The organism is Arthrobacter sp. ov118 (genome assembly GCF_900116495.1).
Classification (GTDB): domain Bacteria; phylum Actinomycetota; class Actinomycetes; order Actinomycetales; family Micrococcaceae; genus Arthrobacter.
Map to the genome: position 1 here is coordinate 344271 of NZ_FPAY01000002.1, position 89966 is coordinate 434236.

Here is an 89966-nt window from a genome sequence, read left to right on the forward strand (position 1 = left end):
ACGTCGCCGAAGGCTGGCGGATCGACGCCGTCGGCACCGCCGTCGGGAACGTCAAGAACGACTCGCCGGAACTCATCCAGCCGGTTGGAACCCTGTTCTAGCGCCGGTTGCCGGGCGGATGGTTGCCTGCCGGGAGTATGTTGCTGCAGGGAGGGCCCAGTGGGTGTCTGAGCGTCTTCGAGATCGGTCAGAGCGTCACTCTGCCGCCGCCGTCGACCGCCCAGCTGGGATTGAACGCGACCTCCCAGCGGTAGCCGTCCGGATCAGCGAAGTACCCGGTGTACCCGCCCCAGGGCTGCGTCTGCGGCGCGGCGACAACAACAGCGCCCGCCGACGCGGCGTCAGCCATGACCTGGTCGACCTCCGCGGCGCTGCCCAGGTTATGGCTCAGCGTGATGCACGGAACGCCGGACGGGGCGTCCGTGGCGGCTTCGGTCTGCATTTGCCTGGCATCCCAGAGCGAAAGGAGGAGGCCGTGGTTGACCTGGACGAAGAGCACTTCGCCGGGGACTTCCCGGTGGACGGGCCATCCAAGGCCGTCAACGTAGAAGCTGCGGGAGGCGCTAACACTGCGGACACCCAGTGAGATTAAGTCGACTCGTGGCTGCATCTTTGGATACTGTCAGAAACATGCCCACAAATCACGAACTCGACAAAGAAGCCCAGGCCGACAAGGAGCAGCTCGCAGCTGTGCGGGTGGCAGTTGACGAAGTGGATGAGCAGATTGTGGCGCTGATCGGCCGCCGGGAGCGGTTGATCCGGATCGCCGGGACCCTGAAGGCCGACAGCGCAGAGGTTCGGGCGCCGGGCCGCGTGGAGCGCGTGCTCGAACACGTCAAGGCAACAGCGGAACAGAAAGACATCGACGTCGAACTCGTCGAAAAGACCTACCGCGCCATGGTGGATGCATTCATCGCGCTGGAACTCGAAGTGTACAAAGCCGGCAGCTGAGGCTGCGGCGGGTCAGGCTCCGGCGCATGTGGACGATGTGGCGCTCGCCGTTGCCGCGTGCTCATGCTGTTGCCGCCGAGGGCGCCTGTGCGGCACGCTGCTCCCCGGGAGCCCGGAAGGGCAGGCGGATCTGGAGCAGGAGTCCGGTGATCGCGGTGACGACGAGTGCTCCCGCTGGCGCCGAAGACGCTCAGGGGGATCAATTGCCTGAGGGGGAGGTGGCAACGGGGGAGCCAGTACTGGCGGGGGTTCCGCGGCGGGCGGAGCGGATGAGGATGCTGACGCCGAGGGCTGCCACCCAGAGTCCCCAGCCGGTGCTGCCGAGGAGGCCCGCGAGATCCCAGACGGGGAAGCCCGGAACGGCGGTGGCGAGGATGTCGCCCTGATTCAGCAGGTAAATAATGCTGACGAGGAGCCCTGCGGCACCGAGCCAGCGGGGGAGGATACCGCTGCGCAGGATGATCACGCTGAGGGTGACTGACCACGCGATGATGAGCAGCTGGCCCAGGTGTTCTCCCAGGAGCGCCCCGCCGAACTGGTGCTGCGCTGTCCAGGCGGCGTCTACTGCTGCTTGTGTCGTGGCGTCACCACTGACATATGAGCTGGCGAGGGGCGGAACGACGAACACCCAGCGTAGGAACCCGATGAGCGACAGGAGCACCGAGGCGGCGCCTAAGTAGGTGGCAACACGCAGCACCGGATGATCGCGCAGGCCCAGAGCTGCGGGCAGCAGCAGGACCGGCACGGCCAGGAGCCCGTAGGTCCAGGCGGTCGCAAACCAAGTCCAGACCAACCCGGGACCGCCGGCCACGAAGGCCGGCAGCACAACGCTGGCCGGTTCCCGCAGGATGTCCGGCCAGTCAAACGTTACCGAAAGGGTTGTCGCTGCCCCCGCGAACGCAAGGGCGCTCACGACGAACAATCCGCCGGTCACCGACAGGAGGTTCCTGTCCACGTAAGTGGTTGTCATGGTGCCCGTCTTCCAGAGAATGTTGCACGCCGTACAGACACCCGCCAATGGCTGAAGCTTCCATGCATTAGCAAAGCCTACGGTTCGTCCCCATAGACGGGCTATCCACCGGCCCTATGCCGTTCCTCAGCGCGTGGCCGGGCCGGTTCCGCCCGGCTACAGGGCCTCTTCCACGGGCACGTTGGCTTGGTAATCCCGGCCGTCGGCGTCGCTGAACGCCGTCATGAGGTGGCCTTTTGGCAGCCCCAGCACCGTGGCGAGCGGGAAATGGCCGGTAATGGTGTTGCCCGAGTGCTCGACCCCCTTGAGGTCGAAATTTTCCTCGGTTCCGTCATGGCTGAAGCAGAAGAAGGAGACGGCTTCGCCATTCATGAACTCGATCCCCATTCTTCGCTGATGGGAGTAGTCAGGGGTTGCCGCCAGGAGCCCAACCACATATGCGCCCTGGCCGGGAATGTTGCCTTCAATATCAAAAGTCGCCACCAAGATTGAATCCTTGGCGGCGATTCTTACGTGCTTCAGGAGTGCGTTATGGGAGCTCATGGCTCAATCCTGCTACCTGCATCTGCGTCCGTCCACCCCTGATCTGGGTTTTGCGCTGGCTCCGGCGTAGACTGGATTTATTCGAAGGTATGTTCGAATAACTTAGAAGAAGCAGTACTGATGAAGCGCTAGAAGCGGAAGCCGAAGCGGGGACTGGGCCGGCTCCAGCCCGGACGGGGTCGGGAGGCAATGTGGGCATGTTCAGCGAGTCCGTGGAGGTCGCCTGCATGCCCTCAGGACAGCCCCTGCGCCTCGCCTGGAAAGGCCGGCACTACACGGTCTGCGCGGAACCCGTCCGCTGGTATGAACGCCGTCAGTGGTGGACGGAGGAAACCCGGGCGCCTCTCGGGAGCGGTCCGGGGCTGGTGGACCACGAGATCTGGCGGGTCGAGGTGCGTGCCGTGGGGGAGGACGTGGCAGAGCCTACTCTCACCCTTGACCTAAGCCGGCATATCGGCAGCGGACGGTGGCGGCTCGTGAGGATCCACGACGCCCTGCACCCACTGCGGAGGGCTGAACCAGCATGAGCTTCACCCATTTGCACGTCTCTACCGCATTCAGCGCCCACTACGGCGTCTCATGGCCGGATGAAATCGCCGCCTCCGCAGCCGCCGACGGCGCCACCGCGCTGGCCTGCACGGACCGCGACGGACTGTACGGAACCGTCAAGCACTTGAAGGCGTGCATGGCGGCCGGACTTGATGCGATCGTCGGGGTGGACCTCGCTGTCTTTGACGACGACGGCGACCTCCGCACCCAGCTCGGGGGACGCGTCGTCGTGCTGGCGCACGGACACAACAACGGTGCCGGTTACCGGGCGCTGTGCCGGCTGATCTCCGATGCCCATGCCCGCACATCGGGCAAAGCCGGGGGAGTGGTGCCTGTAGCCGTCACCCGGGCCGAACTGGCCTCGCGCACCTTGCACCCGGAAACCCTCCAGCCGGTCCTGACCGTGCTGATCGGCCCTGACTCCGACGTCGGCCGCGCCATGGGCGGCCGGCGGTACCTGCGCCCCCGAACCCTGTTCAAACGCTGGCTGGACGCCATGCCGCCGGGCACGCTGGCTGCGGAGGTGGTTTCCCAGCTCAGCCCGCCAGGGGAAGCACTAAGCACCGCCCAAGCGGTGCGCATGCTCAAACTTGCCGCAGAACACGGGGTACCCGCGGTGCTGACCAACGCCGTACGGTATGTCGCCGAGGACGGCGCGGCCACCGCGGATGTGCTCGACTCCGCACGGACCCTCAAATCCCTCCCCGAACTCTCCGCCGCCCCGCTGCTGCAGCCCAACGGGCAGGGCTGGCTGAAATCGTCTGCCCAGATGCTGCAACTGGGCAAGGAGATTATCCATGCCGCCGGGTACGGCACGGCGGACCTCAAACGGCTTCTCGCACAAACCGAGGCGCTCGCGGATCGTTGCCGCATGGACCCGGTGGCCGATATGGGCTGGAAGCAGCCTGTGGTCCCTGAAGCATCCGTGATCGGAATCGCCGGAGACGCGCTCGCAGAGCTGACCCTGCGCTGTGAGGCCGGTATCGGCCGCCGTTTCCCGGGAATCTCCGGGCAGCGGGAACAGCAGATGCGATCCCGGCTGGAGCACGAGCTCCGGATCATCGATTCGCTGGGCTTCGCCTCCTACTTCCTGACCGTCGCAGAGGTCTCACGGATGATCCTTGCCCTGGGCGTCCGGGCAGCCGCCCGCGGCTCGGGCGCCTCCAGCCTGGTCAACTACCTGATCGATATCAGCCAGGTGAACCCGCTCCAGCACGACCTCATTTTTGAGCGATTCCTCTCCCGCGACCGCGCCACGCTGCCCGACATCGACATTGACGTCGAAAGCGCCGAACGGCACAACGTCTACAGGAAGATCTTTGAGCGCTTCGGGGCCGAACGAGTCACGCTGATGAGCATGCAGAACGGCTACCGCGCTCGCGGTGCTGTGCGGGACGCCGGCCTCGCCCTGGGCATGGACGACGGCGAGGTCGGGGAAATCGCCAAGCAGCTGTGGCGTTTTTCTGCCCGGCACTTCCGCGAAGCCCTCGTGGAGAAACCGGAACTGAAGGAATTCGCCGACCGGGTGGAGCAGCGCGGCTTTAGCGAAAACCAGCAGCTGGACCTGCTGGTGGACCTCACGGAACGGCTGGACCGGCTGCCCCGCCACATCTCCATGCACCCGTGCGGTGTCATCCTCGGCGATGCCACCCTGCTGGACCGCACCCCGGTGCAGCCCAGCGGCCTGGGACTGCCCATGAGCCAGTTCGACAAGCACGACATGGACCCGATGGGCATGCTCAAACTCGATGTCCTGGGTGTCCGGATGCAAAGCGCCATGGCCTTCGCCGTCCGGGAAGTCATCCGTCTCCACCCCTCCAAGGCCGAGGTGGTCGCCGCAGGTGCGCATCCGGCCGGTCCGGACGGGGCAGGCCCGGATTACATCGCCGAGGACGGCCGGATTGACCTCAACGCGGTCCCGCTCGACGACGAGCCAACCTACGAACTGATCCGCAGCACCCACACCCTGGGCTGTTTCCAGATCGAATCCCCGGGCCAGCGCGAACTCATCGGCAAACTGGCGCCGCGGGAATTCAACGACCTCATCATCGACATCTCCCTCTTCCGGCCCGGGCCGATGAAGTCGGACATGGTGCGGCCCTTCCTGGAACACCGGCACGGCTTCGCACCGGAGGTCTATCCGCACCCGGATCTCAAGCCGGTCCTCCAAGAGACGCACGGGGTCACCGTATTCCATGAGCAGATCCTGAAGACCTTCGACGTTATGACCGGATGCGGGCTGGCGCGGGCCGATGAGTTCCGCCGGGCGCTGGGCAACGAGGTGCTGGAAGCGAAGGTGGAAGAGTTCTTCCGGAAGGAGGCGCGGGCCCGAAACTACAGCCCCGAGGTGGTGGACAAGGTCTGGGGGACGCTGAAGGCCTTTGGCAGCTTCGGCTTCTGCAAAGCCCACGGGGCCGCTTTTGCCGTGCCCACCTACCAGTCGGCCTGGCTCAAGGCGCACCACCCGGAAGCCTTCCTGGCCGGGCTCTGGGAACACGACCCCGGCATGTACCCCAAACGCCTGCTCGTCGCCGAGGCCCGCCGACTGGGCATCCCCATCCTTCCCCTGGACATCAACCGGAGCCAGGCCGAGTACCGGGTGGAGCGGGTGGAATCCGGGCCGGACCGGGGCAGGCTGGGCATCCGGCTGAGCCTGAACGGCATCTTCGGCCTCTCCGGCGCCGAGCTGAAACGGATTGTGGCCGGCCAGCCCTATGATTCCCTGGCGGACCTGCGCGCGCGATCGCGGCTGAGCCGGCCCAGTATCCAGCGCCTGGCCCAGTTGGGCGCCTTCGATTCACTGCACCGGGCCTCCGGGGGAACCGCCAACCGGGCGGATCTGGTCCAGCATCTGCAAAAGCTCCAGGCCCGTCCCCAGCGGAAGGGAGTGGAGATCGTTGACGGTCAACTGGCGTTGCCGCTCGGGGATGTGGAACTGAAGAACCTGAGGGGGGTACTTCCCGCACCCAGCATGGTGGACAACGTCCGTGCGGAACTGGACCTGATGGCAGTGGACGTCAGCGAGCACCTCATGACCAGCCACCGTCCGCTGCTGGACCGGCTCGGCGTCACCACCGCTGACAGGCTGCTGGGACTTCGTAACGGCACGGAAGTGCTCGTTGCCGGGGTCCGGGTGGCCACCCAGACCCCGCCCATGCGGGGCGGCCGGCGTGTGGTGTTCATCAGCATCGACGACGGCACCGGCTGCGTGGACTCGGTCTTCTTCCACGAAGCTCAGGAGCAGGCAGGTTCCTTGCTGTTCGGCACCCGCCTGCTGCTGATCCGAGGCACCACCCGGCGGACCGGACCGCGGGGAATCAGCATCAGCGCCAGCATGGCCTGGGACCTCAGCCGTCCGGAGACCCTGCCTTTTCCGAAACCGGAACCCGGCGCTGCCCCCCAGCGCGAGCCAGACCCGACCAGCCCCCTGGGATCCCCCGTGGACTCTCCGCTGGACGGGATCAGCAGGAGTCTGGCCATCACGGGGCTGGGCGGCTGAACGCCGTCGAACGCGGAACGGTTCCTGCGGGCGCCGCCGTGTTGCGGCGCTAGTGTGCCGCGTCCGTGGCACGTTGGTTGGCCTCTGGAGAAACCGATAGCATGGACGAGGCTGGCTGTGGTCCCCGTACGCCACAAGCTACGAAGCCTTAACTTTGAATAGGAGACACCCGTGTCAGATGCCCAGCAGATCACCCTTCTCGTCGACGGCGAAGAGACCAAGGTGACTACCGGGACCACCGGCGCGGAACTCTTCTTTGAGCGCCGCGACGTCGTAGTTGCCCGCGTCAACGGCGAATTGAAGGACCTGGACCAGCCCCTTCCCGAGGATGCCACGGTCGAGGGCATCACCATTGATTCCCCGGACGGGCTTAACGTCCTGCGGCACTCCACGGCCCACGTCATGGCCCAGGCCGTCCAGCAGCTGCGCCCCGACGCGAAGCTCGGCATCGGCCCTTACATCACCGACGGCTTCTACTTCGACTTCGACGTCGCGGAACCCTTCACCCCGGAAGACCTCCGCCAGCTCGAAAAGATGATGCAAAAGATCATCAACCAGAACCAGAAGTTCGTCCGTCGTGTGGTGTCCGAGGACGAGGCCCGCGAAGCGATGAAGGACGAGCCCTACAAGCTCGAACTCCTGGGCAAGAAGAACGACGCCGCCGAGGCCGGGGAGGGCGTCAACGTCGAAGTCGGCGCCGGCGACATCACCATCTACGACAACGTGGACCGCAAGAGCGGCGACAGCGTCTGGTGCGATCTCTGCCGCGGCCCGCACCTGCCCAACACCAAGCTGATTTCCAATGCCTTCGCGCTGACCCGTTCATCCGCCGCGTACTGGCTGGGCAATCAGAACAACCAGCAACTGCAGCGCATCTACGGCACGGCCTGGCCCACCAAGGACGCGCTCAAGGCCTACCAGGAACGCATCGCCGAAGCCGAACGCCGCGACCACCGCAAACTGGGCGCCGAGCTGGACCTGTTCTCCTTCCCGGACGAACTGGGCTCTGGCCTGCCGGTGTTCCACCCCAAGGGCGGCATCATCCGCAAGGCCATGGAGGACTACTCCCGGCAGCGCCACGTTGATGCCGGCTACGAGTTCGTCTACACCCCGCACATCACCAAGGGGCACCTCTACGAAGTCTCGGGCCACCTCGACTGGTACAAGGAGGGCATGTTCCCGGCGATGCACATCGACGCGGAACTGAACGAGGACGGCACGGTACGCAAGCCCGGCCAGGACTACTACCTCAAGCCGATGAACTGCCCCATGCACAACCTGATCTTCCGCTCGCGCGGACGCTCTTACCGCGAACTGCCCCTGCGGCTCTTCGAGTTCGGGTCGGTGTACCGCTACGAAAAGTCCGGCGTGGTGCACGGCCTGACCCGCGTGCGCGGCATGACCCAGGACGACGCGCACATCTACTGCACCCGCGAGCAGATGAAGGACGAGCTCACCACCACGCTGAACTTCGTCCTGGGCCTGCTCAAGGACTACGGCCTGGACGACTTCTACCTCGAGCTCTCCACGAAGAACGAGGACAAGTTTGTCGGCGACGACGCCACCTGGGAGGAAGCCACCCGGACCCTGGCCGAAGTAGCCGAAGCCTCCGGCCTGGAACTCATCCCGGATCCGGGCGGAGCCGCGTTCTACGGCCCCAAGATCTCGGTCCAGGCCAAGGACGCCCTCGGCCGCACCTGGCAGATGTCCACCATCCAGCTGGACTTCAACTTGCCGGAGCGTTTCGAACTGGAGTTCCAGGCCGCCGACGGCACCCGTCAGCGGCCCGTGATGATCCACCGCGCCTTGTTCGGTTCGGTGGAGCGCTTCATGGGTGTGCTGACTGAACACTACGCCGGTGCCTTCCCGGCCTGGCTGGCGCCCGTGCAGGTGGTGGGCATTCCGGTAGCCGAGGCGTTCAACGACTACATGTTCGACGTCGTGGACCAGCTCAAGGCGGCCGGCATCCGCGCCGAAGTGGACATCTCCTCGGACCGTTTCCCGAAGAAGATCCGTACGGCCAGCAAGGACAAGATCCCGTTCGTGCTGATCGCCGGCGGAGACGACGCCGAGGCAGGAGCCGTCTCCTTCCGCTTCCGCGACGGCAGCCAGGACAACGGCGTTCCCGTCGCTGAGGCCGTCAAACGGATCGTCGACGCCGTCCACAACCGGACCAGCTAGGCAGACGGAAGGGCAGCGCGTGCAGGAAACCACAGGGGCCGGGCCGGAGTATCCGGGCGACCACGACGTGACGGATGACTTCGGCCTGGCCGGGGTCCCGGACGCCTTCCAGCGCCTGTGGACCCCGCACCGGATGGCGTACATCAAGGGCGGACAGCACCAGTTCAAGAACCGGGACGACTGCCCGTTCTGTGCCGCCCCGGAGCGGGGGGACGAGGACGCCCTGATCGTGTACCGGGGCAGGACCAGTTATGTGGTGCTGAACCTGTTCCCGTACAACCCGGGCCACCTGCTGATCTGCCCCTACCGGCATATCCCCGATTACACCGACCTCACGGTGGAGGAAACCGCGGAATTCGCCGAACTGACCCAGACGGCCATGCGCGTGCTGCGGAAGGTCGCCAATCCCAGTGGTTTCAACATTGGCATGAACCAGGGCGTCACCGGCGGGGCAGGCATCGCCGGGCACCTGCACCAGCACGTGGTGCCGCGCTGGGGCGGGGACGGGAATTTCTTCCCCATCATTGCCCAGACCAAGGCGATCACGCAGACGCTCGGCGAGGTTCGCCAGCAGGTGGCTGACGCGTGGCCGGAGGATTTGCCCGTCCAGCCGGACGCGGCCGTCCGGCCGGAGGCAGTTGGGGAGCAGGATGCTTAACCGGCACGCGCGCGGGTTCTTCACCGCGCTGTTCTCCCCGTTCGCCCGGTGGCTGCTGAAGATCGGCGTGTCCCCGGACGCCGTGACGGTGGTCGGCACGCTCGGCGTGGTGGTCGGCGCCCTCGTGTTCTACCCGCTCGGACAGCTCTTCTGGGGGACGCTGTTCATCACAGCCTTCATCTTCTCTGATGTCATTGACGGCATCATGGCCCGGATGCAGCATCGCGGCGGCCGCTGGGGCAACTTCCTGGACTCCACCCTGGACCGCGTGGCTGACGGCGCCCTCTTCGCCGGCGTCGCGGTCTGGTTCTTCACCGGCGGCGCCAACCCGGCGATCGCGATCGCCGCCGTCGTCTGCCTCGTGCTGGGCATGGTGGTCTCCTACGCGCGAGCCAAGGCGGAGGCCCTCGGTTTTCACGCCAACGTGGGCATCGCCGAGCGGGCCGAGCGGCTCGTGTCCGTGCTGGTGGTCACGGGGCTCACCGGCCTGGGCCTGCCCGCCGTCGTGCTTTTCGTAACCTTGTGCCTTTTGGCGGCTGCGAGCCTGGTGACGGTGATCCAGCGCATCGTGACCGTCCACCGACAGGCGCTGGCCGAACCCGAAGGCACAACCCCCGAACGGACCGCCTGACCGGACCGCCTGACCCGACTGACTGACCCGACTGCCTGACCGGACCGGACGGCGGCGTGCGGCATCCGGCCGGACCGCGGAATCCCCGGCGCAGGGCGCGTCTGGACCGTGGTAACCGGAATTCTGCCGCGCACGGGACGGGGGCTAGTATTAGCTTTACCGGCCAATGGATCCGGTAATCCGGAGTGCGCGAGGCAAGTCATGGACGTGCCGTCCGCGCCCCGGCGAGGTCATCTATCTACCCATAGGGGTTTTTGTGTCTACACCTGATGTAAGCAGCGAAGCCGGCGCGTCCGCGAAGAACGTCACGGGCAGCAGCCGCGTCAAGCGCGGCATGGCGGAGATGCTCAAGGGCGGCGTCATCATGGACGTCGTCAACGCCGAGCAGGCCCGCATCGCCGAAGACGCCGGTGCCGTGGCAGTGATGGCGCTGGAACGCGTTCCGGCCGATATCCGCGCCCAGGGCGGCGTGTCCCGCATGTCCGATCCGGACATGATCGACAAGATCATCGCCGCCGTGTCCGTGCCGGTCATGGCCAAGGCCCGGATCGGGCACTTCGTCGAGGCACAGGTCCTGCAGTCCCTCGGCGTGGACTACATCGACGAGTCCGAGGTCCTCACCCCGGCCGACTACACCAACCACATCGACAAGTGGAACTTCACCGTTCCGTTCGTCTGCGGTGCCACCAACCTCGGTGAGGCCCTGCGCCGCATCAACGAGGGCGCGGCCATGATCCGTTCCAAGGGCGAGGCCGGCACCGGCGACGTCTCCAACGCCACCACCCACATGCGCCAGATCCGGGCCGAGATCAAGAAGCTCGCATCCCTGCCCGAGGATGAGCTCTACGTCGCCGCGAAGGAACTGCAGGCACCGTACGAACTGGTCAAGGAAGTCGCCGCGACCGGCAAGCTCCCGGTGGTGCTGTTCACCGCCGGCGGCATCGCCACCCCTGCCGACGCCGCCATGATGATGCAGCTCGGCGCCGACGGCGTGTTCGTCGGCTCCGGCATCTTCAAGTCCGGCAACCCGGCCCAGCGTGCCGCCGCCGTCGTGAAGGCCACCACCTTCTACGACGACCCGGACGAGATCGCCAAGGCCTCCCGCGGCCTGGGCGAGGCCATGGTCGGCATCAACGTCGACGAAATCCCGCAGCCGCACCGCCTCGCCGAGCGCGGCTGGTAACGTTCGACTGCTTCTCCACAGACTCGGCGCCAAGGCGCCTCGTCCATGGAGCCTCTGCAGTCTCTCTTATTAAGCCAAGAGAGTCGGGCGCGATTGTCGCCTGGGTATTGATCACGACGCCGGCCCGCCACCTGTCCAGGTGGCGGGCCGGCGTCGTTTGCGTTCAGCGTGCGTTAGTCCAGGCCGCGGCGCTTGAGCAGCGGGCCGAGATCAGCGTCCCTGCCCCGGAAGGTCCGGAATGACTCCAGCGGGTCCCGGCTGTTGCCGCGCGAAAGCAGCTCGGCCCGGAAGAAATCGCCGTTGTCCCGGCTGAGGCCGCCGTTCTCCTTGAACCATTCCACGGTGTCGGCGTCCAGGACTTCGCTCCAGATGTAGGAGTAGTAGCCCGCGGCGTACCAGCCGCCGGCGAAAATGTGCTGGAAGTAGCCCGTCCGGTACCGCGGCGGGATGAGGCTGTGCGCCACGCCGGCCGCCGCGAGGGCCTTGGCCTCGAATTCCAGGGCATCTTCGGGGGTCCCGGACACATCCAGCACATGCCAGGCCAGGTCCAGCAGGGCAGCGCCGAGGTATTCCGTGGTGCCGAAGCCTTCGCCCCACAACTGGGCGGCATTGAGCTTGTCCACGGTTTCCTGCGGGAGGGCTTCGCCGGTCGCGTGGTGCCGCGCGTAGTTGGCCAGGACCTCGGGCCACATGATCCACATTTCATTGACCTGCGACGGGTATTCCACGAAGTCCCGGGGCACGTTGGTGCCGGAGAAGCGCGGATAGGTGACGGCGGAAAACAGTCCGTGGAGGGCATGGCCGAACTCGTGGAACGTGGTGCGCAGTTCGTCCAGCGTCAGCAAGGTGGGCTCGCCGGCTGGCGGCTTGGAGATGTTGAGGTTGTTGATCACCACCGAACGGGTGTTGAGCAGCCCGGACTGCTCCACGAGGGAATTCATCCAGGCTCCGCCTCGCTTGGTGTCACGGGTGTAGTAGTCGCCCAGGAACAGGCCAAGGTCTGTGCCGTCGGAATTCTTTACCTCCCAGACGCGCACGTCCGGGTGGTAGCCGGAGAGGTCGCCGCGCTCGTGGAACGTGACGCCATACAGGGCGTTCGCCGCGAAGAAGACACCGTCGTTCAAAACCCGGTCCAGCTCGAAATAGGGGCGCAGGGCCTGCTCGTCCACTGCGTACCGCTCGCGTTTGACCTTGGCCGAGTAGTACGCCCAGTCCCAGGCCTCGAGCGGGTGGCCTGCGGCCTCGGCCAGCGCTTCGGCCTCCCGGTCGGCATTGCGGACGGCCGCGGGCGCCAGCCGGCTCATCATGTCCTGCACCGCCTGGAAGTCCGGGGCCGTCTGCCGGTCCACGGTGAGTTCGGCGAAGTTCGCAAAGCCCAGCAAGGCGGCCTTTTCGGCGCGCAGCCGGACCATATCCTTGACCAGATCGAGGACATCGAGACTGCCGCCACCGCTGCCGCGGCCGATCGAGGCCTCGTAGAGCCGGCGGCGGACATCCCGGTTCGCCAGGGCAGCCATGGCAGGCTGGTTGCTTGGCTGGATCAGCGTGAGCAGGAACTTGCCCTCGTGTCCGGCGGTCCGCGCGGCCTCCGCTGCGCTGGCGACGTCGTCAGCGGGCAGGCCGGCGAGGTCGGCGGCGTCGTCCAGCAGCAAGGCCGCGGACTTCATGCCTTCCTTCACCCGCTGCCCGAACTCGGTGCCCAGCCGGGCAAGCTCGGCATTGATGTCCTTGAGCCGCTCCTGGCCGGCGTCGTCAAGCTGGATGCCCGAGGCCCGGAACTCCTTGAGGTATTCCTCCACGAGACGGGCGGACTCCGCATCCAGGGCGGCAGGGTCCAGCGCCGCGAAGCGTTCGTAGAGTCCCCGGTTGAGGTAGACGGCATCTTGGTGGGCGGAGAACAAGGGGGAGAGGCTGGTTTCGAGATCGCGGATCGCATCCGACGCGTGCGCGGAAACGAGGGTGAAGAAGGATGCAGCCGCCCGTTCCAGGAGCTGGCCGGAGCGTTCCATGGCTAGGGCGGTGTTCTCGAAGGACGGGGCCTCCGGGTTGTCCACGATCGCCTGGATTTCGGCCAGGTGCTCGGCCAGGCCGGCCTCAACGGCCTCCGCATAGTGTGCTTCTTCGATATCCGCGAAAGGCGGCAGGCCGTAGGGCAGGGTGCTGGGGCTGAGGAGGGGATTGGTCATGAAATGACTCTTTCATGCATGTCGGGGGTTCTCAACGGTGGCGCGAGGGTGTTGTGAGTCCGCCGTCGTAAATGATCGGCCTATTCTCTCCCGGGAGCCCTAAGCTTGGGCAGCATGGAGACCTTAAATGAGCGGCGGCGCATCGTGGCGTCGTCCGGCGCTGAGCTGGCCGTATTTGAGTACGGACGTGAGCCCGGCCCGGATGTGCCGACGCTGTTGCTGGTACACGGCTATCCGGACGACCATCGGGTCTACTTGCCCGCCATCCGTGATCTGGCCCGAAGCCACCATGTGGTGGCCTACGACACCCGGAACGCGGGCGCGTCGGCCGTCACCGGTCTCCCGGGGGACTTCACGCTGGGCGCGCTCATGGAGGACATGTTCGCCGTGCTGGCGGCTGTCGGAGCCACGGATGTCCATCTCGTGGGCCATGACTGGGGATCAATCCAAGGCTGGGCCACCGTGCAGGACTCCAGGGCCGCGGGCCTGATCGGCCGGTACACTTCCATCTCCGGCCCGGACTTGCAGCACTTTGCCCGGTGGGTGCGCAGCCGGTATTCGCGGCCACGCGCATGGCCACAGCTGGCCGGCCAGCTGGCCCGAAGCTGGTACATCGCCGCGTTCCTCGTGCCCAAGCTGCCGGAGGCCGCCTGGCGACTGTTCCTCACGAAACGCTACGAGCGGACGGCGAAGCGCGACGTCGGCGATGATCCCGTCCGCGGGCTGGCGCTCTACCGCGCCAACTTTTTCCGGGGACGGACGTGGCCGGCAGGGGGCCGCGTGACGATTCCCGTCCAAGTCGTTACGCCGCTGAAGGATTCCTTCCTGTCGCCGGATCTCGTGGACGGGCTGGGTACGTGGGTGGATAACCTCACGGTCATCCGGGTGGACAGCGGCCACTGGTGGCCGGCATCCCGGCCCTCGGAGTTCGTGGAGCTGCTGCGGGGAAGTTATGTCAGCCGATGACGGCGGCGCAGCGGCCTGTCGGGCGTAGTGCCAGGGGCGGGACGTTCGGCAACGGAATGGAGTACCTGTGCTGGGGCAGCGGACCGAAAACGCTCTTGTTCATCCAGGGCGGCCCCGGGAGTACGGTTCCTCAAGGGATAATGCGCCGCATGATCCGCCGGCAGTTCGAGCCGTATCTGAACGCGGGATTTTCCGTCTGGGTGGTGACCCGGCGCAGGAACATGCCGCCCGGGCACACGATTAGCGACATGGCCGGCGACTACGCCCACGTGATCACGGAGGAGTTCGGCGGACACGTGGATGTCGTGGTGGCAGAATCGTTCGGCGGAATGATTGCGCAGTACCTCGCGGCCCTGCACCCCGACGCTTTCGGCCGGATCGTTGTGGTTATCGCCGCGGCTGAGCTCAGCGACTGGGGCAAGGACGTCGACGCGCGGATGGCAGGCGCCCTGGTTAGCGGCGACGCCGGGCGGGCCGGGACTGTATTCGCCGAGTATCTGTTTCCAGGGCCGCGGCTGACGTGGCTCCGCCGGCTGCTGGGGCCTCTCATCGGTGGTCGCCTGCTCGCCGCCTCCGACTACCCGCCGGAGGACGTGCAGACTGAAGCTCGGGCGGAGCTGAGCTTCAATTCGCGAGCGGTCCTGCCAAGGATCCGGCCGCCGGTACTGCTCATCTGCGGGGACCACGACAGGTTCTTCCCGAGGGATGTTGCAGCCGAGACCGCCGGTCTGATCCCGGACTGCACATTGATTTGGTATGAAGGCCTCGGTCATCTTCGGGTGGCCGCCAGCAGCAGGGTGGCCCGGGACGTGTTGGCGTTCGTCAACGGCAATTAGTGCAGTTCACGGGTCATGAAGACACTGTTCGGATCGGGTACGTAGCTGCCAAACGGCGGGCAGTCGATGAATCCGTGCCGGTGATAGAGCCGGCGGGCGGGGGCGAAGAACTCCTGGCTGCCGGTCTCCAGGAACAATTGGTCGTAGCCGCTTCGCCGGGCCTCCTCAAGGATGTGTTCGAGCAGAAGCGTGGCAACGCCCCGGCCGCGGGCATGCGCCGTGGTCCGCATTGACTTGATTTCGCCCTGTTTCTCTTTGCCGGGCCCGGCGTCCAGTCGCTTGAGCGCGCCGCAGCCGAGGACCTCGGAGTCCTGCCGAGCGGTCCAGAACGCGATCTCCGGGCCGGAAAGCGCTCCGTGGTCCAGCGCGTGCACGCTGTCCGCTGGCGACGTCGCGTACATGTCCGCGAGGTGCTCGCTCAGGAGCTTACGGACATCCGTTCGCCCCGGGTCATCCCGCTCAATCCGAATCATCTGAATCTACTAACGGCTCAGCGGGGCCGGCGGGCGGCGTGTTCCCGCGCCAGGACCGCGTAGGAGTCATCCGGCGTGCCGGGCGTGAAGCTGCCGTACTTGCGTTCGACGGCGGCCCGGATCAGGAAGTCTGCCAAGGCCGGGTTCTTGGGCAGCAGCGAACCGTGGAGGTAGCTCGCCACGATGTTGCGGTAGCGGGCGCCTTCCTGGCCGTCGGCGCTGTTGTTGCCCGTCCCTTTGGCGGTGGTTCCGAGCGGCTCGACGCCCGGTCCCAGGGTGGTCTGGCCACTGTGGTTCTCATAGCCCAGGATGCTGCCGAACTCGGGGGAGGAGACGGTGACGTTGCCGATCAGCCGTTCGTCGGTGCCGTGGGTCTCCACATCGAGGATGCCGATCCCGGAAATGACGGTGCCGAGCCGGGTCTTGAAGAACTTTCCGAAGAGCTGGTAGAGCCCGCAGATCACGAGCATCGGGGTGCCGTCTTCGGTGAGTTTCTTCAGTGTGGACTCGCGGGAGAGGAGGTCGTCCTGGATCACGAGCTGTCCGCTGTCCTGCCCGCCGCCGCCCACAATGAGGTCCACGTCCGCGGGAAACGGGTCACCGACGTTGTATTCGAGCAGTTCGGGCGTGTAGCCGTGCCAGCGTAGGCGCTGGGCGAGAACCAGGGCGTTGCCCCAGTCCCCGTAGATGTTCATGTCCCGCGGGTAGAGCTGCAGGACCCGGATGGTGCCCTTGCTGGGCGCGGGGTTTTCGGGCGGCAGTTCGTGCCCGAAAGAGAGTCCGTGCGGGGTTGCCGGGGATTGGGGGGTCATGAGACCACCTCCACTGTGGTGATTTTGGACAGTTCGCGGCGGATCGCCAGCATCGCCGTGTACGTGCAGAAGATCCGTTTCGGCTTACCCTTGCTCCCTCGGATGAACGCGTCCAGTGCCGGCGCAATCTCCGTGTCGACGGCGCCGATGGCGACGTCGTCGTACTGCAGGCGCAGCGCCATGTCGTAAGCGCGGGAGCCCGTCAGCTGGTCGACGCCGCCATCGCGGAGAGTGTCAAATTCGACGTCCCACAGCCAGGACATGTCCCGGCCGTCGGCGTAGTTGTCGTTGATCGCAATCATGGTGGCATAGCCGGCCGCCGGGAAGGATTTCAAACCGAGCCGGAAACCGCTGGGATTCTTGACCAGAACAAGTTCCAGCGGCAGGCCGTCTACCACCAGGCTTTCGCCGCGGCCGAACGCCGGCGCCACCTTGGACAGCGCCGTGAGCAGGGCGGTCTGGTCGGTGCCCCTGCCGCGGGCCGCTGAGATCGCGCGCGCCAGGGTGAGCGCGGCGGCGGCGTTGAAGATGTTGTAGACGCCGCGCAGCTTCATCGCCGTGGTGACTGTGCCGCCGTCGTACTCGAAATCGGCGTCATCGGCGCCCACCCGGCGCAGTACGACGTCGGCGGTCGCCCGGGCGGGGACGGCCGGCACCGGGCTTCCGGGCGCCGCGCGCATCTCGTCGTCGTTGGGGAAGGTGCTCAGCAGGGAATCGTCGAGCCCGAAGTACAGCACTTCCGGCCCGTTCAGCGTCCCGGAGATCCGGGCCACCCGCGGATCTTCACGGTTCAGGACCACGGTCCCGGTGGTTTTCGAGGCGATGTGCTGAAGCAGCTCCGCGGTCTTGTCGATCTCGCCGAAACGGTCCAGCTGGTCGCGGAGGACATTGAGCAGCAGGCTGTACCGCGGCGGAACCCTGTTGACGAAGTGCACGGCGTGCGCCTCGTCGAGTTCAAGGACCGCGACGTCGGCATGCAGCCGGCCCCGCCAGTCCACCTCGCCCAGCAGCGCGGCGGCCACGCCGCGCGTGAAGTTGCTGCCGGTGCGGTTCGTGAAGACCTTCAGCCCCTGGCTCTCCAGCAGTTCCACCACCATCTTCGTGGTGGTGGTCTTCCCGTTCGTGCCGCTGACGACGGCAACCCCCAGGGGCAGCGTGGACAGGGTCCGCTGCATGAAACCAGGGTCAATTTTTTCGACCACAAGCCCGGGAAGGGCCGAGCCTCCGCCCCTGAGCCGGGAGACCCGGCGGACGAGCTTGCCGAGCGGAACGCTGAAGTAAAGCATGCTCAGTAATATATCCCAGCAGAGGCATGGAACCTTGACGCCCGGGGCCGCCTCAGGCGTCTTGGACACGTGCGGCGCATTATGCTGAGGGGATGACCACCCCCTCTTTTTCCCCTGAATCCCGCGTGGGAACAGGTCTCCGGATCGGCGTCCTGGCGCTGCAGGGCGATTTCCGGGAGCACCTGCACGCCGTCGGCGCCGCTGGCGCCACCGGCGTCGCGGTCCGCCGCCCCGCCGAACTGGACGGCCTGGACGGGCTCATCATCCCCGGCGGCGAATCGACCACGATCGACAAGCTCTCAAGGATCTTTGAACTCCGGGATCCGCTGCGCGAACGCATTCAGGCCGGACTCCCCGTCTACGGGTCCTGCGCCGGCATGATCCTGCTCGCGGGCGAGATCACCGATCCGGCAACAGACCTCAGTGGAAACCCGCAGCAGACGTTCGGCGGGCTTGACATCACCGTGCGCCGCAACGCCTTCGGGCGGCAGCGCGAGTCCTTCGAGACGGACCTCGACTTCAAGGAACTGGAGTTCAGCGCGGTGGACGGCCAAGTCGCCCCCGTCCACGCCGTCTTCATCCGCGGACCCTGGGTGGAGCGCGTCGGCGAGGGCGTGGAGGTCCTCGCCCAGGTGGAGCCGTCCAAGGTCGGCCACCCCGAATCCCTCGACGGGACGGCTAGAATTGTTGCAGTGCGTTCCGGCAAGCTGCTGGCCACCTCCTTCCATCCGGAAGTGACGGGGGAGAAGCGCGTGCATGAATTGTTTATTCGAATGATCAGAGGAGAAGCGTAAAGCATGTCAGGCCACTCCAAATGGGCGACGACCAAGCACAAGAAGGCCATTCTCGATAGCCGCCGGGCAAAGTCGTTCGCCAAGCTGATCAAGAACATCGAAGTCGCCGCGCGCATGGGCGGCCCGGACCTCTCCGGCAACCCGGGCCTGGAACTGGCCGTCACCAAGGCCAAGAAGACTTCGGTGCCCGCTGACAACATTGATCGCGCCATCAAGCGCGGCGCCGGCCTGACGGGCGAGGTCGTCGACTACACCGAGATCATGTACGAATGCCGCGGCCCGCAGGGTTCTGCGCTGCTGATTGAGTGCCTCACGGACAACAAAAACCGTGCCGCCTCCGAGGTCCGGCTCGCCATCTCCCGCAACGGCGGCACGATCGCCGATCCCGGTTCGGTGAGCTACCTTTTCAGCCGCAAGGGTGTCGTCTCGCTGCCCAAGAACGGCCTGAGCGAGGACGACGTACTGATGGCAGTGCTCGACGCCGGCGCCGAGGAAGTCAAGGACAATGGCGACAGCTTCGAGATCCACTCCGAACCGACCGACCTCCAGGCCATCCGGGATGCCCTCAAGGAAGCCGGAATCGAGTACGAGACCGATGAGGCCGAGTTCGTTCCGTCCATGCAGGTGCCCCTGGACCTCGACGCCGCCAAGAAGTTCATGAAGCTTGTGGACGCGCTGGAGGAACTCGACGACGTCCAGAACGTCTACAGCAACGCCGACCTCAGCGACGAAGTGCAGGCCGCACTGGAAGCCGAGTGACCCCGTCACTTCGACATGGCTGTGAGGCCCGGTCTTGACGGCACGACCTTGACGCTGCGCGTCTTGGGGGTCGACCCGGGCCTCACCCGTTGCGGCATCGGCGTGGTCGACGTCGAAAAGAACCGGCGTGCCACGATGGTCGCCTTCGGTGTGGTGGGAACCTCGCCGGAGGAAAGTCTGGACCAGCGGTTGCTGGTCATCGCCACCTCTATCGATGACTGGCTGGACCGGTACGAACCGCACGTCCTCGCCGTGGAACGGGTCTTCTCCCAGCTCAACGTCAGCACCGTCATGGGTGTGGCCCAGGCCTCCGGCGTCGTCATTGCTGCCGCCGCCCGCCGCGGCATCCCGGTGGCGCTTCACACGCCGTCCGAAGTCAAAGCGGCCGTCACGGGCAGCGGCACGTCCAACAAGGACGCCGTCACAAAGCTGGTGACCAAGATCCTCCGGCTCGATGCGCCGCCGCGCCCGGCGGACGCCGCCGACGCCCTCGCCCTGGCCATCACCCACGCCTGGCGGGCCGGCAGCGGCACTTCCACCAAGGATGCAGTCACGACGGGGCCGGGCAGCCAGTCGCTCACCCCGGCGCAGCGCGCGTGGGCCGACGCGGAGGCAAAGGCGCGCCGCGCGCGCTGAATGTCCGCCCCGCTTGCTAGGGTATTCGTAGATATGTTCGGATGTTCGGATGATCGGGTGGCAGGCTGGCTTACTGTTCTCGAGCGCAGCAAGCTGTAGACCCCCTCAGCTGAAGACACACCAAACTGTAAACCCGTCAAGCTGTAGACCCAACAAGCTGTAAACCAGGAGCCAGGCCTTGATCAGTTTTCTTCGCGGAACCGTAGCGCACGTAGGCCTGTCCTCCGCCGTGATCGACCTCAACGGCGCCGGCATGAGCGTCAACGCCACGCCGCAGACGCTCAGCAGCCTCCACGTGGGTGAAGAGGGGAAGCTGTTTACGTCCCTGATTGTGCGCGAGGACTCACTGACCCTGTTCGGCTTTGCGAGCGATGATGAGCGGGAAGTGTTCGACGTCCTGCTCAGCGTCAGCGGTGTCGGACCCCGCCTGGCCCTGGCCGTGCTGGCCGTCCACGAACCCGAAGCCATCCGCGTGGCCGCCCACTCCGGCGACGGCAAGGCCTTCACGAAGGTCCCCGGCATTGGCCCCAAGGTGGCCGGCCGCATCGTGCTGGAACTCGCCGGAAAGCTCGTCCCGCACGGCACAGCCGGGGCTCCGGTGGCGCAGGTTTCCGCCGAGTCCGTATGGAAGCCGCAGGTCGTCGCGGCAATGACCAGCCTTGGCTGGTCCGAGAAGGACGCCGCCGCCAGCATCGAGAAGTCCCTCGCCGATTCCCCGGACTTGGCCGCGAACGGCAACGTGGCAGAGATCCTCCGCGCCACGCTGCGCTGGCTGGGGCAGGACGGCGCCCGCGCCGGAAACCGGGTAGGCGCGCGTGGCTGAGCCGTCTATTGTCGCAGGGGGGGAGGAGCCGGAGGAGCGCGCCATCGAAGCCGCCCTGCGGCCCAAGAACCTGCACGACTTCGTGGGCCAGCACCGGGTCAGGAAGCAGCTGTCGCTCGTTCTTGAAGCTTCGCGCATGCGCGGGCGCAGCGCGGACCACGTCTTGCTCTCCGGCCCTCCGGGCCTGGGCAAGACCACCCTGTCGATGATTATCGCCGCCGAAATGAATGTTCCGCTGCGGATCAGCAGCGGCCCGGCCATCCAGCACGCCGGCGACCTCGCGGCCATCCTGTCCTCGCTCTCTGAAGGCGAAGTCCTCTTCCTGGACGAGATCCACCGCATGTCCCGCCCGGCCGAGGAAATGCTGTACATGGCCATGGAGGACTTCCGCGTCGACATCGTCGTCGGCAAGGGCGCCGGCGCCACCGCCATCCCGCTCGAACTGCCGCCCTTCACGCTGGTGGGCGCCACCACGCGCGCCGGGCTGCTCCCCGGTCCGCTGCGTGACCGCTTCGGCTTCACCGGCCACCTCGAGTTTTATTCGGTCGAAGAGCTGGAGCTCGTCCTGCGCCGGTCCGCCGGCCTGCTGGACCTGAAGGTCAATTCGGCAGGATTCAGCGAGATAGCCGGACGGTCCCGGGGCACGCCGCGCATCGCCAACCGGCTGCTGCGCCGGGTCCGGGACTGGGCACTCGTCCACGGCATCGAGCAAATTGATGCCAGGGCGGCGTCCGCTGCCTTGGACATGTACGAGGTGGACAAGCGCGGCCTGGACCGGTTGGACCGGTCCGTTCTCGAAGCCCTTATTACCAAGTTCGGCGGGGGGCCGGTGGGTCTCTCCACGCTTGCGATCGCAGTCGGCGAGGAAACAGAGACTGTGGAAACGGTCGCCGAGCCGTACCTCGTCCGTGAGGGGCTGCTGGGCCGGACGCCCCGGGGCCGCATCGCCCTGGCGCCTGCATGGACACACCTGGGCTTCGCCGTTCCCGCGGGAGTCTTTGGACAGGATCCCCTGGAGCTGTTCCAGTCTGACGAGCCGGGCGACGGGACGCCGGGTGCTGACGGAGAATTCGGCGACGAAACTGGTCCGGAACGGTTCCGTTATAGCCGCTAGCACCGTTCTTTCAGCTTTTCCCTTTAGACTGGTATGACGCTCGGCACGTCCGGGTTTGTTTCCGTGGGCGGAGAGAAGGTGGCCGTCGGCGGCGGGGGATGGTCTCACTGCAAGGTTTCTGTGGCGGCCCGTGCCCGCGCCGCCCGGAGCAAACGGACGTTGCTGAAAAACAGCTATGCAAGTACAGAACGGAACAATCCCCTTGGATCCAATGACAATTCTCCTGTTCGTCATGCTCGGCGTGTTCGTCTTTATGATGTTCCGCCGCAACAAGAAGACACAGCAGCAGCAGGCGCAGCTCCAGTCGAAGTTTGGCCCCGGCGTCGAGGTCATGACGAGCTTTGGGCTATTCGGCCGGATCGTCGACATCGACGAGGCGGAGAACAAGGTCACGCTGGAACTTTCCCCGGGCAACACCGCCACCGTCCACCGCCAGGCCGTCACCAAAATTGTGGAGCCGGTTGTCGCGGCGGAGGAGCCGACCGTTGTTCCCGACGATGCTTCCGCGCTGACCACTGAGAGCTCGCTGACCACTGAGAACTCACTGACCACCGACAAGACGGACAGCGCGGCACCCCTCAGCGAAGCGCCCCGGACCGAAACCCCCGAGGAAACCTTGCGCCGCCTCAACGATGAGGGCAAGAAAGACAGCTAGTCTGCCTACCTGGGCTATCCCGCGAAGCAACGGTTGCGGGCATCCGCCGGCGGGGCCAAGTGCCCCCGCCGGCGGATCCGCCGTCAATAAATAGAAAGATCGACAATGGCACGAACTGGCCCCAAACACTCAGCCATCAGAACGCTGGTATGGCTTGGCGTACTCATCGCCGCCATGACCGCCGTTCTGGCAGGCGGCACCATTGCCGGCCAGGCCGGGTGGACCCCCAAGCTCGCCTTGGACCTCGAAGGCGGCACCCAGATGATTCTGGCGCCCAAGGTTGAGGGCGGTTCGGGTATTACCGAAGATCAGCTCAACCAGGCCGTGGCGATCATTCGTCAGCGCGTCGACGGCTCGGGCGTGGCGGAAGCTGAAATCAGCACGCAGTCCGGCCGCAACGTCGTCGTCAGCCTGCCGGGAACTCCTGCCAAGGAGACCCGTGCGCTGATCCAGGCTTCCGCCGACATGAACTTCCGCCCCGTTCTCCAGACGGGCGCCGGCGCCGCCGTCCCCGCAGCATCACGGACGCCGGAAGACCAGCTGCCCAAGCCGACGGCCGCGCCGGCGAACAGCAGCGACACGAACTGGATTACCCCCGCTATCTACAAGCAGTTTGAGGCGCTTGACTGTGACAACCCGTCCCAGGACAAGCAGCAGCGCTCCGATCCGACCAAGCCGCTGGTGACCTGTGAGCCGGCATCGGCCAATTCGCCTGCCATCAAGTACATCCTCGGCCCGGTTGAAGTGAAGGGCTCGAACATCAAGTCCTCCTCCTTCCAGCTGCAGCGCGGCGCCCAGGGTGCGGTGACCAACGAATGGGCTGTCAACATCCAGTTCGACGACGCCGGTACCGCCAAATTCAAGGAAGTCACCGAACGCCTCTACCAGTTCTACGCCGCCGGCGGCGGCCAGACCGGTTCTGATCCGAAGGCCCAGTTCGCCATCGTCCTGGACGACCAGGTCATCTCCGCCCCGCGTTCCCTCGCCGTCATCACCGACGGCCGGCCGCAGATCACGGGCGGGTTTACCGAGGAATCCGCGAAGGCCCTTTCCGACCAGCTTCGTTTCGGTGCCCTGCCGATCAGCTTCGAAATCCAGAGCGAACAGCAGATCTCGGCAACCCTGGGCGGTGAGCAGCTCCGCATGGGCATGCTCGCCGGCCTGATCGGCCTGCTGCTCGTGGTGGTGTACTCGCTGTTCCAGTACCGGGCCCTCGGCTTCGTGACCGTCGCATCCCTGCTGATCGCCGGTGTGCTGACGTTCCTTGCCATCGCGATTCTGGGCTGGACCGAGAACTACCGGCTTTCCCTCGCCGGCGTGGCCGGCCTGATCGTGGCCATCGGCCAGACGGCGGACTCCTTCATCGTCTACTTCGAACGCATCCGCGATGAACTCCGCGAAGGCCGCGGCCTGGTCTCGGCCGTGGAGAACGGCTGGAAGCGGGCCAAGCGCACCGTCCTGGCGTCCAAGGCCGTCAACCTCCTCGCCGCCGTCGTGCTGTTCTTCGTGGCAGTGGGCAACGTCCGCGGCTTCGCCTTTACGCTCGGCCTCACCGCCATCGCCGACCTCATCGTCGTATTCATGTTCACCCACCCCACGCTGCAGCTGCTGGCCCGGACCAAGTTCTTTGGCGAAGGCCATCGGTTCTCGGGTCTTGACCCGAAGCGCCTCGGTGCCGTACCGCTCTACCGCGGAGCCGGCCGACTCCGTACCCCGGAGGACAAGCCCGTGTTGGTGCGGGCCAAGAATTCCGGTGCCGCGGCAGAGGCCGAGCGCCGGATGACGATCGCCGAACGCCGTCTCGCGGAAAAGCAGGAGCAGGCAAAGCAGGGGCAGCTCGCCGGGTCCTCCAAGATCACGTCCCAGGAGGGCAAATAAATGGTCAACTTCTCAACGTTCGGCAATGAGCTGTATTCGGGCAAGCGCTCGTACGACTTTGTCGGTTACAAGAAGGTCTGGTTCCTGATTGCCGGGATCGCCGTCGCCCTTTCGATCCTGATCCCGGTCGCCAAGGGCGGCTTCAACCTTGGCATCGAGTTCCGCGGCGGTTCCGAGTTTACGGTCTCCAACGTCACGTCCACCGAGGCATCCCGCGGTGAGAAAGCTGTCCAGGAGGTCGTGCCGGGCGCGGTGCCCCGCGTGGCCAACGTCGCCGGCAACACCATGCGCATCCAGACGGACAAGCTCAGCGACGACGAGACGCTGCAGATCAAGGAAGGCCTCACCAAGGCCTACGGCGTGACTGAGAACGAGGTCACCTCCACCTTCGTCGGCCCCACCTGGGGCGCGGACGTCACCAAGCAGGCCCTGATCGGCCTGGCGATCTTCGTGGGCCTGGCCGCCGTACTGATGGCGCTCTACTTCCGGACCTGGAAGATGTCCCTCTCGGCCCTCGTCGGGATGGCCGTCACGATGTTCATTACCGCCGGTGTGTATGGGCTCAGTGACTTCGAAGTGACACCGTCGGCGATCATCGGTTTCCTCACCGTGCTCAGCTACTCCTTGTACGACACCGTGGTGGTGTTCGACAAGATCCGCGAGAACACCTCGGACATCCAGGCATCCACCCGGCGGACGTTCGCCGAGGAAGTCAACCTCGCCATCAACCAGACCCTGGTCCGCTCCATCAACACCATGGTGGTGGCGATCCTCCCGGTCGGCGCGATCCTGTTCATTGGTGCCGGGCTGCTGGGCGCCGGTACCCTGCGGGATCTGTCCCTGGCGCTGTTCGTGGGCATCCTGGTCGGCACCGCCGCGACGATCTTCATCGCGGCACCGCTGTACGCCGCCTTGCGGCAGGGCGAACCCGACCTGCTCAAGCAGGCCAAGCGTGTGGAGCAGCGGCGCGCGGACGCGGCCGCCAAGACGGGCGCGCAGGCAACGGCTGCCCCGGCCTGAGTCCACCTTCGCAGAACGGTCCTGGTGCCCCAGCGGCGGCGGGACCGTGCGACGGCCGCCCTGAACGGTCCATCGGCGGGCCGGAGAACGTCCTGAGGACGGTCTTCGGCCCGTCTCCGCATCCGGCCGGTTATCGAAGTATCCTGCCGCGGGAATACACTTGAATAATTAAACCGGTCGCGAGAGGTGCTCCATTGGAAGAACGTTCGACGCCGGTGCCGGTGGCACCCGTGGACAAGGGCCAAGGCCAGGGTCAACAGACTGGCCTGGTGGCTCCCGGACGTCCCGACGTGCCTGTGCCCGTCGGCAACACCGGCGCGCGGCCCACGTTTCCCGGCCGGCGTGAACGCACGAGGTCGCGCCTGGCCCGGCTGACCGGCCGCGGGGCGCCAGCCTATTCCCCCATCCTGGAGCCGTTGCTGCGCACCGTGCGCGCCAACAATCCCAAAGAAGACTTCGACCTCATCCAGCGCGCCTTCGTGGTGGCCGAACGGTGCCACCGTGGACAGAAACGCAAGAGCGGCGACCCGTACATCACGCACCCGGTGGCAGTGGCCACCATCCTCGCCGAACTGGGCCTCAGCGGCACGACCCTGGCGGCAGCCTTGCTGCACGACACTGTCGAGGACACCTCCTACACCCTGGCCGACCTCAAGGCCGAGTTCGGCCCGGAAGTGGCCATGCTGGTGGACGGCGTCACAAAATTGGACAAGGTCAGCTTCGGTGAGGCGGCCCAGTCCGAGACCGTGCGCAAGATGGTCGTGGCCATGGCCAAGGACATCCGCGTCCTGATGATCAAACTCGCCGACCGGCTGCACAATGCCCGCACCTGGCGTTTCGTCTCGGCTGAGTCCTCGGCGCGCAAAGCCCGCGAGACCCTGGAAATCTTTGCGCCTCTCGCCCACCGGCTCGGCATGAACACCATTAAGTGGGAGCTGGAGGACCTGTCTTTTGCGGCCCTCTACCCCAAGGTGTACGAGGAAATCGTGCGGATGGTGGGGGACCGGACCCCGGAGCGCGAAAAGAACCTGGCCGTCATCCGCAACCAGATCACCGAGGACCTTCGGGCCGCCAAGATCAAGGCCACGATCACCGGTCGTCCCAAGCACTACTACTCGATCTACCAAAAGATGATCGTCCGCGACAAGGACTTCGACGACATCAACGACCTCATGGGCGTCCGAGTCCTGGTCGACTCCGTCCGGGACTGTTACGCGGCCCTGGGCGCAATGCATTCGCGCTGGAACCCCCTGCCTGGGCGGTTCAAGGACTACATCGCGATGCCCAAGTTCAACATGTACCAGTCGCTGCACACCACGGTGATCGGTCCCGGCGGCAAGCCGGTGGAAATCCAAATCCGGACGCACGAGATGCACCGCCGCGCCGAGTATGGCGTGGCCGCACACTGGAAGTACAAAGACCAGCCGAACCGGACCGCGGCAGGGCCCGGCAGCCCGCGCGACGGCGACATGGGCTGGTTGCGCTCCCTCGTTGACTGGCAGCAGGAAACCTCGGACCCGGGCGAGTTCCTCGATTCCCTGCGCTTTGAAATCAATGCCCGCGAAGTGTTCGTCTTCACCCCCAAGGGCGAGGTCATGGCCCTTCCGGCAGGCTCCACTCCGGTGGACTTCGCCTACGCCGTGCACACCGAGGTGGGCCACCGGACCATCGGCGCCCGTGTCAACGGCAAACTCGTGCCGCTCAACAGCGAACTGAACCATGGCGACTGGGTGGAGATCTTCACCTCCAAGGCAGAGGGTGCCGGCCCCAGCCAGGACTGGCAGCACTTCGTCAAGAGCGCCCGGGCCCGGAACAAGATCAGGCAGTGGTTCAGCAAGGAACGCCGCGAGGAAGCGATCGACCGCGGCAAGGACCTGCTGACCAAGGCGATGCGGAAGCAAAACCTGCCGCTGCAGCGACTGATGACCCACGACGCCCTCGCCGCGATCGCCGAGGACTTCAAGTACACGGACATCTCCGGGCTCTACGCGGGTGTGGGTGATGGGCACACGTCCGCGCAGTCCGTCATGGAACGCCTGGTCGAGAGCCTCGGCGGGAACGAGCACCCGGACGACAACATCTCCGACGTCTCCATCCCCACCCAGGTCAGCAAGGCACGCTTCTCCGATTCCGGTGTGGTGGTCCGCGGCGTGGACGACGTCTGGGTGAAGCTGGCCCGGTGCTGTACGCCGGTGCCGCCGGACCCCATCCTGGGGTTCGTCACGCGCGGCTCAGGGGTATCGGTGCACCGGACCGACTGCACCAACGTCAGCGGCCTGATGGACCAGCCGGACAGGATTGTGGAAGTCGACTGGGCGCCGACGCAGTCCAGCGTCTTCCTCGTGGAGATTCAGGTCGAAGCCCTCGACCGCAAGTCGCTGCTCTCCGACGTCACCCGCGTGCTCTCGGACAACCACGTCAATATCCTGGCGGCCAGTGTGCACACCTCCACGGACCGGGTGGCGATCTCCAAGTTTGCCTTCGAGATGGGCGATCCCAAATACCTTAGCCATGTGCTCAGCGCCGTCCGCCGGATCGACGGCGTCTTCGACGTGTACCGCACCACCGGCAACCGCCGCCGCAACTAGCCCCCACCGGCCGGCTTCTGTGAGGGCGGCTCGTATGGGGGCCGTTCCTGCGACTGCCGTTCCTCCGGCTATGGCTCCTCCGGGGGCGGCGCCAGGGCGCCGAGCTTGGCCAGCGCCGCCCTCCTGTGCGGGACGCGGGGGCTGGCGTCAACGGCGAGCTTCAGCAGCCGGAGCCGAACACCCAGCTCGGGTCTGGCCAGGAGCGCCGTCAGGGCCGGCACGGCGCGTTCCGCCTCCACGTGCAGGGCGACGTCCAGCGCAGTGCGCAGCGGGCTGGACACCATCAAGCCCCCCATGCTGACCACGTCGAAGGGCCCCAACCGCACCTCGTGGAACGTGCAGCCGCGCGCGGACCTGAGGCTGGATATGCGCCGGTTGGCGTCGACCAGCAGTGCCAGGCGGTCAGGCTCGGCGGCGCAGCCATAGATCCAGGCCGCGGTCATCCGCCCCGCCACCACCCGCTGCCGGATGGCCGGCGCCACGGCGAGGGCTGCGGCGCGGGCGCGCAACTGCGGACTGGCAGGGGCGCCGGGCGGCAGGTAGCCGCGCTGATAAAGCTGCGTCAGCACGCCGTCGGCGGCCATGGCCTGAAGTTCGGGCCAGGAGAACAGGGCGCCGGGGGAGTAGAGCTCGCACTGCCCCGGACCTTGGGCCCTTGGCTCCGCGCCCTGAGCCCTCGGACCCTGAGCCGAAGTGGGAGCCCGACCCGGACCCCCAACCGGAGCCCCACCCAGACCCGCACCCGAACCAGGGGCGGGGGCGCGGGGCATGAGTACCATTCCGCCATCGTTGCCGGTTTCCCGCACACAGAACAGGCCCCGTTCCGGTCATGTGGATAAACCGGAACGGAGCCTGAACTGGCCGTCTAATGTGCTTAGGCGAGTTCGCTCGCCGAACGCTCGAGCTGCTCCAACCAGGCCTGCCGGGCCTCGAGGGCTTCCTTGGCTGACTTGATCTTGCGCTCGTCGCCGGCCTTCTCCGCCTTGGCCAGATCTTCCTTGAGGCCGGCAATGGCAGCTTCCAGCTGGGTCAGGGCGCTGTTCGTGCGTGCCTTCGTCTCCGGGTTGGAGCGCTTCCAGTTCTCGTCCTCGGCGTCTCGGACGGCGTCCTCGACCTTACGCAGACCTGCCTCGATGCGGCCCATGTCCGCGCGCGGGACCTTGCCGGCTTCTTCCCAGCGGTCGCGGATGGACTGCAGCGCCTTCTTGGCAGCTGCCAGGTCCTTGATCGGCAGGAGCTCATTGGCCTCGGCCAGGAGTGCTTCCTTGACGACGAGGTTCGCACCGTATTCCTGGTCGATCTCGTCGTTGGCTGCCTGCCGGTTGGTGAAGAACACATCCTGGGCGGCGCGGAAGCGCGCCCACAGGGCATCGTCGTCCTTGCGGCTGGCGCGGGGCGACGCTTTCCAGTCTTCCATCAGGCGGCGGTACTCGCCGGCGGCGAAGCCCCAGTCCGTCGACGAGGACAGTGCCTCGGCCTCGGCGATGAGTTTTTCCTTGGCGGCCTTGGCTGCGGAGTTGTTGCTGTCCAGCTGGGAGAAGTAGGCGCGACGGTGCCGGTCGAAGACCGTGCGGGCGGCGCGGAACCGCTTCCACAGCGCGTCCTCGTTGCTGCGCCCGAGCCGGACGCCGCTCTTCTGCGCGGTCTTCCAGCTCTCGAAGAGCTCGTTCATCCGGGCGCTGGAAGTCTTCCACTGGATCTGCGCCGGATCATGGCCGGCGATTTCCTCGGCCTCGGCCACGATGGCCTCGCGGGCGGCGAGTTCGGCGGCGCGGACGGCATCGTGTTCGGCCTTCTCGGCCTTCTCAAGCTCGCCGATCTGCGTCACCAGTGCGTCCAGCCGGGCCTCCGCGGAGCGGAAGTCGCCCACCATGTTCCGTTCCGCGAGCTGCTCGCGCAGGTGCGTGACGGTCTTCTGCATGTCCGTGGTGGGTGCCTTGGAGCTGACGCGCTGTTCAAGCAGGTCGATCTGCGCCACGACGTCGTCAAACTTCCGGGCGAAGTAGCCCAGCGCCTCGTCGGCGCTGACTCCCGGGTACTGGCCGACGGGGTATTCCGTGCCGTCAATCGTCAGGAAAACGTGGCCGTCACCCTCCACCCGGCCCCAGCGGGCTGCTTCAGCCAGCGAGGCGGCGGAAGATACGGCGGCCGGCCCGGGAGCCGGTGCGGCGGGGGACGGCTTGGCCTTGGGCCGGGCGGCGAATGCTGCCGGAGTCGGCGCGGGCCGAGGTGCCGGCGTCGGTCGCGGGGACGGCGCGGGAGCAGCAGGAACCGACTCGGCAGGCGCCGCTTCAGTTTCGTCGGGCGCGGGAGCAGCAGGAACCGACTCGGCAGGCGCCGCTTCAGCAGCAGGCGCGGCTTCAGTTTCGGCCGGGGCGGCTTCTGCGGCCGGCTCGGCGGCAGGCGCGGCAACCTCGGCGGGGGCGTCGTCGTCGCTCGCGGCGGGCTCAACGTCAGCCGCGGCGGGCGCCGTGTCGCCGGCTACGTCGCCGGACGCGTCCCGGGTAGCGCCTGCACCCTGGGCCAGGGTTGCCTCGGTTTCGGTTTCGTTGGCGGATGCTGCTGCCAATGTTTCGTCGGATTTCTGACTGTCTGTCACCGCTAGAAGTCTTTCGCTTGGAGGGATACCGGACCACGGCGTTCAGGGCCGCGGCTGGTCACTTCAGTGAGAACGAGTCTATCGTGACTGGTTCCACAGGTGCGCCGTCCGTGGCGCTCTCGCCCGGTTTAAGTCCGGCGGCGGCGATCCCGCTCACCACGTCGAGCCCGGACGTCACCTTGCCCACCACCGTATAGCCGCCGGCGGCATCGGCCGGAATGACGGTGTCCTTGTACACGATGAAGAACTGGGTTCCGTTGCTGTTGGCGTTGCCGCTGGTCCGGGCCACGGCGATGGTTCCGGCGGGGTACTTATTGTCCGTCGGGGCGTTTTCCACTGGTCCCCAGACGTAGGACGGATCGCTGCTGCCGTTGCCGGACTTGGACCCGCACTGCAGGACACCAAAGTTCTCGGCGGTGGTGAGCCGGTGGCAGTTGAGGCCGTTGTAGAAGTTTTGGTCGGCCAAGGACTTGAAGACGGCAGCGGCCTGCGGGGCCTTCGTGCCGTCGAGCTCAACGCCCAACGTGCCGCGGTTTAGTTTCAGTTCGCCGGTAAAGGTCTTGCCCGCGGCGGCATCGGGTTTGGGGATGTTAGCGGCATTCGTCGGGTCAGCAGTCGGCGTGGCGGACGCTGACGGGCTCGCTAGTCCCTCTTGGACGGCAGCGACCTCTTCTTCGGTCGGGTTTGAGGAAAAGACGGTGAGCTGCAGGACCAGGGCGAGGGCGATCGCCCCTGCACCGGCGCTGACGGCCAGAAGGTTGTCACGCTTGCGGCGCTTGTCCTGGTCCCGGCGCAGAGCGCGCCTGGCCTCCATCTGCTGGACGCGCCGCTTCGCCTCGCGGGCGCTGCGTGAACTGGCGGCCAATGGTCCTCCTGGTTGTCAGGCCGTGACCGCAACGGGCGGTGGGCGTCGTCGCGGTTACAGCAGCAAGCTGCCGGCAGTCCACCGGACCGGCCCCGTTGGAAGAAGCGGGCGCCGAACGCATAAACTGACTGCCGCACACAGTTTATGCACGACTGGCCGGTCTGCCGCCTATCTTCGCTACGTTTCGACAGAGAATGACCGAAGAAGACCGTGCCGGACGATACTGCGTCGCGACGACATACCGCAGTAGCAACTAGAGGAGAAAATTTCACCATGGCACGCACAGCCTCCCTGTCAGGATTCCCCGAGTGGCTTCCGGAGGAGCGGCTGGTGGAACTCCACGTGCTGGACACGCTGCGCCGGACATTTGAGCTCCATGGTTTCTCCTCGATCGAAACCCGCGCCGTGGAGACCGTTGGTCAATTGCTGCGTAAGGGCGAAATCGACAAAGAGGTTTACGGCCTCAGCCGTCTCCAGGACGAGGAAGACGCAACGCCCAAGACGGATCACCACGCCCTGGCCCTGCACTTTGACCTCACCGTGCCGTTCGCGCGCTACGTCGTGGAAAACGCCGGGTACCTGGCGTTTCCGTTCCGCCGCTACCAGATCCAGAAGGTCTGGCGCGGCGAGCGTCCCCAGGAGGGACGGGCCCGGGAGTTCACCCAGGCGGACATCGATGTTGTGGGCGACGGCGAACTGCCGTTCCGTTACGACGTCGAGATCGCGCTGGTGATCGCCGAAGCCCTCAACGCCCTTCCGATCCCCGACTTTCTGTTGCGGATCAACAACCGCAAGTTGGCCGAAGGTTTCTACACCGGAATCGGCCTGACAGACACTCCGGGGGTGCTGCGCAGCATCGACAAGCTCGAAAAGGTCGGGGCCGCTAAGGTTGCCGAGCTGCTCAAGGAAGAGCTTGGAGCTACCGACGAGCAGGCGCAGGCCGCCCTCAAACTCGCCGGGATCCGGACCAAGGACACGTCCTTCGTGGAACAGGTGCGCGCGCTGGGCGTCAGCAACGAACTGCTGGAGGAGGGCCTGAACGAGCTGGAGCAGGTCATTGCGGCCGCCGTCCAGCACGCCCCCGGGCGGGTGGTTGCCGACCTCAGCATTGCCCGCGGACTCGACTACTACACGGGCACCGTGGTGGAAACGGTCCTGGTGGGCCACGAGCAGCTCGGCTCCATCTGCTCCGGCGGCCGCTACGACGCCTTGGCCAGCAAGGGCAACCGCAAGTTCCCCGGCGTCGGACTTTCCATCGGCGTGACCCGGCTGGTGTCCCGGATGCTCAGCCAGGACCTCGCGAAAGCCTCGCGGTCCGTTCCGACGGCCGTGCTGGTGGCGCTGAACGACGACGAGAGCTGGGCAGCCGCGCAGGACGTCGCCGCGCAGCTGCGCAACCGCGGCATCTGCACCGAAGTCGCGGCGAAGGCGGAGAAATTCGGCAAGCAGATCAAGTTCGCGGACCGCCGTGGCATTCCCTTTGTCTGGTTCACCGACGACGACGGCAAGCACCAGGTCAAGGACATCCGCTCGGGCGAGCAGTACGACGCCGACCCGGCCACGTGGGCGCCGTCCGAGGAGGACCTGCACGTGCGCGTCACCACCGTGAAGTAGGTCCTTCCTGCGTCCCCACTACGTACTGCGCCCTACGTACGGCGCTCTACGTACTGCGCCTTACGTACGGCGCCGCCGCAGGACGAGGAACCTAACGGCCACCCCGACGGCCAGGACCCCTGCCATGACCAGCATGGAGGCCGGCGGAAGTGTCACGGCCAGGACCAGGCAGCCGAGGAAGCCCAGCGCATTGAGCCAGCGCGGCGCGTGCCACGGCCGGGCGGGCAGGGTGAAGGCGGCCGCGTTAGTCACGGCGTAGTAAATAAGCACGCCGAAGCTGGAAAACCCGACCACGGTCAGCACATCGCGGGTTAGTAGCAAGATAATGACGACGGCGGCGACGGCCAGTTCTGCGACCAGCGGCACGGTGTGGGCGCCGCCCACCCGGGCCAGCGGGGTAGGCAGGTCACCTTCCCTGGCCATCGCCAGGGTGGTCCTGCCTACCCCCGCGATCAAGGCCAGAAGCGCACCAAGACAGGCGGCGGCCGCCCCGGCCTGGACGAAGGGGGCCCCGGCGCTGAGCCGCGAGTGTTCCACCGCGTCCAGCAGCGGCGCCGTCGAGCCCGCCAGTTGCTGCGGCGGCAGGTGCCACTGCAGCAGGACGGCCAGTGTCAGGTAAATCACGAAGGCCCCAGCCAGGGCGGCCAGGATGGCGCGCGGGATGGTGCGGGCCGGGTCCTTGACCTCCTCGCCCAGCGTGGCGATCCGGGCGTAGCCCGCGAACGCGAAGAACATCAGTCCCGCCGCCGGAAGGACGCCCCAGCCACCCGACGTCGCCGGTGCCGTCAGCGCCGCAAGCTCCCCGGCTGCGCCGGGGGCGCCGTCCGGGTGCGGACCCAGCAGCGACGCCGCGGCCACGAACACGAGCGTGGCCAGGACCACGGCGAGGAGAATCCTGGTCAGCAGCGCGGTCCGCGTAATGCCAAGCAGGTTGACGCCGGTGAGGACCACGACGGCGCCGATAGCCAGCGGCGTGGCGTAGGCGGGCGCCGCATAGTGCCCGAACGTGAGCGCCATCGCCGCGCATGACGCCGTCTTGCCCGTCACGAAACCCCAACCGGCGATGAAACCGGGCCACTCGCCAAGCTGCCGGCGTCCATACACGTACGTGCCGCCGCTGGCGGGGTACTTGGCCGCCAGTTGCGCCGACGCGACGGCGTTGCAGTAGGCGATCAGGCCGGCCACGGCCACGGCGAGTGTCAGCAGCGGCCCGGCCAGGGCGGCGGCGGGGGAGAACACCACAAACACGCCGGCGCCGAGCATGGAACCCAGGCCGATTGCCGTGGAATCGAACACGCCGAGCCGGCGCTGGAGCCGCTGATGGCCGGCGTGGCCGCCCGGCGGGGAGCCGGGCGGGGTTCCGTGACGCCGGCTTGCCATGGCGGGAGGGGCCTTTCCAACGGGTAAACTCGAACGGGATCGTTCCTGCAGCGATCCTATTGAACATTGTTTGCTGAACTTCAATATTTTCTGAAGATCAACTTTTGAAACGTCACTTATGATTTTCCGCTGAAAGGAATGCTGTGCTGCGCACACATGACCTCGGATCTCTTCGCTCCGAGCACATTGGACAAACCGTAACCCTCGCCGGGTGGGTCGGCCGGCGTCGTGACCACGGTGGTGTCGCATTCGTCGACCTGCGTGACGCATCCGGCGTCGCCCAGGTCGTGGTCCGCGAAGAGGAGGTCTTCCACGGCCTGCGCAACGAGTACGTGCTGCAGATTATCGGCACCGTCTCCCAGCGCCCCGAAGGCAACGAGAACCCGGCGCTTCCCACCGGTGAGATCGAGGTCATGGCCGAGAAGGTCACCATCCTCAACACCTCCGACCCGCTGCCGTTCCAGATCGACGAGCACGTTGAAGTGGGCGAGGAGGCCCGCCTCAAGCACCGCTACCTGGACCTGCGCCGCCCCGGCCCCGCCCGCAACCTGCGCCTGCGTTCGGAGGCGAACCGCGTGGCCCGCGAGCTGCTGCACCAGGACGGCTTCGTGGAGATTGAGACCCCGACGCTGACCCGTTCGACGCCGGAAGGCGCCCGCGACTTCGTCGTCCCCGCACGGCTCGCACCGGGATCCTGGTATGCGCTGCCGCAGTCCCCGCAGCTGTTCAAGCAGCTCCTGCAGGTGGGCGGCTTCGAAAAGTACTACCAGATCGCCCGCTGCTACCGCGATGAAGACTTCCGCGCGGACCGCCAGCCGGAATTCACCCAGCTGGACATCGAGGCCAGCTTCGTGGACCAGGACGACATCATCGGCCTTGGCGAGAACATCGTCAAAGCCCTGTGGCAGCTGATTGACGTCGAGATCCCGACGCCGATCCAGCGCATTACCTACCACGACGCCATGGCCCGCTACGGCTCGGACAAGCCGGACCTGCGCTTCGGCCTGGAGCTCACCGAGCTGACCGAATTCTTCAAGGACACCAACTTCGGTGTCTTCAAGGCACCCTACGTCGGTGCCGTCGTCATGCCCGGCGGCGCCTCCCAGGCCCGCCGTGCCCTCGACGCCTGGCAGGAATGGGCCAAGCAGCGCGGCGCCAAGGGCCTGGCGTACGTCCTGTACAAGGAAGACGGCGAACTCGCCGGTCCCGTGGCCAAGAACCTGACCGACACCGAGCGTGCCGGCCTCGCCGACGCCGTGGGCGCCAAGCCCGGCGACTGCATCTTCTTCGCAGCCGGCGAAAAGACCCCGTCCCGCGCCCTCCTCGGCGCTGCCCGTGTGGAGATCGGTCACCGCACCGGCCTGATCAACCCTGCGGACTGGGCGTTCTGCTGGGTCGTGGACGCGCCGATGTTCGAACCTGCCGCGGCCGCTGTTGCCTCCGGTGACGTCGCCGTGGGCGCCGGCAAGTGGACCGCCGTGCACCACGCATTCACTTCGCCCAAGCCGGAGTACCTGGACAGCTTCGACACCGACCCCGAGTCGGCACTGTCCTATGCCTACGACATCGTCTGCAACGGCAACGAAATCGGCGGCGGTTCCATCCGTATCCACGAACGCGATGTCCAGGAGCGGGTCTTTGAACTGATGGGCCTGGACAAGGCTGATGCCCAGACCAAGTTCGGTTTCCTCCTGGAAGGCTTCAAGTTCGGCGCGCCCCCGCACGGCGGCATCGCCTTCGGCTGGGACCGCGTTGTGGCCCTGCTGGCCGGCGTTGAATCCATCCGCGACGTCATCGCCTTCCCGAAGTCCGGTGGCGGCTATGACCCGCTGACCCAGGCTCCGGCTCCCATCACCGCGCAGCAGCGCAAGGAAGCCGGCGTCGACTTCAAGCCCGAGGCCAAGAAGACCGAGGAGGGCAAGAAGTAGCCTGACCACGCAACAGCAGGGGCTCCCCGGGCAACCGGGGAGCCTTCGCTGTCCCGGAAGCACTGGACTGAGCACTGGACTGAGCACTGGACTGAGCACTGGACCGAGGGGGTCCCATGGAACCGACGCCCGCGTGGGAAGAACTGATGGACAGTGCCTGGCCCGCCGCCGAGCGGGAGGAATCCGGCGGCTGGATGCTCCGCGCCGCCTCCGGCGTGACCCAACGGGCCAACTCCGTCTGGCCGCGGGAACCCGGCGGTGATCACCACGGGCTTCTCACCAGGCTCCGGGCGGCGCGACTCTGGTACCGGAACCGTCGGCTGCCGCTGATCTTCCAAGTGTTCGACGACCCGCGCTACGCGCCGCTCAACGCCGTATTGGACGAGGAAGGGTTCACCCGGCAGTCCGAAACGCTGGTGCTGGTCCGGACCGGCGGAGCGGATGCGCCGGAGGCTGACCCCGGCGTCGAGCTGGCAACGGAGCCCTCCGCGGAGTGGCTGCGGCTGTGGTGGAGCGTGGACGGGCGCGGTGACGAAGCTGCCCTCGCCGTCGCCCGCGGGATCCTGGAACGCTGCCCCTCGCTGTACGCCCTCGTCCGGGACGACGACGGCGTGCCGGCCGCTGTCGGACGCCTTGCCGTCCCTTCCGGCGCTGACGGCGGCGTTGCTGCCGGCACCGGCGGGCTGTACTGCATGGCGACGCGGCCGGACGCCCGGAGGCGTGGCCACGGCTCCCGGGTGCTGCAGAGTCTGCTGAGTGCAGGTGACGCCCGGGGCCTCGTCCGGTACTGGCTGCTGGTGACGGCCTCCAATGCCGGGGCCCGGGAACTTTATGCGCGTGCCGGCTTCCAGACAGCGGGCCGGTACCTCTACCGGCAGGAACGGCCGAAGCGGCACCTGACCGGCTGCTGACATCGCGTCCCGCGCGCCGCTTCGACGGTTCCGTGCCCACTAGACGTTCCGCAGCATCGGAACGGCAGGGAACCGTCGAAACGGGCCCTGCGACAAGTGCCGCACCTACACGGGCGGATCCGTCACCCGGATCCGGACAGAACACAGCTCTGCCCCGGCCTTCTTCAGGACGGCGGCCCGGGGATCGGGGACGTCCAGGAACGGCAGCCGGGACAGCGCGGCGTACTGCTTGAGCACAGGCTCGGCGAGGACCAACTCCGCCAGGGCCCGGTCGCCTCCCGGCGCCAGGTATTCGATCCGGTGTTCGGCAAAGATCCTGGCGGCGTGCTCCGCCACGGCCTCCACAAGGGCATCGGCCTGGTTGGCGCGCCGGCGGGCGAAGCGCTGCTGGGACCAGCCGCCCGCTGCGGTGCGGGACTGAACGTGTCGGGTGCCGGTCTTGGAAGCCAGCACCGCGCCGGCGCTGACCACGGCCACGGAATAGCCGCCCCGGCGGACCAGGACTGCCCCGAGGCTCCGTGGTTGTGAGGCGAGCGAGCCCAGCCGGGCTACGGCGTCGCCGCCGCGGCCGGGCCGGCCGTCAACGGGCCAGGGCGCCTGCAGCAGGGCCTCGGCGCCGTCCGCTGCGTGCAGCAGCAAGCCGGCGTCGAGCTCTTCCTCCACCAGCGCGCCGTGGCTCGCCGCGAAGCGTTCCACCCAGCCGGGCAACCTGGCACCGGGGACGAAGGCCACGCGGGTCTCGGGGCTGGGCATGGCGGGCTCTCCGTTGCGGGGTGAGAAGTGGGGGAGGTGTTGGGGGTGTCTAGGCGGGCGGGATCTAGAAGTAGCCTATCTATGTGGATGATCTCTTTGGCGCAGGGCGGGAAGACGACGACGCCGACGAAAGTACCGGCGTCGGCGCTGCCGACTCGGCCCCCGCCCGTTCCGCCGCCGGGACCGCCTCGCCGCGGAGCCCGCTCGCCGTCCGGATGAGGCCGCGCACCCTCGATGATGTGGTGGGCCAGCAGCACCTGCTCGGCCAGGGCTCCCCGCTGCGCCAGCTGGCCGCCGGCTCCGACGCGACGGGCCCCGCCGGGCCAAGCTCAGTGATTCTCTGGGGTCCCCCGGGCACCGGAAAGACCACCCTGGCCCACGTCATCGCCAAGGGCCCCGGCCGGAAATTCGTCGAGCTCTCGGCCATCACTGCCGGCGTGAAGGATGTCCGACGCGTGATGGATCAGGCCCTGACCGCGCGCGATTTGTACAGAACCACCACGGTGCTGTTCCTCGACGAAATCCACCGCTTCAACAAGGCACAACAGGACGCGCTGCTTCCCGGCGTGGAGAACCGGTGGGTGGTGCTGGTGGCGGCCACCACCGAGAACCCCTCGTTCTCCGTGGTGTCCCCGCTGCTGTCCCGCTCGCTGCTGCTGACCCTCAAGCCGCTCACCGACGCCGACGTCGAGGGCCTGCTGCAACGGGCCGTCACGGATGCCCGCGGCCTGAACGGGAAGGCAGAACTCAGCGGCGAAGCCCTGGCGCACCTGGTCCGGCTCTCCGGAGGGGACGCCCGCCGCGCCCTGACCGCGCTCGAGGCCGCCGCCGGCGTCGCCTTCGGTGATGCGGACGACGCCGAGGCAGTCGTTGCCGGCGCAGCCGCGAACGTGCCGGAACCCGTTACGATCCAGTTGCGGCACACGGAGCGGGCCCTGGATGTCGCCTCCGTTCGCTATGACCGGGCCGGGGACCAGCACTACGACGTCGCCAGCGCGTTCATCAAGTCCATCCGGGGCTCGGACGTCGACGCCGCCCTGCATTACCTGGCCCGGATGCTCGAGGCAGGGGAGGACCCGAGGTTCGTGGCCCGACGAATCGTGATCTCCGCCGCCGAGGACGTCGGCATGGCGGATCCGACGGCGTTGCAGACCGCCGTCGCGGCCGCCCAGGCGGTGCAGCTGATCGGCATGCCGGAAGGCCGCATCATCTTGGCGGAGGCCGTGGTGCACCTGGCCACCGCGCCGAAGTCCAACGCCGCGTACATGGGAATCAACCAGGCCATCGCCGACGTCCGCGCCGGCCTCGGGAACGGGATCCCCGCCCATCTTCGCGACGCCCACTACCCGGGCTCCAAACAGTTGGGCCACGGCGCGGGCTACAAATACGCCCACGACGCCCCGCATGCCGTGGCCTCCCAGCAATACCCGCCCGATGATCTGGTGGGCCGCAACTACTACCAGCCCACCGCCAATGGCGCCGAACGCGACATCGCCACGCGGCTTGAGCGGCTTCGGAAAATCATCCGCGGCCAATAGACCCGCCCCTGGTCATCGGCCCCTGACCAGCGGCGGTTCCGCCGCGGCCGTGCGGGTCCGGAATCCGCCGTTGACATGGCGGCCAAGAGGTCTAACGTGGAAAATACGTCAGCACGGATCTGCTGACTATCCGTGCGACGCAGGGACAGCGCAGCCCACTCCGCCGGTCCGATATGCGAACCCCGAAACGTTGGCCGGCTCCGTTCCACCCAAGGTCTTCCGCCGCGAGAGTCCCCGTCCCCGTCCCAGTTCTTCCCCAGTGAGCGTCCCATGAGCATCAATTGCGTTACCGCCATGGCAGTAAAGTCCTTCGACGTGCCCGACAGGAAACGTTGCCCTGACAAGGCCGAATTCGACCTCTGCACCGTGGACGACTACTCGGTGGCCAGGTTGATCCTCGGCCCGGGCTGGCGGTGGTCGTGGAACACTAAACCCTACGAGCTGACCGACGTCTGCCAGCACCACCATCTGGGCTTTTGCATTTCCGGAATCATGGAGGTCGAAACGGCCGAAGGGCTGCGTTCGACGATCCACGCCAACGACACGTACGCGATTCCGCCGGGCCATGACGAGTGGGTAGTGGGCCCGGAACCGTTTGTAGCCGTGGAATTCCTGGGTGCGGCGTCATTCGGGCGCAAGGGCAGCAGGGGCGTGCACGCCCGCATCTGACCCCGGTCCTGACATCGGTCCTGACTTTCGGTGCACGGGCCGCGTCATGGTAGGATGGTTCGTTGTCTGGCAAGGCACGGACGCGCAATCCCCTTAAGTCTTGGGAAATCCATGAATTTGATCCGGGTTGCCCTGTGCCCAGTAGCAAAAGGCAGCGGTTGGCCGATGCTCTCCATCGTGGAGGCCAGTAACACTGACACACCGCAGATATTGGAAGGACACAAGTGGCTAACAACACTCGTGCTCGCCGTACCGCACGCCTTTCGCGTGCACTCGGCATCGCTCTGACCCCCAAGGCCGCCAAGTACATGGAGCGCCGCCCGTACGGCCCCGGTGAGCATGGCCGTGCCCGCAAGAAGCAGGACTCCGACTACGCCGTACGTCTGCGCGAAAAGCAGCGTCTGCGCGCCCAGTACGGCATCCGCGAAGCACAGATGACCCGTGCCTTCGAAGAAGCACGTCGCACCAAGGGCCTGACCGGTGAAAACCTGATCGAACTGCTCGAAATGCGTCTCGACGCCCTCGTGCTGCGTGCCGGCTTCGCCCGCACCATCGCCCAGGCCCGCCAGCTGGTTGTGCACCGCCACATCCTGGTTGACGGCATCCGCGTTGACCGCCCGTCGTTCCGCGTCGGCGAGGGCCAGCTGGTCCACGTTCACAGCCGCAGCGAGACCATGCCTCCGTTCCAGGTCGCAGCAGCCGGCGCCCACCGCGACGTCCTGCCGATCGTTCCGGCTTACCTGGACGTCAAGCTTGACGCCCTGCAGGCCCGCCTGGTCCGCCGCCCCAAGCGTTCCGAGATCCCCGTGACCTGCGAAGAGCAGCTCGTCGTGGAATTCTACGCACGCTAAATTCAAGGCAACACCTACAAAGAAGCCCGTGGCAAGCGCCGCGGGCTTCTTTGTATGTAAGGTACTTGGGGGAGTTCCCCGGGAGCCGGTTCTGCCTGCGGGCAGAAACTGCCGGCTGAAACCGTCCGGGACCGGACGCAACGAGCAGGTTTCCACTGCAGTTCAAGGAGATGAGTGTCTATGTCTGGTGGCGATATTGCCGGCCTGATCGCGGCTGGGGTGTTTGCACTGCTGGTACTGCTGCTCGCTGTGCCGATCCTGAAGCTCGGGGGAGTATTTGACGAAATGCGGACCACCATCCGCTCCATCAGCGACGGCGCCACCCCGCTCATGGACGAAGTCACCGCCACGGTCTCCACCACCAACCAGCAGCTGAAGAAGGTCGACGGCATCTCCAATAACGTCTCGGACGCCTCTGCCAACATCTCGGCGCTGTCATCGCTCATGGCCGCCACCGTGGGCTCGCCGCTGATCAAGGTGGCTTCCTTCAGCTATGGCGTGCGCTCGGCCTTCACCACCCGCAAAAAGCCCGCCACCGGCCGCCGCAGCCGCTAAGCCCTCCGGGAGAACCTGACATGAACCGAATCATCTGGATGGGAATCGGCGTCGCGATCGGCGTCATCGCGTTCCGCAAGATCAGCACAGCCCAGTCCGCCCTGGGCCCCGAGGGCCTGAACCGGGCCGTGGGACGGCTGGCCGACGGCCTCTTCGACTTCGCGGATGCAGTCCGTGAAGGCATGGGCGAGCGGGAAGCGGAACTCCGTTCCGCGCTCGGCATTGACACCGCCATTGGCGGCGGCGTCGACGCCGCCCTCGTGAGCGGCATCGCGGGCCGCCGGGATGCAGTCCGGCGCTAGCCGGGAGAGAATTAGTAAGTACGGCGCCCGCCAAGGGCGCGCCGGCACGGAGCCGGACCTGCAGTGTCAGGCCCGGGCGGGTGCCGGGACTCAGCTTGTCCCGCGCAGCACAGACGCGGGCCACACCACGCAGTGAATATTGAAGGGTAAGAAATCAGCTCATGAAGTCGCAGGAGATCACCAAGCGCTGGATCGACTTTTTCGTCAGCAAGGGACACACCGCCGTTCCCTCCGCCTCCCTGGTCTCCAGCGACCCCTCCCTGCTGTTCACTGTGGCCGGCATGGTCCCGTTCATCCCGTACTTGACCGCGCGTGAGGAAGCGCCCTACCAGCGGGCCACCAGCGTGCAGAAGTGCATCCGTACCGGCGACATCGAGGAAGTCGGCAAGACCGCCCGCCACGGCACGTTCTTCCAGATGTGCGGCAACTTCTCCTTTGGCGATTACTTCAAAGAAGACGCCATCAAGTTCGCGTGGGAGCTGCTCACCACCAGCGTGGACGACGGCGGCTACGGCCTGGCGCCGGAACTGCTCTGGGTCACCGTCTACGAGGAGGACGACGAGGCCAAGGAACTGTGGCTGAAGAACACCGGCGTGCCCGCCGAGCGCATCCAGCGGATGGGCAAGGCCGACAACTACTGGTCCACCGGCCAGCCCGGCCCGGCCGGTCCCTGCTCTGAGATCTACTACGACCGGGGCCCCGCCTACGGCGTCGAGGGCGGCCCGCTCGCTGACGAGACCCGTTACATCGAGATCTGGAACCTCGTCTTCATGCAGTACCAGATCGACAACGTCCGCTCCAAGGTGGACTTCGACATCACGGGTGAGCTGCCCAAGAAGAACATCGACACCGGCCTCGGCATGGAGCGCCTGGCGATGATCCTGCAGGGCGTCGAGAACATGTACGAGACCGACCAGGTCCGGCCCGTGATCGACAAGGCTGCCGAACTCTCCGGCAAGGAGTACACCTCGGCCGAGACGGACGAGGACCCGCACCACACCGACGACGTTCGCATGCGCGTCGTCGCCGACCACATCCGCTCCGCCCTCATGCTGATCGCCGACGGCGTCACCCCCTCCAACGAGGGCCGCGGTTACGTGCTGCGCCGCCTGATCCGCCGCGCGGTGCGCTCTATGCGCCTGCTCGGCATCGAAAGGGCCTGCCTGCCGGAGTTGCTGCCGGCGTCGCGGGACGCCATGAAGGGCGTCTACCCCATTGTGGAGACCGACTTCGAGCGCATCAGCCGGATCGCCTACGCCGAAGAAAAGGCCTTCCTGCGCACCATCGCTTCCGGCACCGCCCGGCTCGAGGACGCCGTCAAGGAATCCAAGTCCGCCGGCCGGCCGCTCTCCGGCGCCGACGCCTTCGCCCTGCACGACACCTACGGCTTCCCTATCGACCTAACCCTCGAAATGGCGGAGGAAGCCGGGCTCAAGGTCGACGAACCCGAGTTCCGCAAACTCATGCTCGAACAGCGCCAGCGCGCCCAGGCCGACGCCAAGGGCAAGAAGGGCTCGCACGCAGACCTCAGCGCCTTCCAGGAGCTCCTGGCCCAGGGCGAGACCGTCTTCACCGGCTACACCGACCTGGCGGGCGAGTCCAAGGTCCGCGGCATCCTCTCCGGCGGCCAGAAGGTCGCCCAGGCCTCCACGGGTGACGAAATCGAACTGGTCCTGGCCGAGACGCCGTTCTACGCCGAGGCCGGCGGCCAGGCCGCCGACACCGGGCTCATCACCGGCGACGGCTTCGTCGTCGAGGTCCTGGACGTCCAGCGCCCCGTCAAGGGCCTCAGCGTGCATAAGGCGATTGTCCGTGAAGGCGAAATCGGTGCGGATTCCCTCGTTCAGGCCGCCGTCGACCGGGAACGCCGCCATGCCGCAGAACAGGCGCACACCGGCACGCACATTGTGCACGCTGCCCTGCACCAGATCCTCGGCCCGGAAGCCCTGCAGCGGGGCTCGTTCAACAAGGCCGGCTACCTGCGCTTCGACTTCGCCTGGGGCGAAGGCCTGAGCGCCGCCACCCGGTCCGAGATCGAGGAAGTCTCCAACATCGCCATCCGGAACAACTTCCGCGTGGAGACCAAGGTCATGGGGCTCGCTGAAGCCAAGGCGCTCGGCGCCATGGCGCTGTTCGGCGAGAACTACGGCAACGAGGTCAGGGTGGTGGAGATCGACGGCGCATGGTCGCGCGAGCTCTGCGGCGGGACCCACGTCGAGAACACGTCGCTGATCGGCAGCCTGTCCCTGCTCGGGGAGCAGTCCGTGGGCTCAGGAAACCGCCGCGTCGAAGCCTTCGTGGGCATGGACGCCTTCCGGCACCTCGCCGCGGAACGCGCCCTGGTCACGGAGCTCACCGAAATGCTGAAGGTACCCTCCGGGCTCCTCGCGGACCGGATCGCCACTACGCTGACCAAGCTCAAGGCCGCCGAGAAGGAACTCGAGCGCCTGCGCAAGGAGCAGCTAACAGCAGCCGCAGCCCAGCTGGTGGGCACCGCCCGGGACGCCGCCGGCGTCAAGGTCATTGCGCACGACGCCGGCCAGATCGGCGGCGCGGATGACCTGCGGGGCCTGGCGCTGGACCTGCGGGACCGCCTCGGCTCCGAGGCCGCCGCCGTCGCCGTCGCTGGCGTCAGCAACGACCGTCCGGTGATCCTGATCGCCACCAACGAAGCCGCCCGGGCTGCCGGCGTGAAGGCCGGCGCCCTGGTGCGCCTGGCCGCCGGTGTGCTCGGTGGCGGCGGCGGCGGCAAGGACGACGTCGCCCAGGGCGGCGGCACGGACGCCGCCAAGGTCGGGGCTGCCCTTAGCGCCGTCGTGGACGCCATTACTCGGCGATAGCGGATCCTCTATGTCTGAAGGTGCTGCTGCCGGCGTCTACCCCCGGGGCGTGAAGCTTGGGGTGGACGTCGGCACCGTCCGCGTGGGCGTCGCCGTCTGCGACCGCGACGGAATCCTGGCCACCCCGCTGCGCACACTGCAGCGGAATGTGAAAAAGAACACTGATGTGCGCATCCTGGCTGGCCTGGCCGGGGAGCTGGACGCCGTGGAAATTTTCGTAGGACTGCCGCGCACCATGAAGGGCGAAGAGCACGCCTCGGCAAGGATGGCCACGGAGTACGCGCAGTTGCTGGCCGGCGCCCTGCAGGACGCCGGAAGCGACGTTCCGGTGCGCCTGGTCGATGAGCGGCTGAGCACCGTGACCGCCCACCGCAACCTGCACGAAGCTGGCATGAGCAGCAGGAATCACCGTACAGTGGTTGACCAGGTTGCGGCAGCAGGTATTCTGCAACATGCGATTGATATGCAAAAGGCCAGGGGAACGGAGGTCGGAAACCGCGTCTACGCGGAGTCTGCGCCGGGGCCGACCGGCGGCGGTGCACAGACCGGCCCGGCAGTACAGACGCACTCTTCAGAAAATGGAAGGCTACAGTGAGCCCGGTCAACAATGACGACTCCTCCGGTGGCGCCCCTAACGGTGCCGGCCGGCCGCTGACGCGCAAAGAGATCAGGGCCCGGGAAAAGCTCCTGGCGACGCAGGGATTTAGCCGAATCCCGCCGCAGGCTTTTGAGACGGGTCAGCACGTTCCGACGCCGGACCCCGCGCCGTCAGCCCTGCCCCCCGAGAGCGTCCGGCCCGCAGCCCCGCAAACGCCCGAAGCGGCGCCTGAACTCCCTGACGGGGCCCCGGAACTGCCCGGCGCGGCCCCGACGGTGCACGAAGAGGCAGCGCACATTGAAGCGGTGCACGAAGAGGCAGCGCACGACGTCCCCGCCGACCACACCCCGGCAAACACAGTCGAAGCCCACGACGAGGCTGCGCGTCACGACTTCACCCAACTCATCCCGGTGCGCCAAGCCCCCGACTCTGACGATGCTCACCGCGGCGATGCTGACGGCGACGATACTGCCCGTAACGACGCCGTCTATGCGGGGGCAGGCCACGTGGCCCACCACAAAGCGGCTACCCACGACGGCGGCCGCGGCGGCGGCTTCGCGTTGTACCCCCACGATGAGGCCCCCCATGTTTACGAGGACGGCAACCCTGATGCCTACCACCCCGCGGGCGGGCATCCGGAAGCCGAGTACCACGGCGAATCCGGCCACGACCTGATGGCCGGAGCCGTCCGTTACGACAAGGTCCCGTCCAAGAAGACCCGCCGGCGCCGCCGCTTCCTGGCCCTCGTGCTGACGCTGACCGTGTTCGTCATCGCCATCGCCGTCGGCGCGCAGTTCCTCAAACCCCTCCTGGGCGGAGACACCGTCGCAGACTACCCAGGCCCCGGGACCGGCAACGTCACCATCACCGTCGAACCCGGCGCCGGGCCGAGGTCCGTGGCCACCGAGCTGGAGTCGCAGAAGGTCGTGGCGAACGCCGACACTTTCTTGAAGGAGTTCACCGCTTCCGGTGGTGCCCTGAAGCCCGGCACTTTCTCGATGCGGCAGGAAATGAAGAATTCCGATGCCGTGGCTGTGCTGCTCAACAATGACCAGGCCAAGGTCATGTACTTTGCCCTCAGTGCCGGATTGCGGATCGGCGAGTCCCTGCAGGCGATTTCGGAGGGCACCGGGATTCCGGTCGCGGACTTGAAGGCGCTCAGCGATGCGCCGGCGCAGTTCGGTGTCCCGGCCAAGGCGAAAAATCTCGAGGGATTCCTGGCGCCGGGGGAGTACCGCTTCCCGTTGGGCACGTCCGCCAAGGACATTTTCCAGAAGCTGGTCGGCAACACACTGACTGAACTCAAGGCCCAGGGCGTCACCAATCCCGCCAAACAATACGATGTCCTGACGGTCGCCAGCATCGTCCAGGCCGAAGGCGGCCAGGCCGAATACGGCGACGTCGCCGGTGCCATCTACAACCGCCTCAAGCCCAACAACACCGAGACCAACGGGCTCATCCAGTCCGACGCCACGGTCACGTACGGGCTTGGTATCCGCAGCTTCCACATCGACGAAGACCAGAAGTCGGACAAGTCGAACCCGTACAACACCTACGCGAACCAGGGCCTGCCCGCCGGACCGATCGGGTCGCCCGGCAAGACGGCCATCGATGCCGCCGCCAAGCCCAAGTCCAACAACTACCTCTACTGGGTCACCATTAATCTGGATACCAAGGAGACCAAGTTCTCCAAGACCCTGGCTGAACACAACGGCTACGTGGAGCAGTACAACGCTTGGTGCGAGACCAACCCGGGACGTTGCGTATGACGCTACGGGCGGCCGTCCTCGGGCATCCCATCAGCCATTCGAAGTCACCCGCCCTGCACCGGGCGGCCTACGCCTACCTGGGCGTGGACTACGCCTACAGGGCCATCGACGTGACTGAGGCTGCCCTGCCGGGATTCATGCGGCAGGTCAGGGACGAGGTGCGGGCGGAGGGCGGCTGGCGGGGGCTCTCGGTGACCATGCCGCTCAAATCGGCCATGGTGGCGGAAGTGGACGAGGTCCGCGGCGTGGCCCGCGCGCTTGGCGTCGTCAACACCGTTGCTTTCGAATTCGACGGCACTGATTTTGATCAAACTCGGCTGGTCGCGTACAACACCGACGTTGCCGGCATCGTCAACGCACTCCGGCACGCGGGGGCGGCCTCCGCGCCCACTGCGGCGGTCCTCGGCGGCGGCGGGACCGCGGCTGCGGCCATCGCCGCGATCAAGGAACTGGGGGCGGGCTCCGCCGACGTGTTCGTGCGCGACGTCGGCCGCGCGGCGGAGGCACGCGCTGCGTCTGCCGCCGTGGACCTCCCCATTCAGGTTCTTCCCCTCGCCGGGGCGGCGGCCGCCGTCGCCGCAGCCGACGTCGTTATCTCTACACTCCCGCCCCGGGCGGCAGATGCGCTGGCCGGAGAGCTGGCAGCGGAACTTGGCGAAGAAATCGCCGCCCGCCCGGGGGTGCTCCTGGACGTCGCCTACGATCCTTGGCCTAGCCGGGTTGCCGCGGTCTGGCAGGATGCGGGGGGAACCGTGGTTCCCGGCCTCGAAATGCTCATCTACCAGGCGGTGGAGCAGGTGCGGCACTTCACGGGGCTGGGCGAAGCCATGCCGGCCGGAGTCATAGATGTGATGTGTGACGCAGTGGGGGCGCCCCGACGGGTGTTCTAAGCACCCGACGTGGCAGGATGGAATCATGTTGCGTTGGTTGACTGCCGGAGAATCCCATGGCCCGGCACTGGTCGGAATTATTGAAGGCGTGCCCGCCGGTGTGGAGCTCACCAGCGAGCACATCAGTGAGGCCCTGGCCCGCCGGCGGCTCGGCTACGGCCGCGGTGCCCGGATGAAATTCGAGCAGGACGTGGTCGCCATTCTCGGCGGCGTCCGCCACGGCCTGACCCAGGGCGGTCCGGTCGCCATCCAGGTCGGAAACACCGAGTGGCCCAAGTGGGAACAGATCATGTCCTCGGATCCCGTGGACCCCGAAGTCCTGGCCGACCAGGCCCGGAACGCCCCGCTGACCCGGCCCCGCCCGGGCCACGCCGACTTCACCGGCATGCAAAAATACGGCTTCGACGAGGCCCGGCCCGTGCTGGAGCGCGCCAGCGCCCGCGAAACCGCAACCAGGGTTGCGCTCGGCGCCGTCGCCGCAGCTTTCCTCAAGCAGCTGGGAATCGAGCTCGTCTCCCACACCGTGTCCATCGCCAGTGTCGCCGTGCCCGAAGGCCGGCCGCTGCCCGTTCCGGAGAACGTGCTGGCGCTCGACGCCGATCCGCTGCGCTGTTTCGACCGCGAAACCTCGGATGCGATGGTGGCCGAGGTCGACGTCGCTCACAAGGAAGGCGAAACCCTCGGCGGCGTCGTGGAAGTGCTTGCCTACGGTCTCCCGCCCGGACTCGGCAGCTACGTCCACTGGGACCGTCGCCTCGACTCGCGCCTGGCCGCGGCCCTCATGGGCATCCAGGCCATCAAGGGCGTCGAGGTCGGCGACGGCTTCCTCACGGCCGCCCGCCGCGGCTCGGCCGCCCACGACGAAATCGTCAAGGACACAAACGGCAAGATCATCCGCACGTCCAACCGCGCCGGCGGGATCGAGGGCGGCATGAGCATTGGCGACGTCCTGCGCGTCCGCGCCGCCATGAAGCCGATCGCCACCGTGCCCCGCGCCCTCAAGACTGTCGACGTCAGCACCGGGGAGGCCGCCAAGGCCCACCACCAGCGCTCCGATGTCTGTGCCGTCCCGGCCGCGGGTGTGGTGGCTGAGGCCATGGTGGCCCTGGTGATCGCTGAAGCGGTCACGGAGAAATTCGGCGGTGACTCCGTGCAGGAGACCGCCCGCAACATCAAGGGTTACCTGGACAGCATCCCGGCGTCCCTGGACTCGATCGGCCAGTAGTGCCGGACTGGAACACCGACGCGCCCTCCGCCGCTGCACAGCCCGCGGCAGAGCACCTCGGCCCGATCGTCCTGATCGGACCGATGGCGGTGGGCAAATCGGCGATCGGACAGCAGCTCGCGCATCACCTGGGTTCCGCCTTCGTGGACACCGACGCCGTCGTGGTGGCCCAGCACGGGTCGATTGCCGAGATCTTCGCCAGCCGGGGGGAGCACGCCTTCCGTGAGCTCGAAGCCCGGGCCGTCGCCCGGGCCATCGAGGAAGCCCGGGGTAGCGGCACCGTCATCTCGCTTGGCGGCGGGGCCGTCCTGGACTCCGGTACACAGCAGCTCCTGGGCCGCTGTACCGTGGTGTACCTCGAATGCGATGCCGAGACCGTGGCGGAGCGCATTGCCAGGAACTCGGGCCGGCCGCTCCTGGCCGGTGATGCCATGGGCAGGTGGCGGACCTTGTTCGCCACCCGGCAACCTGTCTACGAACGGCTCGCCGATCTGGTCCTCGACGTCCGCACTGGCAGCGTTCACGAACTGGCTCATCGGCTGGAAGACGCGCTGGGGGAGCACGCGGCGGGGAAAGCCGCCGCCGTGCCCGCACCAGCGTCAACAAAGGAAGTTGAATAGTGAGTACCGAATCAACCGTCATCAAAGTCACCGGCCAAACGCCCGGCGAAAACTACGACGTCGTGGTGGGCCGCGGACTGCTGGCCAGCGTGCCGGGTCTGCTGGGTGAGCGCGTCAAACGCGTCCTGGTCATCCACCCGCGCGCGCTGCGGCTCACCGGCGACACCGTCCGGGAAGAGCTGTCCGCCGCCGGTTTCACCGCGCTGACCGCCGAGATCCCGGACGCCGAAGAAGGCAAACACATTGAGGTGGCCTCCTTCTGCTGGCAGGTGCTGGGGCAAAACGACTTCACTCGCTCCGACGCCATCGTCGCCGTCGGCGGAGGCGCGGTGACCGACCTTGCCGGCTTCGTGGCCGCGACCTGGCTGCGCGGCGTCAAGGTCATCCACATGCCCACGAGCCTGCTGGGCATGGTGGATGCCTCCGTCGGCGGCAAGACCGGCATCAACACCGCCGAGGGCAAGAACCTGGTGGGCGCGTTCCACCCGCCCGCCGGGGTCCTCGCAGACCTTGACACGCTCGAGACGCTGCCCAAGAACGAGATCATTTCCGGCATGGCCGAGGTCATCAAATGCGGCTTCATCGCCGACCCGGCCATCCTCGACCTGATCGAAAAAGACCCTTCCGCGGTGGCCGATCCCCGCTCGGATGTGCTGCGCGAACTCATCGAACGCGCCATCAGCGTCAAGGCCCGGGTCGTCTCCGAGGACCTTAAGGAAACCGGCCGGCGCGAGTTCCTGAACTACGGCCACACCCTCGGCCACGCCATCGAACTCGCCGAGCGCTACTCGTGGCGTCACGGTGCCGCGGTCTCCGTGGGCATGATGTTCGCGGCCGAGCTCGCCCGCAGCGTCGGCCGGCTCAGCGACGCCGACGCCGACAGGCACCGCGACGTCCTCGAAAGCCTCGGCCTTCCCATTACGTACCGCCGCGACCGCTGGCAGGCACTGCTCGACGGCATGCGGCGGGACAAGAAATCCCGTGGCGACCTGCTGCGGTTCGTGGTGCTCGACGGCGTCGGCCGCCCGGGCATCCTCGACGTCCCGGACACATCGCTGCTGTTCGCCGCCTACCAGGAGATTGCCTCCTGATGCTCATGGCCAAGGGGGACACGAGCGACTGGCCGGACGCCGGATTCCCCGGGATCCGGATCAATCCGGAGAGCCTGATGCCCGAAATCGTCAACGAGGAAGTCCTCGCTGAGGCCCGGACAGCCTCCACCGACCCCGGGGACCTGATCTTCATCCGGCTCGTCGAAGGGCACGCGGCCGAAGCCGCCGAGCTCCTCGCCGAGGCGCGCTACAAGGACCCGGGCTCGCTCCGGCTGCGGATCTTCGAGGCCGATGTACTCCGGGTCTCCAACCGGTTCGACCGGGCTGTCGAGGTGTTCCGCCAGCTCCTTGCGGAGACCCACGAGACCTTGGAGGAGGCGGCCGTCCGCCAGCACCTGGGCCGGTCCTATTTTGCCGCCGGCAATGTCGCCGCCGCCGTCGAGTCCTTTGCCAGGGCCCTGGATTTGCGTGTCGCCGGCTCCGCCGACGCCGCTCTGATCTATGCCTCCACGGTGGCCCTGCAGCGCGCCCGGGAAGTGCTGGAAGAGCAGTCCTGAGCCCTTGTCCTGCGCCCGTCCGGCAGCCCGTCCGGCAGCTGTCCGCGGGAACCGGTAGAATAGATTTTGGATTTTTGACAAATACGCGCTGGCGGCCCGCTTGGCAAGCCAGCCCGGCATAGACGTCTGGCCGACAGCACGGTCTGGCGGAACGAGACAGAGACTAAGAGGATACAGTGGCAACCACTAACGACATCAAGAACGGAACCGTCCTGAAGCTCGAGGGCCAGCTTTGGAACATCATCGAGTTCCAGCACGTCAAGCCCGGCAAGGGTGGCGCGTTCGTGCGCACGAAGATGCGCAACGTGATGTCCGGCAAGGTCGTCGACAAGACCTTCAACGCCGGACTCAAGATCGAGACCGCCACCGTGGACCGCCGTGACTACCAGTACCTGTACCAGGACGGCGCCGACTTCGTCTTCATGGACACCTCGGACTTCGACCAGCTGACGGTCCCCGCCGCCACCGTCGGCGACGCCACGAACTTCATGCTCGAAAACCAGATGGTCAACATTGCCATCCACGAAGGCAACCCGCTCTACATTGAACTGCCCCCGAGCGTCGTCCTCGAGATCACTTACACCGAGCCGGGCCTGCAGGGCGACCGCTCCTCGGCCGGCACCAAGCCCGCCACCCTCGAAACCGGCTACGAGATCCAGGTGCCGCTGTTCGTTGAGAACAACACCAGGGTCAAGGTCGACACCCGCGACGGCAGCTACCTCGGCCGGGTCAACGACTAGTGAGCGCCCGCGGTAAGGCCCGGAACCGGGCCCTTGATGTCCTCTTTGAGGCCGAGCAGCGCTCGGCCTCGGCCTTCGACGTACTGAAGTCCCGCCGCGAGAAGACAGACCAGATCGTCAACCCGTACACCCTCGAAATCGTGGAGGGCGTGGTCTCGCACCAGGCCGCCATCGACGAATTCCTGGAAACCTATTCGCAGGGCTGGACGCTGGAGCGCATGCCCTCGGTGGACCGCATCATCCTGCGGATCGGCACCTGGGAACTGCTCTACAACGACGACGTCCCGGATGGCGTGGCCGTCAGCGAAGCGGTGGCGCTGGCCAAGTCGCTCTCCACCGACGAGTCGCCGTCGTTCATCAACGGCCTGCTCGGCCGGCTGCAGCAGCTGAAGCCCTCGCTGCTGGCCTAGGTCTTAGCGAGTAGGCCCCGCCCGTCACGAGGAACCCCGCCCGGTTGCCGGGCGGGGTTCTTTTCGTCCTAGCCCACGACGGCGGCCCGGAGGGCCGCGATTTCCGCTAGCTGGTGCTGCTCATCACGCTGGTGCGCCGGCACGTCCTGGCCGCTGAGGATCCGTTGCCGGGTGAAGGCAAGCCGGGTGGCTGCATGGAGCAAAGCCTTCATCTGCGCTCCCCGGCCCACAGACCTGGCCCAGCGCAGCGCGGAGCGGCGGCCGCCGGTGGTGGCAAAAGTTTCTACTTCCGAAGCAGTGAACCAGCCCGCTGCCGCATATTCCCGAAGCCGCTGGCGGGTGAGTCTGCGCTCCGCCACCCGCAAGAGCACGATGACCAGCACGGCCAGCAGGAAGATCGGCACCTGCACCAGCACGTATTGCGCCAGGAAGTCCTGGCCCATCCTGTTCCAGCCGCTGTGCAGCAGCATCGCCGGGATGAGGCCCACGGCGAACGCCAGCACGGACAGTCCGGTGCGTCCGCGGCGCGCGGCCAGGCCCATGATCAGGCCGGTGGTGCCCGTGAAAATGGCATGCGCGAAGGGGGACATGACCCCGCGGAGGAAGAACACCACCGCGAATTCCGTGCCGACGTCGGATGATTCGGCGATGGCGCGGCCGAAGTAGAGGATGTTCTCGGTGAACGCGAAGCCTGCCGCGATGGTGAACGCGAACACGACGCCGTCGACCGGTCCGTCGAAGTGCTTCGGAGCGAAAAGCAGAAGCAGCAGCAGGCCCAGGGATTTTGCGAATTCTTCCACCACCGGCGCCTGAACCGTCACGGCGAACGTCGTATAGTCCAGTCCCGAGGCCGGGCCCGCCACCAGCGAAAAATACGGTTGGATGAGCATCGTCACCGCGATCGAGACGACGGATCCCCAGACGAAGGCGAAAATCAGCAGCGGCCTGGGCTCAGGCTCCCAGCGGTCGATGAACCGCACCGTCAGCAGCACGGTCCCCAGTGGAATCAGGGAAGCAATGAAGCCAATGGCAAAGCCGGTGGTTCCGGTCCGGCCCAAAAGGAACGGCAGAACCAGGAAGAGACTGATGAACCCGAGGAATCCGCCAGCCACCGCGAGGCCCAAAACGCCGGCGGACCTTCGGCCGTTCGGAACCGCCGGAAGGGCGGGCGGGAGTGCTGGCTGGACCCGGGCGCGGTTGTTGGCCGGGGCCCGCCGGTAGTACTCCGGCTGGATATGTCCCAGCCACGTCGGATTGGCCTGCTGGGGCAGCGGCAGCTTGCCGGAGGCGGGGTAGCCGAGGTGGTCATGCCCCGGTGGCGGCTCGTTCATCGTCATGGACCCGAGCCTATGTCCGTGTGAGGTTAAACGCATGCCGGGGCGACGGGGCGCCAGTCCCGCTGTGGTAATTTGAAAGGGCCAATAATCCTTTTTTAATTCCGTCCCGTGAGGCGGGGAAAGGGGAGACGAGCTTTGACTTCTGTGCCATCAGCACCGGGTCCGGCGAAGGTTGTACTCACCAGGGTTGTCCTCAACCAGGCTGACATCGACCGCGCGCTTACTCGTATCGCCCATGAAATTCTCGAGGCCAACAAGGGCTCCCGCGACCTCGTCCTGCTCGGCATCCCGCGCCGCGGCTACCCGCTGGCCGTGCGCCTCGCCGCCAAGATCGCCGCCGCGGACCCGTCCGTCGACGCCGCCGCGATCGTCGGCCAGCTGGACGTCACCATGTTCCGCGATGACCTCTCCCACCAGCCCACACGCCCGCCTTATCCCACCCAGCTGCCCCGCACCGGGATCGACAACAAAGTCGTGGTGCTGATCGACGACGTCCTGTATTCCGGCCGGACCATCCGCGCGGCCCTGGACGCCCTGGTCGACCTCGGCCGGCCCAGGATCGTCCGCCTCGCCGTACTCATCGACCGGGGCCACCGGGAGCTGCCCATCCGCGCCGACCACGTGGGAAAGAACCTGCCCACCTCCTCCGCGGAAAAGGTCCGTGTCCGGCTTGAGGAAACCGACTCCGTCGACGGCGCCCCCGACGGCACCCCCGTCAACGAAGTGGTCATCGAGGCCACCGCATGAAGCACTTGCTCTCCACCGAGGACCTGAGCCGGGCGAACGCCATCCGTATCCTCGACACCGCCGAGGAAATGGCCGCCGTCGGGGACCGCGAGGTCAAGAAACTGCCGGCCCTGCGCGGCCGCACCGTGGTCAACCTCTTCTTCGAAGACTCCACCCGCACCCGGATTTCCTTCGAAGCGGCCGCCAAGCGGCTCTCCGCCGACGTCATCAACTTCGCCGCGAAAGGCTCGTCGGTGTCCAAGGGCGAATCGTTGAAGGACACCGCCCAGACACTCGCCGCCATGGGAGCCGACGCCGTCGTCATCCGGCACTGGGCCTCCGGCGCCCCGCACCGGCTGGCCGCCACGGACTGGATCGACGCCGCCGTCATCAACGCCGGCGACGGCACCCACGAACACCCCACCCAGGCCCTGCTGGATGCCTTCACGATGCGCCGGCACTGGTCCAAGCTGGCAGGTACGCGGTCGGCCGGAGCCGATTTGGCCGGGATGCGTGTCGCGATCGCCGGGGACGTCCTGCATTCCCGCGTGGCCCGCTCCAACGTGTGGCTGCTGCGCACCCTCGGCGCCGAGGTCACCCTCGTGGCGCCGCCCACGCTGCTGCCCATCGGCGTCGAAAAATGGCCCTGCGCCGTCAGCTACGACCTGGATGAAACCCTCGAAAAGGGCGTGGACGCCATGATGATGCTCCGCGTCCAGGGCGAACGGATGAACGCCTCGTTCTTCCCGACCACGCGCGAATACTCCCGCCGCTGGGGCTTCGATGACAAGCGGCTCCGCGCGCTGGACAGCCTCGGCCTCAAGGACACCATCGTCATGCACCCCGGGCCCATGAACCGCGGCCTGGAGATCTCCTCGGCCGCCGCCGACTCGCACCGCTCCACAGTCCTTGACCAGGTCCGCAACGGCGTCTCCATCCGGATGGCGGCCCTGTACCTGCTGCTCTCCGGAGACACCCGCGAACCGGCAGGCCCCGCATTCAGTGCTGCCGCCGCAGCCCCCGCAACCCAAGCCGGCGCCGCCGATATGGCCGCCCCCTATTCCCACCAGGAGAGCCACTGATGGCCGAACAGCAACAGAACGCCAGCAACAGCGGCGCCTACCTTATCCGCGGTGCCGCGATCCTCGGCGGCGCGGCCGAAGACCTCCTGATCCGCGACGGGCTCATTGCCGGCCGCGGCCAGGACCTCGACGCCGAGGGCGCCGGGGTGCGGGACGCAACAGTAATTGACGCCAGGGGACTCATTGCGCTGCCGGGCATGGTGGACATCCACACCCACCTGCGCGAACCCGGCCGCGAAGACGCCGAAACCGTGGAAACCGGCACCCGCGCCGCCGCCCTGGGCGGTTACACCGCGGTGCACGCCATGGCAAACAGCACCCCGGTCGCGGACACCGCCGGCGTCGTCGAACAGGTCCTCACTTTGGGCCGCACCGCCGGCTGGGTCGATGTCCGGCCCGTCGGTGCTGTCACCGTGGGACTGGCGGGGGAGCAGCTCGCCGAACTCGGCGCCATGGCTGACTCCCGGGCCCACGTCCGCGTCTTCTCTGACGACGGCATCTGCGTCTCCGACCCGGTGCTCATGCGCCGGGCCCTCGAATACGTCAAGGCGTTCGACGGCGTCGTGGCCCAGCACGCGCAGGAACCGCGCCTCACTGCCGGCGCCCAGATGAACGAGGGCGAAGTTTCCGCGGTCCTTGGCCTCGCCGGCTGGCCTGCGGTGGCCGAGGAGAGCATCATCGCCCGCGACGTCCTGCTCGCCCAGCACGTCGGCTCCCGCCTGCACGTCTGCCACGTCTCCACCGCCGGGTCCGTGGAAATCATCCGCTGGGCCAAGTCCCGCGGGGTCGATGTCACGGCCGAAGTCACCCCGCACCACCTCTGGCTCACGGACGACCTCGCCCGCAGCTACGACCCCGTGTACAAGGTGAACCCGCCGCTGCGCACAGACGCGGACGTCCAGGCGCTGCGCGCCGGCCTGGCCGACGGCACGATCGACGTCGTGGGCACCGACCACGCCCCGCACCCGAGCGAACACAAGGAATGCGAGTGGGCCCAGGCGGCCATGGGCATGACCGGGCTCGAAACCGCGCTTTCCGTCGTCCAGCACACCATGATCGAGACCGGGCTGATGGGCTGGGCCGACTTCGCCCGCGTCACCTCCACCGCGCCCGCCGCGATCGGACGCGTCCCGGACCAGGGCCGCCCGCTCGAGGTCGGCGAGCCGGCCAACGTCACACTCGTGGACCCCGCTGCCCGCTGGACCGTGGACCCTTCTAAGATGGCAACCATGGGCCGCAACTCTCCGTTTGCCGGCCGGGAGCTTCCCGGCCAAGTGGTGGCGACGTTCTTCAAGGGTCACGCCACCGTTCTGAACGGCGAACTGAACACCCCGTACCGATACCCGGCCGACGCCGTCGACGCCGGACCGGCAGGCCGCCCCTGATGGTCAAGGAGCTCTCCCTGATCTTCACGCTGGTCCTGGTCGGCGTGGCGCTCACCCTGATCGCGGTCGGCTGGCGCAACCGCCTGCGCCGCCAGTCCGACGTCGAGCCCCTTGCGGAGGTCCCCGCCGGACTCGGCGCCCCGCTGGCTTCAGCCGACGGCCAGTACGTCGCGTCCACCACCGCCGGGGACTGGTTGGACCGCATCGCCGTCCATCAGCTGGGCCTGCGCACCAACGCCGAACTCAGCGTCCATCCTGACGGCGTGCTGTTCGACCGGGCCGGCGCCGGGCCGGTCTACATCCCTGCCGGGCAGCTGACCGGCGTCCGGCAGGAAAGCGGCATGGCCGGCAAGTTCGTCGAGAAGGACGGGCTGCTGGTGCTCAGCTGGATGCTGGGCTCCCGCGAGCTGGACACCGGCTTCCGGACCCGGCGCGCCGACGACAAGACAATTCTCTTCAACGCCCTGCAGAACCTCATCTCCGCAGCCCCTCAGGCGGATACCGATAGTGGAAAGTAACAACGTGACGGACACCAACGCAGTTAATGAACCCGACGTGAGCGAAAAAGCCGCGGCCCCCGCCGTCCTCGTCCTCGAAGACGGCCGGATCTTCCGCGGCACCAGCTACGGCGCCACCGGCACTGCCCTCGGCGAGGCCGTCTTCGCGACCGGCATGACCGGCTACCAGGAGACCATCACCGACCCGTCCTACGCCCGCCAGCTCGTGGTGCAGACCGCGCCGCACATCGGCAACACGGGCGTGAACAAGGACGACGCCGAGTCCCGCCGCATCTGGGTGGCCGGCTACATTGTCCGCGACGCCGCCCGCCGTCCCTCCAACTGGCGCTCCGAACGTTCCTTGGACGACGAACTCGTCGAACAGGGCGTCGTCGGCATCCAGGGCGTTGACACCCGCGCCATCACCCGCCACTTGCGCGAGCACAAGACCATGCGTGCCGGGATCTTCTCCGGCGCGGACGCACGGGCCACGGATAAGGAGCTACTGGACCAGGTCCTGGCCAGCGCCCCCATGGAAGGCTCGCGCCTCGCCGAAGAAGTCAGCGTGGACGAGGCCTACACCGTCGAGCCCAAGGACTGGGGCTGGGACGGCGAGCCGGCATTCAGCATCGCCGCGATCGACCTCGGTATCAAAAGGATGACGCCGATCCGCCTCGCGGAACGCGGCGTCCGCGTGCACGTCCTGCCGGCCACGGCCAGCATCGAGGACGTCAAGGCCGTCAACCCCGACGGCGTCTTCATGTCCAACGGCCCGGGCGACCCGGCCACCGCGGACAACCAGGTGAAGCTGCTGCGCTCCGTGCTCGATGCGAAGCTCCCGTACTTCGGCATCTGCTTCGGCAACCAGATCTTGGGCCGGGCGCTGGGCTTCGGCACCTACAAGCTCCGTTACGGCCACCGCGGCATCAACCAGCCCGTGATGGACCGCCGCACCGGCAAGGTCGAGATCACCTCGCAAAACCACGGCTTCGCCGTTGACGCCCCGCTGGACGGCGCCACCCAGGCCCCCGAAGAGCGCTTCGGCCGGGTCGAGGTCAGCCACGTCAGCCTCAACGACGACGTCGTGGAAGGCCTGTCCTGCCTCGACATCCCGGCGTTCTCGGTGCAGTACCACCCCGAGGCCGCGTCCGGCCCGCACGACGCCGCCTACCTCTTCGACCGCTTCATCGAGCTGATGGCCCGGACCAAGCAGGCCGCCGCTTCTGCAACCGAGACAAAGATTGCCACCGATTCCAAGACTGAGGACAAGAAGTAATGCCCAAGAGAACTGACCTTAAGAGCGTCCTGGTCATCGGTTCCGGCCCGATCGTGATCGGCCAGGCGGCCGAATTCGACTACTCCGGCACCCAGGCACTGCGCGTCCTCAAGGAGGAAGGCCTGCGGGTCATCCTTGTGAACTCCAACCCGGCCACGATCATGACCGATCCGGAATTCGCCGACGCCACCTACATCGAGCCGATCACCCCCGAGGTGGTCGAAAAGATCATCGCCAAGGAACGCCCGGACGCCGTCCTGCCCACCCTGGGCGGGCAGACCGCGCTCAACACCGCGATCGCGCTGGACAAGAACGGTGTGCTGGAGAAGTACAACGTGGAACTGATCGGCGCCAACATCGCCGCTATTGAACTCGGCGAGGACCGGGAAAAGTTCAAGGGCGTCGTGGAGCGTTGCGGCGCCGAATCGGCCCGCAGCCACATCATCCACACCATCGACGAGGCCCTCAAGGCCGCCGAGGACCTCGGCTACCCGATGGTGGTCCGGCCCTCCTTCACCATGGGCGGCCTGGGCTCCGGCCTCGCCTACGACGAATCGGACCTGCGCCGGATCGTCGGCCAGGGCCTGCAGTACAGCCCCACGTCCGAAGTGCTGCTCGAAGAGAGCATCCTCGGCTGGAAGGAGTACGAGCTGGAGATGATGCGCGACAAGAACGACAACGTCGTGGTTGTCTGCTCCATCGAGAACTTCGACCCCGTCGGCGTCCACACCGGCGACTCGATCACGGTCGCCCCGGCCCTGACCCTGACGGACCGGGAATACCAGCGCCTGCGCGACATCGCCATCGCCGTCATCCGCGAAGTCGGCGTCGACACCGGCGGCTGCAACATCCAGTTCGCCGTCGAACCGGACACCGGCCGCGTCGTCGTGATCGAAATGAACCCCCGCGTCTCGCGTTCCTCCGCGCTGGCTTCGAAGGCCACCGGTTTTGCGATCGCGAAGATCGCCACCAAGCTCTCGCTCGGCTACACCCTGGACGAGATCCCCAACGACATCACGCAGAAAACTCCGGCCTCGTTCGAGCCCACGCTGGACTACGTCGTGGTGAAGGTCCCGCGTTTCGCGTTCGAGAAGTTCCCCGCCGCGGACCCCACCCTGACCACCACCATGAAGTCGGTCGGCGAGGCCATGGCGATGGGCCGTAACTTCACTGAAGCCCTGCAGAAGGCCCTGCGCTCCCTGGAGCAGAAGGGCTCGCAGCTGGACTTCAGCTCCGTTCCCGAGTGGGAGGTCCCGGAGCTGATCGAAAAGTCCAAGCGTCCCACCACCGACCGGCTGCACCAGGTCCAGCGGGCCCTGCTCGGCGGAGCCACCGTGGAGCAGCTTTTCGAGGCGACCAGGATCGACCCCTGGTACCTGGACCAGCTCCAGCTGCTCAATGAGATCTCCCGCGAAATCCGCTCCGCCAGTGCCCTGACTCCGCAGATGCTGCAGCGCGCCAAGCGCCACGGTTTCTCCGACGCGCAGATCGGCGCCCTGACGAACAATTCCGAGGACGTCGTCCGCGGCGTCCGGCAGGCCCTCGGCATCCGCCCCGTCTACAAGACGGTGGACACGTGCGCCGCCGAGTTCGCCGCGTACACGCCGTACCACTACTCGTCCTACGACGAGGAGGACGAGGTCGCGCTGCACGCCAAGCCCTCGGTGATCATCCTCGGCTCCGGTCCCAACCGGATCGGCCAGGGCATCGAGTTCGACTACTCCTGCGTCCACGCCTCCATGGCCCTGCGCAAGGCCGGCTATGAGACGGTGATGGTCAACTGCAACCCGGAGACCGTCTCCACCGACTACGACGTTTCCACGCGGCTGTACTTCGAGCCGCTCACGCTCGAGGACGTCCTGGAGATCATCGCGGCCGAGGAGCGCACGGGCGGCGTGATGGGCGTGTTCGTCCAGCTCGGCGGGCAGACCCCGCTCAAGCTCGCCCAGCAGCTCGCCGACGCCGGCGTGCCGATCCTCGGCACATCGCCGGAAGCGATCGACCTCGCCGAGCACCGCGGCGCCTTCGCCCGGGTCCTGGACGAGGCCGGCCTGGTCTCGCCGAAGAACGGCACGGCCGTGTCGTTCGAGGACGCCAAGAAGATCGCCGACGAAATCGGCTATCCGGTGCTGGTCCGCCCCTCCTACGTCCTTGGCGGCCGTGGCATGGAAATCGTTTACGACGAGCCCAATCTGTCCCGCTACATCGCCAACGCCACCGAGATCACCCCGGACCACCCGGTGCTGATCGACCGCTTCCTCGAGGACGCCGTCGAAATCGACGTCGACGCCCTCTACGACGGAACCGACATGTACCTTGGCGGCATCATGGAGCACATCGAGGAGGCCGGTATCCACTCCGGCGACTCGGCATGCGTCCTGCCGCCGATCACGCTCGGGAACAACGTCCTGGAGCGCGTCCGGACCGCAACCCGCGCGATCGCCGAGGGTGTCGGCGTCCGTGGCCTGATCAACATCCAGTTCGCCCTGGCCTCCGACGTCCTGTACGTGCTCGAAGCCAACCCGCGGGCTTCCCGCACGGTCCCGTTCGTCTCCAAGGCCACGGGCGTCCAGATGGCGAAGGCCGCGGCCCTGATCGGCACCGGGGTCACCATCAACCAGCTCCGCAGCGCCTACAAGATGCTGCCGGAGACCGGTGACGGCTCCTCCCTGCCGCTGGACGCACCCGTTTCGGTCAAGGAGGCAGTGCTGCCCTTCAGCCGCTTCCGCACGCCAGAGGGCAAGGTTGTGGACTCCCTGCTGGGCCCGGAAATGCGCTCCACCGGTGAGGTCATGGGCATCGACAAGCATTTCGACACTGCCTTCGCCAAGAGCCAGGCGGCGGCCAACAACGCCCTGCCCACGGAGGGCAAGGTCTTTGTGTCGGTGGCGAACCGCGACAAGCGCTCGGTGATCATGGGCGTCAAGCGGCTCTCTGACCTGGGCTTCGAGATCGTCTCCACCGGCGGCACGGCCGACGTCCTGCGCCGCAACGGCATCCAGGCCACCCCGGTCCGCAAGGTCGCCGAAGGTTCCAGCGCCGAGGGCGAGGGCACCATCGCGGACCTGATTATCGCCGGCGACATCGACATGGTCTTCAACACGCCCTCGGGCGGCGAAGCCCGCAGCGACGGCTATGAGCTGCGCGCCGCCGCGACGTCGATCGGGATCCCGTGCATCACCACCGTGGCGGAGTTCAACGCCGCGGTGCAGGCCATCGAGGCGCTGCGCACCTACGCATGGTCGGTGACCAGCCTGCAGGAGCATGCCGCCGCCCTCGCGGCTTCACAGGTTGCCGCGCAAAACGCAGCCCTGCAAAACACGGGCCGGCAAAACACGGGCCTGCAGAACACAGGCTCGCAAAACACCGCCCCGCAGAATGCCTGACGTGGCTGGCGGGGACGAGACGGCCCGCCGGGAGTCCTTCGGCTCCCGGCTGGGCCGGGCCATGGCGGACCGTGGCCCGCTGTGTGTCGGCATCGATCCGCACCCGGCGCTGCTGCAGCGCTGGGGCCTGGCGGACGACGCCGCCGGACTGGAACGCTTTTCGCTGACGGTGCTGGAGGCCGTGGCCTCGCTCGCTGCCGCGGTCAAGCCGCAAGTGGCGCTTTACGAGCGGCACGGTTCTGCAGGCATCGCGGTGCTCGAGCGCATCTTGGCCGCCGCGGCGGAGTCCTCGGTGTTGACCATCGCGGACGCCAAACGCGGCGACATCGGATCCACCATGGCGGCGTACGCCGACGCCTGGCTGCGGGACGGCTCCGCCCTGGCCGCCGATTCAGTGACGCTGAGCCCCTACCTGGGCTTTGAGTCGCTGCGGCCGGCCCTTGACCTTGCGGCAGAAGCCGGGCGCGGCGTGTTCGTCCTGGCCCTGACCTCCAACCCGGAAGGCGCCTCGGTCCAACATGTCGGCGGGGCGGACTCCGTGGCGCGGCGGATCACGACGGCGGCGGCAGCGGAGAACAGCCGCTATGGCGGTTCCCTCGGTTCCGTGGGCCTCGTGGTCGGCGCGACGGTGGGCTCCGCGCTCACCGAGCTGGAGCTGGACCTGGCGGCAGTTCGCGGTCCCATCCTTGCCCCGGGCCTGGGCGCCCAGGGGGCTACTGCAGCGGACCTGCGGCGCACTTTCGGTGCGGCGTACCCCCAGGTCCTGGGCACGTCCAGCCGGGACATCCTCAGCGCCGGACCCGAGCCGAAGGCCCTTCAGGACGCGGCACGGCGCACGCTCGACGAACTCCTCTCGGCCTAGCAGTACACCCGGCTCCGGCGCCAGCCGCCCCGGGACCGCATCAGCGGCCCGGGGCGGCAGGCTCTTGCCGGGCTCTTGCCTGGCCGGGCAGATTTCCATTGATTTCTGCCGCCGCCAGAAGGTAGGTTCAGGGCAAGGGCACGGGTGCCCCGTCCGGCCATGCAGGGAGGACTTCAATGACTTTGAGACCCCTCACTCCGCAGGAGCGTTCCGACGCCCTCCACAAGGCCGCCGCCGCACGGGCTACCAGGGCCGAGGCCAAGGAGCGCCTCAAGACGGGTGAGCTGACCATCGCCAAGGTCATCAGTTCCGCGGAGACCGACGACGCCATAGCCCGCATGAGGATCGTGGAGCTACTCGAAGCCCTCCCGGGAATCGGCAGGGTCCGCGCGGCAGCCATCATGGACCAGCTCGGCATCGCACAGTCGAGGCGGGTCCGCGGCCTGGGAATCCACCAGCGCCGGGCGCTGGTAGATTTTGTTGACGACAAATAGTTCGGTCCGCCGAGCTGCCCCTCCACCGCCCAAAGGAATATGTGAGCAAGAAACCGGGACTGACAGTCCTCGCCGGTCCGACGGCTGTTGGTAAAGGCACCGTGTCCACTTACATCCGGGACAACTACCCCGAAGTCTGGCTTTCCGTCTCAGCCACCACCCGTGCCCCGCGGCCCGGTGAGATCGATGGGGTGCACTACTACTTCAAGTCGAAGGAAGAGTTTGAGTCCCTGGTGGCCGCCGGCGAACTCCTGGAATGGGCCGTGGTGCACGGGCAAAACACCTACGGGACGCTGAAGAGCACCGTGAACCAGGCCATAGCCGAGGGCCGCTCGGTGCTGCTGGAGATCGATTTGCAGGGCGCCCGCCAGGTCAAGCAGGCCGTTCCGGACGCGCAGTTCGTCTTCCTGGCCCCGCCGAGTTGGGAAGAATTGGTGCGTCGGCTGGTGGGCCGTGGCACGGAATCAGCCGAGGAACAGCAGCGACGGCTGGAAACCGGTAAAGTAGAACTTGCCGCTGAGCCGGAGTTCGATCACACTGTCATCAATGATGACGTTCGACGCGCAGCGGACGAGCTTGTTTCACTCATGGGGCTCACCCCGCACCCGCACTAGCCGCCGGGTCGGATCGGCCCGTTAGAATTTGGAGAATTCGTGTCCACGAACCTTGAAGGCATCATCAACCCGCCGATCGACGAGCTGCTGAAGGCCGCCGACTCGAAGTACGGACTGGTGATTTTCGGTGCCAAGCGCGCACGCCAGATCAACGCGTACTACGCCCAGCTGCACGAGGGCCTGTTCGAGTACGTCGGTCCGCTGGTTGACACCAAGCTGAACGAGAAGTCCCTCTCGATCGCCCTGCGCGAGATCAACGAAGGCAAGCTCGTTTCCACGCCGATCGAAGCCGCAGAGTAAATTTCCCTGCGGAAAGAGCAAAGTAAACAGGCTGCTGGGTGACGGAGATCACGTGCGCATAGTCCTCGGAGTCGGGGGAGGGATTGCCGCCTACAAGGTGGCGTCGCTCCTCCGGCTTTTTACTGAAGCCGGCCATGACGTCACGGTCATTCCCACCGAGGCGGCCACCCGCTTCGTCGGCGTAGCCACCTGGGAGGCCCTGTCCGGGCACCCGGTCAGCAACAGCGTGTTCGACGCCGTCGACACCGTCAACCATGTCCGCCTTGGCCACCAAGCGGAACTGATCGTCGTGGCCCCGGCCACCGCCGACCTCCTGGCCCGGGCAGCCACGGGGCAGGCCGATGACCTGCTCACCAACACCCTGCTGATGGCCGGCGACTGCCCCGTGCTGATGGCGCCGGCCATGCACACCGAAATGTGGCAGCACCCGGCCACCCAAGCCAACGTCGAATCCCTGCGCAGCCGGGGCGTCACTGTCCTGGAGCCCGCGAGCGGGCGGCTGACCGGCGCCGACTCCGGTCCCGGCCGGCTGCCTGAGCCCGAGGCGATTTTCACCGCCGCCATGGCTCTCGCCGGTGCATCCGCCGCCCCGGCCGGCCGGCCTGCTGGTCCGGGCAGCCAGCCCCGCCCGAACACCGAAGATGCCGCCGCCGGACCGTCCGCGGCCCGGCCGTTGGCCGGCCTCACCGTCACCGTCAGCGCCGGAGGCACCCGGGAACCGCTGGACCCCGTTCGGTTCCTCGGCAACCGCTCCTCCGGCAAACAGGGCGCAGCCCTGGCCGCGGCCGCCCGCGACGCCGGCGCCCGGGTGCGGCTGCTGGCCGCGCACATGGAGGTCCCCGCGCCCGACGGCGTCGAACTCATCCAGGTCGAGACCGCCCTGGAGCTGCGGAAGGCGGCGCTGCACGCGGCCGCCGATTCCGACGTCGTCATCATGGCCGCCGCCGTCGCGGACTTCCGCCCGGCGGACGTCTCCGACACCAAGATCAAGAAGCGCGACGACGTCGCGGACCCGGTAATCAGCCTCGTGCGCAACCCCGACATCCTGCGGGAACTCGTCGAGGTCCGCGACGCCGCGGCCCGGAACCAGCTGATCGTCGGTTTTGCCGCAGAAACCGGCGACGCCGGCGGTGACGTTCTGGAGTACGCCAGGGCCAAGCTGCGCCGGAAGGCCTGCGACCTGCTAGTGGTCAACCAGGTGGGCCGGGACAAAGTCTTCGGCGAAGACACGAACTCCGTGGTCATCCTTTCCCGCGCCGGCGCCGAACCCCAAGAGGCGTCGGGTTCCAAATCCGACGTCGCGGCTGCAGTGATCGACCGGATCAGCGCAGAGCTGGCCCGGGTTGTGCCGCCGGTCTAAGCCCGGCGTAACGAAGGTCTCCTTAGCATGGGGACACACGCCGCCGGACGTCCGTTTTCCAACCAGTAAGGTAGTTGAGTGACTTTACCGCTGCACATCCCTGACTTCCACGGGTCCACGCCCGCCGCACTCCGGCTGTTCACGTCCGAGTCGGTGACCGAAGGGCACCCCGACAAGATCTGCGACCAGATCAGCGATGCGATCCTCGACGCCCTGCTGGACAAAGACCCGGAGTCCCGGGTGGCCGTGGAGACGCTGGCCACCACCGGGCTGGTGCACGTGGCCGGCGAGGTCACCACCGACGCCTACGTCGAAATCCCGCAGATTGTCCGCGAGACCATCCTGGGCATCGGATACGACTCTTCGGCCAACGGCTTTGACGGCGCGCGGTGCGGGGTCTCGGTATCCATCGGCCAGCAGTCCAACGACATCGCCGGTGGCGTGTTCAACTCACTCGAGGCCCGTGAAGGCCGTCAGGAAGACGACTACGACCTTCAGGGCGCCGGCGACCAGGGGCTCATGTTCGGCTACGCCAGCGACGAGACGCCGTCCTACATGCCCGTGCCGATCTGGCTCGCGCACCGGCTCTCCGAGCGCCTGACGGAGGTCCGCAAGAACGGTGAACTCTCGTACCTGCGCCCGGACGGCAAAACCCAGGTCACGGTGGGCTACGACGGCGACCGCCCGGTCTCGGTTGAGACGGTGGTCATCTCCAGCCAGCACGCCGAAGGCGCCAGCCTTGAGCAGCTCCGTGCCGACCTCGCCACGCACGTGGTGGAGCCGGTGATGGCGTTGTCCAACCTGGACATCTCGCGGACCCGCAACATCCTCAACCCTGCGGGTGCCTTCGTCATTGGCGGACCCGTGGGTGATGCCGGCCTCACCGGCCGCAAGATCATTGTCGACACCTACGGCGGCATGGCCCGCCACGGCGGCGGCGCATTCTCGGGCAAGGACCCGTCGAAGGTGGACCGTTCGGCCGCCTACGCCATGCGCTGGGTCGCCAAGAACGTGGTGGCGGCAGGTCTGGCCAAGCGCGCCGAAATCCAGATCGCGTACGCGATTGGTCAGGCCCGCCCGGTGGGCACCTACGTGGAGACGTTCGGAACTGAAACCGTGGACCCGGCGCGGATCAGCGCGGCGATCGCCGAGATTTTTGACCTGCGCCCGCGGGCCATCATCGACGCGCTCGACCTCAAGCGCCCGATCTACGCGAAGACCGCAGCCCACGGCCACTTCGGCCGCGACGAACCGGATTTCACCTGGGAACGCCTGGACCGGGTGGACGAGCTGAAGGCGTTCTTCAACGCCTAAAGCCACGACCGCACTGGCGGCCATGCTTGTGGTGTCAGTGCTTGTGGTGTCAGTGCCAATATCGTCAGTGCTAGTTTTGTCAGTGCCCTGTGATCTGCTGTAGCCAGGCCGCCTTCCCGGTGGCCTGGCTACAGCTTTTAGAGACACAGCTTTTAGACGCAGCTTTAGAGACACGGTATTCAATTGAAGCGATCCGGAGGGGAGGTGTCAGCAGTGAGTTCCCATGCTGCCGGGCGAGCGTCCGGCGAGCCCCAGCAGCTCTCCCTGCTGCAGGGTTTTCCGGCCTCCACAGCAGCCAGAAGTGCGCAGGCACCCGGACCCGCCCTGGCCGCGGACCTGCCGGTGGCCAGCGTCCTGATCGAATCGTCCCTGCCGCACCTCGACCGGCCTTTTGATTACAGTGTGCCCGCCGCCCTCGACGCCGCGGCCCGGCCCGGCGTCCGGGTCAAGGTCAAGTTCAACGGCCAGGAGCTCCCGGGATACCTTCTGGACCGCACGGACGTGTCCGACGCCGGCCACCCGCTCGTGCCGCTGCACAAAGTCGTCTCGCCCGTCCCGGTCCTGACCCCCGCGGTGGCCGAACTTGCCCGCCGGGTTGCCGCGCGCTACGCCGGAACCGTCAGTGACGTCCTGCGGGTCGCCGTGCCGCCGCGCATGGCCAGGCTCGAAAAGGAATTCGCTCCGGATGGCTTGCTCGACCCCGGGCTGTTTGGCGCCGAAACTGCTGCGGTGCTTCGGGCGCCCGGTACGGCCAGCGCATGGTCCGCATACCGCAACGGTCCCGCGTTCCTGTCGCACCTCGGGGCGGGGGAGTCCCCGCGGGCCGTCCTGACTGCCCTGCAGGGGTACGGGCCCGGCGGCTGGCCGCGGATGGTCGCCGAAGCCGTGGCGGCGGCGCGGCTTTCGGGCCGCGGCGCCGTCGTGGTGGTGCCCGACTACCGGGACCTGGACCGCGTGGAGTCCGCCCTTCTGGAACTCCTCCCGCCCGGCGACGTCGCCCGGCTCACCGCGGACGACGGGCAGACGCCTCGCTACCGCAGTTTCCTGCGCCTGCTCAGCGGCGCCGCCGGGGTAGCGGTGGGCACCCGGTCCGCGGCCTACGCACCCGTGCGGAACCTCGGCCTCGTGGTCTGCTGGGACGACGGCGACGACCTCCACATCGAACAACGTTCCCCGTATGCGCACTCCCGCGAAGTCCTTCTGCTCCGCGCAGGGCAGGAAGGCGCCGGGTGCCTGCTTGCGGCGCACGCTCGCAGCACCGAAACGGAACGCCTGGTCGGCTCGGGCTGGGCGCGGCCCGTGGAGGCGGAACGGAGCGTCGTCCGACGGACCGTGGCGCGGGTGCTGAACACGGCCGACAGCTTTGAACTGGAGCGTGACCCGCTGGCCCGCATTGCCCGCCTGCCGGGCGCCGCCTGGCGGGCCGCCAAGGAAGGGCTGGAACGGGGGCCCGTCCTGGTCCAGGTGGCCCGGGCCGGCTACGCCCCCTCGTTGGTATGTGAGACCTGCCGGGAACCGGCGCGCTGTACGGCCTGCAGCGGACCGCTGGCCATCGCGGGCCCAAGCGCCGGTCCAGGCGCCAGCCCAGGCTCCGGTGCCGCCGTCCCGCAGTGCCGCTGGTGTTCGTCCCCGGCCCCGGCGTGGCGCTGCGGCACATGCAACGGGGTCCGGCTCCGGCGTGGCGCCACCGGTGCCCTGCGCACGGCGGAGGAGCTGGGCCGTGCCTTCCCGGGCAAGCCGGTGATCACCTCGTCCGGTGACCAGGTCAAGGCCACTGTTTCGGATTCGAAGGCGCTGGTGGTTGCCACGGTCGGGGCTGAGCCGGTGGCTCCGGGCGGCTACGCCGCAGCCCTGCTGCTTGACGGCGACTCGTTGCTGCGCCGGGAAAACCTCCGGGCGGGGGAGGACGCCGTCCGGCGCTGGTTCAACGCCGCGGCCCTGGTGCGGCCGGCACCGGACGGCGGCCTCGTGGTCATTACCGCCGACGACGCCGCAGGAGTCGGTGCTCTGCTGCGCTGGGATCCTGCCGGCTACGCCGGCCGTGAACTGGCCTTGCGCCAGGAGCTGCAGCTTCCGCCTGCCGTGCGCGTCGCTTCCATCACCGGCGGCCGGACCGCCGTCGGGCACTTTACCGAGGCCGTGCAACAGCACCTGACGGCCCAGGGAACCGTCGTTCGGGTGGCCGGGCCCGCGCCGCTGGTGCTGTCTGCGGCCGGAGCCGGCCGCAGTGTTCGGACTGCAGGGCCTCGGGAGTACGGCGAGGACGTCCGGACGCTGCTGTTCATCCCCTACGCCCAGGCCGCCGACGTCACCGCGGCCCTGCGGGCCGTCAAAGCGGCGGCCGCAGCCAAACGCAGCGATGACCCGGTACAACTGCGCCTGGACGGAGTGGACGTCCTCTAGCGCCGCCGCGGCGGTGCCTTAGCCTTTGCGCCGGCTGCCTTTAGGCCGGTTGCGGATCGCCACGGCCTCTTCGGCGACCTCCACGAGCCGGCGCGCGGACCCGTCCCAGCTGAAGTCGGCGGCCCGCTCCAGTGAGCGACGTGCACGGGCCTGCCACACGGCCGGGTCCTCGAGCTTGCGCACCGCCTCGGCAAACTCTGACGGCGAGTCCGGGTGCACATAGCTGACGGCGTCGTCGCCCACCTCCCGGAAAATGGGGATGTCGCTGGCGATCACCGGCGTGCCGTGCGACATGGCCTCGACGAGGGGCAATCCGTAGCCCTCGGCGCGGGACAGGCTGATCAGGGCAGTGGTGCGGGCCAGCAGGGCCTCGTATTCGGCGTCAGTCACGCCGTTGTGGAAGACAATGTTTGCCCCCGCCGGAGCCAGGGCCTCGAGTTCGGCCCGGCGCTCCGCTGTGATGCGGCTCAGCAGGTGCAAGGTCATGTCCGGCAGATCCGCCATGCCGAGGATCATTGTTTCCACGTTTTTGTAGGGCATGAAGGAGCCCATGTAGAGCAGCGTCTTGTCCGCGCCTGCCTCGGGGTTCCGCGGGGTGTGGCCATGCTGGGGGGCGTTGCCCACAATCCGCACGGGACGCCGGGTGAGCCGGTATTTCGCCATCAGGGCCTCGGTGGTGGAGCTGATGGTGGCGACGATGTCCGCCCGGTTCAGGAGGAGCCGCTGCGGCCAGAAGGCCTTGTGGTAAAGGCGCCACAGAACCCGGACCGGGGCCGGGAGGAAACCGGGAGGGGCGGGGTGCTCGTAGTAGATGAGGTCGTGAAGGGTCAGCACCAGTGCGTACTTGCGGCCCCAGCTGCCCATCGTCTGCATGGGGCAGACCACCACGTCCGCGCCAAGCCGGTTGACCCTGGCAGCGACAAAGAGTTCTGCCGGGGACAGCGGGCTGTTGATCAAGGTGTAGGGAACGTCCGGCAGGAGCGCGAGCTGCCGGGGATCGCTGATCAGCATCGAGACGTCAGCGATCTTGGCCGCCGCCGCGATCAGGCTGGCGCCGTAACGGCTGATGCCGTCGTGGTGGTCCAGCCGGGTGAAGCGGGCATCAATGAGAATCTTCACGCGGCGTGGTCCTTCAGGAAGCGTCGGATGTAGCGGGCGGCGGGTTCGGGGGTTTCGTAGTGGATCAGGTGTCCGACGCCGGGAATGACCTCCAGTGTCCCGTCCGGCAGGAGCCCGGCGAGTTTGTGCTGGTCCGCCAGCAAGGCGATCTCGTCTTTCTCACCCGCGATCAGCAGCACGGGCAGCGTCAGCTGGCCTGCCACCTCGGAGACGTTGCTGCCCACCGAGGCCTTGAACGCCTGGAGCAGGCTGTCCCGGTCCGCGAAGGCGGAGAAGTAGGCGCTGTGCTGCGCATGCACGAACCGGCGGAGCTCCTTGTCCCTGGTCTTGGCCATGGCCACGCTCATCACCCGCACGATCGCCTGGCTGCGCAGCAGGGCCAGCCCGACCCGCTGGGGCAGTCGCGCCGCGGCCTCGTAGTAGAACACCGCGAGCTTGGTCATCATGCCTTTGGGCCCTTCAAGGGCCGGCGCCGCGATGGGATTGACCAGGATCAGCTCGGCGACGGCGCCGGGGTTGGCCGCCACGAAGTGGCTGGCCACGATCGAACCGAACGAGTGCCCCAGCAGGACCGTGTCCGGGCCCAGGCCCAGCGCGGCCATAAATCCGCGGACAAACCCGCCGTACGCGTCCACGCTGTGCTCCGTGCCCTCAAAGGCCGCCGAAGCCCCGAAGCCCGGCAGGTCCGGCATGATCAGGCGCATGTCCGTCAGTTGGTCGGCAACGCGGAGCAGTCCGTGGTGGTCGCCGCGGAAGCCGTGCACCACCAGGATGGTGCGGGTCTCGGCCGTGACCCGGACGGGTTCGTAGACCCAGTAGGCAACGGCCGCGCCGCCAACCGCCACGGACGCCGCGCGGGTGCGGGCGGCGAGCCCGGTGCTGAGCAGGGGCGCGCGTGAGGCCCCGGTATCCACTTGTTCCATGCGTTCGAATCCTAGTTAACGTTGTCGGGGTGGGAGCCGGTGCGGAAGCCGCGCTCAAGGGCGGCGATCTCCGTCATGTCCAGCGGGGAGAGCTCAAAATCAAAGACGTCGTGGTTTTCACGAATCCGCCCGGAAGAGCTGGCCTTGGGGATGGCGATGTTGCCCAGCTGCAGGTGCCAGCGGAGGATCACCTGCGCCGGTGTTCGGTCGTGTTCGGCAGCGAGGGCCAGGAGCACCGGGTCCTTCAGGACCTGGCCACGGCCCAACGGGCTCCACGCCTCCGTGCGGATGCCCAGAACATCGTGCTTTTCGCGCAGCTCATCCTGCTGCAGCCAGGGATGCAGTTCGATCTGGTTGACAGCGGGCACCACTTCCGCGGTATCCAGGAGCCGGTCCAGGTGCTGCGGCTGGAAGTTGGAGACGCCGATTGCACGGACTTTGCCCTCGCGGTAGAGCGTCTCCAGGGCGCGGTACGTTTCCGTGAACAGGCCACGCCGGGCGCACGGCCAGTGGATCAGGTAAAGGTCGATGTATTCCAGGCCCAGGTTGGACATTGAGGTGTCAAACGCCCGCATCGTGGCGTCGTAGCCGTGGTCGTCATTCCAGACCTTGGTGGTGACGAATAGGTCCTGCCGCGACACATAGGGCGCGATTTCCCCAGGCTCCCCGCCGGTGCCTTCAAATCCGGCAAGGGCGCCGATGCCCTTGCCGACGCCGGTCTCATTCTCGTACATCGCGGCGGTGTCGAAGTGGCGGTAGCCGGCCTCGATCGCCATGGTCACCAGATTCGCGGCGTCCGCAGGAGGCACCTTGTAGAGTCCGAATCCCAGCCGGTCGATCATCACGCCGTTGTTCAGGGTCAGCCGGGGAGAGATTCTCATGACACTGACTTTACCCACTGGCGCTCCCCAGTGCCGGACGGCGGTTGGCGGTGCCGCGGGTCGGCCGGCGTTTGCCGCGGCTCAGCCCAGGCCGTCGTACCGGACCAGCCTCCGGGCGCTGGCCTCGTCGAGGATCAGGTCGGTGGCCAGTCCTGCCGCGAGCGCCCCGCGGAGCCCGTTGATCTTGGAGGCGCCGGACACCACGCAGATGCGGCGCCGCACCTGACGGAGCTGGGCGAGGTCCGGGCCGGTGGAGCGCTCATTGAGCGTGATGCCATCGGAGGACCCGTCCGCGCGGAAGAACACCGTCGCGACGTCACCCACCACATCGGAATTCGCCAGGACGTTCAAGTCGTCTTCATCGAGGTAGCCACCGGCATAGACGTGGCTGGGGTAGTCGGCGTCGACCGATCCGACCCCAAAGATGGCGATGCTCATCCGGGACTGCAGGGCGAGGATGCGTTGAACACTGCGCTCATTCCACATGGCGGTTTTGGTCGGGGCGTGGTCGAAGAACGCCGGCACGGGGAACTGTTCGACCCGTGCCCCGTAGGCACTACCGAACCGGCGCATGATGTCCGAGGCGTACGTGATGCCGGTGGTCTGCATGTTTCCGGCACCGTTGAGCTGGACGATCACGCTGTCATGGGTGATCTTGCGAGTCAGGTGCCGGCTCACGGCGCTCAGGGTCGAGCCCCAGGCCACACCGATGATGGCATTGGAGTCCACCAGCGGCCCGATCGTCCGGGCGGCCTGCATGGCCACGCGGTCCAGTGTTTCCGCCTCATTGAGGGTGTCCACCACCGGCACCACGTGCACATCCACCTTGTACTCGGCCCGGATCATGCTTTCAAGTTCGGGTCCGGTATCCAGCGGGCTGCGGATTTGGATCTGCACCAGGCCGGAATCACGCGCCGCCGAAAGCAGCCGGGAAACAGTGGACCGGGACGTGCGGAGCTCACGTGCGATGGCATCCATCGTCAGGTCCTGAAGGTAATACAACTGGGCCGCGCGGAGGGCCTCGGACTGGCGCGAAGGCATCATTAAATTTCCCGTCTGCACGTTTGTGCATAGTGCTTGACTCCATTTTCCATTATTCCAAACAATAGAGTTGAAACGTTGCCGCGCCTTCGGGCGTGCCAGCACGACAAACACCCAAGGGAGCAATTTTGGGACAGAGAGACTCAGCCCGTAAACCGGCCAGTGATCGCGCTTCGGTGCTGAAGCTGCGCACACGCCGGCACGCCCAGGTTCTGATCGTCGGGGGCGGCATCAACGGGGTGGGCACGTTCCGGGACCTCGCCCTCCAGGGCGTCGACGTCGCGCTTGTGGAGCGCGGCGATTACTGCCAGGGCGCCAGCGGGGCTTCCTCCCACATGATCCACGGCGGCATCCGGTACCTGGAAAACGGCGAGTTCCGCCTCGTCCGGGAGTCCGTGGTCGAACGCAACAGGCTCCTGCGGATCGCGCCGCACTACGTCAAGCCGCTGCAGACCACCATCCCGATCTTCAGCACGTTCTCCGGCGTCCTGGCCGCCCCGGTCCGTTTCCTGACCCACAAGCAGGGCAAGCACACGGAACGCGGGGCGTTCCTGATCAAGCTGGGCCTGGGCATGTACGACTTCTTTTCCCGCGACGGCGGCACGGTCCCTCGGCACCAGTTCCTCGGACGCAAGCGGGCGTTGGCCGAACTGCCCCGCCTGCACCCGGGGATCAAGTACGCGGCCACCTATTTCGACGCCTCCGTCCATAATCCTGAGCGGCTCACCCTCGATGTGCTCCAGGACGGCGAAAAGGCCGGCGCTGGCGGGGCGGACAGCCACCGGGCCCGGGCAAGCAACTATGTTTCCCTCGTTTCAGCCGCTCCCGGCGGAGAAACCGCCAGCAGCACCGGCACCGCCGGCACAAGTGCTGGAACCACGGCCGGAACTACTGTCCAGCTGCGCGACGAGCTGACCGGCGAGGTGTTCGACTTCACCGCCGACGTCATCGTGAACACCACCGGCGCTTGGGTCGACCTGACCAACGGGGCCATGGGGGCGGCGTCGTCGTTCATGGGCGGAACGAAGGGTTCGCACATTGTGCTGGACCACCCGGAGCTGCTGGCGGCGTGCGGGGGCCGTGAAATCTTCTTCGAGCACACCGACGGCCGGATTGTGCTGATTTATCCGATGGGGGACCGCGTCCTGGTCGGCACCACCGACGTCGACGCCGACATGGGTGAGGACGCCGTCTGCACCGAGGCCGAAATCGACTACTTCTTTGACCTGATCGGCCATGTGTTCCCGGACATCACGGTGCGACGGGAACAGATCGTCTACACGTTCTCCGGTGTGCGCCCGCTTCCGAAGCATGACGCCACGCAGCCGGGCTTTGTCAGCCGGGACTACCGGATCGAACGCCGCGCCGCGGCCGGCGGGGCCGTGCTGAGCCTGGTGGGCGGCAAATGGACCACGTTCCGTGCCCTCGCCGAGCACCTGAGCAACGACGTCCTGGCCGAGCTCGGCAGAGAACGGAAGCTTTCGACGGCGAAGCTGGCCATCGGCGGCGGCGCCGGCTTACCGGAGAGCGAAGACGGAGTCCAGCGCTGGATCAAGGCCCACATGTCCGCCGGCCGCGACGCGGCCCGGGTCACCGGGCTGCTGACCCGTTACGGGACCCGCGCCGAGGAAGTCATCCGCTTCCTGGACGGCGCAGTCGTGGACGGCGCAGTGACCGCCGAGCCGGACCGGCTCCTGCACTCCACGCGCGAGCTGAGCACCCGGGAACTGGGGTACATGGCGGCGCATGAGCAGATCGGGCACCTCGTGGACGTGCTCATCCGCCGCACGTCTCTGGCCTTTCGGGGCCTCGTGACCGGGGAACTGCTCAACGAAGTTACCGACGTCCTTTCCGGCCCTCTCGGCTGGGATGCGGCACGCCGGGCCACGGAAATCAGCCACGCGCAGGAGGTGCTTAAGCGGTTCCACGGTGTCCGGGTCCACAGCCTGGTCGCCTGATACAACTTGCGTGCCCGGGACGGGAGGTCCGGGTGCAAGCACTGCGCGGTCCGCCCCGGCGGCCGGCGCAGTGGCTGGCCGGCAGCACGAAAGTGCCGCAGGCCCCCCGGCCCCTAAACTCGCGGAGGCCGACAACAGAAAATGGAGGAGTCAAAGATGTCTCTTGGAATAGTTTTCTTGTCCGAAGTATTCGGCACCGCAATGCTGACCCTGCTGGGTTGCGGTGTGGTGGCCAACGTTGCGCTTAAAGGCACCAAGGGCAACAACGGCGGGTTCCTGATGGTGACCTGGGGATGGGGCATCGCCGTCTTCTCCGGTGTCTATGTTGCCGCCATCTCGGGTGCGCACCTGAACCCGGCCGTGACTTTTGGCCTGCTTGTCAACGGCAAGAGGTTGTACGCTCCCGGCGTTCCGGTCGACTTCGCCTCGACCCTGACCTACTTCGGCGGTGAACTGACCGGTGCCTTCCTGGGCGCCGTCGTCATGTGGCTCGCCCACAAGCAGCACTTTGATCTCGAGCCCGAGCCTGCCAGCAAGCTGGCCGTGTTCTCCACCGGCCCCGCGATCCGCTCCAACCAATGGAACCTGATCACCGAAATCGTCGGCACCTTTGTCCTCGTGTTCGTCATCCTGACCTTCGGCGGGACGCCTTCGGGACTCGGCCCGCTGTCCGTGGCGCTGCTCGTGGTCGGCATCGGTGTTTCGCTCGGCGGCCCCACCGGATACGCCATCAACCCCGCCCGTGACCTTGGCCCCCGCATCGCGCACGCCTTGCTTCCCATCAAGGGCAAGGGCTCCAGCGACTGGAGCTACTCCTGGATCCCGGTTGTCGGCCCCCTCATCGGCGGCGGAATCGGCGGCCTCATGGCAGCAGTTGTGCCGATCATCGTCCCTGTACTCCCTCAGTAACCGCCAATTAAACTGCCACGCCAAACAGACAAGGACGTCAACATGAACCAGTACGTAGTCGCCATTGATCAGGGCACCACCAGCACCCGCGCCATCGTGTTCGACCACAGCGGCAGCATTGTCTCCTCGGGCCAGATGGAGCATGAGCAGATCTTTCCCCAGGCCGGCTGGGTGGAGCACAACCCGGCGGAAATCTGGAACAACACCCGGGAAGTAATCGGCTCCGCCCTGTCCAAGGCGAATCTGACCCGCCACGACATCGCCGCCGTCGGCATCACCAACCAGCGCGAAACGGCAGTGGTGTGGGACAAGACCACCGGTGAGCCGGTCTACAACGCCATCGTGTGGCAGGACACCCGCACCCAGCCGATCGTCGACGAGCTGGCCAGGGAAGGGGGACCTGAGCGCTTCAAGCAGAAGGTGGGCCTGCCCCTGGCAACCTACTTCTCCGGCACCAAGATCAAGTGGATCCTGGACAACGTCGAGGGCGCCCGCGCCAAGGCCGAGGCCGGCGACCTCGTCTTCGGCAACACGGACTGCTGGGTGCTGTGGAACCTGACCGGCGGGACCGACGGCGGCGTCCACGTCACCGACGTGACCAACGCCTCGCGGACCATGTTCATGGACCTTGAGACCCTGTCCTGGGACCAGGAGATCCTGGACGCGTTCGGTGTTCCCGCCTCCATGATGCCGGCCATCAAGTCCTCCTCAGAGGTCTACGGCACGGTACACACCTCCCAGCTGCTGCGTGAAGTTCCCGTGGCCGGCATCCTCGGCGACCAGCAGGCGGCCACGTTCGGCCAGGCCGCCTTCGAAGCCGGAGAAGCCAAGAACACCTACGGCACGGGCTGCTTCCTGATCTTCAACACGGCCGAGGAAATCGTCCATTCCAAGAACGGGCTTCTGACCACGGTTGGTTACAAGCTCGGCGACGCGGCACCGCACTACGCGCTGGAGGGTGCCATTGCCGTCACCGGTTCGCTGATCCAGTGGTTGCGGGACAACCTCGGAATGATCAGCACGGCCCCGGAGGTTGAAAAGCTCGCGGCCGCGGTGCCGGACAACGGTGGTGTGTACATTGTTCCGGCGTTCTCCGGCCTCTTCGCGCCGTACTGGCGTTCCGATGCCCGCGGCGCCATTGTGGGCCTCACCCGCTTTGTGAACAAGAACCACATTGCCCGCGCGGCACTGGAAGCCACGGCCTTCCAGACCCGTGAGGTGCTGGACGCCGTCAACGCGGACTCCGGCGTGCCGCTGACGGAGCTGAAGGTCGACGGCGGCATGGTCGCCAACGATGCCCTCATGCAGTTCCAAGCGGACATCCTAGGAGTGGCGGTTATCCGGCCGAAGGTGGTCGAGACCACGGCGCTGGGCGCAGCCTACGCGGCCGGCCTGGCCGTCGGATTCTGGAAGGATCTGGGCGAGTGCTCGGCCAACTGGGCCGAGGACAAGCGCTGGGAGCCGCAAATGGACCAGGCCGAGCGGGAACGCCAGATGCGCCTCTGGAAAAAGGCCATTACCAAGTCCATGGACTGGGTTGACGACGACGTCAGGTAGCGCACCCGTCAGCTCCGGCGGACAAAAGAAAAGCTCCGGCCAGGATTACCTGGCCGGAGCTTTTCTTTGTCCTTACCCGGCGGTTGCGGGTTCGGGCTGGCGGGGCCCGCGCTCACGGGCGGGACCCTTCTTCGCGAACCGCAAATAGAGCGATGGCACGATGAACAGGTTGACCAGTGTCGAGGTCACCAGCCCACCGAGGATCACCACAGCCATCGGGTGCTCGATCTCATGGCCGGGCCGGGCGCCCATCACCACCAGCGGAACCAGGGCGAGCGCGGTGGCAAGCGTGGTCATCAGAATCGGTGACAAGCGCTCGGCAGCACCGCGCAGGACCAGGTCCCGGCCGAACGGCATGCCCTCGAACTGCTCCAGATGCTGGCAGTGGTTGATGAGCAGGATGCCGTTGCGGGCGGCGATGCCCATCACTGTCAGGAACCCGACCAGTGAGCCGAGGGACAGGATTCCGCCGCTCATGTGCGCGGCGATCACCCCGCCCACGAGTGCCATCGGCAACGTCAGCATGGCCAGTATCGCCAGCCGCCAGCTGCGGAATGCCGCCTGGAGCAGGAGGAACACCACGATGACGGCGCCGATCGCGAAGAGGAGCAGCCGCTGCGAGGCGGCCTGCCGCTCCGCGTATTCGCCCAGGATGTCGGCGCTGTAGCCGGTGGGGAACTCCACCGATTGGAGGTCGGACTCGAGCTTTTCAACGACCTTCGCCAGATCGCCTTCCTTGACGTTGGCGCTGACGTCAAGACGCCTGGACCCTTCTGATCGCTCAATGACATTCGGCGTTGGCTTCACTGATATCTTGGCGACGTCCGCCACCCGGATCCTCTGCCCGCTGGGGGTGTCCAGCGGGAGGTTCTGGATGCTGGTGACGCTGGTCCTGAGCTCCGGCGCACTCCAGACCTGGACGTCGTAGGCTTTGCCGTCCCGGTAGACGTCCCCGACCTCCTCACCGGACACCAGGGTGGCTGCGGCACGGCGGACGTCGCCGGGCTTCAGCCCGTACCGGTTGGCTGCGTCCAGGTCCACCTCGACGTCCACCTGAGGCACGTTGACCTGCAGGGCAACCTTGGCGCCGATTGCCCCTTCAATGCCGCCCAGAACGGCCTTGACCTTATCCGCCTGCTTCTTCAGCGTGTCCAGGTCATCTCCGTAGACGCGGACGACGATCGAATAGCCGGTGCCGGTCAGCACCTCGCGAACACGTTCCTTGAGGTACGTCTGGACGTCCCGGTGGATGCCCGGGTAGCCGTCGACGATCTGCTGGATGGAGGCCAGGGTCTTGTCATAGTCCACCGAGGGGTCGACGCTGATCCAGTTCTCACCGAAGTTGACGCCCACCACCTCGTCGGCGGCGAAGGCCTGACCGATATGGGACCCGCAGTTGTTGACGCCGGGGACGGTCATCAGCTCCTTGCAGGCCAACTGGCTCACGCGCACTTCCTCCGCGTTGGAGGTGCCCGGTTGCGTGACCCAGTGCATGAGGAAGTCACGTTCCTTGAACGAAGGCAGCAGCGACTGGCCCAGGAGCGGGGCCGCGATGATGCCCACGACGCCGAAGGCCGCCACGGCGAGGTAGCCCGGGAGCGGCCGCCGCACAATAGGCCGCAGAGCGGCCCCGTACCAGCGTTTGAGTACCCGGACCACCGGCGGATCCCGGTCTTCGAGCTTGGCATTGCGCAGGAAGATGTAGGCCATGGCCGGAGTGACTGTGAGGGCCACCAGCATGGAGGCCATCACGGCAAGGGTGTAGGAGGTCGCCAGGGGGCGGAAGAAGGCGCCCGTCAGTCCGTCGAGGAAGAAGATCGGCACAGTGGCTGCGACGATGATCAAGGTGGCGTAGACGATGGGGCCCCGGACCTCCAGGGAGGCATTGACGACCACCCTGGCGGTGCTTTCGGTTCCGCCGCTGGCCCGGTGGTGCCGCAATCGCCGGACGATGTTCTCGACGTCGATGATGGCGTCGTCCACAACCACCCCGACGGCGATCACCAGCCCGGCAAGCACCATCGTGTTAATCGTTCCTCCGGTCCAGTACAGCACCAGGGCGGCTGCCATCAGCGACAACGGGATCGCCGTCACGCTGACCAGCGCAGTCCGCCACTGGAACAGGAACACACTGAGCACCAGGACCACCAGGAAGCAGCCCAGCAGGAGGGCAAGACTCAGGTTCCCGAGGGATTCCTCGATGAACGAGGCCGGACGGAAAAGCGTGGTGTCCACGGCGATGCCGCTCAGGCCGGGCTGCAGTTCCTTGAGGGCCTCTTCAACCCCGCGCGTCACTTCGAGCGTGTTGCCCCACGGCAGCTTTTCGACGATCAGCATGAGGCCGGGGCCGCCGTTGATCACCGCGTCGCCGATGAGCTGCTGGTGGTCTTCCACCACGTTGGCCACGTCAGCAAGCCGCAGCGGCGGTTTTCCCTCCCGCTCCGCCAAAGCCACCTGGGCGAGCTCCGCCGGCGAGGTGATGGGCTGGACGTGCCTGATGCCCAGGCTTTGGCTGGGCGTTTCGAGCGCTCCGCCGGTGCCGATCAGGGCGCCGGGGGAGTACTTGAGCAGGCCGGCGTCCAAAGCATCGGACGTCGTGTTCATGACGTTATCCAGCGTGACGTCATGGGCCGCCAGTTTGGCCGGGTCGACCTGAACCTGGAGCATCTGGAGGCGCTCGCCCCAGATCGCCACGTTCGCCACGCCCGGTACCCGCAGCAGATGTGCCCTGATGTTCCAGTAGGAGATCATGGACATCTCGATCAGGGACCGGGTGTCCGAGGAGAGCCCGATCTTCATGACACGGCTCGTGGAGGACAGCGGCTGGAGCATCAGCGGCGGCGCCGCCCACGTGGGCAGGGTCGGAATGACCGTTGCCATCCGCTCCGAGACCAGCTGCCTGGCGGTCAGCAGGTCGGTGCCGGGCTTGAACTCCATGACAATGGCGGACAGCTGGGACACGGACTTGGACCGCATCTGGTCCAAACCGTCAATGCCGTTGAACGCCTCCTCCATCGGAACCGTTACGAGTTCCTCGACCTCAGAGGCAGTGAGGCCAAGACATGCTGTCTGGACCTCGACACGGGGCGGTGCAAACTCCGGAAAAACATCCACCGAAGCACTGCTCAGTTGCGCGCCGCCCACGATCATGAGGGCGGCCGCCATCGCAATGATGATCGACCGGAACCTCAGGCTTGCAGCGACAATCCGGCGCATGTCAATGGGCCGTATCGAATTCGGCGCCGAACAGTTCCGCCGCGCCGACGGTGACGACGACGGTGCCCGCCTTGGGACCGGCCGAGGCGGTGACCACTCCGGACTCCACCTTGGCTACTGTGACCGGCTGACGCTGGTAGACCCGCGGGGCCGGGTTGGTGTAAACCCAGGTCTTGCCGCTGGAGTCATAGAGCAGGGCCGCGTATGGCAGGGTGACGGAAGTCCCCTTGGCGGCCTTGACGGTATCTGTCTTCAGGTCCAGGCGCTCCATTCCCTTTTCGCTCAGCGTCAGTTTCGCAATGCCTGTTGCGGCATTCTTCTCCACCTTGGCGGGTTCGTTGGCCGCGACGGCGGCGGGCGTTGCCGGCGTCGTCTGGGCGCATGCGGGCAATGCGAATAAAAGGGCTGCGCTGAGAGCGGCCGCCAGGGGCAGGCGCCGCAGGGGCTGTTGGCTGGTCATTTTGCTTCCACCTTTTCCTGCATAACGGACTGAACGGGAGCTTCGGCTTCGTAGACGTCGGCCCACTCTTCGGGAGCGGACCGGGGCCCGAACCAGAGCGCGAGCAGGGGGAGCACGAAGACCCCGACGAGGGTTGTTGTGATGAGTCCACCGATGATGATCAGGGCCATCGGCCCCAGAAGGGCCTCGCCCACGGCACCGCCGAACAGTCCCGGCGGGATCAGGATCGCCATGGTGATCAGGGCGGACTTCAGGATGGGCGTTACCCGGTCCCGGGCCGCCATCATGATGAACTTGTCGGGGGACTCCTGCGGGGTGGCCCGCCACAGCTCGTCCGTCCGGGCCGAAAGCAGCGCCGCGTTGCGGCCGGCGATGGCGAGCACCACGGCAAAGGCCGTGAGCGCCAGCACCGTCACGGCGCCTCCCGCGATCCATGCGGCTATCGCTGCCCCGGCCAGTGCCGCCGGCAGGGACAGGAAGACGGCGAGCGCCAGCTTCCAGCTCCGTACGGCGGTTTGGAGCAGAAGCAGGATCGCTATCAGAACCGCCGCGCCGATCCACAGAACCAGGGCGTCCCCGGCCAGCTGTTCGCTGTACTTCGTGGGGATTTCGGCGTGGTATTCCAGCGGGAACTGGATCTGTTCGACTGCCGCGTTGATGTCGCGCTGGATATCCGCCAGCGGCCGTCCGCTGACGTTGGCCACGACGTCGATCCTGCGGGACGTGTCATCGTGCATGATGACGACTTCGTTGGGTACCAGCCGGACGTCGGCGATCTGGCCCAGCTGGACTTGGCCGCCGCGTGGCGTGTCGAGCAGAAGTTCACGGATGCTGGTCAGGTCATCCCTGACGTCCACGGCGCCGCGGACCACCACTTCAAAGACCTTCTGCTGTTCGAAGAGGTTGCCGACCACAATGCCTTGCATCAGGGCCGCGGCGGCGCGGCGTGCGTCGCCGGGTTTGATGCCGACTTTTTGAGCCGCCTCGAGGTTGACCTCGACTTCGACGATCGGTGTCATGGCGCTGGCGTTGATTGTCGGGTTCTGCACGCCCTCGACCTTCTCGATGGCCTTGCGGACCTCTTCGGCCTTCTCGCGCAGGACCGGCATGTCAGTACCGTAGACACGGACGGCGAAGCCCGGGTCCATGCTGTCGCGCTGTTGACCGATCTTCTGCTGCGAGTAATTCACCACGTTGTGCGCAATGCCGGGGTAGCCCTGAACGACGTCACGGACCGCTTTTTCCGTCTCGCTGAAGTTCGCATCAGGTGTGATGGACACCCAGAGTTCAGCCGAGCTGTTTCCGACAACCTGGTCGGAGGAGATGGCCCGGCCGATGTGCCCGCCGACGCCGGAAACACCAGGCAGGCTCCGGAGCTCATCGGACGCTTTCGCGGCGACCCGGCGGACTTCGTCGTTGGACGTGCCTGCCATGGAGTCCCACTGCACCAAGAGCGTCCGGTCCGGGATGGTCGGAACGACCGCCCGATTTCCGACCAGCTGGGATGCGGCTGCGAGGCCCAGCAGGCCCACGACGGCGACAGCTACGACTCCCAGCGCCGTGCGGGAACGCGAGCCCTCGAGCGCCCGGTCGTAGTAACGCCTCGCCCGGACAACAGCCGGCGAGTCTGCCCGCCGGGCCGTCTCCCGGGGAAGCAGGAGATACGCCAGAACCGGTGTCAGGGACAAGCCCACCAGCACTGCAACGGCCAGTGTCAGCGCCGTGGACCAGAACAGCGGCTGGAAGAACCCGCCGCCGACTCCCGTAACGAACAGGGTCGGAACGAGCGCCAGGACCATGATGAGGGCTCCATGGAATAACGGTGTACGGACGCTGCGGACGAGCCGGACCATGCGGAACCTGATGGTGGCATCAGTCTCCATCTCCGCGGCCCGCAGGGGCCGGCGCCGCTGCGCCTGGACATCCTCCACGATGTCACCCACGATCACGGAAACAGCCAGCACAATTCCGGCCAGGATCGAGATATTCAGCGTGGAGTCGAGCAGGTAAAGGACGACTCCTGCTGACATGACCGTGGTGGCGATGGCCGCGAGGGCGATCACAGCGACCCGCCAGGAGCGGAAAAGCACCCAGAAGAGCAGGACTGCGATCAGGAGGCTCACCAACAGTGCCACTCCTAGGCCGTCCACGGCATCTTGCAGGAAGGACGCGGGCCGGAAGACAGACGTGTCCATCTGAATTCCGGAAAGCCCCGGCTGCATGTCGTTCAGGGCGGCCTCGATGTCCTTCGTGACCTGCAGGGCGCTGGTTCCGGGGAACTTCTCCACGACCAGGAGCAGCCCTGCATCCTGTCCGACGACGGCGTCGCCGATCAGTGGCTGGTGGTCCTCCTTCACCTGGGCGACGTCGCCCAGGAGCATGGGAGATGCGGCCTCTTCGACGCTGACCTTGGACAAATCCTCGGGGGTCCGGATTGGGAGGACGTGTTGGATACCCAGACGCTGGCTCGGCGACTCGACGAATCCGCCGGTACCGGGCGTCGACGCCTCAAGGAAGCTCAGGGGAGAGACCCAGACGGCGTTACCAGTGGTCTTGATGATCTGTTCGAGAGTAATGCCTTTGTCGCGCAGCTGCGTCGGGGTGACCTCGACCTGGAGCTGCTGCTCGCGCTGGCCCCAGATGGAAACATTTGCGACACCGGGAATGCCGATCAACCGCGGTTTGATCTTCCACCGGGCCAGCACCGACATTTCGATGCCGGAGAGCTGCTGGGAGCTCATCCGGACCATGAGCACGCGGCTGGTTGAGGACAGCGGCTGCATGATCAGCGGGGGCGCCGAGACGTTCGGCAAAGCGTGCGCCTGCGTCATGCGTTCGGCCACAAGCTGGCGCGCGCGCAGAAGGTCCGTTCCCGGCTCGAACACGAGCTCAATGGAGGACAGGCCGGGAACAGACTTGGATCGGATTTCATCCAGCCAGGCCACCCCGTTGAGGAGGTCGGCTTCCATCGGAGATGTGATGAGCTGCTCGACTTCGGCAGCTGAGAGGCCCAGGGCCTCGGTCTGGACCTCAACGTGCGCGGGCGCGAACTCGGGCATGCTGTCGACGGCGATCCGCGGGACGTTCACGAGTCCGAAGGCAATAAGTCCGGCGGCCATTGCGAGAACCAGAATGCGGAACTGCATACTGAACCGGGTAATCCAGCCGAACATGACTAGCCCTTTTCCAGGGCGCCGACGTCGTACCGGCGGGCAGCGGTGGTTCTTGATAATTGCACGGAAGAATGGCGCAAGCGATACATGACAGGCTCCTCAACCCGAGACCAATTGCGAATCCCCCCAGGAGACCCCACTTGCTGGTCTTCTTCGAATAGTGCTCCGGCCTGGAACCGTTTGGCAAGGACAAAATATTAGGTGAACTGCTAGTCCGCTCCCAGTAAATTCACAGCTCGGAAGCTCATAATGCGCCGTTTCACTTGGGGCTTCGCAGAATTATCCTCACGGGCGAAGGGACGTGCCCGGGCAGTGAAGAGTTTCCTACTTGTTTTCCTCCGGAGGACTACCTCAAACCGGCCTTGAAATACCCGCACCGTCCCGTCGCGATGGACAGGTAGATACGGCTGATCGAGGGCGGCGGCGTTTGTAACAATTTCAAGTACGGCAGCCTGCGCCGCGTGACGGGCCCTTGTGTCCCGGCGCGTTCCGGGCCAGAGCGGGCTGCGGTTCAGCGCAATCCGGCCCGAGGGGCTAAAGTGGTGCTATGCGCGCTGTGCTCCTGCTTAGTTAGCCGCCCGGCATCCCGACGCCTTGATCCTGAAGATCCCGAAGACTTCGGATTGCCGAGCGGCGGCCCCTCCATGTCGAGGGGCTTTTGTGTGTCTGGGGCTGTGTGGCGGCAGCAACGAATCAGCGCCGGGCAGCCGGCCCGGACAGTGCAGACTTGAAGGTAAACAGGCCTGGCGGCAGGCGGGCCTGAAGGTAGACAGGCTTGACATAACAGGCCGTATAGAACAGAAGAGGCCAGCAGTGAGCGTTCAGCCGGAAACACAGACCGGATCACCAGCAGCCGCGGCGGAGGGGCCCGAGGAAGGTGCCTACAGCTTCGCGGCGATGGAAGCCAAGTGGCCGCAGGTCTGGGAAGACCTTAAGGTCTTCACACCGCTCGACGACGGCACCAAGGAACGGCGCTACGTGCTGGACATGTTCCCGTACCCGTCCGGTGACCTTCACATGGGCCACGCGGAGGCGTTCGCTATGGGCGACGTCGTCGCCCGATACCTGCGCCAGCAGGGGTACGACGTGCTGCACCCGATCGGCTGGGACTCCTTCGGCCTGCCGGCGGAGAACGCCGCGATCAAGCGCAACGCCCACCCCAGCGAATGGACCTACGCCAACATCGACACTCAGGCGGCGTCGTTCAAGCGCTACGCGATCTCAGCCGACTGGTCCCGCCGGCTGCACACCTCCGATCCGGAGTACTACCGCTGGACCCAGTGGCTGTTCAAGCGTTTCTACGAGCGTGGACTGGCTTACCGCAAGGATTCGCCGGTCAACTGGTGCCCCAACGACCAGACGGTGCTGGCCAACGAGCAGGTCGTCAACGGCGCCTGTGAGCGTTGCGGCACGCCCGTCACCAAGAAGTCGCTAAACCAGTGGTACTTCAAGATCACCGACTACGCTGACCGGCTGCTCGATGACATGGATGAACTGCGCGGCCACTGGCCCGAGCGCGTCCTGGCCATGCAGAAGAACTGGATCGGCCGCTCCGAGGGCGCGCACGTCAACTTCGTGATCGAGGCCGACGGCGGCAAGCCCGCCAAGGATGTCACCGTCTTCACCACCCGCCCGGACACCCTTTACGGCGCCACCTTCTTCGTGGTCGCCGCCGATGCGCCGCTCGCCGTCGAACTCGTCACCGAAGAGCACGCGGGCGCCCTGGACGCCTACCGCGACCAGGTCAAGGCCCTGTCCGAGATCGAGCGCCAGTCCACCGAACGCGAGAAGACCGGCGTCTTCACCGGCCGCTACGCGGTCAATCCGCTCAATGGCGAGAAGCTGCCTGTTTGGGCTGCGGACTACGTCCTGGCCGACTACGGCACGGGTGCCATCATGGCCGTCCCGGCCCATGACCAGCGCGACCTCGACTTCGCCAGGACCTTTGACCTGCCCGTCCGGGCCGTGCTCGACACCGGCGAGGAAGACCCGGCGGGCTCCGGCACGGCAACGGCCGGCGAAGGCACGCTGATCAACTCCGGAACCCTGGACGGGCTGCCGAAAGCCGAGGCCATCCCGGCCGCCATCGCAATTCTGGAGCAGCAGGGCACCGGCGAGAAGTTCGTAAACTTCCGCCTGCGTGACTGGCTGCTCAGCCGGCAGCGGTTCTGGGGCACGCCGATCCCCATCATCCACTGCCCGGCCTGCGGCGAGGTGCCCGTCCCGGACGACCAGCTGCCCGTGACCTTGCCGGCGGACCTGCGCGGCGAGGACTTGTCCCCTAAGGGCACGTCTCCGCTTGCCGCCGCCGCTGACTGGGTCAACGTCGAGTGCCCGAACTGCCAGGGCCCTGCCAAGCGTGACACGGACACCATGGACACCTTCGTGGACTCGTCCTGGTACTTCCTGCGCTTTGTCTCCCCGGAGTTCACCGAAGGCCCGTTTGATCCGGCGAAGATTAACGACTGGATGCCGGTAGGCCAGTACGTCGGAGGCGTCGAGCACGCCATCCTGCACCTGCTCTACGCACGGTTCTTCACCAAGGTCATCCACGACCTCGGAATGATCGAGGCCGACGAGCCGTTCCGGGCGCTGCTGAACCAGGGGCAGGTGCTCAACGGCGGCAAGGCCATGAGCAAGTCTCTTGGCAATGGCGTGGACCTCGGTGAGCAGTTGGACAAGTTCGGCGTGGACGCCGTACGACTGACCATGATCTTCGCTTCGCCGCCGGAGGACGACGTCGACTGGGCGGACGTCTCGCCGTCGGGCTCCGCGAAGTTCCTGGCCCGCGCCTGGCGGCTTGGCCAGGACGTGGCGAGCGAACCCGGTGTCGATTTCTCCACCGGTGACCGTGCCCTGCGCACGGTGACCCACCGCACGATCGCCGATGCGCAGTCACTGCTCGACCACAACAAGTTCAACGTGGTGGTGGCCAAGCTGATGGAGCTGGTCAACGCGACCCGCAAAACCATTGACGCAGGTGCCGGCGGTGCGGACCCTGCGGTGCGCGAGGCCGTGGAAGCCGTCGCCGTCATCCTGAGCCTGTTTGCGCCTTACACCGCCGAGGACCTGTGGAACGTCCTGGGACATCCGGCATCGGTCGCGAACGCCGGCTGGCCCACTCACGACGCCGCGTTGCTGGTGGAGGACACCGTCACCGCCGTGGTCCAGGTGCAGGGCAAGGTGCGGGACCGCTTGGAGGTTTCCCCGGACGTCTCCGAGGACGAACTGCGGGAACTGGCGCTGGCCTCGGAAAACGTCCAGCGGGCCCTGGACGGCCGGGCTCTCCGCACGGTGATCGTGCGGGCGCCTAAACTGGTCAACATCGTTCCGGCCTGACCGGACGTTCGTCCGTGGCACCGGCCGCCCGCACGCGCGGGCGGCCGGAGCTGACGTGGTGAGCCGGTGTTGACAGCATGACGGTGTTGACAGCGTGACGGTGTTGACAGCGTGACGGTGTTGCGGCGGTTTCGGCAGCGCTCAAGCCTGGTCTATGTGTCCCGACAGCAGGAGGTCCCTCGTGCCAGACCGCGAGCCAGGCTGGCCATGGCTGCGCGAGCGGCTTGTCCGCCTGAAGCCGGGCCCCAGAGCCGGTACAGGCCCCGAAGCCGTTGCGCCCGCGAGGCAGGTCGCCGTCGTCACGGACTCTGCCGCCGCACTGCCTGCCGACTGGGTGCGGGAATTCGCCGCAGACGGCGGGCTTACCGTCGTTCCGATGCCGGTCATGGTGGGTGCCGAGATCTATGGCGAAGGTGAAGACGACATTGCGGAGACGATCGCTGTAGCCCTCGCCACTGGCAAGCCCGTCAAGACGTCCCGTCCTTCACCCGGGCAGTTTGAACATGCCTACCAGGCAGCCAGCGACCACGGTTACCAGTCGGTCGTCTCCATTCACATCTCCGGTGCCCTGTCGGGGACTGCCGACGCCGCCCGCCTGGCAGCCGAACGGGTCGGTATCCCGGTAGAGGTCCTTGACTCCCGGACGGTCGGCATGGCCCAGGGGATGGGCGTGCAGGATGCCGTTTTCGCGGCAGCCGGGGGCAGGAGCACTACCGACGTGACGGCCTTCGCGCAGGCCAGGCTGGACCGCACCAAGGTGTACTTCTACGTTCCGAGCCTGGAACAGTTGCGCCGCGGAGGGCGGATCGGCGCAGCGGCCTCGCTCTGGGGGGCCGTGTTCTCCATCAAGCCCATCCTTGCCGTTGACGAGGGCCAAATCATTCCGCTGGAAAAGGTCCGCTCCGCGGCGAAAGCCATAGCGCGGCTGGAAGAAATCGTTGCCGCCGATGCCTCGGCCCGGCCGGCCGGGCAGGCACGGCTGGCTGTGCATCACTTTGGCAACCAGGCCGAGGCCGAAGAGCTTGCCCAGCGTCTGGCCGTGGCGCTGCCTGCCTGCCCGCCCGCCCAGATCAGTGCCCTTCCGGCTGTCCTGGCTGCCCACGCGGGGCTCGGCGTGCTGGCCGTGATCGTAGGGGAGGGCAGCGCGCCCGGCGCCAGCCCTGCCGGCGCCAGCCCTGCCGGCGCCAGCCCTGCCGGATCCGGCCCTGCCGGCCCTTAGCCGGGGGCCGTCGGTCTGAAGCCGGGGGCCGTCGGTCTGCAGCCGGGGGCTCGTGGGGCAAGTGCTGGAGCAGGCAGTTAGGCCCTCTCGCGGCGGCGGGGGACTCTGGCCGGAATGAGGCAGCGGCGGTAAAGTCACTGCACCAAACCACAGCGTACCCGGAGGCCGCCATGGGAATGCAGGTGCACCACGTAGCCCAGTTCGATCGCGACGTTGCCGAAGAGGTGACCAAATGGCTGAAGTACCTCAAGGGGCAGGTGACAAGCGTCCAGTTCCTGACCACTACCGTGCCGGATCCCAAGGCCGAGGACAAATGGCGAGTGCAGTACGAGGCCTACATCACCTACCAGCAGTGACATCGGGCCAAAGCTGAGTCTCAGAATATCGGCCCCGGCGTCGGCTGTAGCGGGTCGGGCGTTAGCTGTGTGGGGTCGGTGGAAGGCTGGGTCGGGTCGGGCGCCAGCTGCGTGGGGTCGGT

The 89966-nt window shown here is 66.8% G+C and carries 76 protein-coding genes (1 of these 76 only partly in view); 56 read left to right on the plus strand and 20 right to left on the minus strand.

Going from position 1 to position 89966, the window contains the following annotated elements:
- Nucleotides 1–101, plus strand: the end of a protein-coding gene (locus tag BM372_RS06995; protein WP_090953517.1) for an SOS response-associated peptidase. The gene continues 646 nt to the left of window position 1, outside the view; only the last 101 of its 747 coding nucleotides appear in the window; its start codon lies off the left edge, out of view; its stop codon occupies nucleotides 99–101.
- 86 nt (nucleotides 102–187) lie between these two features.
- On the opposite strand, the gene BM372_RS07000 is transcribed toward BM372_RS06995, so the two are convergent.
- Nucleotides 188–610 carry a VOC family protein gene (locus BM372_RS07000; protein WP_090953519.1) on the minus strand — a complete coding sequence of 141 codons (423 nt, stop codon included), beginning with the start codon at nucleotides 608–610 and terminating at the stop codon, nucleotides 188–190.
- Between the two features lie 20 nt (nucleotides 611–630).
- Between BM372_RS07000 and BM372_RS07005 the strand changes: the two genes are divergently transcribed.
- Entirely contained in the window at nucleotides 631–951 is a 321-nt protein-coding gene (locus BM372_RS07005; RefSeq protein ID WP_090953521.1) for a chorismate mutase, read from the plus strand.
- A gap of 199 nt (nucleotides 952–1150) precedes the next feature.
- Here the strand turns inward: BM372_RS07005 and BM372_RS07010 are convergent, their stop codons facing one another.
- Together BM372_RS07010 and BM372_RS07015 are read right to left on the minus strand one after the other, a co-directional pair.
- Nucleotides 1151–1921: a DUF4386 domain-containing protein gene (locus tag BM372_RS07010; RefSeq protein WP_090953523.1), complete on the minus strand. Its 771-nt coding sequence runs from the start codon at nucleotides 1919–1921 to the stop codon at nucleotides 1151–1153.
- 156 nt (nucleotides 1922–2077) lie between these two features.
- Nucleotides 2078–2464, minus strand: a complete 387-nt coding sequence (locus BM372_RS07015) for a hypothetical protein (protein WP_090953525.1) — start codon at nucleotides 2462–2464, stop codon at nucleotides 2078–2080.
- Between the two features lie 191 nt (nucleotides 2465–2655).
- Between BM372_RS07015 and BM372_RS07020 the strand changes: the two genes are divergently transcribed.
- The 6 genes from BM372_RS07020 to pdxS all read left to right on the plus strand — a co-directional run bounded on the left by BM372_RS07020 (nucleotide 2656) and on the right by pdxS (nucleotide 11165).
- On the plus strand, nucleotides 2656–2991 hold the full coding sequence (locus BM372_RS07020) for a DUF6504 family protein (RefSeq protein WP_090953528.1): 336 nt from the start codon (nucleotides 2656–2658) through the stop codon (nucleotides 2989–2991).
- The gene (locus BM372_RS07025; RefSeq protein ID WP_090953531.1) at nucleotides 2988–6512 is read left to right on the plus strand and encodes a DNA polymerase III subunit alpha; all 3525 of its coding nucleotides are present in this window, start codon (nucleotides 2988–2990) and stop codon (nucleotides 6510–6512) included. The genes BM372_RS07020 and BM372_RS07025 overlap by 4 nt, the downstream gene beginning before the upstream one ends.
- 171 nt (nucleotides 6513–6683) lie before the next feature.
- On the plus strand, nucleotides 6684–8693 hold the full coding sequence (gene thrS / locus BM372_RS07030) for a threonine--tRNA ligase (RefSeq protein ID WP_090953533.1): 2010 nt from the start codon (nucleotides 6684–6686) through the stop codon (nucleotides 8691–8693).
- A 19-nt stretch (nucleotides 8694–8712) separates the two neighbouring features.
- The gene (locus BM372_RS07035; RefSeq protein WP_090953536.1) at nucleotides 8713–9351 is read left to right on the plus strand and encodes an HIT family protein; all 639 of its coding nucleotides are present in this window, start codon (nucleotides 8713–8715) and stop codon (nucleotides 9349–9351) included.
- A complete protein-coding gene (gene pgsA, locus BM372_RS07040) occupies nucleotides 9344–9982 on the plus strand; it encodes a phosphatidylinositol phosphate synthase (RefSeq protein ID WP_090953538.1) in 639 nt (212 codons plus the stop codon). The genes BM372_RS07035 and pgsA overlap by 8 nt, the downstream gene beginning before the upstream one ends.
- Before the next feature lie 256 nt (nucleotides 9983–10238).
- Nucleotides 10239–11165 carry a pyridoxal 5'-phosphate synthase lyase subunit PdxS gene (gene pdxS / locus BM372_RS07045; RefSeq protein ID WP_090953540.1) on the plus strand — a complete coding sequence of 309 codons (927 nt, stop codon included), beginning with the start codon at nucleotides 10239–10241 and terminating at the stop codon, nucleotides 11163–11165.
- 173 nt (nucleotides 11166–11338) lie between these two features.
- Here the strand turns inward: pdxS and BM372_RS07050 are convergent, their stop codons facing one another.
- The gene (locus BM372_RS07050; RefSeq protein ID WP_090953542.1) at nucleotides 11339–13351 is read right to left on the minus strand and encodes a M3 family metallopeptidase; all 2013 of its coding nucleotides are present in this window, start codon (nucleotides 13349–13351) and stop codon (nucleotides 11339–11341) included.
- A 114-nt stretch (nucleotides 13352–13465) separates the two neighbouring features.
- On the opposite strand from BM372_RS07050, the gene BM372_RS07055 reads away from it, so the two are divergent.
- On the plus strand, nucleotides 13466–14317 hold the full coding sequence (locus tag BM372_RS07055; protein WP_090953785.1) for an alpha/beta fold hydrolase: 852 nt from the start codon (nucleotides 13466–13468) through the stop codon (nucleotides 14315–14317).
- Nucleotides 14318–14373: 56 nt separating this feature from the next.
- Nucleotides 14374–15153 (plus strand): alpha/beta fold hydrolase, encoded by a 780-nt coding sequence (locus BM372_RS07060; protein WP_256214104.1) that lies wholly within the window; start codon nucleotides 14374–14376, stop codon nucleotides 15151–15153.
- Here BM372_RS07060 and BM372_RS07065 read toward each other — a convergent pair.
- From BM372_RS07065 to BM372_RS07075, 3 genes are read right to left on the minus strand one after another with little or no spacing between them, the layout of a single operon-like run.
- Complete coding sequence (locus BM372_RS07065; protein ID WP_090953547.1) at nucleotides 15150–15626, minus strand: GNAT family N-acetyltransferase; 477 nt, start codon at nucleotides 15624–15626, stop codon at nucleotides 15150–15152. The genes BM372_RS07060 and BM372_RS07065 overlap by 4 nt on opposite strands.
- Nucleotides 15627–15643: 17 nt before the next feature.
- Entirely contained in the window at nucleotides 15644–16438 is a 795-nt protein-coding gene (locus BM372_RS07070) for a type 1 glutamine amidotransferase (protein WP_256214088.1), read from the minus strand.
- Entirely contained in the window at nucleotides 16435–17724 is a 1290-nt protein-coding gene (locus BM372_RS07075; protein ID WP_090953549.1) for a Mur ligase family protein, read from the minus strand. The genes BM372_RS07070 and BM372_RS07075 overlap by 4 nt, the downstream gene beginning before the upstream one ends.
- A gap of 92 nt (nucleotides 17725–17816) precedes the next feature.
- Between BM372_RS07075 and pdxT the strand changes: the two genes are divergently transcribed.
- From pdxT to BM372_RS07120, 9 genes are all read left to right on the plus strand, one after another.
- Nucleotides 17817–18518: a pyridoxal 5'-phosphate synthase glutaminase subunit PdxT gene (pdxT, locus tag BM372_RS07080; protein WP_090953551.1), complete on the plus strand. Its 702-nt coding sequence runs from the start codon at nucleotides 17817–17819 to the stop codon at nucleotides 18516–18518.
- 3 nt (nucleotides 18519–18521) lie between these two features.
- Entirely contained in the window at nucleotides 18522–19277 is a 756-nt protein-coding gene (locus tag BM372_RS07085) for a YebC/PmpR family DNA-binding transcriptional regulator (RefSeq protein ID WP_090953553.1), read from the plus strand.
- Nucleotides 19278–19325: 48 nt separating this feature from the next.
- On the plus strand, nucleotides 19326–19913 hold the full coding sequence (gene ruvC / locus BM372_RS07090; RefSeq protein ID WP_090953789.1) for a crossover junction endodeoxyribonuclease RuvC: 588 nt from the start codon (nucleotides 19326–19328) through the stop codon (nucleotides 19911–19913).
- 178 nt (nucleotides 19914–20091) lie between these two features.
- Nucleotides 20092–20736 carry a Holliday junction branch migration protein RuvA gene (gene ruvA / locus BM372_RS07095; protein WP_090953555.1) on the plus strand — a complete coding sequence of 215 codons (645 nt, stop codon included), beginning with the start codon at nucleotides 20092–20094 and terminating at the stop codon, nucleotides 20734–20736.
- Nucleotides 20729–21850 carry a Holliday junction branch migration DNA helicase RuvB gene (gene ruvB, locus BM372_RS07100; protein WP_090953557.1) on the plus strand — a complete coding sequence of 374 codons (1122 nt, stop codon included), beginning with the start codon at nucleotides 20729–20731 and terminating at the stop codon, nucleotides 21848–21850. The genes ruvA and ruvB overlap by 8 nt, the downstream gene beginning before the upstream one ends.
- A gap of 211 nt (nucleotides 21851–22061) precedes the next feature.
- Complete coding sequence (gene yajC / locus BM372_RS07105) at nucleotides 22062–22505, plus strand: preprotein translocase subunit YajC (RefSeq protein WP_090953560.1); 444 nt, start codon at nucleotides 22062–22064, stop codon at nucleotides 22503–22505.
- Nucleotides 22506–22610: 105 nt separating this feature from the next.
- Nucleotides 22611–24383, plus strand: coding sequence for a protein translocase subunit SecD (gene secD / locus BM372_RS07110; RefSeq protein WP_090953562.1), 1773 nt, complete (start codon nucleotides 22611–22613; stop codon nucleotides 24381–24383).
- Nucleotides 24384–25403 carry a protein translocase subunit SecF gene (gene secF, locus BM372_RS07115; RefSeq protein WP_090953564.1) on the plus strand — a complete coding sequence of 340 codons (1020 nt, stop codon included), beginning with the start codon at nucleotides 24384–24386 and terminating at the stop codon, nucleotides 25401–25403. It abuts the gene before it with no gap.
- A gap of 269 nt (nucleotides 25404–25672) precedes the next feature.
- A complete protein-coding gene (locus BM372_RS07120) occupies nucleotides 25673–27991 on the plus strand; it encodes a RelA/SpoT family protein (protein WP_090953791.1) in 2319 nt (772 codons plus the stop codon).
- 68 nt (nucleotides 27992–28059) lie between these two features.
- On the opposite strand, the gene BM372_RS07125 is transcribed toward BM372_RS07120, so the two are convergent.
- From BM372_RS07125 to BM372_RS07135, 3 genes are all read right to left on the minus strand, one after another.
- On the minus strand, nucleotides 28060–28575 hold the full coding sequence (locus tag BM372_RS07125) for a type IV toxin-antitoxin system AbiEi family antitoxin (RefSeq protein ID WP_256214089.1): 516 nt from the start codon (nucleotides 28573–28575) through the stop codon (nucleotides 28060–28062).
- A 290-nt stretch (nucleotides 28576–28865) separates the two neighbouring features.
- Entirely contained in the window at nucleotides 28866–30590 is a 1725-nt protein-coding gene (locus BM372_RS07130) for a DUF349 domain-containing protein (protein ID WP_256214090.1), read from the minus strand.
- A gap of 58 nt (nucleotides 30591–30648) precedes the next feature.
- Nucleotides 30649–31455 carry a peptidylprolyl isomerase gene (locus BM372_RS07135; RefSeq protein ID WP_090953568.1) on the minus strand — a complete coding sequence of 269 codons (807 nt, stop codon included), beginning with the start codon at nucleotides 31453–31455 and terminating at the stop codon, nucleotides 30649–30651.
- A 273-nt stretch (nucleotides 31456–31728) separates the two neighbouring features.
- On the opposite strand from BM372_RS07135, the gene hisS reads away from it, so the two are divergent.
- Nucleotides 31729–33069 carry a histidine--tRNA ligase gene (gene hisS / locus BM372_RS07140; RefSeq protein ID WP_090953570.1) on the plus strand — a complete coding sequence of 447 codons (1341 nt, stop codon included), beginning with the start codon at nucleotides 31729–31731 and terminating at the stop codon, nucleotides 33067–33069.
- 60 nt (nucleotides 33070–33129) lie between these two features.
- On the opposite strand, the gene BM372_RS07145 is transcribed toward hisS, so the two are convergent.
- Nucleotides 33130–34449, minus strand: a complete 1320-nt coding sequence (locus BM372_RS07145; RefSeq protein ID WP_090953571.1) for an APC family permease — start codon at nucleotides 34447–34449, stop codon at nucleotides 33130–33132.
- Nucleotides 34450–34592: 143 nt separating this feature from the next.
- On the opposite strand from BM372_RS07145, the gene aspS reads away from it, so the two are divergent.
- Entirely contained in the window at nucleotides 34593–36377 is a 1785-nt protein-coding gene (aspS, locus tag BM372_RS07150) for an aspartate--tRNA ligase (protein WP_090953574.1), read from the plus strand.
- A 116-nt stretch (nucleotides 36378–36493) separates the two neighbouring features.
- Nucleotides 36494–37288: a GNAT family N-acetyltransferase gene (locus BM372_RS07155; protein WP_090953576.1), complete on the plus strand. Its 795-nt coding sequence runs from the start codon at nucleotides 36494–36496 to the stop codon at nucleotides 37286–37288.
- Nucleotides 37289–37393: 105 nt separating this feature from the next.
- Here BM372_RS07155 and BM372_RS07160 read toward each other — a convergent pair whose 3' ends face one another.
- Nucleotides 37394–38041, minus strand: coding sequence for an acVLRF1 family peptidyl-tRNA hydrolase (locus tag BM372_RS07160; RefSeq protein WP_090953578.1), 648 nt, complete (start codon nucleotides 38039–38041; stop codon nucleotides 37394–37396).
- Nucleotides 38042–38124: 83 nt separating this feature from the next.
- Here BM372_RS07160 and BM372_RS07165 point away from each other — a divergent pair, with 83 nt between their 5' ends.
- The 15 genes from BM372_RS07165 (at nucleotide 38125) to nusB (ending at nucleotide 52657) form a co-directional block, all read left to right on the plus strand.
- Nucleotides 38125–39579, plus strand: a complete 1455-nt coding sequence (locus BM372_RS07165) for a replication-associated recombination protein A (RefSeq protein ID WP_090953580.1) — start codon at nucleotides 38125–38127, stop codon at nucleotides 39577–39579.
- Nucleotides 39580–39849: 270 nt separating this feature from the next.
- Nucleotides 39850–40248: a cupin domain-containing protein gene (locus tag BM372_RS07170; RefSeq protein ID WP_090953582.1), complete on the plus strand. Its 399-nt coding sequence runs from the start codon at nucleotides 39850–39852 to the stop codon at nucleotides 40246–40248.
- A 224-nt stretch (nucleotides 40249–40472) separates the two neighbouring features.
- Nucleotides 40473–41099 (plus strand): 30S ribosomal protein S4, encoded by a 627-nt coding sequence (gene rpsD, locus BM372_RS07175; protein WP_018773157.1) that lies wholly within the window; start codon nucleotides 40473–40475, stop codon nucleotides 41097–41099.
- A 180-nt stretch (nucleotides 41100–41279) separates the two neighbouring features.
- Complete coding sequence (locus tag BM372_RS07180; RefSeq protein ID WP_090953584.1) at nucleotides 41280–41654, plus strand: DUF948 domain-containing protein; 375 nt, start codon at nucleotides 41280–41282, stop codon at nucleotides 41652–41654.
- A 20-nt stretch (nucleotides 41655–41674) separates the two neighbouring features.
- Nucleotides 41675–41956: a DUF6167 family protein gene (locus BM372_RS07185; RefSeq protein WP_371261708.1), complete on the plus strand. Its 282-nt coding sequence runs from the start codon at nucleotides 41675–41677 to the stop codon at nucleotides 41954–41956.
- A 161-nt stretch (nucleotides 41957–42117) separates the two neighbouring features.
- Entirely contained in the window at nucleotides 42118–44796 is a 2679-nt protein-coding gene (gene alaS / locus BM372_RS07190) for an alanine--tRNA ligase (RefSeq protein ID WP_090953586.1), read from the plus strand.
- 10 nt (nucleotides 44797–44806) lie between these two features.
- Nucleotides 44807–45391, plus strand: coding sequence for a Holliday junction resolvase RuvX (gene ruvX, locus BM372_RS07195; RefSeq protein ID WP_090953588.1), 585 nt, complete (start codon nucleotides 44807–44809; stop codon nucleotides 45389–45391).
- Entirely contained in the window at nucleotides 45388–47163 is a 1776-nt protein-coding gene (gene mltG, locus BM372_RS07200; RefSeq protein ID WP_090953590.1) for an endolytic transglycosylase MltG, read from the plus strand. The genes ruvX and mltG overlap by 4 nt, the downstream gene beginning before the upstream one ends.
- A complete protein-coding gene (locus tag BM372_RS07205; protein ID WP_090953592.1) occupies nucleotides 47160–48053 on the plus strand; it encodes a shikimate dehydrogenase in 894 nt (297 codons plus the stop codon). Before mltG ends, BM372_RS07205 begins: the two co-directional genes overlap by 4 nt.
- A gap of 25 nt (nucleotides 48054–48078) precedes the next feature.
- The gene (aroC, locus tag BM372_RS07210; RefSeq protein WP_090953594.1) at nucleotides 48079–49278 is read left to right on the plus strand and encodes a chorismate synthase; all 1200 of its coding nucleotides are present in this window, start codon (nucleotides 48079–48081) and stop codon (nucleotides 49276–49278) included.
- A 65-nt stretch (nucleotides 49279–49343) separates the two neighbouring features.
- On the plus strand, nucleotides 49344–49898 hold the full coding sequence (locus BM372_RS07215; RefSeq protein WP_256214106.1) for a shikimate kinase: 555 nt from the start codon (nucleotides 49344–49346) through the stop codon (nucleotides 49896–49898).
- Nucleotides 49898–50989 carry a 3-dehydroquinate synthase gene (gene aroB / locus BM372_RS07220; RefSeq protein WP_090953596.1) on the plus strand — a complete coding sequence of 364 codons (1092 nt, stop codon included), beginning with the start codon at nucleotides 49898–49900 and terminating at the stop codon, nucleotides 50987–50989. Before BM372_RS07215 ends, aroB begins: the two co-directional genes overlap by 1 nt.
- On the plus strand, nucleotides 50989–51507 hold the full coding sequence (locus BM372_RS07225; RefSeq protein ID WP_090953598.1) for a tetratricopeptide repeat protein: 519 nt from the start codon (nucleotides 50989–50991) through the stop codon (nucleotides 51505–51507). The genes aroB and BM372_RS07225 overlap by 1 nt, the downstream gene beginning before the upstream one ends.
- Before the next feature lie 176 nt (nucleotides 51508–51683).
- The gene (gene efp, locus BM372_RS07230; protein WP_090953600.1) at nucleotides 51684–52247 is read left to right on the plus strand and encodes an elongation factor P; all 564 of its coding nucleotides are present in this window, start codon (nucleotides 51684–51686) and stop codon (nucleotides 52245–52247) included.
- Nucleotides 52247–52657 (plus strand): transcription antitermination factor NusB, encoded by a 411-nt coding sequence (gene nusB / locus BM372_RS07235; protein ID WP_090953602.1) that lies wholly within the window; start codon nucleotides 52247–52249, stop codon nucleotides 52655–52657. The genes efp and nusB overlap by 1 nt, the downstream gene beginning before the upstream one ends.
- A gap of 68 nt (nucleotides 52658–52725) precedes the next feature.
- Here nusB and BM372_RS07240 read toward each other — a convergent pair whose 3' ends face one another.
- Nucleotides 52726–53994 (minus strand): PrsW family intramembrane metalloprotease, encoded by a 1269-nt coding sequence (locus BM372_RS07240; RefSeq protein WP_256214092.1) that lies wholly within the window; start codon nucleotides 53992–53994, stop codon nucleotides 52726–52728.
- A gap of 135 nt (nucleotides 53995–54129) precedes the next feature.
- On the opposite strand from BM372_RS07240, the gene pyrR reads away from it, so the two are divergent.
- From pyrR to BM372_RS07305, 13 genes are all read left to right on the plus strand, one after another.
- Entirely contained in the window at nucleotides 54130–54741 is a 612-nt protein-coding gene (gene pyrR, locus BM372_RS07245) for a bifunctional pyr operon transcriptional regulator/uracil phosphoribosyltransferase PyrR (protein WP_090953606.1), read from the plus strand.
- Nucleotides 54738–55802: an aspartate carbamoyltransferase catalytic subunit gene (locus tag BM372_RS07250; RefSeq protein ID WP_090953608.1), complete on the plus strand. Its 1065-nt coding sequence runs from the start codon at nucleotides 54738–54740 to the stop codon at nucleotides 55800–55802. The genes pyrR and BM372_RS07250 overlap by 4 nt, the downstream gene beginning before the upstream one ends.
- The gene (locus tag BM372_RS07255) at nucleotides 55802–57187 is read left to right on the plus strand and encodes a dihydroorotase (protein ID WP_090953610.1); all 1386 of its coding nucleotides are present in this window, start codon (nucleotides 55802–55804) and stop codon (nucleotides 57185–57187) included. The genes BM372_RS07250 and BM372_RS07255 overlap by 1 nt, the downstream gene beginning before the upstream one ends.
- Complete coding sequence (locus BM372_RS07260; protein ID WP_090953612.1) at nucleotides 57187–57705, plus strand: PH-like domain-containing protein; 519 nt, start codon at nucleotides 57187–57189, stop codon at nucleotides 57703–57705. Before BM372_RS07255 ends, BM372_RS07260 begins: the two co-directional genes overlap by 1 nt.
- Nucleotides 57686–58960 carry a glutamine-hydrolyzing carbamoyl-phosphate synthase small subunit gene (carA, locus tag BM372_RS07265; protein WP_090953614.1) on the plus strand — a complete coding sequence of 425 codons (1275 nt, stop codon included), beginning with the start codon at nucleotides 57686–57688 and terminating at the stop codon, nucleotides 58958–58960. The genes BM372_RS07260 and carA overlap by 20 nt, the downstream gene beginning before the upstream one ends.
- The gene (gene carB / locus BM372_RS07270; RefSeq protein WP_256214094.1) at nucleotides 58960–62346 is read left to right on the plus strand and encodes a carbamoyl-phosphate synthase large subunit; all 3387 of its coding nucleotides are present in this window, start codon (nucleotides 58960–58962) and stop codon (nucleotides 62344–62346) included. Before carA ends, carB begins: the two co-directional genes overlap by 1 nt.
- 1 nt (nucleotide 62347) lies before the next feature.
- Entirely contained in the window at nucleotides 62348–63208 is an 861-nt protein-coding gene (gene pyrF, locus BM372_RS07275) for an orotidine-5'-phosphate decarboxylase (protein WP_371261709.1), read from the plus strand.
- Between the two features lie 176 nt (nucleotides 63209–63384).
- Nucleotides 63385–63702, plus strand: coding sequence for an integration host factor, actinobacterial type (gene mihF / locus BM372_RS20985; RefSeq protein ID WP_090953617.1), 318 nt, complete (start codon nucleotides 63385–63387; stop codon nucleotides 63700–63702).
- 41 nt (nucleotides 63703–63743) lie between these two features.
- Nucleotides 63744–64316 carry a guanylate kinase gene (gene gmk / locus BM372_RS20990; protein WP_090953619.1) on the plus strand — a complete coding sequence of 191 codons (573 nt, stop codon included), beginning with the start codon at nucleotides 63744–63746 and terminating at the stop codon, nucleotides 64314–64316.
- Between the two features lie 39 nt (nucleotides 64317–64355).
- A complete protein-coding gene (gene rpoZ / locus BM372_RS07290) occupies nucleotides 64356–64616 on the plus strand; it encodes a DNA-directed RNA polymerase subunit omega (RefSeq protein ID WP_090581074.1) in 261 nt (86 codons plus the stop codon).
- Nucleotides 64617–64668: 52 nt separating this feature from the next.
- The gene (locus BM372_RS07295; RefSeq protein ID WP_090953621.1) at nucleotides 64669–65976 is read left to right on the plus strand and encodes a bifunctional phosphopantothenoylcysteine decarboxylase/phosphopantothenate synthase; all 1308 of its coding nucleotides are present in this window, start codon (nucleotides 64669–64671) and stop codon (nucleotides 65974–65976) included.
- 78 nt (nucleotides 65977–66054) lie between these two features.
- Nucleotides 66055–67290 (plus strand): methionine adenosyltransferase, encoded by a 1236-nt coding sequence (metK, locus tag BM372_RS07300; RefSeq protein ID WP_090953624.1) that lies wholly within the window; start codon nucleotides 66055–66057, stop codon nucleotides 67288–67290.
- 213 nt (nucleotides 67291–67503) lie between these two features.
- Nucleotides 67504–69693: a primosomal protein N' gene (locus BM372_RS07305; protein WP_090953626.1), complete on the plus strand. Its 2190-nt coding sequence runs from the start codon at nucleotides 67504–67506 to the stop codon at nucleotides 69691–69693.
- Nucleotides 69694–69711: 18 nt separating this feature from the next.
- On the opposite strand, the gene BM372_RS07310 is transcribed toward BM372_RS07305, so the two are convergent.
- From BM372_RS07310 to BM372_RS07325, 4 genes are all read right to left on the minus strand, one after another.
- Entirely contained in the window at nucleotides 69712–70812 is a 1101-nt protein-coding gene (locus tag BM372_RS07310) for a glycosyltransferase family 4 protein (RefSeq protein ID WP_090953628.1), read from the minus strand.
- Nucleotides 70809–71735, minus strand: coding sequence for an alpha/beta fold hydrolase (locus BM372_RS07315; protein ID WP_090953630.1), 927 nt, complete (start codon nucleotides 71733–71735; stop codon nucleotides 70809–70811). Before BM372_RS07315 ends, BM372_RS07310 begins: the two co-directional genes overlap by 4 nt.
- 11 nt (nucleotides 71736–71746) lie before the next feature.
- Nucleotides 71747–72616, minus strand: a complete 870-nt coding sequence (locus BM372_RS07320; protein WP_090953632.1) for an aldo/keto reductase — start codon at nucleotides 72614–72616, stop codon at nucleotides 71747–71749.
- 81 nt (nucleotides 72617–72697) lie between these two features.
- Nucleotides 72698–73660 carry a sugar-binding transcriptional regulator gene (locus BM372_RS07325; protein WP_090953634.1) on the minus strand — a complete coding sequence of 321 codons (963 nt, stop codon included), beginning with the start codon at nucleotides 73658–73660 and terminating at the stop codon, nucleotides 72698–72700.
- A 125-nt stretch (nucleotides 73661–73785) separates the two neighbouring features.
- Between BM372_RS07325 and BM372_RS07330 the strand changes: the two genes are divergently transcribed.
- The 3 genes from BM372_RS07330 to glpK all read left to right on the plus strand — a co-directional run bounded on the left by BM372_RS07330 (nucleotide 73786) and on the right by glpK (nucleotide 78081).
- A complete protein-coding gene (locus BM372_RS07330) occupies nucleotides 73786–75615 on the plus strand; it encodes a glycerol-3-phosphate dehydrogenase/oxidase (RefSeq protein WP_090953637.1) in 1830 nt (609 codons plus the stop codon).
- 156 nt (nucleotides 75616–75771) lie between these two features.
- Nucleotides 75772–76524, plus strand: coding sequence for an MIP/aquaporin family protein (locus tag BM372_RS07335; protein ID WP_090953639.1), 753 nt, complete (start codon nucleotides 75772–75774; stop codon nucleotides 76522–76524).
- Between the two features lie 42 nt (nucleotides 76525–76566).
- Nucleotides 76567–78081, plus strand: a complete 1515-nt coding sequence (gene glpK / locus BM372_RS07340) for a glycerol kinase GlpK (protein WP_090953641.1) — start codon at nucleotides 76567–76569, stop codon at nucleotides 78079–78081.
- A gap of 72 nt (nucleotides 78082–78153) precedes the next feature.
- Here glpK and BM372_RS07345 read toward each other — a convergent pair whose 3' ends face one another.
- The 3 genes from BM372_RS07345 to BM372_RS07355 are packed head-to-tail and all read right to left on the minus strand — an operon-like array spanning nucleotide 78154 to nucleotide 84903.
- Nucleotides 78154–81297, minus strand: a complete 3144-nt coding sequence (locus tag BM372_RS07345) for an efflux RND transporter permease subunit (RefSeq protein WP_090953643.1) — start codon at nucleotides 81295–81297, stop codon at nucleotides 78154–78156.
- A gap of 1 nt (nucleotide 81298) precedes the next feature.
- Complete coding sequence (locus BM372_RS07350) at nucleotides 81299–81757, minus strand: hypothetical protein (protein WP_090953645.1); 459 nt, start codon at nucleotides 81755–81757, stop codon at nucleotides 81299–81301.
- On the minus strand, nucleotides 81754–84903 hold the full coding sequence (locus BM372_RS07355; RefSeq protein WP_256214097.1) for an efflux RND transporter permease subunit: 3150 nt from the start codon (nucleotides 84901–84903) through the stop codon (nucleotides 81754–81756). Before BM372_RS07355 ends, BM372_RS07350 begins: the two co-directional genes overlap by 4 nt.
- Before the next feature lie 840 nt (nucleotides 84904–85743).
- Between BM372_RS07355 and leuS the strand changes: the two genes are divergently transcribed.
- From leuS to BM372_RS07370, 3 genes are all read left to right on the plus strand, one after another.
- Entirely contained in the window at nucleotides 85744–88269 is a 2526-nt protein-coding gene (gene leuS, locus BM372_RS07360; RefSeq protein WP_090953649.1) for a leucine--tRNA ligase, read from the plus strand.
- A 181-nt stretch (nucleotides 88270–88450) separates the two neighbouring features.
- The gene (locus tag BM372_RS07365) at nucleotides 88451–89488 is read left to right on the plus strand and encodes a DegV family protein (protein WP_256214098.1); all 1038 of its coding nucleotides are present in this window, start codon (nucleotides 88451–88453) and stop codon (nucleotides 89486–89488) included.
- A 170-nt stretch (nucleotides 89489–89658) separates the two neighbouring features.
- Nucleotides 89659–89844, plus strand: coding sequence for a hypothetical protein (locus BM372_RS07370; RefSeq protein ID WP_090953653.1), 186 nt, complete (start codon nucleotides 89659–89661; stop codon nucleotides 89842–89844).
- Nucleotides 89845–89966: the final 122 nt, after the last annotated feature.

Excerpts from the sequence above, each read along its gene's own strand:
- BM372_RS07000 (WP_090953519.1), bottom strand. The coding sequence starts at position 610 with ATGCAGCCACGAGTCGACTTAATCTCACTGGGTGTCCGCAGTGTTAGC.
- BM372_RS07005 (WP_090953521.1), top strand. The coding sequence starts at position 631 with ATGCCCACAAATCACGAACTCGACAAAGAAGCCCAGGCCGACAAGGAG.
- BM372_RS07010 (WP_090953523.1), bottom strand. The coding sequence starts at position 1,921 with ATGACAACCACTTACGTGGACAGGAACCTCCTGTCGGTGACCGGCGGA.
- BM372_RS07015 (WP_090953525.1), bottom strand. The coding sequence starts at position 2,464 with ATGAGCTCCCATAACGCACTCCTGAAGCACGTAAGAATCGCCGCCAAG.
- BM372_RS07025 (WP_090953531.1), top strand. The coding sequence starts at position 2,988 with ATGAGCTTCACCCATTTGCACGTCTCTACCGCATTCAGCGCCCACTAC.
- pgsA (WP_090953538.1), top strand. The coding sequence starts at position 9,344 with ATGCTTAACCGGCACGCGCGCGGGTTCTTCACCGCGCTGTTCTCCCCG.
- BM372_RS07050 (WP_090953542.1), bottom strand. The coding sequence starts at position 13,351 with ATGACCAATCCCCTCCTCAGCCCCAGCACCCTGCCCTACGGCCTGCCG.
- BM372_RS07055 (WP_090953785.1), top strand. The coding sequence starts at position 13,466 with ATGGAGACCTTAAATGAGCGGCGGCGCATCGTGGCGTCGTCCGGCGCT.
- BM372_RS07060 (WP_256214104.1), top strand. The coding sequence starts at position 14,374 with ATGGAGTACCTGTGCTGGGGCAGCGGACCGAAAACGCTCTTGTTCATC.
- BM372_RS07065 (WP_090953547.1), bottom strand. The coding sequence starts at position 15,626 with ATGATTCGGATTGAGCGGGATGACCCGGGGCGAACGGATGTCCGTAAG.
- BM372_RS07070 (WP_256214088.1), bottom strand. The coding sequence starts at position 16,438 with ATGACCCCCCAATCCCCGGCAACCCCGCACGGACTCTCTTTCGGGCAC.
- BM372_RS07075 (WP_090953549.1), bottom strand. The coding sequence starts at position 17,724 with ATGCTTTACTTCAGCGTTCCGCTCGGCAAGCTCGTCCGCCGGGTCTCC.
- pdxT (WP_090953551.1), top strand. The coding sequence starts at position 17,817 with ATGACCACCCCCTCTTTTTCCCCTGAATCCCGCGTGGGAACAGGTCTC.
- BM372_RS07085 (WP_090953553.1), top strand. The coding sequence starts at position 18,522 with ATGTCAGGCCACTCCAAATGGGCGACGACCAAGCACAAGAAGGCCATT.
- yajC (WP_090953560.1), top strand. The coding sequence starts at position 22,062 with ATGACAATTCTCCTGTTCGTCATGCTCGGCGTGTTCGTCTTTATGATG.
- secD (WP_090953562.1), top strand. The coding sequence starts at position 22,611 with ATGGCACGAACTGGCCCCAAACACTCAGCCATCAGAACGCTGGTATGG.
- secF (WP_090953564.1), top strand. The coding sequence starts at position 24,384 with ATGGTCAACTTCTCAACGTTCGGCAATGAGCTGTATTCGGGCAAGCGC.
- BM372_RS07125 (WP_256214089.1), bottom strand. The coding sequence starts at position 28,575 with ATGGCCGCCGACGGCGTGCTGACGCAGCTTTATCAGCGCGGCTACCTG.
- hisS (WP_090953570.1), top strand. The coding sequence starts at position 31,729 with ATGGCACGCACAGCCTCCCTGTCAGGATTCCCCGAGTGGCTTCCGGAG.
- BM372_RS07145 (WP_090953571.1), bottom strand. The coding sequence starts at position 34,449 with ATGGCAAGCCGGCGTCACGGAACCCCGCCCGGCTCCCCGCCGGGCGGC.
- BM372_RS07155 (WP_090953576.1), top strand. The coding sequence starts at position 36,494 with ATGGAACCGACGCCCGCGTGGGAAGAACTGATGGACAGTGCCTGGCCC.
- BM372_RS07160 (WP_090953578.1), bottom strand. The coding sequence starts at position 38,041 with ATGCCCAGCCCCGAGACCCGCGTGGCCTTCGTCCCCGGTGCCAGGTTG.
- BM372_RS07170 (WP_090953582.1), top strand. The coding sequence starts at position 39,850 with ATGAGCATCAATTGCGTTACCGCCATGGCAGTAAAGTCCTTCGACGTG.
- BM372_RS07180 (WP_090953584.1), top strand. The coding sequence starts at position 41,280 with ATGTCTGGTGGCGATATTGCCGGCCTGATCGCGGCTGGGGTGTTTGCA.
- BM372_RS07185 (WP_371261708.1), top strand. The coding sequence starts at position 41,675 with ATGAACCGAATCATCTGGATGGGAATCGGCGTCGCGATCGGCGTCATC.
- alaS (WP_090953586.1), top strand. The coding sequence starts at position 42,118 with ATGAAGTCGCAGGAGATCACCAAGCGCTGGATCGACTTTTTCGTCAGC.
- ruvX (WP_090953588.1), top strand. The coding sequence starts at position 44,807 with ATGTCTGAAGGTGCTGCTGCCGGCGTCTACCCCCGGGGCGTGAAGCTT.
- BM372_RS07205 (WP_090953592.1), top strand. The coding sequence starts at position 47,160 with ATGACGCTACGGGCGGCCGTCCTCGGGCATCCCATCAGCCATTCGAAG.
- aroC (WP_090953594.1), top strand. The coding sequence starts at position 48,079 with ATGTTGCGTTGGTTGACTGCCGGAGAATCCCATGGCCCGGCACTGGTC.
- BM372_RS07225 (WP_090953598.1), top strand. The coding sequence starts at position 50,989 with ATGCTCATGGCCAAGGGGGACACGAGCGACTGGCCGGACGCCGGATTC.
- BM372_RS07240 (WP_256214092.1), bottom strand. The coding sequence starts at position 53,994 with ATGACGATGAACGAGCCGCCACCGGGGCATGACCACCTCGGCTACCCC.
- BM372_RS07250 (WP_090953608.1), top strand. The coding sequence starts at position 54,738 with ATGAAGCACTTGCTCTCCACCGAGGACCTGAGCCGGGCGAACGCCATC.
- BM372_RS07255 (WP_090953610.1), top strand. The coding sequence starts at position 55,802 with ATGGCCGAACAGCAACAGAACGCCAGCAACAGCGGCGCCTACCTTATC.
- BM372_RS07260 (WP_090953612.1), top strand. The coding sequence starts at position 57,187 with ATGGTCAAGGAGCTCTCCCTGATCTTCACGCTGGTCCTGGTCGGCGTG.
- carB (WP_256214094.1), top strand. The coding sequence starts at position 58,960 with ATGCCCAAGAGAACTGACCTTAAGAGCGTCCTGGTCATCGGTTCCGGC.
- mihF (WP_090953617.1), top strand. The coding sequence starts at position 63,385 with ATGACTTTGAGACCCCTCACTCCGCAGGAGCGTTCCGACGCCCTCCAC.
- BM372_RS07315 (WP_090953630.1), bottom strand. The coding sequence starts at position 71,735 with ATGGAACAAGTGGATACCGGGGCCTCACGCGCGCCCCTGCTCAGCACC.
- BM372_RS07320 (WP_090953632.1), bottom strand. The coding sequence starts at position 72,616 with ATGAGAATCTCTCCCCGGCTGACCCTGAACAACGGCGTGATGATCGAC.
- BM372_RS07325 (WP_090953634.1), bottom strand. The coding sequence starts at position 73,660 with ATGATGCCTTCGCGCCAGTCCGAGGCCCTCCGCGCGGCCCAGTTGTAT.
- BM372_RS07335 (WP_090953639.1), top strand. The coding sequence starts at position 75,772 with ATGTCTCTTGGAATAGTTTTCTTGTCCGAAGTATTCGGCACCGCAATG.
- glpK (WP_090953641.1), top strand. The coding sequence starts at position 76,567 with ATGAACCAGTACGTAGTCGCCATTGATCAGGGCACCACCAGCACCCGC.
- BM372_RS07345 (WP_090953643.1), bottom strand. The coding sequence starts at position 81,297 with ATGCGCCGGATTGTCGCTGCAAGCCTGAGGTTCCGGTCGATCATCATT.
- BM372_RS07350 (WP_090953645.1), bottom strand. The coding sequence starts at position 81,757 with ATGACCAGCCAACAGCCCCTGCGGCGCCTGCCCCTGGCGGCCGCTCTC.
- BM372_RS07355 (WP_256214097.1), bottom strand. The coding sequence starts at position 84,903 with ATGCAGTTCCGCATTCTGGTTCTCGCAATGGCCGCCGGACTTATTGCC.
- BM372_RS07370 (WP_090953653.1), top strand. The coding sequence starts at position 89,659 with ATGGGAATGCAGGTGCACCACGTAGCCCAGTTCGATCGCGACGTTGCC.